Raw genomic sequence first — 113,095 nt, 5'->3', positions numbered from 1 at the left:
CTCCTTCTCAAGTCCCTTCATCACCGGGTCCGTCCAGGTCCCCGTGCCGGCCATGCGGTCGCCGAGGCCGAGGGCGAGCATGATCTCGGTCGAGCCCTGGTCGAGAGAGACGGCACGCTCGGGCGCCGCTTTCACCTCGACCCGCGTACCGCAGTTGTCGAGTACGACGGGATGGCCGGCGGTGCTCTCCTGGGCCGCGGACGTGCGGGCGGATCCGCCGCTGCCGCAGGCGGCCAGGGCGAGCATCCCGGCGAGACACAGCGCGGTACGGGGTATGAGGCGAACGGAGCCACGGCGTGTGGCGGGGTGCGCGAAGGGCACAGGGACTTCCTCGATGTCGAGGGCTCATGCGCGGAGCCCGGTCGCACGGTCTCCCCCGCCGCCCCGACCGGAGCCCGCGAAGGCTGCCAGCAGGTCTTCGGACTCGGGATCACGCGGACAGGACGCCTTCCCGGACCGCGTGCTGTCCAGTGGCCGATGCCCCGCCCGTCCCCCTCACCGCTGCGCGTCAGCTCCGGATTCGCACCGGATTCCCTGACACATACCTGTCCACGTTCCCGCAATGCGGGGCAGACGGGCATGAGTTCGACTGGCCTTGGAAAGCTACCACGGCACCCGAATTCAGACGGCGGCCCCTTCTCGCCCGGTGTCCGCGGTGCGGGGCGGGCTCGCGCCGGACCGTCCCGCGTGCGTAGGGTGACCGGTGCAGCTGGTTCGCCCCGCCCGCCAGGCGGGAGCGTCGTAAGAGGGAACCCGGTGGGAATCCGGGACTGCCCCGCAGCGGTGAGCTGGAACGACCGCCGTCACACGCACTGGCCCGATGGATCGGGCTGGGAAGCGACGGCCAGTAGGTGTCCGCCCGACATCGGGTGGACGTGCCCGCGAGTCCGAAGACCTGCCCGTTGCCCGCGCGTGAACCATTCGTGCGCGGATATCCCGGTGACCTCGAGGGCGGGTCGGCGTACACACCGAACGGGCGCGCGTGCCCTGCCGTACGCGACCGCACCGTCCGGTCCGTGTCACCCTTCGCGCTCTCGTCCCGTCTCCGGGATCTCAGGGATTCATCTCGCGAAGGAGATCTCCGTGACCACCAAGTCCGCAGCCGCGGCAGCACGGGCCACCGTGTACGGCTACCCGCGCCAGGGCCCTGCCCGCGAACTCAAGAAGGCGATCGAGGGCTACTGGAAGGGCCGCGTCGGCGCCGACGCCCTTCGCGCCACCGCCGCCGGCCTGCGCCGCGCGAACTGGCACGAACTGGCCGACGCGGGCATCGACGAAGTCCCCACCGGTGACTTCTCGTTCTACGACCACGTCCTGGACGCCACCGTCATGGTCGGCGCGATCTCCGAGCGGCACCGCTTCGCCGTGGAGGCCGACGCGCTGGACGGCTACTTCGCCATGGCGCGCGGCACGCAGGACGTGGCGCCGCTGGAGATGACGAAGTGGTTCGACACCAACTACCACTATCTGGTGCCGGAGTTGGGCCCAGGGACGGTGTTCACGGCCGACTCCACCAAGCAGGTCGGCGAGCTCAAGGAAGCGCTCGCCCTGGGCTTTTCGGCCCGGCCCGTGCTCGTCGGCCCGGTCACCTATCTGCTGCTGGCCAAGCCCGCGCCCGGGGTGGCCGCCGACTTCGAGCCGCTGACCCTGCTCGACCGGCTGCTGCCGGTCTACGCCGAAGTCCTCGCCGACCTGCGCGAGGCGGGCGCGGAGTGGGTGCAGCTGGACGAACCCGCCCTCGTCCAGGACCGCACGCCGGCCGAACTGAACGCCGCCAGGCGCGCCTACCGCGACCTCGGCGCCCTCACCGACCGGCCCAAGATGCTGATGGCCTCGTACTTCGACCGGCTCGGCGACGCCTTGCCCGTCCTGGCCGGGGCGCCGGTCGAGGGACTCGCCCTCGACTTCACCGAGAGGGCCGCCGCCAACCTGGACGCCCTTGCCGCCGTCGGCGGACTGCCCGGCAAGCGCCTGGTCGCGGGGGTCGTCAACGGCCGCAACATCTGGGTCGACGACCTGGAGAAGTCGCTGGCCACGCTCGGCACCCTGCTCGGCCTGGCCGACCGCGTCGACGTGGCGGCCTCCTGCTCGCTGCTGCACGTGCCCGTCGACACGGCTCTCGAACGCGACATCGAGCCGCAGATCCTGCGCTGGCTCGCCTTCGCCCGCCAGAAAACCGCCGAGATCGCCACCCTCGCACGCGGTCTGACGCAGGGCACCGACACGATCTCGGCCCAACTCGCCGCCAACCGCGCCGACCTGGCCTCCCGGGCCACTTCCGCCCTCACCCGCGACCCGGCCGTCCGCGCCCGCACCGCGTCGGTCACGGCGGCGGACGCCCGCCGCGCGCAGCCGTACGCGGAACGGGCGGCGGCCCAGCGGGGCAGCCTCGGCCTCCCGATCCTGCCGACGACGACCATCGGGTCGTTCCCGCAGACGGCGGAGCTGCGCGCCGCACGGGCGGGCCTGCGGGCCGGACGGATCGACGCCGCCGCCTACGAGGAGCGCGTCAGGGCCGAGATCCAGGAGGTGATCGCCTTCCAGGAGAAGGCCGGCATCGACGTCCTGGTGCACGGTGAACCCGAGCGCAACGACATGGTGCAGTACTTCGCCGAGCAGCTCACCGGCTATCTGGCCACACGGCACGGCTGGGTGCAGTCCTACGGCACCCGTTGTGTCCGTCCGCCGATCCTCGCCGGTGACATCTCGCGCCCCGAGCCGATGACGGTGCGCTGGACGACGTACGCCCAGTCGCTCACGGGCCGCCCGGTCAAGGGCATGCTCACCGGCCCCGTCACCATGCTCGCGTGGTCCTTCGTGCGCGACGACCAGCCGCTCGCCGACACCGCGCGCCAGGTCGCGCTCGCCCTGCGGGACGAGGTGAACGACCTCGAGGCTGCCGGGACTTCGGTGATCCAGGTGGACGAGCCCGCCCTGCGCGAGACCCTCCCGCTGCGCGCCGCCGACCACGCCGCCTATCTCACATGGGCGACGGAGGCGTTCCGGCTCACGACGAGCGGTGTCCGGCCGGACACCCAGGTCCACACCCACATGTGCTACGCCGAGTTCGGGGACATCGTGCAGGCCATCGACGAGCTCGACGCCGACGTGATCAGCCTGGAGGCGGCCCGGTCGCACATGCAGGTCGCCCGCGAACTGGCCGCCCACGGCTACCCGCGCGAGGCCGGACCCGGCGTGTACGACATCCACTCGCCGCGCGTGCCCGGTGCCGGCGAGGCGGCGGCCCTGCTGCGCAAGGGACTTGAGGCGATCCCCGCCGAGCGGCTGTGGGTCAACCCCGACTGCGGGCTGAAGACCCGTGGCTGGCCCGAGACCCGCGCCTCCCTGGAGAACCTGGTCGCGGCGGCCCGTACGGTCCGCGGGGAACTCTCCGCGTCCTGACCCAGGGGTGAGACTGTCCGGGCGGGGGGCATCGTGACTCGCCCGGACAGCCACGCGCGGAGGGACTTCCCTCAGCCACGGTACGTCTCCAGCAGCCTCAGCCACACCTCGCTCACCGTCGGATAGGACGGGACCACGTGCCACAGGCGGTCGATCGGGACCTCGCCCGCGACGGCGACCGTCGCCGAGTGGACGAGTTCGCCGACGCCCGGACCGACGAAGGTGACGCCGAGCAGGATCTCGCGGTCGAGGTCCACGATCATGCGGGCGCGGCCGCGGTAGCCGTCGCCGTACAGGCCGGCGCCCGCCACCGAGGCGATGTCGTAGTCGACGGCGCGGACGCGGTGGCCCGCCGCCTCGGCCTCCGCGAGGGTCAGTCCCGCCGAGCCCGCCTCGGGGTCGGTGAAGACGACCTGCGGGACGGCGGAGTGGTCGGCGGTCGCCGCGTGGGCGCCCCAGCGGTCCGTCTCCAGGAGCGGGACGCCCTGGGCTCGGGCGGCGATCGCCGCGCCCGCGATACGTGCCTGGTACTTGCCCTGGTGGGTGAGGAGCGCGCGATGGTTCACGTCCCCGACCGCGTACAGCCAGGTGCTGCCCTCGACGCGGAGGCTGTCGTCGACGGGGAGCCACGAGCCGGGTTCGAGGCCGACGCTCTCCAGGCCGATGTCGTCCGTGCGGGGCGCGCGGCCCGTGGCGAAGAGGATCTCGTCGGACTCCAGGGTCGAGCCGTCGTCCAGGGTGGTGACCACGGTGCCGCCCTCCCGGGTGACCCCCTTGACGGAGACGCCGGTCCGCACGTCCGCGCCCGCCTCGACGAGGGCCTGCATGACCAGCTCACCGGCGAAGGGCTCCATCCGGGGCAGCAGCCCCGATCCCCGTACGAGCATGGTGACCTGCGAGCCGAGGGCCTGCCAGGCCGTGGCCATCTCCGCGGCGACGACTCCGCCGCCCACGACGACGAGGCGGCCCGGCACCTTCTGCGCGCTGGTGGCCTCGCGGCTCGTCCACGGCTCGACGTCGGCCAGACCGGGGAGGTCGGGGAGCGCGGCGCGCGTCCCCGTGCAGACCGCGACGGCGTGGCGGGCCGTGAGGACGTGCTCGGTGCCGTCGGGCCCGGTGACGGTGACCCGGCGGGGGCCCGCGAGGCGGCCCTGCCCTCGGTAGAGGTCGGCGCCGATGGCCTCCAGCCAGCTCACCTGGCCGTCGTCCTTCCAATGTGAGGTGTACTCATCACGGCGAGCGAGGACGGCGGGCGCGTCCAGAGGGCCCTGCACGGCCTCGCGCAGGCCCGGCAGGCGCCTCGCGTCGGCCCGGGCGATGACCGGGCGCAGCAGGGCCTTGCTGGGCATGCACGCCCAGTAGGAGCACTCGCCCCCGACCAGTTCGCTCTCCACCACCGCGGTACTGAGGCCCGCCGCGCGTGCCCGGTCCGCGACGTTCTCCCCGACCGGCCCGGCGCCCAGGACCACCACGTCGTATGTGTTCTCATCCGTCATGGGCCCCAGTGTGGTCGCAGGTGTGCGCCGGGGCCACACGGGTACGCGCGCGGAATACGTCCGTTACCGGGACCGTTGTGAACAGCGGCTTCAGCACCGCAACCAGGAAGCAGGAAGAGGGCACATCATGAGCAGCACCACCGTGGAGCTCACCAAGGAGAACTTCGACCAGACGGTCACGGACAACGGGTTCGTGCTGATCGATTTCTGGGCGTCGTGGTGCGGGCCGTGCAAGCAGTTCGCGCCCGTCTACGAGAAGGCCGCGGAAGCCAACCCGGACCTGCTCTTCGGGAAGATCGACACGGAGGCCCAGCCGGAGCTCGCGTCGGCGTTCGGTATCCAGTCGATCCCGACGCTGATGATCGTCCGTGACCAGGTCGCCGTGTTCGCCCAGCCCGGGGCGCTCCCGCAGGAGGCCCTGGACGACGTGATCGGCCAGGCCAGGAAGCTGGACATGGACGAGGTGCGCAAGTCGATCGCCGAGCAGCAGGCCAAGGCCGGCGAGGACGGCGCGGGCGGCGAGCAGGCCTGACGCCACCCCCCATACCGACGGCCGCCGGGCCCGTACTCTCCGTACGGGCCCGGCGGCCGTTTCACGCTCGCGTGCGGGGGCTCGGAACGAGTCGTGTGCGCAGGGCCGGAACGGGGCGCGTGCGCGGGGTCAGAACGGGTAGCCCGCCACGTCGCCGCGCACCGTCGTCCACCGGGTCTCGGTGAATGCCTCGATGTTCGCCTCGCCGCCGAAGCGGGCGCCCGTGCCGGACGCCGCGACCCCGCCGAACGGGGCGACCGCCTCGTCGTTCACCGTCTGGTCGTTGATGTGGACGATGCCGGTGGGGATGCGCTCGGCGAGGTCGAGGCCGCGCGCCGGGTCGCGGGTGACGATGCCGAGGGAGAGGCCGTACGGGCTCGCGGCGGCCAGCGCGGCCGCCTCGTCGGTGTCGGTGAAGGACCGCACGGGTGCGACGGGGCCGAAGACCTCCTCGGCGTACGCGGGGGTGCTGTCGTCGACGCCCGCGAGGACCGTCGGCCGGTAGAAGAGGTCGCGGTGCGTGCCGCCCGCGGCCAGCTTGGCCCCCGCGGCGGTGCTGGCCTCCACCAGGCCGTGGATCTTGGCGAGTTGGGCCGCGTCGATGACGGGGCCGAGGTGGACCTGGTCGCGGTGCGGGTCACCGACGGCGAGGGACTCGGCCTTCGCGGCGAGCCGTTCGACGTACTCCTCGTAGAGCGAGGCGTGGACGAGGTGGCGGCCGGTCGTCATACAGATCTGGCCCTGGTGGAAGAAGGAGCCCCAGGCCGCGGTGGAGATGACGGCGTCGAGGTCCGCGTCCGCCAGGACGATCAGGGCGGAGTTGCCGCCGAGTTCCAGGTGCGCCCGCTTGAGGTGGCGCCCCGCGGCCTCGCCGACGGCCCGGCCCGCGCCGGTGGAACCGGTGAAGGAGATGACGGGAATGTCCGGGTCGGCGACGAGCGCCTGGCCGGCGTCCGCCCCGCCGGGCAGCACGTGGAGGACGTCCTCCGGCAGGCCCGCGGCGGCGAGGACGGCCGCCAGGGCGAGCCCGCCGCAGACCGCCGTGCGCGGGTCCGGCTTGAGGACGACGGCGTTGCCGAGCGCGAGGGCCGGGGCGACGGAGCGGATGGAGAGGATGAGCGGGGCGTTGAACGGGGCGATGACGCCGACGACACCGGCCGGGACGCGGCGCGTGTAGGAAAGGCGGGGCGCCTCGCTGGGCAGGACCTGGCCGGTGGGCCGGGAGGCCAGGGCGGCGGCCTCGTAGCACTCCTGGGCGGCGACGTGCAGCTCGAAGTCGGCCTTGCCCGGGATGGATCCCGACTCGCGCACGAGCCAGGCGCGCAGTTCGTCGGCGTGCTCGGTGAACAGGTCGCCCGCGCGGCGCAGGACGGCGGCGCGCGCGAAGTGGGGCTGCCGGGCCCAGTCGCCCTGGGCCGCGGCGCCGGCCCTCGCCGCGGCGCGGACGTCGTCCGGGGAGGCGAGCGTGACGGTGGCGAGGCGCTCACCCGTGGCGGGCTCCGTGACCGCGTGCTCATCGCCCGACAGCGGGCGGGCCTGCCAGGTCTTCGGGTCGAGCAGGGACATGCCGGATCTCCGATCGGTCACTGATCTCCGGGGCGGCGCGCGGGGCGATGCGCCGACCCATGTTGTTGAGCATGCAACATCCTAGTCGCGTGGGCCGCTCGCGACCCCGGCCGTCAGGTCGACTCCCGGGCCACAACGCGGGCGCGGAGCATGTCGTGCGACTCGGTCACGGCGCCCTGGTCACGTACCAGGCGGTCGACGAGCGCGGCGAGCTCCTGCCCGGACGGCAGCTCGATACGGACCGTGCTCAGCCGGGGCCGCAGCAGCCGCCCGAGCATCAGGTCGTCGGCCCCGATGACCGCGGTCTCCTCCGGGATGCCGACCCCCGCGTCCTGGAGCGCCCGCATCAGGAGCATCGCGTACTCGTCGTTGTACGCGAACACGGCGTCGAGCCCCAACTCACGTATGTTCGGCACCAGTTGCCCGGCCGACTCCTCGTCGTACGGGAGAGGCAGCTCGAAGACCTCGGCGCCGGTGCCGAGGACCGCGTCCCGTACGCCGTCGAGGCGAGGGCGCGCGAAGTGGTCGAGGCCCGGCTCCGTCGGCAGCACGACGCCGATGCGGCGCCGGCCACGTTCGACGAGGTGGGTGCCCGCGCTCCGGCCGACCTCACGGTGGTCCATGAGCAGCGCGTGGGCGCCCTCGGCGCGCTCCGGGCCGAGCGTGATGACAGCCCTGGCGCCGGAGCGGCGGAGCACCTCGACGCCCTCGGTGCTCAGGTCAGGGGGTGTGAGGACGGCGACCGGGCGCAGCTCGGCCCAGGCGCGCGCCGCGTCGTCGCCACGCAGACTCACGCTGCCGTACTGAACGACCGTGTAGTCGAGTCGGCTCAGCGCCCACTGGAGGTCGTTGAAGAACGCGTTGTAGAGCGGTCCGGCGGGAACGCTCGGGGAGGGCATCAGGACGATGCGGGTGTGTCCGGCGCGCAGGCTGCGGGCCGCCGCGTGCGGCACGTAGCCGAGTTCCTTCGCGGCCTCGTGGACGCGGCGGCGGGTGGGTTCGCTGATTCTGACGGCGCTGGTGTTGTTCAGGACGTAGCTGACGGTGGCGCGCGAGACCCCGGCGAGGCGGGCGACGTCGGCGCTCGTCGGCGCCGGGCTCGGCGCGGCGGACTCCCGTGATGTGCGGGCGGACTGCGGCTTCGGTATCTGCACCATGACGCACCGCATCCTTCCAGACGGGTACGGCCGTGTTCCCGGCCGGGCATACCGGTTGGGGTCCGCGCCCGCTAGCGTGCGTGCACTCATCCGTTCGACGTTTCGAGGCTCCAGAGCTCCGGAGTCCTGTACGAGGAGGTGTCCGCATGGCGTCCGACCGTGCCGCCGGGCTCGCCGCGACCGCCCGCGCGCTCGCCGACGGGGACGTGTCGTCGCGTCTCCTCGTCGAGGAGGCCCTGAAACGCATCGAGGCGACGCAGCCTGTCCTGAACGCGTTCCGCACGGTCCGCGGGGAGGCCGCCCTCGCCGAGGCGGACGCCGCGGACCGCGAACGCGCGGCGGGCGGACACCGGCCGCTGCTCGGGGTGCCGCTGGCCGTGAAGGACGACATGGACGTGGCGGGCGAGCCGACCGCGTTCGGCTGCCCCGGCGACTTCCCGCCGAAGACCGAGGACGCGGAGGCCGTACGCCGTCTGCGGGCGGCGGGCGCGATCGTCGTCGGCAAGACGAACACGTGCGAGCTGGGGCAGTGGCCGTTCACCGAGGGGCCCGCGTTCGGCGACACCCGCAACCCGTGGAATCGCGGGCACACGCCCGGCGGTTCGTCGGGCGGCTCGGCGGCGGCCGTCGCCGCGGGGATCGTGCCGGCCGCGCTCGGCTCGGACGGGGCGGGCAGTGTCCGTATCCCCGCCGCGTGGACGCACCTCGTCGGCATCAAGCCGCAGCGCGGCCGGATCTCCACGTGGCCCTGGGCGGAGTCCTTCCACGGGATCACCGTGAACGGCACGCTCGGCAGGACCGTCGAGGACGCTGCGCTGCTCCTGGACGCGGCGAGCGGTTCGCACGACGGCGACCTGCACCGTCCGCCGCGGATCGCGGCGGCGCAGGCGGCACACGACGAGCCGGGCAAGCTGCGCGTCGCGCTCTCCCTGCGCATGCCGTTCACCGCAACTCCCAAGCGCCTGGACCCCGTTGTGCGGGCCCGGGTCGTCGCGCTGGCGGAGCGGCTCGCCGCGCTCGGGCACGACGTGGAGGAGGCCGACCCGCGCTACGGGCAGATCGGCCTCGCGTTCGTGCCACGCGCCACGGCGGGCGTCGCGGACCACCTGCGCGACGTTCCCGACCCCGCGCTGCTCGACGCGCGGACCCGGGAGTCCGCCCGCATGGGGCGGGTCCTCGGCGGTGCTCCGCTGCGGCTCGCCCGGCGCGCGGAGGCCTCGCTCCAGCGCCGGGTCGGCGCGGTCTTCGACACGTACGACGTGGTCCTCGCGCCGACGACGGCCACGCCCCCGCCCCGCGTCGGCGCGATGGCGTCACTCAACGGCTGGCGCACCGACCGGGCGATGATCGCGGCGTGCCCGTACGCGTGGCCGTGGAACGTCCTCGGCTGGCCCGGCGTGAACGTACCCGCGGGCTTCACGGGCGACGGGCTGCCCGTCGGCGCGCAACTGCTCGGCCCGGCGAACAGCGAGCCGCGGCTCATCTCGCTCGCGGCCCAACTCGAAGCGGATCAGCGGTGGTTCGAGAAGTGGCCCGAGAACCACCAGGGGCCGCGCACCGGCTCGTAGAGCGGGTCAGGCACCGCGGGCGAGCACCGACCACAGGCCCGGGTCCTCGAAGTCGAGGGCCCACAGCACCGTGTTGTGCACCCCGTAGCGGCTCAGCACGGGCAGGTGCGCCTCGGTGCCACGCGCGTCCTGGTACCAGACGGTGCGGAGGGTGCCGTTTTCCTGGTACCAGAAGTGCGGGGTCTGCGAGGCGGGGTCGAGTCCGTAGGGCGCGCCGACGGCCTCGCGCAGGGCCTCGGCGCCCTTCGAGGTGACATGCCGGGCGCCCTCGTCGCTGCCCTCGGCCCAGTCCCAGCCGTACGCGGGCAGGCCCATCTCGATCTTCTCCACGGGGATTTCGGCCGTGGCGCGGCGCAGGATCTCGTCGTACCAGGCGGTGGAGGAGAGCGGGCCCGGGGTCCCCATGGCGTAGTGCAGGTTGTAGGCCATGATGCGCACGCGGTCGGCCACCTGGCCGAGGCTGCCGTACTCCCAGACGCGTCCCGTCGTGGCCGTCTTGGGGTTGACGGTGGCGAAGCACACCTTGCCCAGCGCGTGCAGCCGGGAGCACAGGTCACGCACGAGCGCGGTGTAGCCCGCGCCCACGGCACGGTAGGTGGCGTCGCCGGTCGACGCGATGGACTCGTAGTCGAGGTCGATCCCGTCGTAGGCGCGGCTGCCGACGAGGTCGAGGAGTGCGGTGACGTGTTCGGCGCGGCGGTCCGGGCTGGTGACGAGGGCCGCGAGGACGCCGGGCCTCATCTGTTCCATCACGGTCGGTACGACCTGGATGCCGGCGGCGTGCAGTCCGTCGATGATGCGCCGCTCGCCCGCTCCGGGGTGCCCGTCGACGCGGGTCGCGGACTTCGTCTCGTACCAGAAGGGGCTGACGGTGCGGAGCTGGTCGGCGTGGGCGAGGGCGTCCTGGTAGGCGCCTTCCTGCTCCCAGTACGGAAGCCAGGCCGAGACGGTGCGAGGTGGCGGTGCGCCGCCGCCCCGGGCGGGGGCGAGGACGGCGCCGCACAGGGCGAGGACGGTGGCACCCGTGAACGCGAGGAGGGGCAGGGGGCGCGGGCGTATACGACGTATGCGTCGTACGGCTCGGGCGGAAATGCGTGTCTTCATGCGCCGAGCCTGTGTCCCACCGGCCGGGCCCGCCCTGCGGGTTGAGCCAGTCAGGCCCTAACGTGACCCGCGTGACTGCCTTCATCGATGACCCGCATGCCCACGAGCACCCCGGCCGTGCCGGCGCCACCGCCACGGTCGAGGCCGCGCCGCGCGAGGTGGGCCGGGTGCGCACCGAGTACGCGCCGGCCCACGACGGCGACCCCGACCCCGGTGAGATCGTCTGGACGTGGGTGCCGTTCGAGGAGAACGACGGCCGTGGCAAGGACCGTCCCGTGCTCGTCGTCGCCAGGGAGGCCGCCGGCACGCTGCTCGCCGTACAGCTGTCGAGCAAGCGGCACGACCACGACAGGGAGTGGGTGCCGATCGGCAGCGGGCCGTGGGACGCCGCGGGCCGCGACTCGTGGGTGGCGATCGACCGTGTCCTGCGGGTCCACGAGCGGGGCATGCGCCGCGAGGCCTGCGCTCTGGACCGGATGCGGTTCAACCTCGTGGTGCTGCGCCTCAGGGAGCGGTACGGCTGGCGCTGACCGCCGGCAGGGCCGCGAAGGCCCGCTCGAAGGCCGTCCTGGTCCGCGCGTCCGGCGTGCGGTCGAGGACGCCGAACACGATGTGGTCGAAGCGGCCCGCGAACCGGCCGCCCTCGTCGAGGAGTGCCCGGAACGCGGCGGCGACCTGCGCCGGGTCGTTCTGGAAGACCCCGCAGCCCCAGGCGCCGAGCACGAGGCGCCGGTAGCCGTGGGCCGCGGCCGTCTCCAGGACCCGCTCGGCCCGTGAGACTAGGGCGCCCGCGATCTCGCCCGCCCGCTCCGGGGTGCGGCGGCGGATGACGCCCGCGTTCGGCGCGGGCGAGGTGAGGAAGCCCGCGGCGTACGGCTCGTCGAGCAGCCGTCCGCGGTCGTCGCGGAAGACGGGGACGCCCGGCGAGTGGATGACGCGGTCCGTGTAGAAGGCGTCTCGGTTCTCGCGGTGGTGGTCGTAGAAGTCCCGGGCCCGCAGCAGGCACGTGTACAGGGCCGAGGCCCGGCACACGGCTTCTTCCTGGGCCTGCGCGCCGTTGAGATAGCCGCCGCCGGGGTTACGGGCCGAGGCGAAGTTCAGGACGGCGACCGGGTCCTTCCCGGCGGTGACCAGGCGGTACGCGGCCTCCAGGCTGGACTCGCCGGTGACCTCGACGGCCGTGTCCGCGGGCCGGCCCGGCTCGGGCACCTCGACCGGAGCCGGTCCGTGCGTCCGTGTCGCGTCCCGCGCGGCCGCCACCGCCGCCGCGATCGGCACGACCGCGCCGCCCGGCGCCGTGTACCGCCCCGCCGCGACGATCTCCTCCGTCTGCTGCGCGATCCCCCGCAGCCGGGCGCTCACGCCCGCTCCCCCGTGGTCGTTCTCATGAACGCATGATGTGCGTCGGGCGACACCACGAGCAACAGATTTTCCCTCCCCGAGGGGCACTCTTGTGCGATTCGCCGCGAGGGTTTTGGGTGGTACGAGCACTGCCCCGGCCCGGCCCACCCCCGTCGAGTCGACGGCTTGGCCCCCACCAGGGACTATGAAGGCGTACGGATGCAGGAGGATCCTGAACATGCCCGAAGGAGACTGTACGGAGCTCGGCACGGCGGCCCTGGTCACCGAGGCCGAGGTGGAGGCGCTGGTCCGCGGGATCTGCTTCAAGACCGGACCGCCTCGCACCGTGGGTGTCGAAGTGGAATGGCTCGTCCACGAGCCGCGCAGACCGCGGCTCCCCCTACCACCCGAACGGCTCGATGCGGCGTACGCCGCACTGGGCGCCCTGCCCCTCAGCTCGGCGCTCACCGTCGAACCCGGCGGCCAGCTGGAGCTCAGCTCCCTGCCCGCCTCCTCTCTCATGGACTGCGTGTCGGCCGTCTCGGCCGATCTGACAGCGGTCCGCGCCTCACTCGCCGCCCGTGGCCTCGCGCTGACCGGCCTCGGCACCGATCCCTGGCGCCCGGCGCGGCGGCTGCTCCACGAGCCGCGCTACGACGCCATGGAGACCTGGTTCGACCGGGCCGGGCCGGCGGGGCGCGCCATGATGTGCTCGTCGGCGTCCGTGCAGGTCTGCCTCGACTCCGGGTACGAGGAGCCGGGGCCGCTCGGCCACGGCAGGCGCTGGCGGCTCTCGCATCTGCTGGGCGCCGTCCTGGTCTCCGCGTTCGCCAACTCACCGATGCTGTGGGGGCGTCCGACCGGCTGGCGCTCCACCCGCCAGGCCGTGTGGGAGGAGATCGACCCCGGCAGGTCCGGGGCGCCGCCCCTCGACGCGGAGCCGCGCGAGGCCTGGGTCCGGCATGTCCTGGACGCGCCGGTGATGTGCGTCCGCCAGGACAGCGGGCCGTGGGACGTGCCGGACGGCATGTCCTTGCGGACATGGCTGCGGACCGGCGGGCCGAGGCCCGTGACGCGCGGTGACGTCGACTACCACCTGACCACCCTCTTCCCTCCGGTGCGCCCCCGGGGCCACCTCGAACTGCGCATGATCGACGCCCAGCGCGGCGACGACGGCTGGATCGTGCCGCTCGCCGTGACGACCGCGCTGTTCGACGACCCTGAGGCCGCCGAGACCGCGTACCGCACCGTGAAGCCGCTGTCCGAACGGGCGGGCCCGCTGCCCGCACCGCACAATCAGCTGTGGCGCGACGCGGCGCGGCTCGGTCCTTCGGACCCCGAGCTCGCCGAGGCGGCCGTGATCTGTTTCGCGGCGGCGCTCGACGCGCTGCCGAGGCTCGGCGCATCCCCCGGGGTGCTCGCCACCGTCTCCGCCTTCATGGACCGCTATGTCGTGCGCGGCCGGTGCCCCGCCGACGACGTGCTCGACCACATCGATGCCCCCGCCCCCGGGAGGACCGTCACCTCATGACCGCACAGAGCGAAGACACCGCCCACGACCCCGAGGCACTGCGGGAGCGCGCGCGGACCGCGCTGCTCACCGCGCGGGACCGCACGACGCTGCTCACGAGTTGCGTCGAGGGGCCCGAACTGACCGCGCAGCACTCGCCGTTGATGTCGCCACTGGTATGGGACCTGGCGCACATCGGCAACCAGGAGGAGCAGTGGCTCCTGCGCGCGGTCGCGGGCCGTGAGGCGATGCGCCCGGAGATCGACCCGCTGTACGACGCTTTCGAGCACCCGCGCTCCGAGCGGCCGAAGCTGCCGCTGCTCGCACCCAAGGAGGCCCGCGGTTACGCGGCCGAGGTGCGGGGGCGCGCGCTCGACGTCCTGGAGAGCACGCCGTTCCACGGCACCCGGCTCACCGAGGCGGGGTTCGCGTTCGGGATGATCGCCCAGCACGAGCAGCAGCACGACGAGACGATGCTGATCACCCATCAGCTCCGCGCGGGCGCTCCGGCTTTGACGGCCCCGGATCCCGACCCCGTCTCGCCCGCGTTCCGCGGACCGTCCGAAGTCCTGGTGCCCGGCGGCCCGTTCACGATGGGGACGACCACCGAGCCGTGGTCGCTGGACAACGAGCGCCCCGCGCACGCGCGCCTCGTCCCGCCGTTCCACATCGACACCGCGCCGGTCACGAACGGCGCGTATCTGGCCTTCATGGACGACGGCGGCTACGACAACTCCCGCTGGTGGACGCCCGAGGGCTGGGCCCTGGTGCGGGACAACGGCCTGCGGTCGCCGCTGTTCTGGCGCCGTGAGGCCGGGCAGTGGCTGCGGCGCCGCTTCGGGGTGACCGAGGTGGTCCCGCCGGACGAGCCCGTCCTGCACGTCAGCTGGTACGAGGCCGACGCCTACGCGCGCTGGGCGGGCCGGCGCCTGCCCAGCGAGGCCGAGTGGGAGAAGGCGGCCCGCTTCGATCCCGCGTCCGGGCGGTCGATGCGCTACCCGTGGGGCGACGCGGATCCGACGCCGGAGCGCGCCAACCTCGGCCAGCGCCACCTGCGCCCGGCCCCGGCAGGCAGCTACCCGGCGGGTGAATCCCCGCTGGGCGTGCGGCAGTTGATGGGCGACGTGTGGGAGTGGACGTCGAGCGACTTCCTGCCGTATCCGGGGTTCGCCGCCTTCCCGTACCGGGAGTACTCGGAGGTGTTCTTCGGCCCGGACCACAAGGTGCTGCGCGGCGGCTCGTTCGCCGTGGACGCGGTGGCGTGCCGCGGCACGTTCCGCAACTGGGACTACCCGGTGCGCCGGCAGATCTTCGCCGGCTTCCGCACCGCGCGCGACGGGGAGGATGCCTGATGTGCCGGCAACTGGCTTATCTGGGCCCTGCGGCGCCGCTCGGCGACGTGCTCGTGGCGCCGCCCCACAGCCTGCTGCGCCAGTCCTGGGAGCCACGCCGTCAGCGGCACGGGACCGTGAACGCCGACGGCTTCGGCGTGGGCTGGTACGCGGACGGTGACCCGGTGCCCGCGCGCTACCGCAGGGCCGGGCCCATCTGGGGTGACCAGTCGTTCGCCGACCTCGCGCGGGTCGTGCGCTCGGGGGCCGTGCTCGCCGCGGTCCGCGACGCCACGCTCGGCGGCGCGGACGGTGAGGCCGCGGCGGCGCCGTTCGCCTGCGGCCCGTGGCTGTTCTCGCACAACGGCGCGGTGGCCGGCTGGCCGCGCTCTCTCGCCCCGCTGACCACAGCGGTGCCGCCCGTCGACCTGCTGTCCCTGGAGGCGCGCTGCGACTCGGCGTTCGTGTGGGCGCTGCTGCTGTACCGGCTGCGCTCGGGCGACGACCAGGGGCAGGCCCTGGCCGACACCGTCCTGGAGGTCGCCGAGGCCGCCCCGGGATCCCGTCTCAATCTCCTGCTGACCGACGGCGAGACGATCACCGCGACCGCCTGGGGCGACAGCCTCTGGTATCTCGCCGAACCCGGCCGCCGCACCGTCGTCGCCTCCGAGCCCTACGACGACGATCCGCTCTGGCGCGAGGTGCCGGACCGCACCCTGCTCGCCGCGAGCCGCACCGACGTCCTGCTGACCCCGCTCAAGGAGCCCTCCGCGTGAGCCCGTACCAGCTGACCCGCACCCTGCCCGAGGACGCCACCGGCGCCGCCCTGCGCTCCGACGTCCTCACCGGCCTGACCGGCACGCCGAAGACGCTGCCGCCCAAGTGGTTCTACGACGCGCGCGGCAGCGAGCTGTTCGACGAGATCACGACCCTGCCCGAGTACTACCCGACGCGCGCCGAACGGGAGATCCTGCTGGCCCGCTCGCAGGAGATCTCCGAGGCCACCGGCGCCCGCACCCTCGTCGAGCTGGGTTCCGGCTCGTCGGACAAGACGCGTCATCTGCTCGACGACCTGCCGGACCTGGAGACGTACGTCCCCGTGGACGTCAGCGAGAGCGCGCTGCGGGGCGCCGCCGAGGCGCTCGGCGCGGAGCGTCCCGGGCTGCGCATCCATGCGCTGATCGCCGACTTCACGCTGGACCTCACCCTGCCGGACGCCCCGGGGCCGCGCCTGGCCGCGTTCCTGGGCGGCACCATCGGCAACCTCCTGCCCAACGAGCGCGCCGCGTTCCTGACCGCCGTACGCGCCCTGCTGCGGCCCGGCGACATGCTGCTGCTCGGCACGGACCTGGTGAAGGACGAGTCGGTCCTCGTCGCGGCGTACGACGACGCGGCGGGCGTGACGGCCGCGTTCAACAAGAACGTGCTCGATGTCATCAACCGTGACCTGGGCGCCGACTTCGACCCGGGCGCCTTCGAGCACGTCGCCCTGTGGGACGCGGACAACGAGTGGATCGAGATGCGGCTGCGCTCCACGGCCGCGCAGACCGTCAAGATCCCGGCGCTCGGCCTCGCGGTCGACTTCGAGGACGGGGAGGAGATCCGCACCGAGATCTCGGCGAAGTTCCGCGAGGACGGCGTACGGGCCGAACTGGCGGGCGCGGGGCTGCGCATGACGCACTGGTGGACGGACGCGCAGAACCGCTTCGCGCTCTCCCTCAGCCGCGTCGACTGACGGCCGGGACGCCCGGCGGCGATCGGGTCACGGCCCGCTGGCGTCCAGCTCCTTGGTGATCCGGCGGGAAGCCGCCCTGGCCTCCTCGGCCGGGGTGGCCCCGGCGAGCACCTTCGACATGTACGCCTTGATCGGGTTGTCGGCCTCGACCCTCGCCCACAGCGGGGACACGGGCGTGGCCCGGCCGCGTGCGGCGCCCGCCGCCATCGCGGCCACGCCCGGCTCGTCGGCGACGGCGTCGCTGAGCGTCGTCTTGTTGGGCACGTAGTTCATGGTCCTGGCGAGGTCCTTCTGCCACTTCTCGCCGGCCAGGGCCTTGACGACCGCGACGGCTCCGTCGCGGTCGTCGGTGTTCTCGGGCACGACCAGGTCGGAGCCGCCGGTGAAGACAGACCCCGGCTTGGCCGCCGTCTTGCCCGGGATCGGGAAGTAGCCCAGTTTTCCCTTGAGTTCGGGGTTCTGCTGCTCGACGGCCTGGGCGACGCCCGGCACGGCGACGATCTGGCCGACGTCGCCCTTCGCGAACTCGCCCGACTGCGGCGGGTGTTCCTCGTCGGCGTCCTTGGGGCCCCGGCCGAGTGCCTGGAGCTGCCGGTAGAACTCCATGCCGCGCAGTGCCGCCGGTGACTGGAGGCTGCCCTCCCAGATGCCGCCGTCCTCCGTGGCGAGGTCGCCGCCCTCGTCCCAGATGAATCCGGCGAGCGTGTACCAGTCCTGGCCGGCGAGGTAGATGCCCTGGTCACCGTGGCTGTTCAGGCGCCGCGTGATGTCGAGCCACTCGGCGCGGGTGCGCGGTGGCCGCTTGATGCCCGCCTTCGCGAACAGGTCTTTGTTGTAGATCACCACCCGGTTGGCCGCGTACCAGGGGATGCCGTACTGGCGTGAGTGGAACATGCCGGGCTCGGCTAGTCCGGGCAGCCAGTCCTCCATGCCGAAGTCGCGCGCGGACTCCAGGCTGAGGTCGAGCAGTCCGCCCTCGTCGACGTACTGGGGGACCTGGGTGTTGCCGACCTCGATGACGTCGGGAGCCGGTCCGTCCGCCGCCTTCTCGCCGGCCGGGTCGCCCTTCGCCTGCCCCAGGGCCGCGCTCACCTTCTCGCCGATGCCGGTCCACTCCTGAATTCGGATGTCGAGGCGCAGGCCGGGGTTCTTGTCCTCGAAGCTCTTCGTGAACCGCTTCAGGAACGCGTCCGACGCGCTGTCCTTCATCAGCCAGACGGTCACCGTGCGCTGCTCGTCGCCCCCGCCCGGCAGATAGGCGCAGCCCGTGAGCAGCGCGGCGGACAGGGTGAGGGGGATGAGGGACGCGGCGGTGCGGCGGTACTTCACGTGGGTCACTTTCTGCCTGCGGACAGGGAGGGGCGGCCCGACGTGGGGGTGAGCGTGACGCTCGCACGGGTGTGGCTGGATTTTGGTATGGACCAATCGAACGGTCAAGGGGGTGACGGCCGGTAAGTCGAACATCCGCCCTCTCGCTCGCGGTCCGCGGTGACCTGAGGCACCGTGGAGAGACGTCCACCGCACGGGCCGAGGAGGCCTTCATGTCCGATCACACGTACCGGGTCACAGAGATCGTCGGCACCTCCCAGGAGGGAGTCGACCAGGCCATCCGCAACGGCATCGCCCGCGCCTCGCAGACCCTGCGCGGCCTGGACTGGTTCGAGGTGTGCCAGGTACGCGGCCACATCGAGAACGGGCAGATCGAGCACTACCAGGTCGGCCTGAAGGTCGGCTTCCGACTGGAGGACGAGGCCTGAGCGCGCGCCGGATCCGCTCGGGTCCGGCACTGAACCCGCGCGCCCGGTCCGCTCAAGTCCGGCACTGAACCCGCGCGCGCGGTCCGCTCAGGTCCGGCCCTCTCGCTCCTGGGCGTCCTTCAGCGCCTCGGACCCGCTCGCCCACCGGGCGCGTACGACGGTGAAGCCCGCCCGTTCGGCCTCGTCGCACACGAGCTCGTCGTCGTCGACCAGCACGCGGACCTCGCGGCCGCCGGAGAGCGTGCGCAGCGTCTCCAGCTTGGTGCGGCGCGCGGGCCTGCGGTCGTCGTTGCGGCGCATCCAGACGCGCCCTTCGGGCAGGCCCTGTGCGGCGAGCCAGGCCACGGTGTCGGCGCGGCACCGCTCCGGCCGGCCTGTGAGATAGACGACCTCGCACTCGCGGGCGCTCTCCAGCACCAGCTCGACACCGCGCGCGAGCGGCGGATCGTCGGGCGCGGCCGCGAAGAAGGCCGACCAGTCGCGCGGGGTGCGCTCCAGGAAGCGCTGGCGGTGGGCCGTGTCCGCGAGGGTGTTGTCGAGGTCGAACACGGCGACGGGTCTGGCGAGCGGTCCACTGTTGTCGATCACACGCCAAGCGTAGGGAATCCTGGCGCGGCGCAGACGTTGAACGGTGTGTGAGCTCAGTGATCGCATCGACCCGGTTCTCCGTCCTCGACCGTTCGCGCACCCGTGAGGGGTACGACGGTCCCGAGGCGCTGCGCGACACCGTGCGTTTCGCGCGGGAGCTCGACGGGCTCGGCTATCACCGCGTCTGGGTGGCGGAGCACCACGGGGTGCCGGGCGTCGCCGGATCCGCCCCGACCGTCCTCGCCGCTGCGGTCGCCGCCGCCACCCGCACCATCCGGGTCGGCACGGGCGGCGTGATGCTGCCCAACCACCAACCCCTGGTGGTGGCCGAGCAGTTCGGGGTCCTGGAGTCGCTGTTCCCCGGCCGGATCGACATGGGCCTCGGCCGTTCGGTGGGCTTCACCGGCGGGGTGCGCAAGGCGCTCGGCCGGGACAAGGACGACGCCGACGACTTCGCGGGGCAGCTCGCCGAACTGCTCGCGTTCTTCCGTGGCACGTCCGCGACGGGGGTGCGCGCACGCCCCTCGGACGGGTTGACGGTGCCGCCGTTCGTCCTGGCCATGGGCGAGGGCGCGACGATCGCCGCCGAGGCCGGACTCCCGATGGTGATCGGCGACCTCAGGAACCGCGAGAGGATGCTGCGCGGCATCGACCACTACCGCGCGACGTTCCGGCCGTCCACGTGGACGAGCGAACCGTACGTCGTCGTCTCGGGGACGGTCGCGGTCGCCGGGACCCCGGAAGCGGCCCACCGCCTGCTGATCCCGGAGGCCTGGTCCATGGCGTACTCCCGTACCCACGGCACGTTCCCGCCGCTGGCGCCCGCCGAGCGCGTGGAGGCGCTGACGATGACCGCGAAGGAGCGGGACTTCTACGAGTCCGGGCTGCGCGGCCACATCGCGGGCACCGAGGACCAGGTCGCGGACGAGCTGGAGACCCTGATCAAGGAGAGCGGCGCGCAGGAGGTCCTGGTCACGACCAGCTCGTACGACCGGGACGGCCTCCGGGACTCCTTCCGGAGGCTCGCCCGGGTCGCGGGCCTGGCGCGGCTTAGAATCGTGGGGTTTGCCCTCCTGCCCCTTCCCGCCTCCACCTGCCCCTTCCTGACACCGCTTCCGAGCCGCCGTACGGAGCCCGCCCCATGCACGAACCCGACCACGATCCGTTCGTCCGCGTGCGAGGCGCCCGTGAGCACAATCTGCGGGGCGTCGACGTCGACATCCCGCGCGACGTGCTCGCCGTCTTCACAGGGGTCTCCGGCTCCGGGAAGTCCTCTCTCGCCTTCGGCACGATCTACGCCGAGGCGCAGCGCCGCTACTTCGAGTCCGTGGCCCCCTACGCGCGCCGTCTCATCCACCAGGTGGGCGCCCCCAAGGTCGGCGAGATCACCGGGCTTCCGCCGGCCGTCTCCCTCCAGCAGCGCCGCTCCTCCCCCACCTCCCGCTCCTCCGTCGGCACGGTGACGACGCTCTCGAACTCGCTGCGCATGCTGTTCTCCCGGGCGGGCGACTACCCGCCCGGCGCGGAGCGGCTCGACTCGGACGCCTTCTCGCCGAACACGGCGGCCGGGGCGTGCCCCCAGTGTCACGGGCTCGGGGTGGTGCACCGCACGACGGAGGCGCTGCTGGTGCCCGACGCGACCCTCTCCATCCGCGACGGCGCCATCGCCGCGTGGCCGGGCGCCTGGCAGGGCAAGAACCTGCGCGACGTCCTGGACGCCCTCGGGTACGACGTCGACCGGCCCTGGAGTGAACTGCCGCAGGACGAACGGGACTGGATCCTGTTCACGGACGACCAGCCGGTCGTCACCGTGCACCCGGTGCGGGACGCGGGCCGGATCCAACGCCCGTACCAGGGCACGTACATGAGCGCGAACCGCTACGTCCTCAAGACGTTCGCGGACTCCAAGAGCCAGACGCTGCGCACGAAGGCCGAGCGGTTCCTCGACAGCGCGCCGTGTCCGGTGTGCGGCGGGGCGCGGCTGCGGGCCGAGTCGCTCGCGGTGACGTTCGGCGGCCGCACCATCGCGGATCTCGCGCATCTGCCGCTCGCGGACCTTGCGAAGATCTTCGACGCCCCCGGCGACGCCTCGGAGACCGCGCGGGTCCTCACCGGCGATCTCCTGGCCCGCATCGCCACCGTCACCGAGCTCGGCCTCGGCTACCTCAGCCTGGACCGCGCCACACCCACGCTCTCGGCCGGTGAGCTCCAACGCCTGCGTCTGGCCACGCAGTTGCGCTCCGGTCTCTTCGGCGTGGTCTACGTGCTCGACGAGCCGTCGGCGGGGCTGCACCCGGCCGACACCGAGTCGCTCCTCACGGTCCTCGACCGGCTCAAGGCGGCCGGCAACTCGGTGTTCGTCGTCGAGCACCACATGGATGTCGTCCGCAAGGCCGACTGGCTCGTCGACGTCGGCCCGCTCGCGGGCGAGCACGGCGGCCGTGTCCTGCACAGCGGTCCCGTAGCGGATCTGGCGTCCGTCGCGGACTCGGCGACGGCCCGATTCCTCTTCGGCCGCGAGAGGACGCCCGTGCGCACGGTGCGGGAGCCGCGCGGGTGGCTGAAGGTCGGCCCGGTGACCCGGCACAATCTGCGAGACGTGTCGGTGGACGTACCGCTCTCCACGTTCACGGCCGTCACCGGCGTCTCCGGGTCCGGGAAGTCCACGCTCATCGGCTCGATCACGGAGGAACTGGAGGGCGTGGGCCGCCTCGTCGTCGTCGACCAGAAGCCGATCGGGCGCACGCCGCGCTCCAACCTGGCCACGTACACGGGCCTGTTCGACGTCGTACGGAAGGTGTTCGCGGCCACCGACGCGGCGAAGGCCCGCAAGTACGGCGTGGGGCGGTTCTCGTTCAACGTGGCCGGGGGCCGCTGCGAGACCTGCCAGGGCGAGGGCTTCGTCAGCGTCGAGCTCCTCTTCCTGCCCAGCACCTACGCGCCCTGCCCGGACTGCGGCGGCGCGCGCTACAACCCTCCGACCCTGGAAGTCGCCTACCGGGGAAGGAACATCGCGGAGGTTCTCGACATGACCGTGGAGGGCGCCGCCGCGTTCTTCGAGGAGGCGGGCGACGACGCCCCGGCCGTCGTCCGCAGTCTGCGCACGCTCCTCGACGTGGGCCTCGGCTATCTGCGGCTCGGGCAGCCCGCCACCGAACTGTCCGGCGGCGAGGCCCAACGCATCAAGCTGGCCGGGGAGTTGCAGCGGGTGCGGCGCGGCCACACCCTCTATCTCTTCGACGAGCCGACGGCGGGGCTGCACCCCGCCGACACCCAGGTCCTGATGCGGCAGTTGCACGGCCTCGTCGACGCGGGCAACTCCGTGGTCGTCGTCGAGCACGACATGACGGTCGTGGGCGGCGCCGACTGGGTCATCGACATGGGGCCCGGCGGGGGCGACGAGGGCGGACACGTCGTCGCCCAGGGCCCGCCCGCGGAGGTGGCGCGGGCCGGGGACAGCCGCACCGCCCCCTATCTGGCCCGCGCCCTCGCCCGCCGGGACTCCGCTTCCGTCAGCGGCTGACCTTGCGGGTCGCCCGCAGCCACTCCTTGTTCATGGCGGCGATCGACGGCAGCGGGATCCCCTTCGGGCACGCCGTCGCGCACTCGCCGGTCAGCGTGCAGCCGCCGAAGCCCTCGGCGTCCATCTGCCCGACCATGTCGAGGACGCGGGTCTCGCGCTCGGGCGCGCCCTGCGGCAGGACGTTGAGGTGGTTGACCTTCGCCGAGGTGAACAGCATCGCGGAGCCGTTCGGGCAGGCCGCCACGCACGCGCCGCAGCCGATGCACTCGGCGTGCTCGAACGCGAAGTCCGCGTCGGGCTTGGGCACGGGCGTCGCGTGTGCCTCCGGGGCGGCCCCGGTCGGCGCGCTGATGTAGCCGCCGGCCTGGATGATCCGGTCGAAGGCGGTGCGGTCGACGACGAGGTCCTTCACCACGGGGAAGGCGGAGGCGCGCCACGGCTCGATGTCGATGGTGTCGCCGTCCTGGAAGGACCGCATGTGGAGCTGGCAGGTCGTGGTCCGCTCGGGGCCGTGCGCGTCGCCGTTGATGACGAGGGAGCAGGCCCCGCAGATGCCCTCACGGCAGTCGTGGTCGAACGCGACGGGGTCGTCGCCCTTGAGGATGAGCTCCTCGTTGAGCGTGTCGAGCATCTCCAGGAACGACATGTCCTGCGAGATTCCGTCCACGTCGTACGTGGACATGGCGCCTTCGGCGTCGGCGTTCTTCTGGCGCCAGACGCGCAGGGTGAGCTTCATGCGTAGCTCCGCTGAGTGGGGTGGACGTACTCGAAGACGAGGTCTTCCTTGTGCAGGACGGGGGCGTCGCCGGTGGCGGTGAACTCCCAGGCGGCCGCGTAGGAGAACTCCTCGTCACGGCGGGCGGCCTCGCCGTCCGGGGTCTGGGACTCCTCGCGGAAGTGGCCGCCGCAGGACTCGGCGCGGTGCAGGGCGTCGAGGCACATGAGCTCGGCGAGCTCCAGGTAGTCGACGATGCGGTTGGCCTTCTCCAGCGACTGGTTGAACTCCTCGCCGGTGCCCGGCACCTTGATGCGGCGCCAGAACTCCTCACGGATCTGCGGGATCCGGTCGAGGGCCTTGCGCAGGCCTTCTTCCGTACGGGCCATGCCGCAGAACTCCCACATGAGTTCGCCGAGTTCACGGTGGAAGGAGTCGGGGGTGCGGTCGCCGTCGACGGCGAGGAGGAGGTTGATCCGGTCCTCGGTCTCGGCCAGCACCTCCTGGACGACGGGGTGTTCGGCGCTCACCTCATCGTGGTGGGGGTTGCGCGCGAGATAGTCGTTGATGGTCGACGGAAGCACGAAGTAGCCGTCGGCCAGCCCCTGCATGAGCGCGCTCGCGCCCAGGCGGTTGGCGCCGTGGTCGGAGAAGTTCGCCTCGCCGACCGCGAACAGGCCCGGGATCGTGGTCTGGAGGTCGTAGTCGACCCACAGGCCGCCCATCGTGTAGTGCACGGCGGGGTAGATCCGCATGGGCACCTCGTAGGGGTTCTCCGCGGTGATCCGCGCGTACATGTCGAAGAGGTTGCCGTACTTCTCCTCGACGGCCTTCTTGCCCATGCGGCTGATCGCGTCGGCGAAGTCCAGGTACACGCCCTGGCCGCCGGGGCCCACGCCCCTGCCCTCGTCGCACACGTTCTTCGCGGCGCGCGAGGCGATGTCGCGGGGCACGAGGTTGCCGAAGGACGGGTAGATGCGCTCCAGGTAGTAGTCGCGCTCGTCCTCGGGGATCTTGTTCGCCGGGCGGTCGTCGCCCTTGGCCTTCGGGACCCAGATCCGGCCGTCGTTGCGCAGCGACTCGCTCATCAGCGTCAGCTTCGACTGGTGGTCGCCGGTGCGCGGGATGCACGTGGGGTGGATCTGGGTGAAGCACGGGTTGGCGAAGTAGGCGCCGCGCCGGTGCGCCCGCCACACGGCGGTCGCGTTGGAGTTCATGGCGTTCGTCGACAGGTAGAAGACGTTGCCGTAGCCGCCGGAGGCGAGGACGACGGCGTCGGCGAAGTACGTGTCGATCTTCCCGGTGATCAGGTCGCGGGCGACGATGCCGCGGGCCTTGCCGTCGACGACGATCACGTCGAGCATCTCGGTGCGGGCGTGCATCTCGATGTTCCCGGCGGCGATCTGCCGGGACAGCGCCTGGTAAGCGCCGAGGAGGAGCTGCTGGCCCGTCTGGCCGCGGGCGTAGAACGTACGGGAGACCTGGACGCCACCGAAGGAGCGGGTGTCGAGCAGGCCGCCGTACTCGCGGGCGAACGGGACGCCCTGGGCGACGCACTGGTCGATGATCTCGACGGAGATCTGCGCGAGGCGGTGGACGTTCGACTCGCGGGCGCGGAAGTCGCCGCCCTTGACGGTGTCGTAGAACAGGCGGTGGACGGAGTCGCCGTCGTTGCGGTAGTTCTTCGCGGCGTTGATGCCACCCTGTGCGGCGATCGAGTGGGCGCGGCGCGGGGAGTCCTGGTAGCAGAACTGGACGACGTGGTAGCCCTGTTCGGCGAGCGTGGCGCCCGCGGAGCCGCCGGCCAGGCCGGTGCCGACGACGATCACGGTGTGCTTGCGGCGGTTGGCCGGGTTGACCAGCTTCGCCTCGAAGCGGCGGGTGTCCCAGCGCTCGTTGACGGGGCCCTCGGGGGCCTTGGTGTCGACGACCGGCTCACCGGTCGCGTACTCCGCGTAGGAATTCATGGGTCAGCTCACCACTCCGGTCATGACGCCCACGGGTACGGCAATGAAGCCGGCCGTGAGCAGCAGCGCGAGAACATTGGCGATGGTCTTCAGGACGCGGTCGCGGGTCGCGCTGCCCACGCCGAGGGTCTGCGCCGCGCTCCAGAAGCCGTGCTGGACGTGCAGGCCGAGGGCGAGCATCGCGACGATGTAGACGACGTTGCCGTACCAGGTGGAGAAGGTGTCGATCACGTTCTGGTACGGGTGGCCCGACTGGAAGCCGCCCGGGTGCGCGGTGCCGGTCGTCAGGTCGAGGATGTGCCACACGATGAACAGCGCGAGGATGATGCCGCCCCAGCGCATGGTGCGCGTGGCGTAGCTCGAACGGGCCTTCTTGTGCACGTACTTGGCCGGGCGGGCCTTGATGTCGCGGCGGCTCAGCTGGTACGCGGACGTGGCGTGCGCGACGACCGCGACCACGAGCACGACGCGGACGAGCCACAGCGTCCACTCGTAGTGCATGAACGGCTCACCGACGGTGCGCAGCCAGTGGGCGTAGTGGTTGAACTCGCCCGACCCGAAGAAGATCTTCAGGTTGCCGATCATGTGGACGACCAAGTAGAGCAGCATGATCAGGCCGCTCACGGCCATCACTGTCTTCTTGCCGACGGACGAGTCCCAGAGCGTACGCTCATGGACGGCCGTCGGTCCGTCCGTGTTGCCAGAGCCATGTCACGCACGCTAGAGCCGAAGGACCCGATCGGTCCAAGACATGGTCCGGCTCATTTCCATAGGCACAGGCTATCGAGCGATTACTGTGGGGGTCATGCAGTTCCAGCAGCTCCAGTACTTTGTCGCGGTCGCCGAGACCCGGCACTTCACCCGGGCCGCCGAAGTGGTCCATGTCGCCCAGCCGTCGCTGTCCCAGCAGATCCGGTCCCTGGAGCGGGAGCTGGGCGCGGATCTCTTCCTGCGCGCCCGCGGGAACATCACGCTCACCGACGCGGGCGAGGCCCTCCTTCCGCTGGCCCGCCGCATCCTCGCCGACGCGGACACGGCCCGGCAGGAGGTGCACGAGCTGGCGCAGCTCAAGAGCGGCCGGGTGCGGCTCGGTGCCACGCCCTCACTGTGCACCGGCCTGCTGCCCGATGTGCTGCGCACCTTCCACGACCGGTATCCCGGCATCCGCCTGATGATCGAGGAGGGCGGCTCCCACGACCTCGTACGCGAACTCGCGCGCGGCGCGCTGGATCTGGCGCTCGTGGTGCTTCCGCTGCCCGCGCCGGCGCCCGCGCTGACGACGGTGGAGCTGCTGCGGGAGGATCTGGTGGTCGTGTCGTCGCCGGACGCGCCGCGGCCAGGACGGGGGCGGTCCGTGCGCATTTCCGATCTTGAGGGTGAGCGCCTTGTGATGTTCCGGCACGGCTATGACCTGCGGGAACTGACCGTTGCCGCGTGCCGGGCGGAGGGGTTCGAGCCGGATTTCGCGGTGGAGGGCGGGGAGATGGACGCCGTCCTTGGATTCGTGCGGGCGGGGCTCGGGGTGGCCGTCGTGCCGCATATGGTCGCGACGCGGGTGGGGGCCGATCTGCGGGTGACTCCGCTGGCCCGTCCCGGGCTGCACCGGACCATTGCGCTGGCCCATCGCAGCGATGTGGCTCCGCCTCGGGCTGCACGTGAGTTGCAGCGGATGCTTTTGGAGCGGGGTTGAGGGGGCGTGTGGGTGCGGGCTCGTTGTGGCTTGTTGCGCAGTTCCCCGCGCCCCTGACGCCCCTGAAGGCGCTGCTCTTCGGCCGCGGGCTCGTCGTGGCCTGTCGCGCAGTTCCCCGCGCCCCTTACGGGGCCGGGAGGGTGCCCGTTTCTGGGGATCTTGCCGTTAGGCAGTAGGTGTTGCCTGCGGGGTCTCGCAGGACCTGCCAGTGGGGGCCCTGGGACTGCAGGGTTGCGCCCAGGGTTTCGTGCCAGGCTCTGATCGCCTCGATGTTGTCGCAGGCCAGGTCCAGGTGTGCGCCCGTGGGGCGGGCCTCGTCCAGGCGTTGGAGCAGGATGCGGATCGGGAGGTTCGCCGGCGGACGCAGCACGTGGAACTCCGGGAGCGTGCCCGGCGCCGAGGCCCATCCGGTGAAGGTCGTCCAGAAGTCGATCTCCGCCTCGTACACCGCCGGGGCCAGGTCGACGCAGACCTGGTCCAGGCGGCTCGTCGACCCGTCGGGGGCCGTGACCGGGGCGGGGCGCCGGTGCTCGCCGGACCACGGGACCAGACAGAACAGCTGGCCACCGGGTGAGCGCAGGACCTCCAAGCCGTCCTCCGTGTGGACGGGCGTCGCGCCGAGGCGTCGCGCCAGGCCCGTCGTCCGGGCGAGATCGTCCACCGCGAAGTCCAGGTGTGCGCCTCCGGTGCCGGTGACCGCCTGCGCCTTCAGGTACGGATCGGCGGAGCCGTCCGGCAGCAGCGTCACGAACTCGTCGCGTTCGCCGCGGGGCGCGGACAGCCGCGTCCCCGTGACCCGCGTCCAGAAGCCGCAGGCCGCCCCGAAGTACGCCTCCGGCCGGTCGACGAAGGCGTACACCCAGCGGATCACCAGGCCCTCACCCCGTCGCGTCGCACAGGGCGAGCTCGTGCAGGCGGTCCGGCGGGCCCGGGCGGGCGTAGTACCAGCCCTGCGCGGTGTCGCAGCCCAGGTGGCGCAGCTGCTCGGCCTGCGCGCCCGTCTCCACGCCCTCCACCGTGACCGAGAGGTCGAGGCTGTGCGCGAGCGCGACGATCCCCTCGACGATCTTCAGGTCGACGGGGTCGGCGGGGAACCGCTGCATGCCCTGCGTGAAGGAGCGGTCCAGCTTGAGGACGCTCACCGGGAGCCGGCGCAGGTTCGCGAGGTTCGAGTAGCCGGTACCGAAGTCGTCGAGCGCGATGTCCACGCCCATCTCGGCGAGGCGCCGCAACGGCTTGAGGAGATCGTCGTCGGCGCCGATCAGCGCCGACTCGGTCACCTCGAGGCAGAGCGCGCCGGGTTCGAGTCCGAAACGCTCCAGGATGTCGACGGTGTCGGAGACGAGGCCCGGGTGGGTGAGCTGCATCGGGGACAGGTTCACGTTGATGCGCAGGGGCCCGGCGTCCTCGTAACGCTCCTGCCAGACCCGGGCCTGGCGCACGGACTCCTCCAGGACCCAGCGCCCGAGCGGCACGATGAGTCCGGTGTCCTCGGCGAGCGGGATGAACTGGTCGGGGCCGAGCACACCGTGCTGCGGATGCAGCCACCGCACGAGCGCCTCGGCGCCCCGCACGCTGCCGTCGCCGAGACGCACGAGCGGCTGGTACTCGATGAAGAACTCGGCGCGCTCCAGGGCCGCGGGCAGCGCGGTCGTGAGGCCGTGGCGGGTGATGGCACGCGCGTCGGCCTCGGGGTCGGCGAGCTCGTAGCGGTTGCCGCCCGCCGACTTGGCGCGGTACATGGTGATGTCGGCGCTGCGCAGCACCTCCGCGGGACTGCGCTCGCCCGCCGCGGGCCCCTCCACGATGCCGATGGAGCCGCGCACGGTCAGCTCGCGCCCGTCGATCCGGATGGGGGCGGCCAGCGCGTGCATGATGCGTCCGGCGAGGTCGTCGACCTCGGCCGCGGTGTCCCGGCCGGTGGTCAGCGCGACGAACTCGTCGCCGCCGAGCCTCGCCACCATCTCGCCGGGCGCGGTGGCGCAGCCCTGGAGCCGGTCGGCGACCTCGACGAGGAGCCGGTCGCCCGCCGCGTGGCCGAGGCTGTCGTTGATGGTCTTGAAGCCGTCGAGGTCGAGGTAGCACAGGCCGAAGCGCATGCCGTCACCGGCCGCGAGCGCCTTCTCCAGGCGCTCGAAGAACAGCGTCCTGTTGGGGAGTCCGGTGAGCGCGTCGTGGGTGGCCTCGTAGCGCAGTCGCAGGTTCAGGAGGCGGCGCTCGGTGGTGTCCTCCATGAGCGCCAGCTGGTACTGCGGCACTCCGTCGGCGTCCCGCAGGAGGGAGACGGTCAGGTTCGTCCACAGGGCGGTGCCGTCGGGGCGGTAGAACGCCTTCTCCACGCGGTAGTGCTCGCGCTCGCCGCGCACCAGCTCCTCGTACAGGCGCCACACGTGCGGGGCGTCGTCGGGGTGGGTCCACTCGACGACGTTGCGGCCGCGCACCAGGTTCTCGGCGCCGCCGAACATGCGCACCAGCGCGTCGTTGGCCTCCAGGACCGTGCCCTCGAGGTCGGCTATGCCGATGCCGATGGCCGCGCCGTGGAACACCGCGCGGAACCGGGCCTCGCTCGCGTGCAGGGCCTCGGCGACCGCGCTGCGCGCGCTCAGGGCCGCCCGCGAGATGGCCTCCTGCTCGACGAGGGTCCGCTCGCGCAGGGCCTGGGCGAAACCGGCCGCGACGGCGTGCTGGAGCCGTGCGCAGCGCGCCCGCAGCTCGTCCTCGCGCCGGTCCTCGTCGGGACGGCAGTACAGGACGAGGTAGGCGTCGACGACGTCGAGGGTGCGGGTGAGCGCCTCGGGGTCGGTGCAGTGCACGCCGATCAGGGCCGCGCCGACGGCCTGGGCCGCGGGCGCGTCCAGGGCCCGCTCGCCGAGCGCGTCCCGCAACCGCCGTGCGAGCGGCGTGAGTTCCTTCTCGAACTCGACCCGGGTGAGGGAGGTCGCCGTCACCGGGAAGATCGCCCGGCTCCAGATGGTGGCGAACCTGCGCAGTCTGTCCTCGGGCCCGTCCGGTTCGCCGCTCACGCCTTGCGCCCCACGCCGGCGCAGCCCGAGAAGGCATAGGGATCCTCGTCCGCGGGCGCGCTCTCCGGCCGCCAGTCGGGCATCTGCACGAGTCCGGGTTCCACCATCTCGTATCCCTCGAAGAACCGCGCGATCTCCTCGCGCGAGCGCATGATCAGCGGGTTGCGGATGTTCTTGTACACGTCGACCGTGCCGGCGGCGCGCGCGGCGGGCACGGGGATGCCCTCGTACGCGGCGTGCGTGACGATCAGGAGGCTGCCGGGCGCGAGGGCGTCCCGCAGTTCGGCGACGGCGCGCTGCGGGTCGTCGGCGTCCTCGACGAAGTGCAGGACGGCGACGAGGAGCAGGGCGACCGGCTTGTCCAGGTCGAGGAGTTCACCGACCTCGGGTGCCGCCAGGATCTCCCGGGGCTTGCGCAGGTCGGCGGTCACGACGGCCGCGCGGTCGTTGCCCTCCAGGACGGCCCGGCTGTGCGCGACGGCGACCGGGTCGTGGTCGACGTACACGACGCGCGCTTCGGAGTCGGCTGCCTGGGCCACCTCGTGGACGTTGCCGAAGGTGGGGATTCCGGATCCGATGTCCAGGAACTGGGTGACGCCCTCCCGGACCGCGTAACGCACCGCCCGGCGCATGAAGGCACGATTCGCCTGCATGATCTTCGGGAGCCCCGGCATGAACTCCATCGCCTTGCGGGCCGCCTCCCGGTCCACCTCGAAGTTGTGCGAACCGCCCAGGTAGTAGTCGTAGATCCGGGACACGCTGGGCACCGAGATGTCGATGCCCTGAGGGGCCCAGGCGGGACGCTCCATCAATGTCTCCAAGGCGTAGGCGAGCCGGTGTTCGAGCTGAGGCTACTGATCGCCCGCCAATGGAGCGAGTCAAAACGGAAATTGACCGTCCGTTCTCGGTCACTGCCTCCGGCAAGTGCCGAATGGCAATGATCCGAAATCACCCCGAAACCCTCTCTGTCGCAACGGAAAAGAACCGGCCTGTTCCCTCCGAGTGATCACGGGGGGGGAACAGACCGGCGATTCGCCAAATCCGTCGCAGACTCTACGCGGTACCCCTACTTGGGCGCTCCCACGGGCTTTCCGTCGGGCGCAGCGGCGTACCAAGTGCCGCCCACGCCCTGCCCATTGGTGTCGCCGGGCTTCTTGTCGCCGGAGTAGGTGTAGATCGGCCAGCAGTTGATCGTCTGCTGCTTGCCTCCGTCGGGACGGTTGTACGTCATGAAGCCCTTCTTGAGGATGCCCTTGGTGTCGTTCTTCGCCACGGGCGCGACGGCCGGCCAGTTCTCCGCGCAGGTGTCGACACAGTTCGACTTGATCGGCCAGGCCGAGTCCTTGAGGAACCGGTAGACGGTCATTCCGTTCTTGTCGACGACGATCTCGCCGAGCTTCGGGTCCTTTCGTGTGGACAGGCCGGCCAGGTCCGCGGGCTGCGCGGCGGCGGGGCTCGCCTTCTTGCCGTCGGGCCCGGCGGCGTACCAGACGCCCCCTACGCCCTGCCCCTTCGCGTCGCCCGGCTTGGTGTCCATGGCGTACCGGTACATGGGCCAGCCGTCGATCGTGAGCTGCTTGGTGCCGTCGGCCGCGGTGACCTCGCCGAGCAGCGACTGGTCGACGCCGGGCGCGGCCTTGGCGCCGTCCGCGGGCACCACGGGCCAGGCCTTGAGGCAGGCTTCGTCACAGTTCGACTTGGGCGGCTGCGCGGTGTCCTTGTCGAAGCGGTACATCGTGAAGCCCGCGCTGTCCGTCAGGACCTGGCCGAGCTTCTTGCTGTCCCAGGTGGCGAGCTGCCCGGCCGGCTTCGCCTTGGTCGCTCCCGCGTCCTTCGCGTCCCCGTAGCCGTCCCCGCTGCCGTACGCGTCGCCGTTGCCGTAACCGCCCTGCGCCGGAGCGGCGTTGCCCACGGACTGACCGTTGGGCGACTGATAGCCCTGGTCCTGACCGCACGCCGTCGTCAGCGCCAGCAGGGCCGCAGCTGTCGCTACGAGTGAGGCGTTCCGCCAGGTGTTCATTGCCAACTCCCGCTGTTTGCTTGGGTGTTGTGCGATCCCGGAAGGGGCCGCACATGGCCCTAGGTACGCGCGGCGACCGCGGATGTGTTCAACGCGGCCGGAAATTTCTTTCTGACGAGGGGGCGTGGGACGCATCCGGGGCCGGTCACGCGTGCGCTCCGGTGGCCGCGGGCAAACCTGGCGCCCCCCATCTCCCCACCTTCGGACCAATCCTCGGCGGCCGGGGCGTGGCGGCACCTCCCGCCGCCCATGATCTCCGTCGTGTACGGATCCAGAGGGGCCAGGTCGACCCTGGTCACACGGGTGGTGGCGGTGCTCGCGCTGGCCTGGCTGCTGGGCTCGCCCGCGGCCGGCACAACGGCGGCCGCGCTGACCCCGGCCGACAACTGCGCGTACGCCTCGATCGGCAAGGGCGGCGACGCAATAGCCCGCGCCGGGGACGGCGTCGTCTGCCGGGCGGGCCCCGTCAAACCACCGCCGCGCAAGCCCGCGCCGCCCCCGGCCCCCAAGCCACCGCCCCCACCACCACCGCCGCCTCCTCCTCCACCGCCACCGCCACCACCGCCACCGCCACCGCCGCCGCCGCCGCCCGTGAAGGCACCGCCACCGCCCGCGCCCAAGCCGACGGTGCGCCCCAAGCCCTCACCGACTCCGGTGAGTTATCCCGCATACCGCCCCGCGCCCCGCAAGGCGCCGCCGAGCGGCGGGCCTTCCCTGGTCTCGCTCACCCTGCTCATCACCGCGCCCGCGGTGCTCGCCGTAGCCGCGCTGCGCCCGCGCTGACCGCCCGGAGGTCCCGATGTCGGAATGGCTTGTTCTCACCCTCGCGATGGTGGCCGCGTGCGCGGTCGTGCTCGCCGTGACCGTCCTTCAGCAGCGCAGGATCGGTGACGACGACGACCCGAGCGAGACCCCGGACGTCATCGAGTACATGACGATGATGATCGGCGTGGTGTACGCGATCGTCCTGGGCCTCGCCATCGCGGGTGTCTGGGAGGGCCGCAGCGCCGCCCAGGACCACGTGCGCAACGAGGCGCAGGCCCTGCACGAGGTCCATGAACGCGTCCGCGTCTACCCGACGGAGGTCAGAACCCGCATCCGCGCGGATGTCGACACCTATGTCAGCCATGTCGTCACCACCGAGTGGCGCACGATGAAGAACCAGGGCCATCTCACCGCCGAGGGCACCCGGCTCCTCGACAAGGTGCGCCACGACGTGACCGACTACCAGCCGAAGACCGACTTCGAGGCGCAGGCCTACCAGCCGCTGCTCGACCAGATCACCGCCGCGGACGACGCCCGCAACGCGCGCGCGGACTCCACCGGCGCCACGATGCCGGGCGTCGTGTGGTTCGGCCTCATCACCGGAGGGCTCGTCACGATCGGCATGGTCTTCGCGCTCCAGATCCGCCGGACGGCACGCGAACTGATCCTCGCCGGGCTCTTCTCGGCCCTGATCGCGTTCCTGCTCTTCCTGGTCTGGGACCTCGACGCGCCCTACAGCCGCGGGGTCGCGGCCACCGTGGAACCGTTCCTCATGCTGTTCCCGCACGCCGGGGGGTGAGACCGGCGGGCCGCGCTCACCTCCGGGTCAGCGCGGCCCGCCCAGCGCCATCCCCCGCTCGGCCAGCGCCTCGCCGAGGACCCGCAGCGCCTTGGGACCCATCCCGTGCAGCGCCTTCAGCTCGTTCACGGGCACGTCCGCGAGCTGGGCGAGTTCCGTGTACCCGGCCCCGTTCAGCGCGCGAAGCGCCGGAGCGCCGATCCCGTGCGGAAACCCGGTGGATGCCGTTCCGTCCGTCATCACTGCCTGCCTCTCCCGGTGGGGCGCGGGCTGCGCCCGGCGCCCCGGCGACGCACTCTGGTGCCATGACTGCCTGGCACACCCCCATCGTCGTACACCCTCCCGCACCCGAGGGCGGGCGGCACGTCACCGTGCGGGGGCGGGCCGTCGGGCTCGCGCACAGCGATCAGGACCTGATCCGGCTGCTGCGCGCGGCGGGGCTCGGCGAGTCCGACATGACGCTCGACGATCCCCATCTGGTCGAGTGGCGCGGTGCGGGTCCGCACGTCTGGCACACGACGGGACCCGACGAGCCGGCACCGCACCGCCCCGTCGCCTGACCGCCGCACACCGTTGCCCCGTTCGCCCCGCACGGATCGCGGCCGTCCGGGTCCGCACATGGCGTTTCGGCGTTTCGGACACCGCAGGTGGAATTCCGTACGAGCGGAAATTGCCGCAGGTCACGGGCTGTCAGGAAATTCTTGACGCCACGGACTCTCATGGCGCACCGCACTTCCGGCCGCCACCCGTTCGCACCTGCGCTGTCGCCCGCCGCTTGCGCCGCGCTTAGCGTTTTCGTAAGCGCAACTGTCGCGGTCTCGCCGCCGCGTCGAGAGGGGTGAACGAATGTCTTCGTCCCAGCCGACCGACGAGGAGGGTCAGCAGAGCAAGCGCGCGCCGTGGGGCGTGATCGCGCTGGTTCTGCTCACCGGACTCGCGCTGATCCGCAATGGATCGGGGGAATTCGACCTCGGTCCCCCGCAGCCCGCTTCGGCGGCGGCAGCGGATCTCCGCGACTCGTCCGGTCCCGGCGCGAAGGCGCCGAAGCCGTTGCCGTACTCCGTGGCGGAACGGGTGAAGATCCCGGCGATCCAGGTGGATGCCCCGGTCATGCCCGTGGGGGTCGACCCGGACGGCTGGGTGGAGGCCCCGCCGGCCGAGGACTCGAATCTCGCGGGCTGGTTCACCGGTGGGGTGACTCCGGGCGAGAAGGGCACCGCTGTCGTCGTCGGCCATGTCGACAACCAGCAGGGGCCCGCGGTGTTCTACGGCCTCGGCTCGCTCAAAAAGGGAAATCGCGTCCAGGTCGTGCGCAAGGACAGGAAGACCGCCGTGTTCCAGATCTACGGCATCGAGGTCTTCGAGAAGGCGAATTTCCCGGGGAACCGCGTCTACGGCAGTAAGGGAGCGCCCGAACTGAGGGTGATCACGTGCGGCGGCGGATTCTCCGAGCAGAACGGCTACGACGGGAATGTCGTCGTCTTCGCTCGCTTGGTCGAGGTGCGCTGACCCGGCGGGCGAAAACCCGGCTCAGACTCCCCGGCGCCTGGGCACCGTGATGCGGTAGTCCGAGTCGAGGAGTTCCGGCAGATAGGTGCGCAGGGCGGCAACACTCTGGGAGCGGTTGCCGCCCGCGTCATGACTGAGGACCACCACGCCGGGCGCCGCCCCGGCCCGGACCGCCCGGACGATGGAGCGGGTGCCCGGCTCCTCCCAGTCGTTGGTGTCGACGGTCCACGCGAGGGGTTCCATGCCGAGCCCGGCGCCGATGCGGAACACATTCCGGTTCCAGGCGCCGTACGGCGCACGGAACCAGGCGGGCGCCTCGCCGATCGTGTCGTCGATGATCTCGCAGGTCCGCTCGATCTCGGAGCGCACCGCCGAGCGGGACATGCCGGTCAGCAGGGGGTGCGTCCAGGTGTGGTTGCCGACGACGTGACCGTCGTCGGCCATCTCGCGCAGCAGGTCCTTGTTCCACTCGACCTGTTCCCCGCAGACGAAGAACATGGCGCGGACGTCGTACTCACGCAGCGTCTGCAGGATGTGCGGGGTGTAGAGCGGGTCGGGTCCGTCGTCGAAGGTGAGGACCATGGTCCTGTCGTGGGTGTCCATCTGCAGGATCGGCTCGTGCCGTACCGCCGGCCGGGTGGACGCCGCCTGCGGCGGACCGTAACCGGCCAGGGGCTGGAGGCGGTACGTGGACGGCCGCAACGCCTTCGCGGCCTGCGGTCCCGCGGCAGGGGCGGCCGGGCGGCCGGTGCAGCCGGCGACGGCACCGAGGCCGAGGAGCACCACGCCGCGGAACAGTGCCCGCCGCCCTGGATTGGTCTGATCCGGTTTCATGACTAATGCGTCGCACGGCACCCGTCGCGGACCGCATTCCAACGCCGCTCCGCCTCCCGAAAACACCCGATGGGACCAGCAGCGCCCGAGGCCGACCCGTACGGAAAGGCTCGCCCCAACGCCTGCCGGACCTGGGGTTTCCGCTAGCCTCACCGCTGTGAACGCAGAGCAGCCACACCAGTTCGAACGCGGTACGGACGGCCCCAAGGTGATCGTGGTCGGAGTGGACGGCTCCGACTCCTCGCTGCGTGCCGCGTCCTACGCCGGAGGCCTCGCGCGACGCCAGCGCGCTCTCCTGGCCGTCGTGTACATCCAGCCGATCATGGCCACCGGCGCCGCGCTCGGCGTCCCCGTGGCCGACACCACGGACGAGATCGCCGAGGGTCTGATCGCCGAGATCAGGGAGGCGGCCGAGCGGGTGAAGGGCATATACGAGGTGCGCTGGGAGTTCCACACCTTCCGCGGCGACCCGTACAACGGCCTGGTCACCGCCGCCGACGAACTGAAGGCGGACGCCGTGATCGTCGGCGCGTCCGAGCAGGCGGGACACCGCATCGTCGGGTCGGTGGCGATCCGGCTGGTGAAGGCAGGGCGCTGGCCCGTCACGGTGGTCCCGTAACCACCCGAACCCGTACGGCCCCTGGGGCGTGCCCGCCCCGCAGGTTCCGCACGCCCGTCATGCCGGTGGTGCCCGCGCTCGGGGTCGTCCTCTCGGTCGACCTCATCGCCTTCCCGCGGCGCGACGAGGTCCTGAGTGCCACCCGCCCGTCGTCTAACGGCCCATCGTCAGGCCGTCCTTGGCCGCACCGCGGCTGAGGACGGCCCGACTGATCCGGTCGCGGACGTCCGTCAGGCCGAGGCCGTCGTGGATGGACTGGTTGACGTTGATCACGCGGCTCGAGCCGAGGTTGAACCACTGCGGGATGAACTCGGCCTTGCGCACCTCCCAGCGCCCGCCGGGCCGCTCCGGCGGCGCGAAGGTGAAGCGTCCGATGGTGCCCTCGTTGCCGCGCGCGTCCTGGGCGCCGTCGTCGTTGAACATGTCGCCGGCGATCTGGTCGCCCATGCCGTAGACCACCCACGTGCCGTTGACCTTCTCGTACGCCTGCGGGACGTGCGCGTGCGTGCCGAGGATCAGGTCGATGTCGGGGCGGCCGCCCGTGCGCGACGCGGTGAGCTCGTCGCCGAGCCGCAGCTGGTCCGCGTCCGGCTCGTCCTGCCACTCGGTGCCCCAGTTCAGGGAGAGGACGACCACGTCCGCGCCCGCCTTCCGGGCCGCCCGCGCGTCGTGGACGATCCTCTGACGGTCGATCATGTTCACGGCCCACGGGCGCCCTTTGGGCATCGGGAGGCCGTTCGTGTCGTACGTGTACGCGAGGTGCGCGACCTTGGCGCCACCGGCGCGCAGCCACGCGGGGCTTCTGCCCTCGGCGGCGGTGCGGGCCGAGCCCGTGTGGCGGATGCCCACGCGGTCCATGGCGTCGAGGGTGCGGTCGATGCCTGCGGCGCCGTCGTCGAGGGCGTGGTTCGAGGCCGTGGAACAGGCGTCGTAGCCCGTGTCGCTCAGCCCCTTGGCAACCTCGGGCGGGGACTTGAAGGTCGGGTAGCCGGTGTAGTGGCCGCCGGCGCCGTAGACCGTCTCCATGTGACAGATCGCCAGATCCGCCTTGGAGATGACCGGCTTCACGGCGGACAGCATCGGCGCGAAGTCGTAGCCGTCGCCGCTCGCGTCGGTCTTCGCCTGCTTGATGATCGACGCGTGAGGCAGTACGTCGCCGGAGGCGACCAGCGTGAAGCCGCGCTGCCCGTCGGTGGCGCCGCCCGCGGCCGACGGCGCCGGGGCTCCGGTGGCGTGGGGGGCCGCGCGGTGTGTGCCGTCCTCGGGCGCGGAGCAGCCCGCGCCCGCCGCGATCAGCGCGGCGGCCAGGAGCACCGTGCCCTGCCGTGCGTGCCGTGTGCGGTGCGTGTGCCGGGTGTGTCCCATGTGCCCTGTGCCGCGTCTGCGCTGCGCCATCGATCAAGCTCCCGATTCGGTGAATATGGTGATTTTCGACATAGGCATAGACGTACGAGCATCAGGCCGAGTCAAGGCTCCATACCGCCGTGGTCCCTGGAACGGCGTCACGTTCCGCGGCAGTCGGCCCCGTTCACCGCACCGCTCGCCGACCGCATCGACCGCCCGTCGCAGACCGCGGCCCACGCTCTGGGCGTGAGCCGCGCGCTGCGCTGCCATACGGCCATGACGACCGCCATGAAGCCCGAAGGACCCGACCGCACGGCAGAACATGTGCTGGCCGAGCTCCAGCGCGAGCACGGCAGGCCGCTTCTCTCCTTCCTCCTGCGACTGTGCGACGGCGACCGGCAGCGGGCGGAAGACCTGGTCCAGGAGACGTTCGTACGCGCCTGGCAGCATCCGGAGGCGCTGCGCGCCGACTACGAGTCCGTGCGCCCGTGGCTGTTCACCGTCGGCCGCAGGCTCGCCATAGACGCCCGGCGCGCACGGCTCGCCCGGCCCCCGGAGATCGGCGGCACGGTCCTGGAGAGCGCGCGGGTCTGCGCCGACCACGCGGAGCGCTCGGCGGCCGCGCTCGATGTCCGCGAGGCCGTGGCGACGCTCAGCCCGGAGCACCGGGCGGTGCTCCTCCACGTGTACTTCCGGGGCGCCTCCGTGGCCGAGGCGGCCGCCGCGCTCGGGATCCCGCCCGGTACCGTGAAGTCCCGTGCGTACTACGCGCTGCGCGCACTGCGCAGGGTGCTCCCGGGCTATGAGGCGAACACGGCCGGCCCGCATTGAAACCGGACAGCAGGTCAAGCCTCGGTAAAGCGCCTTGCCCGGTGCCCCGGTCCTCGATTGAGTAATCCGCTGTCCTCCCCTGCCCGGTCGGGCGCGAGGGCCCGGGGGCCGGCGGAGCGCACGGACCGGAGGAAGGCAGGAAGGGATGTTGCACGGGAGCAAGGAAGGCACATCGGGCGCCGGCGGCGGCGAACTGACGGTGCCGATGGCGTGGTTGTACGCCGAGTACATCGCCGATGAGCTGCTGCGCACCGGTGATCTGATGCCGCCCACGTCCTTCGAGTTCCGGGCCGGGCGCGACGCACTCGCACTGACGATCTTCCTGTCGGACACGGACGGCGAGCTGTCCGGCATCCGGGTCGTGTCCCAGCTGGAGAACTGGCTGTCGCTGACGGCCTACGACCAGCCGTGGCAGTACTGGGTGCGAGAGCACATGGCGCGCCTTGCCGCGCAGGCGCTCGACGAGAACAGACCTTCGCCGGACCTCGAACTGGCCGAGGCGGCGTGGCGGTGGCTGGAGGAGACGGAACTGCTCGCGCCCGATCTCGACTCCGTGCCGGGCCGCGGTCCGCTGCCCGACGAGGAGGACGACGGGCCGCAGGTGTGGACACCGGCGTGGCAGCTGGGGCTGCCGCTGGGCCATCTGGCGATCCATCTGTTCTGAGGCCCTGCGGCCCGCGAGCCCGCTAGTCGACCTCCACACCTGAAGAGTGCACGCCCGCGCGGTACTTGGGGATCCGCACGGTGATCTTCATGCCCGCGCCGGTGCCGGTCTCGATGACGAGGCCGTAGTCGTCGCCGAACACCTGCCTGAGCCGCTCGTCGACGTTCGACAGACCGATCCCGGTCGAGGTGCCGCCCTCGCCGCGCAGGATCGCGCGCAGCTCGCCCGGGTCCATGCCGACCCCGTCGTCCTCGATGACGACCTCCGCCTCCGCGCCGGCGTCCCGGGCACCGATCGTGATGCGGCTGCGGGTGACGGCGCCCTCCAGGCCGTGTTTCACTGCGTTCTCGACCAGGGGCTGGAGGCACAGGAAGGGCAGCGCCACCGGCAGCACCTCGGGCGCGATCTGGAGCGTGACCGAGAGCCGGTCGCCGAACCGGGCCCGGACCAGGGCCAGATACTGGTCGATGGAGTGCAACTCGTCGGCGAGCGTGGTGAAGTCGCCGTGGCGGCGGAACGAGTAGCGGATGAAGTCGGCGAACTCCAGGAGGAGTTCACGGGCCCGCTCGGGGTCGGTGCGGACGAACGAGGCGATGGCGGCGAGCGAGTTGAAGATGAAGTGCGGCGAGATCTGCGCGCGCAACGCCTTGATCTCCGCCTCGATGAGCCGGGTGCGCGAGCGGTCGAGTTCGGCCAGCTCCAGCTGTACGGAGATCCAGCGGGCGACCTCGTCGGCGGCCCGGGCGAGGACGGCCGACTCGCGGGGCGCGTAGGCGACGAGGGCACCGAGCACCCGTCCGTCGGTGACGATCGGGGCGGCGACGGCCCAGCGCAGCGGGCAGTCGACGGCGTCGCATCCGCAGCCGAACGCGGCGCTGCGCCCGGTGTCGAGCAGGCCCTCGAGGTGCCCCATGACCTGCTTGCCGTGCTGCTCCCCCGCGCCGTCCCAGGCGAGGACGGCGGTGCGGTTGGTGAGGCAGAGCGCGTCGGTGCCGAGGAGCGTGCGCAGCCTGCGGGCCGACCTGCGTGCCGACTCCTCGGTGAGCCCGGCCCGCAGCGGCGGCGCGGCGAGCGAGGCGGTGTGCAGGGTGTCGAAGGTGGCCCGCTCGACCGGCGTACCCACGTCGCTGCGGCCCCCGGGGTGCGCGGTGCGCCGGCCGAGGACGAAGCCGCCCGCGAGGAGGAGCGGGCACAGGGCGAGCAGCACGGCGGTGGCGGTCACGGCCGGGCTCCCGGCTCGCCCGTGGTGATCGTCCCGCGTGTGCTGAGCGCCTCCGGGAGGTGCAGTCGCGTCATCGTGGCGCTGGTGTGCGGCGGTACGGAGTCCTGGGTGGCGAGCGACACGAGGATCATGGCGAGGAAGCCGACCGGCACCGACCACACGGCGGGCCAGGCGAGCAGCGTGTGCAGCCAGCCGCCTTGGGCGACGCCGGCGACGGTCAGGGTCACCGCGACGAGCGCGGAGCCGCCGCCGAGCAGCAGTCCGGCCCGCGCGCCGGGCGGGGTGAGCCGCCGCCACCAGATGCCGAGGACGAGCAGCGGGCAGAACGAGGACGCCGACACCGCGAACGCCATCCCCACGGCGTCCGCCACCGGCACCCCGCTGACCAGGAGCGCCCCGCCGAGCGGCACGCTCATCGCGAGGAGTGTCGCCAGGCGGAAGTGCCGTACGCCGCGGGCCGGCAGGACGTCCTGGCTGAGCACCCCCGCGACGGCCATCGTCAGGCCCGACGCGGTCGACAGGAACGCGGCGAAGGCGCCGCCCGCCACGAGCGCCCCGAGCAGGTCCCCGCCGAGCCCGCCGACGGCCCGCCCCGGCAGGAGCAGGACGGCCGCGTCGGCGTCCTGGGTGGCGCTCAGTTCGGGCGCGTACAGGCTGCCGAGCCAGCCGTACACCGGCGGCAGACAGTAGAAGAGCCCGATGAGGGCGAGCACGGCGACCGTGGTGCGGCGGGCCGCGCGGCCGTTCGGGCTCGTGTAGAAGCGGACGACGACGTGCGGCAGGCCCATCGTGCCGAGGAACGTGGCGACGATGAGCCCGTACGTCGCGTACAGCGGGTGGTCGGCGCGGCTGGTGGCGAGCGGCTGCCCGGAGCCCGCGCCGGACCAGGGCACGCCGTCGGCGGACGGCGGGGCGCCGCCGTCGCCGTGCCAGGCGAGGACCAGGAAGAACGCGGGTACGAGCAGCGCTGTCAGCTTCAGCCAGTACTGGAAGGCCTGGACGAAGGTGATGGAGCGCATGCCGCCCGCGGCGACCGCGAGGACGACGACGGCGGCGACGAGCGTCCCGCCGAACCAGCGCGGCGCGCCCGTGAGGATCTGCAACGTGAGCCCCGCGCCCTGGAGTTGGGGCACGAGGTAGAGCCAGCCCGCGCCGACCACCAGCATGCTGACGACCCTGCGGACGCTGCGGGACTCCAGGCGGCCCTCGGCGAAGTCGGGCAGGGTGTAGGCACCGGAGCGGCGCAGCGGGGCAGCGACGAACACGAGCAGGACGAGGTATCCGGCGGTGTACCCGACGGGGTACCAGAGCATGTCGGGGCCGTGCACGAGCAGCAGTCCGGCGACGCCGAGGAAGGAGGCCGCGGAGAGGTACTCCCCGCTGATCGCGGCGGCGTTGAGGCCGGGGCCGACCGTGCGCGAGGCGACGTAGAAGTCGGAGGTGGTGCGGGAGATGCGCAGGCCGAAGCCGCCGATGAGGACCGTGGCCAGGACGACCACGGCCACGGCGGATATCGCGTACGCCTCGTTCACGGCGCCCCGTGGCGGTCGCGGACGGCCCGGCCGTGCACGAGGCGCGCGAAGTCGCGTTCGTTGCGCTCGGCCCGGCGCACGTACCACCAGGCGATGAGGACGAGGACCGGGTAGCAGCCGAAGCCGAGGACGATCCAGACGACGGTGGCGTTGCGAAGGGCGTCGAAGAAGAGCGGCAGGGTCACCACGGGGAGGGCGAGGACCGCGAACGCGGTGAGTCCGGTGCGGAGTTGACTGCGCATCAGGGAGCGGACGTAGGCCGCGCCCAGCGTCGTCTGTTCGTCGATCTCCCACTGGGTGGGGTGGCCGGGCAGCCGGCGCACCGCGCGCGGCTCGCCGGTCACGACCTCGCGGCGGGGTGCGGGCTCAGCGCTGGCGGACACGGCCGGAGTGTAGGCGGGGACGCGGGCCGAACGGAAGGGGTCGACGGGTATCGGCCCAGGTCACACGGTTTCCGGTCAGCCGCCCGCGCGCCGCATGAGCAGTTCGCGCACGCGGCTCGCGTGGCGGCGGCTCACGGCGAGTTCGGCGTCGCCTATCCGCACGCTCATGCCACCGCCGTCGAGGCGGAGTTCGTCGATGCGGTGCAGGGCGACGAGATGGCTGCGGTGGATCCGGACGAACCCGTACGGCTGCCAGCGCTCCTCCAGGGTGGTCAGCGGTATCCGCACGAGGTGGCTGGCGTCAGCGGTGTGCAGGCGCGCGTAGTCGCCCTGGGCCTCGGCGTACGCGATGTCGGCGACGGCCACGAGGCGGGTGACGCCGCCCAGTTCGACGGGGATCCGGTCGGCGGAGAGGTCCACTGCGGGCCTGGCGACGGCGGCCTGTTCGGCGACGCGCCGCACGGCCTCCGCGAGGCGCTCCCTGCGCACGGGCTTGAGGACGTAGTCGACGGCCTTCAGGTCGAAGGCCTGCACGGCGAAGTCCTCGTGGGCGGTGACGAAGACGATCATCGGTGGCTTGGCGAACCCGGCGAGGAGCCGCGCCACGTCGAGGCCCGTGAGCCCGGCCATCTGGATGTCGAGGAAGAGCACGTCGATGGCGTTGGCGTCGTCGCCTCCCGCGTCCAGGGCGCGGCCGATGCGCCGCAGGGCCTCGTTCGCGTCGGTGGCGCCCTCGGCGGCGCGCACCCGCGGGTCGGCCCGCAACAGGTAGAGCAGCTCGGCGAGTGCGGGTTCCTCGTCGTCGACGGCCAGTACGCGCAGCATGCGGCTGGAGTGTAGGTGCTTGTCCCGTGGTGGCCAATCCTGGTGGGACTTGAGTGATTCGGCGGCCGGGTGCGTACGGGAGGGCGAGCGGCACACCGTCCGGTCAGAGGTCAGACACGTACGACGCGAGGAACGGCATGAGGTCCCTGGATCGGCATCGCGACGTCGGCGCCTACGCGCTGGGCGTCCTCGACGAGGCGGACCGGTTCCGCTTCGAGGACCATCTCGGGCAGTGTCCCCGGTGCGTGGCGCGGGTCGGTGAGTTCGGGTCCACGACGGCGGCGCTGGCGCTGTACGTGCGGGCGACGCCGCCCGCCGTGGAGACCGTGGCCGAGGCGGGTCCCGTGCTCCTGGACGGACTGCTGTCGCGGATGGAGCGGGTGCGCCGGGCGGGGCGCAGGCGGTGGCTGTGCGCGATGGCGGCGGCGGTCGTGCTCGCCGTGGCGGGGCCGGGTGTCGTGGTCCTGGGCGGATCCGGCGACGACGCCGTGCGCCTGGACGCGCGGGACGCGCGGACCGGGGTGTCGGCGTCGCTGACGGCGTCCGGCCGCGAGTGGGGTACCGCGGTGGGGATCGAGGTCCGTGACGCGCACGGTCCCCGCGTGTGCGAACTGGTGGCCGTCGGCAAGGACGGTTCACGGCAGACCGTGACGACCTGGGCCGCGCGGGCCCATGACGCCGCGGCGACCACGACGGAGAGCGCGGTGGCGTTCCACCCTCGGGAGATCGCCCGCTTCGAGGTGCGGACCACGGACGGAACGCGTCTGGTGACCATCCCCATGCGGTGAACCCCCTTTCCTGGCAGTCGACTTCGGGCAGCGCTCCCAGGGGTGGTCACTTCAGGAGCTTCGACATCCTGCGGTCCGCGAGCGGCTTGCCGCCCGTCTGGCAGGTCGCGCAGTACTGGAGCGACGAGTCGTGGAAGGACACCTCGCGGATCGTGTCGCCGCACACCGGGCACTTCTCGCCCGCTCTGCCGTGCACCCGCAGCCCGCTCTTCTTCTCGGCCTTGAGCCGCCCGGCCGCGACGCCGCGGGAGCGCTCGACGGCCTCGGTCAGCGTGTCGCGCAGGGCCTTGTGGAGGACCGACACGTCGTCGGCGGTCAGGCTCGACGCGAGCTTGAAGGGGGACATCTTCGCGGCGTGCAGGATCTCGTCGCTGTACGCGTTCCCGATGCCCGCGATGAGGCTCTGGTCGCGCAGCGCCCCCTTGATCTGCCGCCGCTCGCCGTCCAGGAGGGCGGCGAAGCGCGCCTCGTCGAAGCCGTCGGCGAGCGGGTCGGGGCCGAGTCTCGCGATGCCTGGGACATCGGCCGGGTCGTGGACGACGTACACCGCGAGACTCTTCTGGGTGCCCGCCTCGGTGAGGTCGAAGCCCTCCCCGTCCTCCAGGGCGACGCGCAGGGCGAGCGGTCCTCTGCCGGGGCGCGGCGCGCCGTCGGGGAGCCGGTCCTTCCAGTGGAGCCAGCCCGCGCGGGCGAGGTGCGTGACGAGGTGCAGCCCGTCCGCGTCGAGGTCGAGGAACTTGCCGTGCCGCGTCACGCCCGTGACCGTGCGGCCCTCCAGGGCGGCGGGCGGCGGGTCGTACGTCTTCAGGACACTCACGGCGACGGGCAGGACGCGGACGATCTCGTGCCCCACCAGATGCTCGGTGAGGAAGTCCGTCAGCGCTTCGACCTCGGGAAGTTCCGGCATACGTCCAAGAGTGCCACCGGGCACCGACAGTGCCAGGTGAGCCGTCACCGCGCCGCCGGTCAGTCCCTGGCCGGCACCACGAACTCGCACCACACGCACTTGCCGCTCCCCCGCGCCTCCACGCCCCACACGTCCGCGAGCCGGTCCACGAGGAGCAGGCCGCGCCCCGAGACGCCGTCCTCGCCCGCCTCGCGCCGGCGCGGGAGCGCGCTGGAGGTGTCCTCGACGTCCACACGCAGTCTGCGGTCGGACGCGGTGATCACGCGCAGGGTGACGACCGCGGGGCCGTCGGTGTGCATCAGCGCGTTGGTGATCATCTCGTCGGCGACGAGCTCTATCTCGTCCGCCCGTCCGCCCGCGCCCCAGGCCCGGACGGCGGCCCTGATCATGTGCCGGGCCTCTCTCAGTGCCTCGGGGTCGTTCGGCGCGACATGCTGCTGGAGACGGCCGCCCGACTGGGGCGCGCCGATGCCGCGGCGGCGCAGCAGGAGCAGGGCGACGTCGTCGTCACCGCCGCGTTCGTCGACGCTCTCGCACAGCAGGTCGCCGAGGTCACCGAGGTCGTGGGGGCCGGTGCCGACGAGGGTCGTGAGGGCCTGCAGTCCGTCGTCGAGGTCGGTGCCCGGCTGCTCGACGAGGCCGTCGGTGCACAGGATCAGTGCCTGGCCCGGGTCGAGTTCGACGGTCCCGACCGGGTATTCGAGCCGGCCGAACTCGGCGGAGAGGCCCAGCGGCAGGCCGCCGTCGACGGGCAGTCTGCGGCAGGTCCCGTCGGTGAGGCGCAGCAGCGGGTCCAGGTGCCCGGCGCGCACGAGCTGGACGACCCCGGTCGACAGGTCGGCCTCCGCGTACAGGCAGGTCGCGAACCGCTCGGTGTCGAGTTCGTGGAGGAAGACGGAGGCGCGGGCCATGACGGTGGCGGGCGTGTGCCCCTCGGCGGCGTACGCGCGCAGCACGATGCGCAGCTGTCCCATGACGGCGGCGGCGTGGGTGTCGTGTCCCTGGACGTCGCCGATGACGGCGCCGACGCGTCCGCCGGGCAGCGGGATCACGTCGTACCAGTCACCTCCGATGTCGCGGCCGAGGGCGGCCGAGCGGTAGCGGACGGCGATGTCGGCGCCGGAGACGGCGGGGATGGTGCGGGGCAGCATGGCCTGCTGGAGGCCCTGGGCGAGGTCCTTCTCCTGCTCGTAGAACATCGCGCGCTGGAGGCTCTGGGCGATGCTGCTGCCGAGGGCGACGAGGACGTTGCGCTCCTCCTCGGTGAAGCCGCGCTTGTCCATGTAGAGCAGGCCGAGCGCACCGATGGGGCGGGCCTGGGCGATGAGCGGCAGGTAGGCCGCGGCCGTGATCTCGAGCTGGGTGATGTGCGGCCACAGCAGCGGGTAGGACTCGGCGAAGTCGTCGGGGGACTCGATGAAGCGGGGCGCGAGGGTGCGTACGACGTCGCCCATGGGGTACGGCTCGTCGATCCGTGTGACCTTGGTGCCGGGCACGAAGCTGCCCTCGGGGCCGTCGGCGACCAGGTGGATGCGGCCGGCCCTGACGAGGCCCATGACGAGGCTGGTCGCGCCGAGGTGCTGGAGGCCGTGGCTGTCCTTGAGGACGTCGATGACGTCCTGGACGGTGCGGGCGTGCGCGAGGGCGGCGGTGGTGCCCTGGACGACACTGGTCTGGCGGCGGCGCAGGGCGTCCTGTTCGCGGCGGGCCGTGCTGTCGCTGAGTTCCTGGGTGGCGTCGCGGACGAGGCCGACGATGCGGCGCGGACGGCCGGTGTCGTCGCGTCTGATGTAGCCCTGGGTGTGGGTCCAGCGCATCCTGCCGTTGCGGCATTTGATGCGGAAGTAGGCGCCGTAGTTCTCGTTGCTGCTCTTGAGGGCCGTGGCGACGATGCCGTCGAGGCGGGTGGCCTCGGTCGGGGGGACACGGATGTCGAGCGACTCGGGGCGCCCGTCGTACTCGTCGGGGCGTACGTCGAAGATCTCGTGGGCCTTGGCGTCCATGTGCATCAGGCCGGTGTCGAGGTCCCAGTCGAAGCTGCCGATGCCCAGGTGGCCCCCGAACTCGGCGAGGAAGCAGCAGGAGGCGTCCCCCGTCGCCCTGCCGCAGTGCGTGCAGTCGATCGGCTCCCCGCCCCCCGTACCGGCGGCTTCCATGGGGCCACGCTAGGCGCACCGCGAATCACTCGCATGCCGGGCACGGCGTACTCCGGACGGCCCTGGGCGCAGCCCGGAGCGCGCCAGGGGCCGTGTCGGTGCGACGGCCACCGGCGCGCTTCGCCCGGATGGGGCGTCAGCTGGAGAAGACGCTCTCGGCGGACGGCACGTCGGGGATGAGGCCGCCGCCGTCGGGCAGGTCGGGGCTGTCGGGGACGGTGTCCGGGCCGAGGTCGCTGGAGCCGTCGCCGGGAGGCGAGTCCGTGGGGACGTCGGTGTCGCCGGGCGCGCTGGTCGGCGGGCTCGCGGGCTCGGAGGCCGGCGCCGACTCCTCCGAGGAGGGCGGCTGTGACGACGGGGGGCTGGCGCTGTTGGAGGACTCCGACGGGCTGGTGCTGCCGCTCGAGCTCGGCGACGTGGAGGTGGACGGGGACGACGACGGGGACGACGGCGAGGGCGACGCGGAGTTGTCGGAGGGGTGGGGCTTCGGCATCGGGGGCGGCGGCACGCGCTTGTCGTGCTGCCCGTCGTCACCGACCTTCCGCTCGATCCAGGTGTTGTCGGTGATGTTCACGATGACGATGTTCGTGATGACCTTCGGGGCCGGCGTGACCACCACGACCTGCGTGGGCCGGTAGCCGGACCACTGCTGCCCCTGGGTGTTCGGCGTCCCCTTGATCGCGACGGGCGGCTTCAGCGGGTTGCCGCACGCGCACCGCACCCGGGGCATCCCCCGGTCGTCGACGAGGACGGCGGTGCCGGCCTGGAGCACGGCCTGGTAGCTCGTCGCCTCTCCGGAGCGGTAGCCGTGGTTGGTGACGCGGGTGTCGGCGCGCAGGACGACGGGCGTGAGGCCGCGCAGGAAGTCCGGGACGGAGGCCGCGGAGATGCCTTCGACGTCGGCGAAGGCGCGTTCCTTGGCCGGGTCCGAGGTGAGGAAGCCGACCTGCTTCTCGACGTCGCAGCTTCCGACGGACTGCGTGCCGCCGTAGAGGCCGGGGGTCGCGCCGTCGACGGGGTGCATGCCCTGCGTGTTCGCGGAGGCGGTGCCGCTCGGTGACGGCGGCTGCGGCGTTCGGGTGACGGGCGCGGGGGTCTCGGTGCTCTTGGCGGTGGAGTCGGTGAACGGGTCGGGGCCCGTCTCGGCCACGGGCTGGAGGAAGAGCTCCCCCTTGGCGGCCGACGCGCCGTTGCCGCTGTCCCCCGAGCATCCGGCGACCAGGAGCGCGGCGGATATCGCCAAGGCACTGACAAAGATCCTGGTGGGTGAGCGCACCGTGTTCTCCCGCCTACATATGGGCACTTTGCCCCATTGTTTGCGGCGAAATCGGGCACCTCGCAAGCGCAATGCGATCCCGCACGCCCATCGCGCTCACCCTCCGTCACACTGGAGAGGTGGAGTGGTTCAGCTCGCCCGGGTACTGGCTCGGCCGCCTGATCTTCCAGCGCGGTCTGGCCGCGCTGTATCTCGTGGCCTTCGTGGGGGCGGCTCTGCAGTTCCGGGCGCTGATCGGCGAGCGCGGCATGCTGCCGGTTCCGCGCTATCTGGCGCGCATGCCGTGGCGGCAGGCCCCGACGCTGTTCAGGGCGTACTACTCGGACCGGTTCTTCGCGGTCGTCGCCTGGGGCGGGGCCGCGGTGTCGGCCGCGCTCGTCGCGGGCCTCGCCGACCGGGTACCGCTGTGGGCAGCCATGGTGCTGTGGGTGGTGCCGTGGGTGCTCTATCTGTCGATCGTGAACGTCGGGCAGACCTGGTACGCGTTCGGCTGGGAGTCACTGCTGCTGGAGGTGGGCTTCCTCGCCGTCTTCCTCGGGAACGAACGGGTGGCGCCACCACTGCTCGTACTGCTGCTCCTGCGCTGGGTCCTCTTCCGCGTCGAGTTCGGCGCGGGCCTGATCAAGATGCGCGGCGACGAGTGCTGGCGGAAGCTGACGTGCCTCTACTACCACCATGAGACACAGCCGATGCCGGGCCCGCTGAGCTGGTTCTTCCACCGGCTGCCGCGCCCCCTGCACCGCGTCGAGGCCGGGGCCAACCACGTGACCCAACTCGTCGTTCCCGTGCTCCTGTTCACCCCGCAGCCGATCGCGACGGGCGCGGCCTGCCTGATGATCCTCACCCAGCTGTGGCTGGTCCTGTCCGGCAACTTCGCGTGGCTGAACTGGCTCACGATCCTGCTCGCCGTGACGGCGGTGGACTTCTCCCTCCTGCGCGAGCCGCCGCACCCGGCCGCCGCCCCGCTCTGGTACGAGTGCGTCGTCATCGCCGTCACCGCACTCGTCGTCGCGCTGAGCTACCACCCGGCGCTCAACCTGCTGTCCCGTCGCCAGTCCATGAACCGCTCCTACGACTCCCTGCACCTCGTCAACGCGTACGGCGCCTTCGGTTCGGTCGGGCGCATCCGGCACGAGATCGTCATCGAGGGCACGGCCGACCCGGTGCCGCGCGAGGAATCCTCCTGGCTGGTCTACGAGTTCAGGGGCAAGCCGGGCGATCCGGGGCGTTGGCCACGCCAGTTCGCCCCCTACCATCTTCGGCTCGACTGGCTGATGTGGTTCGCGGCGCTCTCCCCCCTGTACGCGGAGTCCTGGTTCGGCGGCCTCATCGAGCGCCTCCTGACCGGCGACCGCGACACGTTGCGGCTCCTGCGCCACTCCCCGTTCCCCGCCGACGCACCGCCCGCGTACGTCCGGGCCCGGCTCTACCGCTATCGCTTCACCACATGGCGCGAGCTGCGGGCGACGGGTGCCTGCTGGGAGCGGACGTACGTACGCGACTTCCTGAGGCCGACACGGCTTGCCGCCTCCCGGATTCAAAGCCGGTAGACGCGGGTCGCCGTGCCGCCGAAGACCGCGTCACGCTCAGGCGTCGTCAGCGAGCCCGTCAACTCCTGTGCCGCTTCCAGTACTTGTTCGTAGGTCGCAGCCAGATTGCACACCGGCCAGTCCGAGCCGAACATCACGCGGTCGGGCCCGAACGCCTCCAGAACCGTGTCGGCGTACGGCCGAAGCGCCCCCGGCGTCCAGGTCGCCCAGTCGGCCTCGGTGACCAGGCCGGAGAGTTTGCACACCGTGTTGGGGAAGGCCGCCAGCGCGCGCAGGTCGTCGGTCCACGGCTCGGTGGCGCCCGACGCGACGGGCGGCTTGCCGCAGTGGTCGAGGACGAAGGTGAGGCCGGGCAGAGCGGCGGCCGCCGCGGCGCAGGCGGGGAGCTGGGTCGGCAGGACCACCAGGTCGTAGACCAGACCGGCGTCGGCGACGGCCTCGAGGCCCCGGCGCACGTCGGGCCGCAGCAGCCACTCGGGGTCGGGTTCCCCCTGGACCTGGTGGCGGATGCCCTTCAGGTGACGCCCGCCCGGGAGTTCGGCGAGCCGGGCCAGGGTGTCGCCGATGTCCGGGCGCGTGAGATCGGCCCAGCCGACCACCGCGGCCACGAGTTCACTGTCGTGCGCGAGGGCGAGGAACTCCGGGGTCTCCTCCTCGACGGTGACGGTCTGCACGAGGACGGTGGCCGTGACACCGGACTTGCGCGCCAGGGGCGCCAGGTCGTCCAGCGTGAAGTCCTTTCGGATCGGGGCGAGTTGCTCGCCGGTGATCCAGTCCTGGTCCCGCACGGAGAGGTCCCAGACGTGGTGGTGCGCGTCGACGATGGCGGTCATCACAGCTCCCACACGACGGGCAGGCCCGCGTCGGCGCCGTCGGCCGAGTAGTCGTGGACGACGTCGAGCAGCTCGGCCATCCGGGCCTGCCAGGCGATGTTCTCCGGCAGCTTGTCCAGCTCGGCGAGCATACGGGCGTAGTCCTCGCACTCCAGGACGTGGAACAGGTCGGTCCCGCTGCGCCAGATGGTCCACGACGTGGCGCCGGCCGCGCTGATGGCCTTCCGGAGTTCGGCCGGGACCTCACGGTGGGCGGCCTCGTACGCCTCGATACGGTCGGCGCGGACCTTGGTGTGCAGGGCGATTCTCACGCGTGCTCCTCTCCGGGGACGGGGACGCCGTCGGCAAGAAGTCCCGCGGCGCGGGCGTCCCTCCAGAACGCGGCCGGTACGGCGACGGTGAACTGCTGTGCGGTGTCGCGGACTTCGTGCGGCGAGCGGGTGCCGACCAGGACGCTCGCCACCGCAGGATGGCCGAACGGGAAGGCGAGCGCGGCCGCGCGCAGGGTGATGCCGTGCCGCTGCGCCACGTCCTTCAACCGGTACGCACGGTCGAGGACTTCGCGGGGCGCCGCCGCGTAGTCGTACGTCGCGCCGGGCCGGGGGTCGGCGAGGAGGCCGGAGTTGAACACGCCGCCGACGACGACCGACGTGCCGCGCGCCTGCGCCTCGGGCAGCAGCTCCGTCAGCGCCTCCTGGTCGAGGAGGGTGTAGCGGCCCGCGCACAGGACGGCGTCCACGTCGGTGTCGCGGACGAACCGGGTGAGCATCGCGGACTGGTTCATGCCCGCGCCGATCGCCCCGACGACACCCTCGGCGCGCAGCCGCTCAAGGGCCGGGTAGGCCTCGTGGAACGCCTGCTCGCCGTGGCTGTCCGGGTCGTGCAGGTGGACGACGTCGACGCGGTCGAGGCCCAGCCGCGTCAGGCTGTCCTCCAGGGAGCGGCGCACCCCGTCCGCGCTGAAGTCCCAGACGCGACGGTGCGTGGCGGGCACGGCGAACCCGTTCTCCAGGTCGTCGCCCCCGCCCTCCCCGGCAGGCACGAGGAGACGTCCCGCCTTGGTGGAGACCGTGTACGCCGACCGGTCCCGGGCCGCGAGTGCCTCGCCGAGGCGCCGCTCGGACAGGCCGATGCCGTAGTGCGGCGCCGTGTCGAAGTAGCGGATGCCCGCGTCCCAGGCCGCGTCGACGGCGGCCCGGGCCTCCTCGTCGGTGACGGGCGCGTACAGGTTGCCGATACCGGCGGCGCCGAAGGACAGCTCGGTGACGTCGACGCCGCTGCGGCCCAGGGTGCGGGTGCGCATGGCGATCACTGGCCCGCGGGGCGCAGCCGCAGGCCCTGCATGCCGCCGTCGACGGCCAGGGCGGTGCCCGTGGTGGCGCCGGACAGCGGGCTCGCCAAGTACGCCACGGCGCCGGCGACTTCGGCGGCGGAGACCAGACGGCCCGTGGGCTGACGGGATGCGAGGGCCGCGCGCTCGGCGGCCGGGTCGGGGGCGGCGGACAGCAGTCGGCCGACCCATGGGGTGTCCACGGTCCCCGGGTTGACGCAGTTGACGCGCACCCCTTCGCGGACGTGGTCGGCGGCCATGGCGAGCGTCAGGGAGTACACGGCGCCCTTCGACGCCGAGTACAGGGCGCGCTGCGGGAGGCCGGCCGTCGCGGCGATGGAGCAGGTGTTGACGATCGCCGCGTGTGCGGAGTCCCTCAGATGGGGCAGGGCTGCGCGCGTGGTGCGGACGATGCCGAGGACATTGACGTCGAGGACGCGGTGCCACTGGTCGTCGTCGTTGTCCTCGACGGTGCCCTGGGCGCCGATGCCCGCGTTGTTGACTAGGACGTCGAGGCCGCCGAGGTCCGTCACGGCGGCGGCCACGGCGGCGCGGACGGAGGCGTCGTCGCTGACGTCGGCGGTGTAGCCGCGCAGCGGCTTGTCGACGCTGCCCGGGTCGAGGTCGAGCACGGCGACGCTCGCGCCGCGGGCGGCGAGAAGTTCGGCGGTGGCCCGGCCGATCCCGGACGCTCCGCCGGTGACGAGGGCCTTGAGCCCCGCGAAGTCCTGCACGTCGCTGGCGTCGGTCATGCCGCTGCACCCTTCTGGTCGGTGGCGCCCTGCCGGGCGAGGTCGGCGGCCCAGAACGCGCCGTCCGGGTAGGTGTACTCCGCGATGGACTCGGGCCGCATCGCGGCGGAGAAGCCGGGCGTGGTCGGGGCCGTGTAGTGGCCGTCGCGCATGACGACGGGGTCGATGAAGTGGCCGTGCAGATGGTCGACGTACTCGATGACACGGTCCTGCGTGGTGCCCGCGACGGCGACGTAGTCGAACATCGAGAGGTGCTGGACGAGTTCGCACAGGCCGACGCCGCCCGCGTGCGGGCACACGGGGACGCCGAACTTGGCGGCGAGCAGCAGGATGGCGAGGTTCTCGTTGACGCCGCCGACGCGGGCCGCGTCGATCTGCAGGATGTCGATGGCGCCGGCCTGGAGGAGCTGCTTGAAGATGATGCGGTTCTGGACGTGTTCGCCGGTGGCGACCTTCACGGGCGCGACGGCCCTGCGGATCGCGGCGTGGCCGAGGACGTCGTCGGGGCTGGTCGGCTCCTCCACCCAGTACGGGTCGAACTCGGCGAGCGCCTTGGTCCACTCGATGGCCTCGCCGACGTTCCACCGCTGGTTGGCGTCGATCGCCATGCGGATGTCCGGGCCGATCACCGAGCGGGCGGTGCGGCAGCGGCGGATGTCGTCGGCGAGGTCCGCGCCGACCTTCAGCTTGATCTGCCGGAAGCCGTCGGCGACGGCCTGCCGGGCGAGCCGGCCGAGCTTCTCGTCGGAGTAGCCGAGCCAGCCGGGTGAGGTGGTGTAGCCGGGGAAGCCGCGCTCGCGCAGGGCACTCTCGCGTTCCGCCGCGCCCTCGCGGCCCGATCTGAGGAGCGCGAGCGCGTCGTCGGGGGTGAGCGCGTCGGCGATGTAGCGGAAGTCGATCTGCGAGACGAGCCACTCGGGTGTCGCGTCGGCCAGGAACTGCCACAGCGGCTTGCGGGCGCGCTTGGCCGCCAGGTCCCACACGGCGTTGACGACGGCACCGATCGCCATGTGCATCACGCCCTTCTCGGGCCCGAGCCAGCGGAGCTGGCTGTCGCCGATCAGGTCGCGGTTCAACGTCCCCGGGTCGGCGCACAGTTCGTCGACCCCCCGGCCGACGACATGGTGCCGCAGGGCATCGATCGCGGCGACCTGGACATCGTTGCCACGACCGATGGTGAACGTGAATCCGTGCCCCTCGACTCCGTCGGCGGCGTCGGTGCGGAGCACGACGTAGGCGGCGGAGTAGTCGGGGTCCGGGTTCATGGCGTCGGATCCGTCCAGCTCCCTGGAGGTCGGGAACCGGATGTCATAGGTGTCAACCGCGGTGATTCGGGCGGCAGTTGGAGACACGGGTGGCCTTTCTTGCTGAGGCGGGGGTCAGTCCTGGGCGCGGCCGGTCGTCACACGGGCGATCATCAGGGCGAGGAGGATGATTCCGCCGTAGATGGCCTGGATCCAGAACGACGGAACCTGGGCGAGGGTCAGCAGGTTCTGGACGACACCGAGCAGCAGGACGCCGGTGAGCGCACCGAACATGGTGCCCTTGCCGCCGTCGAGGCTGATGCCGCCGATGACCGCCGCCGCGAACACGGTGAAGATCATGTTGTTGCCCTGGTTGGCGCTGATCGCTCCGACGTAGCCGGTCTGCATGATCCCGCCGACCGAGGCGAGGACGCCCGCGACGACGAACACGCCGAGCATCACGCGCTCGACGCGGATTCCCGCCGCGCGTGCGGCGTCGGCGTTGCCGCCGATGGCGTACAGGGCGCGGCCGATCCGGTGGTACTTCAGGATGAGGCCCACCACGCCGAAGGCGACGGCGGCCAGCCACACCGACATCGGGATCCGCAGGAACGTGGTGGTGGCGAGGGAGAAGAACGCGTCGGGCATCCCGAACAGCGTCTTGCCCTTGGTCGCGCCGACGAGGAGTCCGCGCAGGACGATCAGCATCGCCAGCGTCACGATGAAGGCGTTGAGCTTGAACTTCACGACGAGGATGCCGTTGAAGGCCCCGATCGCCGCGCCCACGACGAGGATCGCGAGCAGCGCGAGCACGGTCGGGAACTCGGTGCCGAATCCGGACTGGGAGACCGGGAGGACGAGCAGGGCACCGACGGCGGGCGCGATGCCGACCACCGACTCCAGGGACAGGTCGAACTTGCCGGTGATCAGGACGAGCGACTCGGCGAGCACGACCATCGCGAGGGCGGCGGACGCGCCGAGGATGGAGATCAGGTTGCGTTCGGTGAGGAACGATTCGTTGACGACCGCTCCGAGCACCATCAGCAGCAACAGGGCAGGTACAAGGGCGAGTTCGCGGGCCCGGCGCAGCAGGACGTTCTTCGCGGACCCTTTGCCGGGCAGCCGTACGGGGGTGGCGGGTGAGGCCGACGGGGCCTTGATGTCAGCCATGGTCCACTCCTTCGATGGAGGCGATCAGCTCGTGGTCGTTCCAGCCGGCGGCGTGCTCGGCGACGACCTTCCCGTGGAAGAGGACGAGGACCCGGTCGCAGCGGCGCAGGTCGTCGAGCTCGTCGGAGACGACGAGGACCGCGGTGCCGTCCTCGCGGGCGCTGTCCATGCGGGACAGCAGGGACTCCTTGGACTTCACGTCGACGCCCGCGGTGGGGTTGATGAGGACGAGAAGGCGGGGGTCGGAGGCGAGGGCGCGGGCCATGACGACCTTCTGGGCGTTGCCGCCGGAGAGGTCGGACACGGGCTGGTCGGGGCCCTCCGCGTGGATGTCGAGGCGGTCGATCAGGTCGGCGGCGAAGCGGCGCTTGCGGTCCGTGCCGACGAAGCCGTGGCGGCCCAGGCGACCGAGGACGCTCATGGTGGCGTTGTCGCCGATGGTCATGCCGGTGACGAGTCCCTGGTCGTGCCGGTCGCGCGGCACGCAGCCGACGCCCGCCGCGAGCGCGGCGCCCACATCACCGAACGGCAGCTTCCTGCCGTCCAGTTGGGCCGTCCCCGCGGAGGGCGTGTGCAGTCCGGCGAACGCCTCGGCGAGCTGGATCTTTCCGCTGCCGCTGGATCCGGCGAGCCCGACGACCTCGCCGCTGCGGATGGCCAGGTCGACGTCGTGGTACGCCTCCGAGGTCAGGCCGCGCGCGTCGAGGAGAACGGTGGCGTCGGGCTCGTGTTCCACGGCGGCGCGGGCGGCCGCGCGCTCCTCGGCGATGACCTCGCCGGCCATCGCCTCCACCAGTGCGGCGCGCGGCAGTTCCGCGACGGGCGCCGTGGTGATCCAGCGGGCGTCGCGCAGCACGGTGACCGTCTGGCAGACCTCGTACACCTCCTGGAGGTGGTGCGAGATGAACAGGAACGTGACGCCGGATTCCTGGAGGGCGCGCATGCGGGTGAAGAGGCGCTCGATCTCGCGGTTGTCGAGCTGTGCGGTGGGTTCGTCGAGGACGATGAAGCGGGCGCCGCCGCTCAACGCCCTGGCGATCTCCACCATTTGGCGGTCCTCGACCTTGAGGTCGGCGGTGCGGGCGTCGGGGTCGACGTGGATGTCCCAGGTGTCGAGGACCTGCGCGGCTTCCTCCTGGAGCTTGCGCCAGGAGAAGAAGCCGCGGCGGCTGCCGGGCTGCCGGTTGATGAAGAGGTTCTCGGCAACCGTGAGTTCGGGTACGACGGTCGGCTTCTGGTAGACGCAGGCGACCTTGGCGCGCCAGGCGTCGCGGTCGCTGAGCGGGGGCGCGGGCTCGCCGTCGAACAGCAGGGTGCCCGCGTCCGGCGCCTGGAGGCCGGTGAGGACCGTGACCAGGGTGGACTTGCCGGCGCCGTTGCGGCCCACGAGGGCGTGGGACTCGCCGGGCAGGACGGTCAGGCGACCGTCCTGCAGGGCGACCGTGGGACCGTACCGCTTGGCGATGCCCGACGCCTCGACCAGCGGCCTGACCGCCGGCGTGGTTGTCGTCGAGGTGCTCATTTGACCGTGTTTCCCCAGAGCTTCGGGTCGTCGACGTTGTCCTTGGTGACGAGCGGCGCGGGCAGCTGGTCCTCCAGGATGCCGCTGGGCAGCTTGACGATCTCCGAGTCGTGGTCGGTGGGACCGGGCTTGAACGTCTTCCCCTGCATCGCCGCCTTGATGTAGTACATGCCGTACTTGGCGTAGGCGTCGGCGGGCTGGGAGACGGTCGCGTCGATCTGGCCCTTGCGGATCGCGGCGAACTCCTGCGGGATGCCGTCGTTCGAGACGATCGTGATGTGGCCCTTCTCGCCGGTCTTCTTCAGCAGGCCCTTGGACTTGAGGGTCTGCAGGGTGGGCGCGAGGTAGACGCCGCCCGCCTGCATGTAGATGCCCTTGATGTCGGGGTTGGCGTTGAGGAGGGTGTCCAGCTTGGACGCGGCGGTGTCGGACTCCCACTTGGCGGGGATCTCCAGGACCTTGAGGTCCGGGTACTTCTTCTTGACGCAGTCACGGAACGCCTGCGAGCGCTCGCGGCCGTTCACGGAGGCGAGGTCACCCATGATCTGGACGACCTTGCCCGTCTTGACCTGCTGGCCGAGATACTCGCAGGCCTTCTCGCCGTACGCGACGTTGTTGGCGCGTACGACCATGGCGACCTTGCCCTTCTCGGGCGCGACGTCCACGGCGACGACGGGGACGCCCTTGCGTTCGGCCTGGTCGAGGCCGGCGGAGATCGCGGCGCTGTCGAGGGGCGCGACGACGAGGCCCTTGACGCCCTGGTTGAGCTGGTTGTTGATGTCCGTGATCTGCTGCGAGGGGTCACTGTTGGAGTTGACCGTCTTGAGCGCGTCCACGCTCTCGGACTTCGCCATCTTCGGCACGTAGTCGTTGTACGACTGCCAGAAGGGCGAGGTGAGCAGGGGCAGGATGACCCCGACCTTGCCCTTTCCGTCGCCGCCGCCCTTGCCGCCGGAGGCGACGTCGTCCTTCGTGCTGCCGCACGCGGAGAGCACCAGGGCGGCGCAAGCGGCGACCGCCGCCGCGCCGACGATCCGCGACCTGTTCCGCTTGCGCACTGTTCTGCCGGCCATCTGACGGCTCCTCATCGAGCGAGATCGAGCGACTTCTGGTACCTGATGGCGGAAATATTTATCAGACCACTTGGCGGCCACAACACCCCTCGTTGCCAACTTTTCCGTGTTTCAAGCCGTAGTGGTCGGACCACATCTCTGGCTAGACTGCGGCGCACCGGCATATTGAGGAGCGTCCGTGGAACAGACCGCCCCGCAGAAGGGCACCGTGACGCAGCGGGCCATCGAGCAGATCAAGGCGATGATCGGCGAGGGACTGCTCGAGCCGGGCCAGCGGCTGCCGACGGAGCGCGATCTGGCCACCCAGCTCGGCATCTCGCGCAGCTCCATGCGTGAGGCGATCAGGGCGCTCACCGTCCTCGGCGTCCTGGAGGCGCGGCACGGATCGGGCATCTACGTCACGCAGTTGAACGCCGGGGATCTCCTGGAGACTTTCGGCGTCGTCGCGGATCTCTCGCGCGGCCCGCGTCTTGTGGAGCTGATGGAGGTGCGCCGCGTGCTCGAGTCGACGGCGACCGCGCTGGCGGCCGCGCGCATCACCCCGGAGCAACTCGCCGAGGTGGAGCTGCACTTGGCGGCGATGGCGGCGACGGACGACCCCGAGGAGATCCTCTCCCACGACCTCGCGTTCCACCGGGCGATCGCCACGGCCGCGGGCAACGACACGATGGCCGCGATCCTGGAGGGGCTGTCGTCACGGACGTTCCGGGCCCGCGTGTGGCGCGGCTACCAGGAAGAGGGCGCCTTCGAGCGCACGGGCCGCGAGCACGCCCGTATCCACCGCGCGCTGGTCGCCCGGGACCCGGAGGCGGCGCGCGCCGCGGCGGCGGCCCATGTGGGCGAGGTCGAGGCCTGGATGCGCAGCCAGCTCGACGCCGAGCCGTCCTGATCGCGCCCCGCGAGAAGGAGGCTCAGCGCGGCGCCTGTGCCGCGAGCGCCGAGAGCAGCAGTTCCAGCGCCGTCCCGAAGGAGCTCTGCGCCATGAGGGGCAAGTGCTCCCGCACGGCGTCGAGTTGTGGGTACGTGTCCGCCGGGAGCGACTGGTAGATGTCCGTCCAGGCGCTGTGGTCCTGGGCGCGCCGCTCGGGCGGCAGCGCCAGATGGGAGGCGTCCAGGGCCGCGTGCCCGAGCGCCGTGTCGACGAACGCCGCGTAGTACCGCACAGCCGTGACCTCGTCGAAGCCCGCGCTCCGCAGCAGCCCGATTCCCGTCTCCACCGCCTTGACCTCGTTGATCCGCCGCGTCACCCGGTACGCGGCCATGGCGGCGATCCGCGGGTGGTCGCTGTAGGCGCGATGGATCCGTCGCGCCATGGTCCGCAGGTCCGCGACCCAGTCGTCGCTCCGCGTGAAGCCGGCCATGCTCTCGCCGATGATCCGGTCGGCGACGGCCAGGAGCAGGTCGTCCGTGTTGTGGAAGTAGCGGTAGACCGCACTCGGGTCGCAGCCGAGCGCGGCGCCCAGCCTGCGCACGCTCAGCGCGTCGGGCCCGTGCTGGCCGACCAGGCGCAGGGCGCAGTCGACGATCAGGTCACCGGAGAGCAGCACCCCCGACTTGGTCGGCTTGCGGCGCCGCCGCTCCACCGGAATCCGCCCTTCGGTCATACCGAATCCCCTTCCGTCGCCGCCGCCCGTTCCCCTTATGTCAACACCATTGACGCAACATTGACAAGGCCTGTTTGATCGCACCCTCCCTCCCCTCCTCCGGTTTCAGGAGTGTCCGAATGAGCAGCGAACCCCCTGGCCTGCGCCGTTCCCTCGGTGTCGTCGACGGCGTCGCCATCGCCGCGTCCAGTACCGCGGCCACCACCAGCATCGGGATCGGCATGGGCGCGCTCGCCGCGACGGTGGGCCTCCAGGCCCCGGCGATCCTGCTTGTGGCGTTCCTGCCGATCCTGGGCATCGCCTCCGCGTACGCCCGCCTCAACCGCTCCGAGCCGAACATGGGCAGCGGCTATGTGTGGGTCGGCAAGTCGCTCGGCCCGTGGCCCGGCTTCATCACGGGCTGGGTCACCCTGATCGGCACGGTCATCTTCATGGCGTACACCAGCGCCGTGACCGGGTCGGTCTTCCTCCAGTTCGCCAACAAGGCCGGCTGGCACCACGCCCTCGGGATCACGCTGGACCCGAACTCGACGGCCCTGAGCACCGTGGTCGGCCTCCTGGTCCTGGCCGTCGTGACGTACACGGCGATCACCGGCGTCCGCAAGGCCACCCGGCTCCAGACCTGGCTGCTCGTCTTCGAGTACGCGGTCCTGCTGGCGTTCTGCGGCTGGGCCCTGGTCTCGGGCAGCCACGACTTCCAGTGGTCGTGGCTGAACCCCTTCGCGATCCACGACGGCACGGCCTTCGCCCAGGGCCTCGTCCTCGCGGTGTTCTTCTTCTGGGGCTGGGACGCGGCGTTCAGCGTCACGGAGGAGACGAAGAACGTGCGCGACGCCGGCCGGGGCGGCTTCATCGCGCTGTTCACGATGCTCGCGATGTTCCTCTACGGTGCCGTGGCCTTCCAGCGCGAGATGAGCCTGCCCGAGCTGGTCGCGCAGGGCCCGCAGGGCCTGACGTATCTGGGCGCGAAGCTCGCCGACGAGCCGTGGGCGACGCTGCCGCTGCTCGCGCTGATGTTCTCCGCGGTGGCCTCGCTCCAGTCGAGTGTCATCCCGACGGCCCGCGGCCTCCTCGCCATGGGCCGCGACCGCACGATGGGCCAGGTATGGACCCGCGTCAGCCCGCGTTACGGGTCCCCGGCCCTGGGCACGGTCCTCATCATGTCGATCTCCGCCGCGGTCTCCGTGCTCGCGCTGGCCATCCCCAAGCTCAACGAGATGATCCTCGCCGCGGTCAACTCCATCGGCCTGGTCGTCGCCCTGTACTACGGCCTGACGGCGCTCGCCTGCGCGGTCCGCTTCCGCGACGCTCTGCGCGGTCCGCTGTCCGGTGCGCTGCGCGCGGTCGTGGCGCCCGGGGTCAGCGGCATCGCGCTCCTCGGGATCGGCGTCTACCTCGCCCGCTCGTACGTGACGATGAGCGACAGCTTCGAACTCAGCCCGGACAACGGGTGGTTCATGCTGTCGGTACCGGTCGCCATCGTCGCCTCCGGCCTGGTGATGGCGGCGTACGCCAAGTACGTGCGCCGCTCCCCGTACTTCGTCAAGGGCGGTGTCACCGCTCCCGAGACGGTCCCCCTGACCGCCGAACCTTCCTGACCAGTCCCCGTTCCCTCACCGCAAGGAGTCACGTCCCATGCCCGACACCGCCCCCGCCGATCTGGTCTTCACCGGCGGCCCGGTCCACACCTTCTCCCCCGCCCGGTCGCGCGCGACCTCGGTGGCCGTGCGCGGCGAGCGGATCGTCGCCGTGGGCCACGACGAGGTGCGCGAACTCGTCGGCCCGGCCACCGAAGTGGTGGACCTGAAGGGCAAGTTGCTCATCCCCGGCTTCCAGGACGCGCACGCGCACCCGGTCGGCGGCGGCCTCGAGCTCGGCCAGTGCGACCTGAGCGGCGCGACGACCCTCGACGAGTACCGGCGCCGTATCTCCGCGTACGCGCAGGCGCACCCCGACACCGAGTGGATCACCGGCGGCGGCTGGTCGATGGAGGCGTTCCCCGGCGGCCTGCCCACGGCCGCCGAGCTGGACGCCCTCGTGCCCGACCGCCCGGCCTACCTCGTCAACCGCGACCACCACGGCGCCTGGGTCAACTCCCGCGCCCTGCAGGCCGCCGGGATCGACGCCCGCACCCCCGACCCGGCCGACGGCCGCATCGAGCGCGACGCCGACGGGGCACCGACCGGCATGCTCCAGGAGGGCGCGGCGAACCTGATCGGACGGCTGCTGCCACCCGTCACGCTGGAGCAGAGGATCACGGGCCTGCTGCGGGCCCAGGCGCTGATGCACTCGCTCGGCGTCACCGCGTGGCAGGACGCCCTCCTCGGCGAGCACGCCAACCTCACCGACCCCACGGACGCGTATCTCGCTACCGCCGCGGACGGGCGCCTCACCGCGCGGGTGGTCGGCTCCCTGTGGTGGGACCGTTCGCGCGGCACCGAACAGATCGACGAGCTCGTGGAGCGTCGGGCGGCCGGCACGCGTGGGCGGCTGCGCTGCACGACGGTGAAGATCATGCAGGACGGCGTGGCCGAGAACGGCACGGCGGCCCTCCTCGGCCCCTACCTGGACGGCTGCGGCTGCGCCTCCGACAACAGCGGCATCAGCTTCGTCCCGCCGCTCGACCTCCAGAAGTACGTGACCGAGCTGGACGCGCGCGGCTTCCAGGTGCACTTCCACGCCCTCGGCGACCGGGCGGTGCGCGAGGCACTCGACGCCGTCGAGGCGGCGCGCCGCGCCAACGGGCGCACCGACACCCGCCCGCACCTCGCCCATCTCCAGGTGGTCCACCCCGACGACGTCGGCCGGTTCAGGGAGCTGGGCGCGACGGCGAACATGCAGGCGCTGTGGGCGGCGCACGAGCCGCAGATGGACGACCTGACGATCCCGTTCCTCGGCCCCGAGCGCAGCGCGTGGCAGTACCCGTTCGGTGATCTCCAGCGTTCGGGAGCGACGCTCGCGGCGGGCAGCGACTGGCCGGTGAGCAGCCCGGACCCGATCGAGGCCATCCATGTGGCGGTCAACCGCGTCCTGCCCGACGCGGCGCCCGGCACCCCGGTGTTCCTGCCGGAACAGCGCATCGGCCTGGACGCGGCGCTCACGGCGTACACGGCGGGCAGCGCGTACGTGAACCACCTCGACGACGTGACCGGCGCGATCACGGCGGGCCGCCTCGCCGACCTGGTGGTCCTGGACCGCGACCCGTTCGCGGCGCCCACGGAGGAGATCTGCGCGACGCGCGTCCTGGAGACGTTCGTGGGCGGCGAGCGGGTGTACGCCGCCGGGTGACCGCTTCCTACATGTCCGCCGCACACCGGAAACCGCAGTTCCCGCTGCTGGAGTCCGGTGTGTTGGCGGTGCGCGCGGCCACGCGGTAGCGGTTGCAGTACGAGTCGTGGCACATGTACGAGCCGCCGCGCATCACGCGCGTGTCGCCCTCGGCGGGGCCGCGCGGATCGGTGAGCGGGGCCGCCGGGTGGTCGGTGGTGAACCGGTCGGCGACCCACTCCCACACGTTGCCGACGGTGTTGTGGAGGCCGAAGGCGTTGGGCCGGTAGGCGTCGACGGGCGCCGTGCCGGTGTGGCCGTCCTCTCCCGTGTTCACGACGGGGAACTCGCCCTGCCAGATGTTGCAGCGCCAGTGACCGCGCGGGGTCAGCTCGTCGCCCCAGGGGTAGCGGGCCTGGTCGAGTCCGCCGCGGGCCGCGTACTCCCACTCGGCCTCGGTGGGCAGCCGCTTGCCCGCCCAGGCGGCGTAGGCGCTCGCGTCGTCCCAGCTGACGTGGATCACGGGGTGCCTCGACCGGTCCCCGATCCCGGAGCCCGGTCCCTCGGGCGCGCGCCAGGTCGCGCCCTCGACGCCCCGCCACCAGGGGGTGCCGGCCGGGGCGGGTGTCGCGCGGGCGACGCCGGGGGCGAGGAAGCCGGCGAAGACGTACGACCAGCCGAACCGCTCGGCGGCGGTCACGAAGCCGGTGTCCTTGACGAACGTCGCGAACTGGGCGTTCGTGACGGCGTGCTCGTCGATCCGGAAGGGGCCGACGGTGACCTCGCGGACCGGTCCCTCGCCGTCGCCGGGGTTGGCCCGGTCGTCCTCGTTGCCCATCCGGAACGTGCCGCCGGGCAGGGTCACCATGCCCTTGCCGGAGGCACGCCGGGCCGTCGGGACGAGGGGCGCGGGCTGCGGATCGCCGCCGCCTTCGCGGCGCGCGGCGCAGCAGGCCTTCGGGGTCACGTCTTCCGCAGTCATGGTTCCGCCTCGTACACGCACTGGACCGATGCGGCCGATCCTCGCACGCGTGGGGTGGCCCGCGTCCGGCGGGCCACCCCACGTCCCGTTCCCGCGCTCAGACCCGGGAGCGGTAGAGCCCGAACCGGGCGATGTGCGGGCCGGTGCGGGTCTGCGTGATCCGCAGGCGCCACTCGCGGGCCGTCACCGGCGCCGGCAGGACCAGGACGCGGCTCGCGCCGATCGTCCCGGCCCGCGCCACCTCGGTCCAGGCGCCGCCGGACTTCGCCTCGACGACGAACTGCTCCACCTGCTGCCCGTGCCGGATGTCCTCGGCGAGCCGGATCCGGTCGACCTCCTGGGCGGTGCGCAGGTCGACGGTGCGGGTGCCCGCGCCGTCGTCGCGTACCCGGCCGCCGTCCGCCAGGTCCTCGGGCAGTTCGCGGTCGATACGCTCGCGGAACTCCCTGAGCCGCGCCACGTCCGCCGCGGGCAGCAGGCCGTCCGTGTCCGGCGGGATGTTGAGCAGCAGCACGGAGTTACGGCCCACGGACCGGAACCAGATGTCGGCCAACTGGTCGACGCTCTTGGGCTGTTGGTCCGCGTGGTAGAACCACCCGGGCCTGATGGACACGTCGCACTCGGCGGGCCACCACTGGAGGTACTGGGCCACGGACCGCGACTGCGCGAGCGCGTCACGGCTGCCCTGGTCCGGCGCGTCGTAGCGCAGTGCGTAGTCGACGCTTCCGTTGCCCGAGTCCTTGACCGGGACGACGCTCCACTCGTCCTCGCGGGCCAGCCCGCCCTCGTTGCCGACCCAGCGCACGTCCGGTCCGCGCACGGCCATGGTGGCGCCGGGGGCGAGCGCGCGGATCACCGCGTACCAGCTGTCCCAGTCGTACGTCTCGACCTTGTCCGGCGGGATGCGGCCCTGCGCGCCGTCGAACCACACCTCGTCGACGGGCCCGTACTCGGTGAGCACCTCGTAGAGCTGGTTGAGCATGTGGGCGCCGTAGTCGGTCGCGTCGAGGGTGAACGTGCGCGGGTCGTCGCCGGCCCGGTCGTCGCCGTCGACGAGCGTGGGGATGGTGCGGGCGGACCGCTTGCTGCCGTTGGCGTAGACGCCGTCGAGGTACTGGTTCTCGTCCGCGGGCGAGATGTAGACGCCGACCTTGATGCCGTACTTGCGCATGGAGTCGGCGAAGGAGCGCAGCACGTCGCCCTTGCCACTGCGCCAACTGCTCGACGCGACGCTGTGCTTGGTGTAGCGGGACGGGTAGAGGACGAAGCCGTCGTGGTGTTTGACCGTGAGGATGGCGAGCTTGAAGCCGCCGTCGCGCAGCGCGCGTGCCCACTGGTCGGTGTCGAGGCCCGTCGGCTGGAAGACGTTCGGGTCCTCGTCGCCGGTGCCCCATTCGAGGCCGGTGAAAGTGTTCACGCCGAAGTGCAGGAAGGCGGTCTTCTCCAGGCTCTGCCAGGCGATCTGACGCTTCGTCGGGCGTACGCGGGAGGCCTTGGCGACCAGTTCCTCCGGGGAGTCCGTGGCGCTGATGGGGATGCGGTAATGGGGTTCTGCCGCCGTGGTGCCGGTCGCCGCCGGGGCGGCCAGGGCGAGGGAGTTGCTCGACGCGGCCACGGCCGTGGTCGCGGCGGCGGCCAGGAAGAGTCGTCTGCTGGCGGTCATCTGCGGGTGGGATCCCTTCGGGTCAGCGCTGGGTCAGGGTCCAGATGGTCGGGGTCTGCTGGTCGGGCGGGTTCTGCACGAGACGTCCGTCCGATGTCGCGTCCAGGGTCATGCGTGTGAGGGCGTTGGTGAGCACGTAGCCACGGCCGGAGCGGGACGCCTGCCAGCGCTGGAGGGTGCTCTTCGCGTCGCAGGTCTCCTGCGTGACCGCCGAGCCGGGCTGCAGCGGCACGTTCAGGGTGAGCTTTCCGCTGCGGGTCTCCAGACAGTTGCCGGTCTCGGTCGACCTGAGGGTCAGATAGCCGTCCGGGGTGCGGGTGACCTCGAAGCCCGCCGCCCGAGTACGGTGGCGCGTGTCGGCGACGGTGTACGTGCCGTCGGTGACGGGCGGCCGTGTCAGGTCCCGTTGCCCAGGTGCCCGGCCGACGGCCTCCGCCCGTGCGGTGAAGCCGGCGTACGTCGCGTCGGGGTGCGGGTCGCTCCACGTCGCCTGCGCGATATGGCTCAGGGGCAGCCGGGCCGCCTGCGCGACCTCGTTCTCCGTCTCGCCGCGCCCGTTGTCGGGCCACAGGCTGATCTTGGCGCCGGTGACGCCGTCGCGTGAGGCGAGCTTCTCGCCCTCGAAGCTGCGCGGGTCCCACTGCTCGTCGTAGAGCTTCTGCGTGTCGGTGTGGAAGCCGCCGCGTATGAGGTAGAGGGAGTAGGCGGCGTTCATCACGGGGTAGCCCTGCGCGATCAGCTCGCTGGGCTTCACCTTGACGCCGAGCCAGTGCTCGACGGTCGTACCGGCCGTCACCGGGACGGTGTTGGCGCCGGTCAGGCCGTCGTTCCAGATGCGCAGCCGCTTGCCCTTGCTCGCGGCGTACGCGTCGACGCGGTTGACGAAGTCGATGAACGCGTCCTGCGGCGTGGCGTTCTCGCCGTACTTCTTCTTCGCGTACGCGGCGATCTGCGGGTACTTGGCGAAGTCCGAGCCGAGCATGTACTCGTCGGCGCCCATGTGCCACCACTTGGCGGGGAACACCTCGCCGTACTCGTCGATGAGGCTCTTGTAGTAGTCGAAGGCCGCGGGTTCGGTGATGTCGAGGCGGGACGGCTGCGGCTTGCCGTCGGAGTCGGTGAGCTGGAGGTCGGGGCGGTTCTCGATCCAGGGGTCCATGTGGCCCGGGGAGTTGATCTCCGGAACGATGGTGACGTGGTACTTCTCGCCGAGTGCGACGAGGCGGCGGATCTCGCTCTTGGTGTAGTACCCCCAGGTGTTGGCCTCGGGGTGCCGGTCGCTCTTCACCTTCAGCTCGACGAGCAGCTGGTTGAGCTTGTGGTACGCCATGTCGCGCACCAGGTTCTCCATCCAGTCCGTGGAGATGTGCACGTAGCAGGCGCAGACGCCGACGCCGCGTTCTTTGTACCGGGGCACGTCGACGGTGCGTCCGGCCGGCACCCGGTCGCTCCGGGCGAGGAGCTGGAGGAGGGTGCGGGTGCCGTAGAACGCCCCCGCCTCGGCCGCTCCGGTGATCTCGAGCCGCTGTGCGGCGCGGAGTTCGTAGCCCTCGGCGCCCAGGGACCCGCTCCGTGACGGCTCGACGTCGACAACGATGTCGCCGGTACGGGACGGACCACCGGTGACCGGCACGGTGCCCTTGCCCGCGGCGTGCAGGTCATCGGCGAGGGTGGTGGCGACGCGGCGCGAGGCGGCGTCGTGCGCGACCAGGCGGGCCCCGGGGCCGTAGGAGTAAGTGCCTTGCCCTGGCGTCCAGTTGGTCAGACTCGGCAAGGTCTGGGGTACGGGGTCCTGGGGTGCCGCCCGCGCCAGGGGGGCCGGTGCCGCGAGCAGCAGGAACGCCGCTACGGTGCCGATCAGTCGGTGTCTGCCTCGCCAGGGCGCCATCTTGGAGCTCGGATCCGTCATGAGATCCGATGATTCAAGCCTCCCAGTGGAGTGTCAATGGATCCTTCCCAGCAATCGCTTGGACATCTCGCAAAACTCATCCGATGAATCCTGCGCCTGGCGCTGCCGATAGCACAGCGGGTGGCGGACCCCCAGGCCCGCCACCCGCCGCTGCTCGCTCACGGGGTCACCCCGGCACGTCTCAGCCCTTCCACTCCACCTTGAACACCCACACGTGCTCGCCCGCCGCACGCGCCGCCGCCGGCACGTCCACGACGAACGACCCGCCCTTGGTGCGCCAGTTGAGCGGCCGGTCGTGGCCGAGCATCGTGACCTTGTCGCCGGGCCTGACCGGTACGGCCGCCTCGACGGTGAGCTGCGCGCCCGGCTCGGCGAGCGAGTGGATGTAGAAGGCCTTGTTCGGCCTGACCGTGAACCGCAGGTCCTCGCCGAGCTGCGCCATCCGCGACCAGTAGGTGGTGTCGTAGATGGCCTCGCCGTTGGTCTTGAGCCAGTGGCCCGTCTCGCGCAGCCGGGTCTGCATGATCTCCGGGATGGTGCCGTCGGCGCGCGGCCCGATGTCGAGGAGGAAGTTGCCGTTCTTCGACACGATGTCGACGAGGCTGTGCACGACCTCTTCGGTGCTCATGTAGCGGTCGTCGGGCGTCTCGGCGTTGTAGCCGTAGCTGTACGGGTCGAGTCCGCGGCTCGACTCCCACTTCGCGACGACGGTGTTGTCGTACGTCGTGTACTCGGGCGTCGTGAAGTCGTGGAAGCCGATCCCGGAACGGTTGTTGACGGCGACCTCGTAGGGCTTCGGGCGGTTCTTGCCGTGGTTGAAGAACTCGGCGAGGACGTTGTGCGAGTCGTTGACGCCGCCGATGTCGCACCACAGGAGCTGCGGGTCGTAGTCGTGGATCAGCTCCAGCATCTGCGGGGCCTGGAAGCCCTTCACGTAGTCCTTGCCGGACGTGTAGCCGGTGTAGGGGACGGGCTCCAGGGTGTAGGGGTTGCGCGGGGCGTGCCCCATCCACGGGTTGTCCGGGTTGAACCACTCGGGCATCGAGAAGTACAGGCCGCGGTGCAGCTCCGGTGTGTAGCGGCGGGACGCGTCGAAGAGCTCCTTGATGATGTCCCGCTTGGGGCCCATCTTCACGGAGTTGCGGTCCGACAGCTTGGTGTCCCAGAGCGCGAAGCCCTCGTGGTGCTTGGAGGTGAGGACGTGGTACTGGGCGCCCGCGTCCCGGAACAGCTCCACCCACGCGCGCGGGTCCCACTTCTTCGCGGTGAACATCGGGATGAAGTCGTCGTACGCGAAGTCCTCGCCGTACGTGGCCTTGTGGTGGGCGTACGTCGGGTTGTTCGGGTCCTGCATCTGGTCCCAGTACCACTCGGCGTACTGCTTGCCGACCGGCGCCCACGCGGGCACCGAGTAGACGCCCCAGTGGATGAAGATGCCGAACTTCGCGGAGTGGAACCAGTACGGGGCCTGGTGTCCGGAGAGCGACGCGTCGGTCGGCTCGTAGTCGGGGACGCCGAGCGTGAGCTTCCTGGAGCTGGCCGCGGCCTGGTGCCCGCGCCCGGTGGCGACGACCTTGCCGTCCTGGACGGTGCCGCGCGCGGTGCCCGCGCGGTTGCGGATGCCGACGCGGACGCGGGCCTGCTCACCGGGGGCGAGGCGCGTGACGCGGGCGGGCTCGACGGTGCGCGCGCCGGGGACGTCGACGCTGACGGTGAGGGCGTCGGCGGTGACGATGCCGACGGTGCCCGCGTTCACGACGGTCGCCTCGACGCTCTGCGCGCCGGTCGACTCCAGGAGCGAGAACGTGGAGTGCGCGTCGCGCAGCGCGAGCGCCCGGCCCTGCGCGGCGGGCTGCAGCGAGAGCGCGAAAACGTGCAGGGCGGTCTTGTTCGCCTCGGCCGGGTTGAGCTTCGGCAGAGTGATCGCGACGGCCTCGCGCTGCGGGTCGAGGGGTATCTCGCTGGTGCCGATGCCGACGCGGCTGGTGTCCTTGGTGCCGTCGGGCTTGTAGCGGTAGGCGGCGGAGAGCGGGCCGCCGGAGGAGTACCAGTCGGCGCCGCCGAGCCCGGCGCTCGCGGTGGAGCCGTCGGCGTAGTGGACGGTCGCGCTGCCGGACGCGTTGCCGTAGCTGCCGGCGGTCAGGAACAGGGCGGACAGGTAGCGGCCCTTGGGAAGGTCGACGCGCTGCCCCATGGCCACGATGTTGTTCTTGGCGCCCGCCGCCGACGACGGGAAGACGTAGGCGATCCCGTCGAGTTCGACGGGTCCCGCGGGCAGTTGCTCGCCGGGGAAGGTGTAGCCGCTGCCGTCGAAGTCGCCTCCGCGGGCGGCCGAGGTGTCGACGCCGTCGTTGTCGAAGTGGGCGTCGAGCGGAACGGGCACCGGGTCGGGGACGGGGCCCCAGACGGCGTCCGCGGACGCGGTCCGGGCGGTGGCCGCCGCGTCGGACGCGACCGCCGGACCGGCGGCGGCGAGCGGCACCGCGGCCGCGGCTGCCACGGCTGCGGCCGTCCCGAGGACCTGGCGTCTTGGGTACGAACTCATACTCAGCACTCCCTGATGCGGCTCAAGGCTGGGCATTCATCGGAGGTCTGATGATGGTGGGGGTCCGAGAGCGCGTCAATGGGCCGCGCAGAGGCGGTAGTTGAGAGAGTGATCCGATGACCGCTCATCGGCACCCGACCCAGAGCGGCACCCGCAACGAATGTCCGAAAACGGTCGTCTGTCAGCGCGTGCGAAGAAGGCGCGAAACCGGTCTCCAGGGACCTGACACGGTCGGGGACCGACGCGCCACAGCGCGCGGTACATGATGCGCAGCCCCACCCGGCCGTGCCGGGCGTGCTCGTACGCGTCCGGGACCATGCTCAGGATCGTGAAGCCGAGGGAGGTGCACAGGCGGACGGCGGGGTCGGTCTCGACGACCGTGTTGAACATCATGCCGCGCCGGCCGTCGGCCTTCGCGCGCTCCAGGACGCGCTCGGCGAGGGCGCGCCCGATCCCGCGTCCGCCTCGGGCGGGGTCGACCATGAAGCCCGCGTCGGCGATGCCGGCGGCGGGACCGCCGTAGTCCGGCGCGCCGTGGGCCGAGCCGACGACGGCGCCGTCCGCCTCGACGACACACGCACGCTTGCCCGGACCCATCCACAGGGTCCGGGCCTGCGCCTCGGGGGTGTTCGGGTCCCAGGCGTACATCTCGCGGGATCCGACGATCTGCCGCCGGAACGGCCAGATCTGCGCCCAGTCCTTGTCCTGTGCGTCCCTGATCAGCGTGTACGTGAGTCTGGCACGCGGCCGGTCAGGGACGGATACGGAGCCGGGGGGCCGGTCAGTCCACGCTCGGGAGGATGTGGGGCTCCGCGAGGTCGTCCTCGTAGCCCGCGAGCCTGATCGGGGCCGAGCGGGCCCACACGTCGAGGCTGCCCAACTTCTCGGGCCGCCGGCCTGCGCGCTCCGTGCGTTCTCGGGGGCGCTGCTCGCGATTCATCTTCTCTGGTGTCACCGCGCACTCCTTGTGTGTCGGGTAACCCTGTCCGGCGCGCCGCCCCGGCGTTCCCGTCGGGCGTCCGGCGCCCGGTCGGGCCTGGTTTCGATACCGGTTCGGGCGCGGTGGCGCCGGTTTTCTGCATGGGCGGCCCGGGATGGGGCCGTCCCGCGACGGACCACGGGTACTGGTAGGACCACGTTGTGCTGTCCGTCGGCTACAGACAGAGTAACCATATGAGCAGGACCCCGCTCGATGGGGCCGAAACCAGAGAGACGGCTGGGGGTCGCCGGGGATTCATTCGGCCACCGGCGACAGGACACCCGACTGGGCGACGGCTACGTGGGGTCCGGCCGTGCCGTGTTGATCGATCGCCCCGGATCCTCGGTCGGCTCGGCCGACGGCTGGGAGGTCACATCGGGCGAACCGGAGGGCTCTGCGGGGTTCGGAGCGGGTGGCAGCACGCCTCCCGGGGGCGGCGGTCCGGTGGGGCTGGCGGTGGCGGTGCCCGCGGCCTCGTTCGCGATGGCGTCGAAGTCCACGTCGCCCGTGTTCTCCAGCATCGTGATGTGGTCGAGGACGGTCTGGTTGGCGTCGGTGGCGAGCTCGCGGACCAGGGTGTTGCGGGTGGTGTGGCGGACCTGGGCGATCAGGGCGAAGACCTTGCCGTGGGAGTCGCGCAGCAGGTTGGCGAACTTGTTCTCGTAGTCCTTGCCGCTCGCGGCGGTCAGCTGGTCGAGCCAGCCCTGCTGCTGCGGGTTGGGCTGGTTCGGCAGCTCCACGCCGAGCCGGCCCGCGACCGAGCGGACACGCTTGTCGAGGTCGGTGTGGCCGACGACGAGGTGATCGCCCGCCATCCTGATCGCCTGCGTCGGCGCCCGCTCCATGGCCTGCTGGCCGGCCGGTATCTCCCAGAGCCCGGCGAGCCGCACCTTGACCAGGAAGTCCCGGTCGGTGGCCGACAGGGGGCCCCACTGGGTGGCCACGCTGCCCGCGTTCAGGTTGGCCGCCCCGGTGCCCGAGCGGTCGGCGTACGACCAGATCGGAAAGGCGAGCGCGCCCAGGGTGGCGACCAGGGCGGCGAAGATGAGCGCGGTCCCGTTGATGCGTCGCAAGCAATCCTCCCGATACCGGCGTCAACTCGCCTCGAGGGCGAGCTACTTGTTGGTACGGGAGGGTACGGACGTGACGGGGGTGGCGTTCAGACTTTCGCGCCCCTTTTTTTGCCTATCCCCAGAGAGCGTCGGCGAGTGCGACCCCCGCGAAGGCCGCGCCGAGACCGGCGGCGACGCTCGCGGCCACGTTGGCCACGGCGAAGAGCCGCGCCCCGTCCTCGCCCAGGCGGAAGGTCTCGTACGAGAACGTCGAGTACGTGGTCAGGGCCCCGCACAGACCCGTGCCGATGAGCAGCTGCACCTGCGACGAGGCGGCGCCCGCGGCGACGGCTCCGGTCAGCAGGCCGAGCACGAGGCTGCCGCAGACGTTCACCGTGAACGTCCCCCACGGGAAGACGCTGTCGTGGCGGGTCTGCACGGCCCGGTCGGTGAGATAGCGCAGGGGTGCGCCGACCATCGCGCCGGCGATCACGAGGAGCCAGTTCACGCCCGCGTTCCGTCCTTCTCCCGGCCCACGTACCGGATGACCTCGCAGTCGTCGAGCATGACCAGGCCCTGCGACACCAGCTCGTCCAGCTCCGGCAGGAACGCGCGGACCCGCGCCTCGGTGTCGACGATCACGACGGCCACGGGCAGGTCCTCGCTGAGCGAGAGCAGCCGCGAGGTGTGGATCAGGGACGACGCCCCGAACCCCTCGATGCCGCGGAAGACGCTCGCCCCCGCGAGTCCCGCCTTGTGCGCCCGGTGCACGATCTCGCTGTACAGGGGCTTACGCCGCCACGTGTGGTTCTCGCCGACGAAGACCGTCAGCCGCAGGGCACGTCCGGTCAGTCGCGTCATCGCTTCCTCCACGCCAGTACGCGGCGCGTCAGCGCCACTCCGAGCCCGACGGCGGCGAGCGCCGCCAGGAGCGTCGCCGCGAGGTAGACCAGGCCCGTACGGACCCGGCCACTGTCCACCAGGTGCTGGATGTCCACCGCGTACGTCGAGAACGTGGTGAAGCCGCCCAGGACGCCGGTGCCGAAGAACGGCCGCACCAGGCGGTGCGCCGCCCACACATCGGTGATGATCACCATGAAGGCGCCGATCACGAAACAGCCGAGCGCGTTCACCCACATCGTCGTCCAGGGAAACGCGCCGGGCGACGTGGGCCACAAAAGCGCGGCGCCGTAACGGGCGCAGGCACCCACGGCGCCGCCGAGCGAGACGACCGCCACGATCGGGCCCTGCGCCCGCAGCCCCGCGCGCCGCTGAGCCGGCACGCGCAGATCAACGTCCGGGTCACGGGGATCGTCCACCGCCGGGGACTGCCCACCTGCCATCCGTACCCGTCTCCTTCTCGGCCCCGGCGCCGTGCCACCACTGAAGATCACTGCCTCCGGCCACCCTATCGCCGGCCCGGACGCGCCGTTAATGTCCCGTTGTCCCCGGCGAAAGATGGCCATGGTGTCCTTCCGGAACACCGGCATACGGGTCCCAGGGAGGAGTCACACATGACACGGGTCGAGCTGAGCGGCGTCGACGAGCTGATGGATCTCCTGCACGCCTGCCGCGGCGCGTGGGACACCCCCGACCGCAGCGGCGACCCCGTCGACCTGCACGACCACGCGCTGCAGACCGCCGCGCTGCTGCGCCGCGGCCACCCCAGCGACAAGGAGCTCCAGCTCGCGGGGCTCGTCCACGACATAGGCCACCTGCTGCGCCCCGGCGACGACGCGGGCCACGCGGACACGGCGGCGGCCGCCGTGCGGGGGCTGCTCGGGGAGCGGGTCGCGCGCCTGGTGCAGCTGCACGTCCCGGCCAAGCGCTACCTGGCGGCGTCGGACCCGGCGCGCGGTCTGTCGCCGCAGAGCGCGCTGACGCTGGAGACGCAGGGCGGGCCGATGACGCCCGAGGAGGCGGCGGCGTTCGCCCATGACCCGTTGGCCGACGACGCGGTGACGCTGCGTCAGGCGGACGACGCGGGCAAGGTGGTGGGCCTCGACGCCGGGGTCATGGAGGACTGGCGGCCAGTGGTGGAGCTGGTGGCGCAGGGGTATCGGTCGGCCAACTTCACACCATCCCTACGTAGTTGACGTGTCGGACTGACGCTCTGTCATGAGACCGTACGGCCCATGACTTCGGAGCTCTCGCTGGAAGGCAGGGTCGCCGTCGTGACCGGGGGGTCGCGGGGCATCGGCCGGGCCGTCGCCGTGGCGCTCGCGGAGGCCGGGGCGCGGGTGTGTGTGACGGCGCGCGATCCGGACGGGGTCCGCGAGACCGTCGCCGCGCTGACGAAGAGCGGGGCCGAAGCCGTGGGGCTGGCCGGGTCCGTCGCCGATCCCGCGCATCTGTGGGAGCTGACGGAGCGGGCGCTCGACGCGTACGGCCGACTGGACATCCTGGTGAACAACGCCGCCACCAACGCACCGTACGGGCCGCTGATGGAGGCGGATCCGCAGGCGTGGCGCGAGGCGTTCACGGTCAACGTGGAGGCGCCGCTGCGGCTGGTGCAGTGCGCCTGGCGGGCCTGGATGTCGGAGCACGGCGGGGCCGTGGTGAACATCTGCACCGAGGGCGCCGGGCACGTCGGCCCCCGCGTGGGCGCGTACGGCACCAGCAAGGCGGCGCTGCTGCACCTGACGCAGCAACTCGCGGGCGAACTGGCCCCGTCGGTGCGGGTCAACTCCGTCTCGCCCGGGCTCGTCCGCACGGAGATGGCGCGCTTCGTGTGGGAGCACGCCGAGGAGTCCGTGGCGACGGGGCTGCCGCTGGGCCGGATCGGGGAGCCGGAGGACGTGGCCAGGGCGGTGCGCTGGCTGGTGTCGGACGAGGCGGCCTGGGTGACGGGCGCCGACCTCCTGGTGGACGGCGGAACCAGGGTCAGGGCCGCGTCGCCGGGCCTGACCGATGCCGTCCACCAGCAGCTCCGTCACCGGCTGCCGGGCATGCCCTAGGGGATTACCACTTGCCGGGCGCGTAGTCCTTCAGGAAGACGCCGTACAGGTCCTCGCCGGCCTCGCCGCGGACGACCGGGTCGTAGACGCGGGCCGCGCCGTCGATCAGGTCGAGGGGGGCGTGGAAGCCCTCGTCGGCGAGGCGCAGCTTGTCGTAGTGCGGGCGCTCGTCGGTGATCCAGCCGGTGTCGACCGAGGTCATGAGGATGCCGTCGGTCTGGAACATCTCCTGGGCGCTGGTCCGCGTCACCATGTTCATGGCGGCCTTCGCGGCGTTCGTGTTCGGGTGCCCCGCGCCCTTGTAGCCACGGCCGAAGACGCCCTCCATCGCCGAGACGTTCACGACGTAGGCGCGTCCGCTCGACGCCTTCTTCGCGGCGTCGGCCATCGCCGGGCGCAGCGCGCTGATCAGGATGAACGGCGCCGTGTAGTTGCACAGCTGGGTCTCGAGGAGCTCCACCGGGGAGATCTGCTCGATCGTCTGCACCCACGTGTTGCTCTCGACGACGTCCGGGACGAGGCCGCCCGCGTCGATGGCGCTGCCGTCGCGGTGCCGGGCGACGCTGGCGTTGCCCGCGACCAGGGCGAGATCGGCGACCTTCTGGGCGTCTATGCCGGAGATGCCGGCGGGCAGCGCGGTCAGGCCGTCGACCGCGCCGGAGTTGAACGCGCCGATGACGTGGTGGGCGGGCAGCTCGCCGGCCGGCAGCGGGGCGCTCTCGCCGTCGACGAGAGCGGCGTACGCGGAGGGCAGCCGGCGTACGGTCTGCGTCGCGTTGTTGATGAGGATGTCCAGCGGGCCCTGCTCGGCGACCTGCTCGGCCAGGGCCACGGCCTGGGCGGGGTCACGCAGGTCGATGCCGACGACCTCGAGGCGGTCCATCCAGTCCGCCGAGTCGTCCATCGCCTTGAAGCGGCGGATGGCGTCCTTGGGGAACCGCGTCGTGATCGTCGTGTGCGCGCCGTCACGCAGCAGGCGCAGCGCGATGTACATGCCGATCTTGGCGCGGCCGCCGGTGAGCAGGGCGCGCTTGCCGGAGAGGTCGGCGCGGATGTCGCGCTTGGCGCGGTTCACGGCGGCGCACTCGGGACAGAGCTGGTGGTAGAAGTAGTCGACCTCGACGTACCGGGCCTTGCAGGTGTAGCAGGAGCGGGGACGCTGGAGTATGCCCGCGAGCTTGCCCTCCTGGACCTGCGAGGACGGCAGGAGGCCCTCGGTCTCGTCGTCGATGCGCTCGGCGGAGCCGGTCGCGGTCGCCTCGGTGACGGCCTTGTCGTGGGCGGTCTTCGCGGCGCGGCGCTCCTGGCGGCGGCGCTGCTTCACGGTCCGGTAGACACCGGCCGTGGCCCGCCGGACCTGGATCGCGTCGGGGTGGTCGACATCCAGCTTGTCGAGTTCGTCGAGCACGCTCAGGCAGACGGCGAGCCGCTCGGGGTCGATCCCGGGGCCGAACGACTCCTGCGACACCACCGTGGCGTCGGTGGCGCCCATCGGGCTGTCCTCTGTCATCGTCATCGCCGCTGCGTTCCTCGCGTCACTCGGACCGCGGCGTGCTGTGAGGGACCGCGGATACTCCCAAAAGGCGGAACCTTACAACGTGCTGTCGACATTCCGCCAAGTGGGCAGTTTATCCCGCTCCAGGACCCGGCCCGGAACGCCGGGTCCTGGAGCCCGGTCCGGTGGGGCCGCGGTGCGAAGCGGCCCCTCCCCCGTAACAGCGGTGCGAGGCGGCCCTAACCCCGTAACAGCGGTGCGAAGCCGCCCCTCCCCCGCGGCGGAGGAGCCTCAGAGCCCCCGTTCCGTCTCGCACACCCTCACCAGGGCCGCGAGTTCCTCGCGGATGCCGGTCGCGAGTACGTCCAGGTCGGGGACCGCGGCCGCGTCGGCGACCAGACCGTAGTGCACGCGCCCCCGGTACGTGGACACGGCCACGGCGAGGGACTGGCCCTGGGCCAGCGGAGCGAGCGGGTAGACCTCGGTGAGCGGGCAGCCGCCGAGCCGCAGGCCGAGGCTCGGCAGCGGCACGCTCGTGACCAGGATGTCGAACAGGAGCCGGGCCGCGTGGGCGACGACGGGCCCGCCGATCAGGTGGCCGAGCGGCGGCACATGGTCGGCGAGCAGGGCCACGGCGCCGGCGCCGCGCTGCGGGCCCGCGTCCTTGTTGTGGTCCATGGCCGTACGGACCGAGCGCAGCCGGGCCAGCGGGTCGCCCTCGTCGACGGGGAGCTTCACCAGGTAGCCGGAGAGCCGGTTGCCCTGGGGGTGGGCCGTGCGGGGACGGCGCCGCGAGACGGGGATCAGGGCTCGCGGGCGCACTCCTTCGCTGCCGTTGCCGCGCTCGTCGAGCCAGCGCCGCAGGGCCCCGGCCACGACGGCGATGAGGACGTCGTTGACGGTGCCGCCGACCGTCTTGCGGACCCGGTGCACATCGTCGAGTTCCAGGACGACGCCCTCCGTGCGGCGGGTGCCCGTGGCGGTCGAGGAGAAGGCGGCCGAGGTGTGCACGTCCCAGGTGGCACGGACGACGGAGGTGCCGATGTCGAGGGCCGTGACAGCGTCGGCGGCGCTGTCCCGCAGGAGGCCGGGCAGCTTGCGCGGGTCGAGGTCGCCGAGCCGGAGGTCACGCATGCCGGGGAACGGCAGCCGGAACCCGCGGGGTGCCTCGGCGGCGGGCGGCGTCCGGGAGACGGGCAGGTCCATCGGGTCCATCACCCCGGCGGCGAGCGTCAGCGCCCGCAGCCCGTCGGCCAGTGCGTGGTGGAACTTGAAGAGGACGGCGAACGAGGTGCCGTCCGCACCCGGCAGGACATGTGCCTCCCACGGGGGCCTCGCCCGGTCGAGCGGCCGCTCCATCAGGGCGCCGGCCGCCGCGTGGAAGTCCGCGGTGGGCTCGTTGAGCCGTACGTGGTCGAGCGGGTCGAAGTCGGGTACAGGCACGCGTGCCGCGCCGCCGACGGGGATCCGCACCCCTTGGATGCGCATCCGCAGTCCGGGGACGGCGGGAGCGCGGGCGGCGAGGAGCTCCACCGCGTGCCGGGCGTCGCCCGGCGATCCCGCGGCGAACACCCCCAACGCACCCAGGTGCATCGGGTGTTCGGCGGTCTCGATGTTCCAGAACGCCAGGTCGAGTGGCGCGAGGAGGTCCGGGCTCGGCGCGGGCCGAGAGTGCTGGGACTGCTGAGAGTTCACTGAGGCCGCTCTCGCATCGACGACGGGGGAAAGCAGTCAACCGCTCTCCGGTGATTACGGTCAAGTACGATCAAGCTACACACAGTAAACAACAGATTAAGACCCGCCCCTTCTGTGAAGGGGCGGGTCTCGTGGTGCTGGTGGGGCGTGTGCTGCGGTTACTTCAGCGCCGGCGGCGCCGCGTCGGCGGAGGTGCCCCAGGTGGAGGGCTTGTCGCCGACCTTGAAGGACAGCTCCCGCAGCCCGCGAATGTCGTCCGTCGTCAGATACGTCTTCCCGAAAGCGGTCCCGTCGGTCTGCGCCGACTGGATGTACCGCGCCGAGTCCGACGTCCCCGGAGCCTTCACCGTGAGGCGGCCCTTCGGGTAGTAGCGCCGGTCGAGGGTCAGGTCCACCCGCTCGAAGACCGGGGTCGACAGGCCCCAGGTGTCCGTGCCGGGCTGGACCGGGAAGATTCCGATCGACGACAGGACGTTCCAGGCGGACATGGTCCCGAGGTCGTCATTTCCGGTCATGCCGGTGGGGGCGTCCGTGAAGAGCGTGAGCGCCGCGTGCACGACGTCGGTCGTCTTCCAGGGCTGGCCGGTCGAGAGGTACGTGTAGGGCGCGATCAGGTCGGGCTCGTTCTGCGGGTTGTACTTGTCCGCGTTGTAGTAGGCGTACGGACCGTTGACCCACACCTCACGGGCGGTCTTCGCGGGGTCCTGCACCAGCTGGTCGTACGCGAAGAACGAGTCGAGGCGGTCGTTCGCCGCCTTGGTGCCGCCGATCAGGCCGACCATGCCGGGCAGGTCCTGCGGGACGAGCCACTGGTACTGCCAGGACGTGCCCTCGTGGAAGCCCTCGCTCTGGGCGGGGTCGGCCGGACCGGTGAAGGCGCCCGCCGCGTCCCGCGCCCGGAAGAAGCCGGTCGAACTGTCGAAGATCTTCCGGTAGTTCTGCGCCCGCTGCGTGTACCGCGCCGCGTCGTCCTTGTGGCCCAGGTCCTTCGCCATCTGCCCGAGCATCGCGTCGGACAGCGCGTACTCCAGGGTCGCCGAGGCGCCGTGGTCGTAGTCGGAGTCGCCCGGCTTCACATGCGCGCGGTCCTTGATGTACGGCGCGAAGCCGTCCGCGATGTACTCCTTGTTGGCCTCACGGCCGACCGGCGCGGAGTCGGCGGGCGGGACGCCGTCGGCGTTCTTCTTCAGCGCGCGGTACGCCTGCTCCTCGTAGCCCTTGAGCAGACCCTGCTGGTACGCGTTGGTGAGGAACGGGGTGACCGGGTCGCCGGTCATGATGTTCGTCTCGACCGTGCCGTAGCCCCACTTGGGCAGCCAGCCGCTCTCCTCGTCGATCTTGATGACGGAGATCGCCATGTCGCGGGACTCACCCGGCGCGAGCAGCGACAGGAGCTGCGCCTGCGTGCGATAGGTGTCCCACAGGGACCAGTTCTGGTAGTACGTGTAGCCCTTGGCCCGGTGGATCTTCTGGTCCCAGCCGGTGTAGCGGCCGTCGACGTCGCTGCCGATGTTCGGCGCGAGGAACGAGCGGTACAGGGACGAGTAGAAGGTGCGGCGGAGCGTGTCGCTGCCGCCCTGCGCCTTGACGTCGTCCAGCCGGTCCTCCCACGCGGCCTGCGCGGCGTGCTCGACACGGTCGTACGAACGGCCGCCCTCGGAACGGAGGTTGAGCGCCGCACCCTTCGCGTCGACGTACGAGATCGCCGTGGTCGCCTCGACGCTGCGGTCCTTGGAGGTGTCGAAGCGCACGAACGCGCCGCTGCGCTCACCGCCGGCCGTCGACTCCTTCGAGCCCTCGGTGACCGCGTCGCCCTTCCACGTGCCCGAGGTCGTGAACGGCCGGTCGAAACGGGTGATCGTGTACACCGTGTACGGCTTGGTGTCCTGGCAGAAGCCACTGCCCGTGATGGCCGTGCGGACGGTGCGGTTGTCGAGGATCTCGACCTTGGTGTTCAGGGTCTTGTGCAGCGACTGACCCGCGTTGATGAGGACGTTGGCCTTGTCGGTGGCGGGGAACGTGTAGCGCTGCACGCCGGTCCGCTTCGTCGCGGTCAGCTCGGCCTCGATGCCCGTCTTCAGGCCGACCTTGTACGAGCCCGGGCTCGCCTTCTCGTCGTCGTGGCTGAACTCGGCCGCGTACTTGGCGTAGTCGGTCGACGTGATGTCGCCGGTCGTGGGCAGCACGGGCAGGTCGCCGCCGAGGCCGCAGCCGACGCCGGACAGATGCACGGTGGAGAAGCCGCGGATGTGGTTCTCGGAGTAGTCGTAGCCCGTGTTGTGCCCCGTGTCGGGCGAGAACTGCACCATGCCGAAGGGCACGGCGGCGCCCGGGTAGGTGTTGCCCTCGTTCTCGGTGCCGATGAACGGGTTGACCAGATCGGTGAGCCGGCCCTCGTCGGTGGCCGCGGCCGCCTGGGCCGATGGCACGGCGAGCGCACCGCCCAGGAGCGCGGCCGCCGCCACCGCCGTCCCCGCTCCGCGCAGCCGTTGGGTCCATCTCATGGCGAGACCGCCTCCTCGAGTCCTAGACAACGTTGTCAAAGCGCAGCGCGATCATTCTTCTGTCGCGTGCGTGTACTCGTCAAGGGACCCGACAGCGGGAGCCTGCGAACGAGGCACGGCACAGGGCCCCCGCCGACGAGGTGTCAGGAAGCGTCAGGCCACGACCTGCCGCCCCTTGCCCAGCGCGATCACGCCGCCCTTCGACACGGTGTACAGCTCGGCGTCCCGCTCCGGGTTGACGCCGATGGTCGCGCCCGGCGGGACGTCCACGTTCTTGTCGAGCACGGCTCCGCGCACCACGGCGCCCCTGCCGATCCGGACGTTGTCGTGCAGGACCGAGCCCTGGACGACCGCGCCCTCCTCGACGGTGACGCCCGGGGACAGGACGGAGCGGGTGACCTGCCCGCGGATGACGCAGCCCGGGCTGACGATCGACTGGCCCGCGATGCCGCCCGCGCAGAACTTGGCGGGCGGCAGCTGCCCGGGGTGCGTGTAGATGGGCCAGCGCCGGTTGTCGAGGTTGAAGGCGGGCTTGTCCGAGAGCAGGTCGAGGTGGGCCTCGTAGTACGCGTCGAGGGTGCCGACGTCCCGCCAGTAGCCGTGCTCGTGGGGCGTCTCGCCGGGGACGTGGTTGCCGTCGAAGTCGTAGAGCTGGGCCACACCGCGTTCCGTGAGCATCGGAAGGATCGAACCGCCCATGTCGTGAACGGAGTTGGGCGTCTCGGAGTCCTGCTGCAACGCGTCGATGAGGGTCTTCGTGGTGAAGACGTAGTTGCCCATGGAGGCGAAGACCTGGTGCGGGGAGCCCGGGATGCCGGGCGGGTCGGCCGGCTTCTCCAGGAAACGGTCCACGCGCGTGCCGTCACCGGCCGGGGTGATGATCCCGAACGACGAGGCTTCCGCGCGGGGTACACGGATGCCCGCGACCGTGACGCCCGCGCCGCTCTCGATGTGCTGCTGGAGCATCTGACGCGGGTCCATGCGGTAGACGTGGTCGGCGCCGAACACCGCGATGTAGTCGGGCTGTTCGTCCTGGACCAGGTTCAGGGACTGGAGGATGGCGTCCGCGCTGCCGAGGTACCAGCGCGGGCCGAGGCGCTGCTGGGCCGGGACGGGCGTGACGTAGTTGCCGAGCAGGCTCGACATGCGCCAGGTCGTCGTGACGTGCCGGTCGAGCGAGTGCGACTTGTACTGGGTCAGGACACAGATGCGCAGGATGTCGGCGTTGACGAGGTTGGACAGGACGAAGTCGACGAGGCGGTACGTGCCGCCGAAGGTGACCGCCGGTTTCGCCCGGTCGGCGGTGAGTGGCAGCAGGCGCTTGCCCTCCCCGCCCGCCAGTACGATCCCGAGCACCGAAGGTCCACCGCGCATCCCAGCCCCCAGCTTCACCTTGAGGATCCAATCGGCCTTGTTGAAGGACTACTTCGCCTGATCGACGGACTACTTCGCCTTGAGGATCTCGTCGTACACGTCGGCCGTCCGCCGGGCCACGGTGTCCCAGCCGAACTCGCGCTCCGAGCGCTCACGTCCTGCGACGCCCATGCGGGCCGCCTCCGCGGGGTCCGCCACCAGCCGGTTCAGGGCCTGCGCGAGCCCGCTCTCGAACGTCTGCGGGTCCCCCTCCTCGTAGGGCACGAGGAGGCCCGTCGTCCCGTCGGCGACGACCTCGGGGATGCCGCCGACGGCGGAGGCCACGACGGCGGTGCCGCACGCCATCGCCTCCAGATTCACGATGCCGAGCGGTTCGTACACCGACGGACAGACGAACGCCCTCGCGTGGGTGAGGAGTTGGACCACCTCGGTACGAGGCAGCATCTGCGGGATCCAGTGGACGCCGTCCCGCAGCGTGCGCAACTCGTCCACCAGGGTGCGGAATTCGCGCCCGATGGCGGGGGTGTCGGGGGCTCCGGCGCACAGGATCAGCTGCGCCGACGGGTCCAACTCCTTGGCTGCCCTCAGGAGATGGGGAACACCCTTCTGCCGCGTGATGCGTCCGACGAAGACGATGTACGGGCGCTCCTGGTCGACGCCGATGCGGGCGAGGACGTCGGTGGCGGGGTCGGGGCGGTAGAGGGCGGAGTCGATGCCGTTGTGGACGACGCGGACCCTGGCCGGGTCGATCGCCGGATAGCAGGCCAGGATGTCGTCGCGCATGGCTCCGGAGACGGCGATGACCGCGTCGGCCGCCTCGACGGCGGTGCGCTCGGCCCAGCTCGACAGGGCGTATCCGCCGCCGAGTTGCTCTGCCTTCCAGGGGCGCAGCGGTTCGAGTGAGTGCGCGGTCACGATGTGCGGGATGCCGTGGAGCAACTTGCCCAGGTGGCCCGCGAGATTGGCGTACCAGGTGTGGGAGTGGACGAGTTCGCGGCCTTCGAGCGCGGCGGCGATGGACAGGTCCACGGAGAAGGTGCGCAGCGCGTCGTTCGCCCCGTCGAGCGCCTGCCAGGCGCGGTGCCGCCGCAGCCCCTCGGCGCCGCCCTCGCCCCAGGTGTGCACGTCGAGGTCGACGAGGGAGCGTAACTCCCTTGCGAGGAACTCGACATGGACGCCTGCTCCGCCGTAGACATCCGGCGGGTACTCCCGGGTCAGCAGCCCCACTCTCATCGGATACCTCCGTGGATACTCTGCCCATCAGGGCAGAGATGAATCGGACTCCTGCGGAGCAGGGAAGCGGGCCGGGATTAGCCGCCGAGGCGGATGCCAGTGCTGTGACCCGCAGGTTTGAACGTCAGGTGTGGCAACGGTAGTTTGCGAGTGTGACCACGAGCCATGTGAAGCGGGCGTTCAAGTACCGCTTCTATCCGACGGATTCGCAGGCAGCGGAGCTGTCGCGCACGTTCGGATGCGTGCGAAAGGTCTACAACATGGCGCTTGCCGCCCGGACCGAAGCGTGGGCGCGGCAGGAACGGATCAACTACAACCAGAGCTCCGCGATGCTGACGGCGTGGAAGAACACCGAGGAACTCGCTTACCTGAACGAGGTGTCGTCGGTTCCGCTCCAACAGGCCCTGCGGCACCTGCAACGAGCGTTTGCCCACTTCTTCGGCAAGCGGGCCAAATACCCGCGCTTCAAGAGCCGGAAGAAGTCGCGCAAGTCCGCCGAGTACACCACCTCGGCGTTCCGGTTCAGGGACGGTGAGCTGAGACTCGCGAAGATGAGCGAGTCCCTGCGCATCATGTGGTCGAGACCGCTGCCGGACGGTGCGAGCCCATCTACGGTGACCGTTTCGCAGGACGCGGCCGGACGCTGGTTCGTCTCCCTGTTGTGCGAGGACCCCAGCATCAAGCACCTTCCCACCACTGATGCCGCCATCGGCATCGATGCCGGACTCGACCACCTCCTGACCCTCTCGACGGGCGAGAAGATCGCCAACCCGAGGCACGAGCGCCGCGACCGGGTCGCACTTGCGAAAGCTCAGCGCAGGCTGGCGAAGAAGACCAAAGGCTCCGCGAACCGGGCCAAGGCGCGGCGCAAAGTCGCCAAGATCCACGCCCGGATCGCAGACCGCCGCCGCGACGCTCTCCACAAGATCACCACTCGGCTCGTGCGCGAAAACCAAACGCTCGTGATCGAGGACCTGACCGTGCGCAACATGGTCAAGAACCGGAAACTGGCCCGCGCCATCAGCGATGCCGCGTGGTCTCACTTCCGGAGCATGCTGGAGTACAAAGGCGCCTGGTACGGGCGTGAGGTGATCGCCGTCGACCGGTGGTTCCCCTCCTCGAAACTGTGCTCCTCCTGCGGTGCATTGCGGGACGAGATGCCGCTCAGCGTCCGCACGTGGACGTGTGAGTGCGGCACGACCCATGACCGGGACGTGAACGCAGCGAAGAACCTTCTGGCCGCCGGGCGGGCGGTTGCAGCCTGCGGAGCTGGCGTAAGACCTCAACGGAGTTCTCCGGGCGGGCAGTCGGCGATGAAACAGGAAACCTCACGGCGCGAGCCGTAAGAACCCCCTCCCTTCAGAGAGCGGAGCGCCAAGGTCACCCAGAAGCGGCCGGTGGGGAAGAGTGCTGCGGCGGCCGCTCGAAGCAGCAGTCCCCGCAGAGGCCGCCGCCCGGGGTGCGGTAGATGAGGCAGCAGCTCGTGCGGCGGAAGGCGGTGCCGGTGCGGGTACCGGTCGCGGCGAGGCGGGGGTCGTCGAAGAGTTCCGAGGTCAGGAGGCGGGCGCGGGCGGCGACGTCGGGGCGCCCGGCGCGGCGCGCCCAGCGGCTGATCTCGCGGGCTGCGCCGGCGAGCGCGGACCCTGCGTTGCCGCGCAGCAGCGGGGCCGATACGCGGTAGCGGGCGCGCAGCGCGGCCGACAGCGGTTCGAGGTGGCGGTCGAGCACGAGCTCCGCGATGTGCGCGCCGTCGGCGGGGAGCTGCCCCGTACCGGCGAGGAACAGGTCGTCGGGCGCGGCGGCGTCGGGGTTCCAGTGCAGCAGCGCGGGGTCGAGGTCGGGAACGCGCCCGAAGAGAGCGGCGCTGCCGAGTGACAGCGACCAGAGGCGCGCCGCGATTCCGAGTTGGGCGACGGACACGGCGACGCGCGGTTCGGGCACGGAGAGTGCCCGCGCGACCTTCTCGACGCGGTACGCGAGAGGGTCGCGGACGGATGCGCCGTTCTGATAGACGCGCCCCAGCGTCGGTGGATCACTCTTCGCGTCCTTCGCGTCGCGCAGGGCGAAGAATCCGCCGAGGGAACCGAGTTCGTGCAGGTCGATGTGGGCTGTCACGGCCTCAGTACAGCAAGTAGGCGTCCGCAGGTCACGGGCGGGGGGCACCCCGGCTCCCCCACCGGGTGGAGGAGCCGGGGCGGGTCATACTCCATCGGCAGTAGGACCCAATGCGTGCTCAGGTACGACGACGTGAGCGCCGGAAAGAGAGATCGTAGAGGTATGGAAACCGACCGTTCGCCGCGCCACGGGATGCGCTGCCGCACAGTGAGGAGCGGCCGATGAGCGCACTCACGCTGGCCGTGCTTCTCTCCCTCGTCTCCGCGGTCGCGTACGCGGGCGGCGCGATCCTCCAGGAGCGGGTCGCGGTCTCCACGCCCGAGCACACCTACGCGCCGCTGCGCCGCCCGGTGTGGTGGTGCGCTGTCGTGCTCAACGGTCTGGGAGCTCTCCTGCACGTGGCAGCCCTGGCGTACGGCCCGCTGAGCCTGGTCCAGCCCCTGGGCGCGCTGACGATCGTGTTCGCGCTGCCGATGGCGGCGCTCTTCGTGCACCGCAGGGCCGGGGCCACCGCCTGGCGTGGCGCGATCATGGCGACGGTGGGTCTCGCCGGTCTGCTCTCCCTCACGGGGTCGGGGTCCGAGCAGTCCCTCGAAGGCGCGGAGCGGCTGATGGTCGCCCTCGTGACGGCCGGTACGGTCCTCGCCCTGATGACGCTCGCCCACGCCGTGCACCGCCACCCCGTGGTGCGCAGTGTCCTGCTCGCGGGCGCGGCCGGCGTCGCGTTCGGCATCGCGTCCGTGTTCACGAAGTCCGTGGCGGTGGAGTGGACGGAGGACGGGACGTTCGCCCAGTTCTCGAGCTTCTTCGTGATAGCGGCGCTCGCCGCGTCCGGCATGCTTCTGTCGCAGGCGTCGTACCGCGGCGCGGGCCTCGCGGCTCCGCTCGCCACGGTGACGGTCGTGAACCCGGTGGTCGCGGCGGCGGTCGGTCTCACGCTGTTCGGCGAGACGTTCCGATACGGCACGACGGGCACCGCCCTCGCGCTCGCGTGCGGTGTCGTCGCCGCGGGCGGCCTGATCCTGTTGACGACGGAGCGGATCAGCGGGTCGCGCAAGGCGGCCGCCGAGCCGGTCGTCGCGGCGATGCCCGCCCAGCACGTGCCCGATTCGGCGCGTGCGATCACCGACGGCGAGCCGCTGACGCGGCGCGTCGAGGCGCCCGCGCCGGACGACGGTCGGCGAGGCCGGAAGGGCGGGGGCGGCGGCTACGACGAGTGGTACAGCCCCCGCGACGAGCGCATCAAATCCTGACGCCGTGCGCCCGCAGATACGCCAGCGGGTCGATGTCGGAACCGAAGCCGGGCCCCGTCCGCACCTCGAAGTGCAGATGCGGGCCCGTGCTGTTGCCCGTGGAACCGGAGCGCGCGATGCGCTGGCCGACGACGACCCGCTGTCCCGCCTTCACACTGAGCGCCGAGAGATGGCCGTACTGGCTGTACTTGCCGTCGGCGTGCCGGATCACGACCTCGTACCCGTACGAGCCGCCCCAGCCCGCGGAGACGACGTGGCCCGCGGCGATGGCCTTGACGGTGGTGCCGGTGGACACGGCGAAGTCGACGCCCGTGTGGTAGCCCTTCGACCAGGAGGAACCCGCCGCGCGGTAGGGGGTGCTGAGGCTCGCCGAGACGGGGGCGGTGACGTCCTGTGACGCGGCCGGCTTCTCGGTCCGTTGCCGGGTGGCGGTGGCCGTACCGGTCTTCTTCGCGGGGGCGGCGTCCCGTTGCTGGTCGCTCTTCCTGTCGGTCTTCTCGTGCTTCTCGGTGGGCTTCTCGGCCTGCCGTTCGCGCTTTTGCGGGGCGGCCGGGGCGCCCGGCATCGCCGACGGGTGCAGGGCGAGCCGCTGTCCCGGCAGGATGAGGTCGGGGTCCGAGCCGATGGTGCGGCGGTTCGCCTCGTACAACGTCCGCCAGCCGCCCGGGACTTCGCGGGCGTCGGCGATGCCGGAGAGGGTGTCGCCGCCGACCACCGTGTACATCTGGGCCGTGCCCGCCGTCGACTGGGGCGTGACCTCGGGCTTGACGTCCTTGACGGTGCGCTGGGGCTTCTGCCGGACGGTTTCGGTGTGCGGTCCCGGAGTGCCGCCGCCGCGGGTGAGGCCGGCCCGGGCCGAGCACACCGGCCAGGCGCCGGGGCCCTGCCCGTCGAGGACCTTCTCGGCGACGGCGATCTGCTGGCCCCTGGTGGCGCGGTCGGCGCGCGCGGCGTAGGCGGTACCGCCGTACGCCTCCCAGGTCGACTGCGTGAACTGGAGCCCGCCGAAGTAGCCGTTGCCGGAGTTGATGCTCCAGTTGCCGCTCGACTCGCAGGCCGCGACCTTGTTCCAGGTGTGCGCGTCGGCGGCGTGCGCCACGCCCGCGCCGATGAGAGGGATCGCCATACCCGCGCCGCCCGCGGTGACGGTGAGCGACGCACGGTTGATCCGGTTCGGCTGGTACCGGCGATGCCGACCGCGTACGGCCATGGAAGCCCCCTCAGACACACGTCAGAAGCGGCAAGTTAGCCGCTCCCGCACACTCATGACAAGACCCGCACAGGGGTGACACGGGCAGTCAGGAGGGGTCAAGGGGGCTTTCCCCAGGCGTAGTTCGCGTATCAGCCGCGCAACTTCGCCGGCAGCCAGTCGAGTTGGGCGGCCTGCTGGAAGGGCCCGCCCCCCTCGTGGTCGTTGAAGGTGTACACCTTGATCGTCTTGTCCTGGCCGGCATAGGAGTTGAACGCCGCGAAGACCGTGGACGGCGGGCAGGTCTGGTCCTCCAGCGCCACCGAGAAGAGGGCGGGCGCGGTGCCGCGCGCCGCGAAGTGCACGCCGTCGAAGTAGGACAGCGTGCGGAAGACCTGCTCGTCGGCGCCGATGTGCGCCTTCAGATAGAGGGCTATCTCGCGGTACGGGTGGCGTTCGGTGAGGGTGGCCGCGCGGGGGAACTGGCACAGGAACGGCACGTCGGGCGCGATGGCGACGAGGTCGGGCACGAGGCCGCCGACCGCGAGCGTGATGCCGCCGCCCTGGCTGCCGCCGAGGGCCGCGACGCGTGACGCGTCGACCAGCGGGTGCGAACGGGCCGCCTCGACGGCGCGCACGGCGTCGGTGAAGACGCGCCGGTAGAAGTACTCGTGCGGGTCCTCGATGCCGCGCGTCATGAAGCCGGAGTGCGCGGGTCCGCTGCCGACCGGGTCGGGGGTGTCGCCCACCCGGCCGCCGGAGCCCTGGCCGCGGGTGTCCATGACGAAGTGGGCGAAGCCGGCCGCGGCCCACATCAGGTTCGTGTGCGGCAGGCCGCGCCCGCCTCCGTAGCCGATGTACTCGACGACGGCGGGCAGCGGCCCGGTCGCCCCCGCGGGCAGGACGAGCCAGCCCTTGACCGGATGCCCGCCGAACCCGGCGTACGTAACATCGAAGACGTCGACCGCGGACAGCGGCGTGTCGACCGGGACGAAGCGCGCGTCGAGGTCGTGCTCACGTGCCTCGGCCAGGGTCTTCTCCCAGAACACGTCGAAGTCCGCGGGCCGCGTCAACGTCGGCCGGTAGTCCCGCAGTTCGTCGAGCGGCAGGTCGAAATGAGGCACGGGCAGCTCCTTCTCCGTAGAGATATCCGTAGTGACTTCCGCAGCGAGTCCTGCGGGCTCGCGAGAGCGTCGCAGCGTCACGGTACGCCTCACCGCGCTACAAATGAACAAGAACGATCACCTCCCTACGTCAGGAGCGACAGGCATGAGCAAGTCAGCCCAGATCGGTGTCACGGGGCTCGCTGTCATGGGGCGCAACCTCGCCCGGAACTTCGCCAGGAACGGCTACACGGTCGCCCTGCACAACCGCACCGCGTCCCGCACGCACGACCTCGTGGCGGAGTTCGGCGGCGAGGGCGAGTTCGTCCCCACCGAGACCGCGGAGGAGTTCGTGGCGGCGCTGGAGCGGCCGCGCCGCCTGGTGATCATGGTCAAGGCCGGTGACCCCACGGACGCGGTGATCCAGGAGTTCGCGCCGCTCCTGGAGCCCGGCGACATGATCGTCGACGGCGGCAACGCCCACTTCGCGGACACCCGGCGCCGGGAGCGCGAACTGCGCGAGCGCGGCATCCACTTCGTCGGCACGGGCGTCTCCGGCGGCGAGGAGGGCGCCCTGAACGGGCCGAGCATCATGCCGGGCGGCAGTGAGGAGTCGTACGCGGCGCTCGGCCCGATGCTGGAGAAGATCTCCGCGAAGGCCAAGGACGGCGCCCCGTGCGTGACGCACGTCGGCCCGGACGGCGCGGGCCACTTCGTGAAGATGGTCCACAACGGCATCGAGTACGCCGACATGCAGCTCATCGGCGAGGCCTACCAGCTCCTGCGTGACGTGGCGGGCTACTCCCCCGCGCAGATCGCCGACATCTTCCGGAAGTGGAACACGGGCCGGCTCGACTCGTACCTGATCGAGATCACGGCCGAGGTCCTGTCGCACGTGGACGCCGTGACGGGCAAGCCCTTCGTGGACGTCGTCGTCGACGAGGCGGAGCAGAAGGGCACGGGGCGCTGGACCGTGCAGATCGCCCTCGACCTGGGCGTCCCGGTGTCGGGCATCGCCGAGGCCGTCTTCGCGCGCTCGCTCTCCGGCCACGCGGACCTGCGCGCCGCCTCTAAGGACCTGGCGGGCCCGACGCCGACCGCGCTGAGCGAGCCGGAGGCGGCGGCGTTCGCCGACCAGGTCGAGCAGGCCCTGTACGCGTCGAAGATCGTGTCGTACACGCAGGGCTTCCACGAGATCACGGCGGGCAGCGAGGCGTACGGCTGGGACATCGACCTGGGCGCCGTCGCCTCGATCTGGCGCGGTGGCTGCATCATCCGGGCCGCGTTCCTCGACCGGATCACCGCCGCGTACGACGCCCGGCCCGACCTGCCGAGCCTGCTCGCGGACAAGACGTTCGCGCAGGAGATCGGCGCGGCGCAGGACGACTGGCGTGCCGTCCTGGTCGCCGCGACGGTCGAGGGCGTCCCGGCACCCGGCTTCGCCGCCGCGCTCGCGTACTACGACGCGCTGCGCGCCGACCGCCTCCCGGCCGCGCTCACCCAGGGCCAGCGGGACTTCTTCGGCGCCCACACCTACCGCCGCACGGACCGCGACGGCGCGTTCCACACGCTGTGGGGCGGCGACCGGTCCGAGGTGTCGGCGTAGGCACGCACGGCCGTGCCGCTACATGGGTGAAGGCTCCGGCTCGGGCGGCGCCGGCTCCGGGTCGGGGTTCGGCGGGCCCGGGGACGGCGGGGGCGGCGGGGGCTGCGGCGTGGGGCCGGGGCCGGGCGACGGGGGCGGCGGGATCGGGGACGGGAACGGCCCGGGATCGGGGACGTCGGGCCCCGGCGTCGGCGGGGTGACGGGATCGGGGATGGGGTGTGTCATCGATTCCTCCAGGGGGTCGGAGGCCGGCCGCGCTCCGGGAGGGGCGCGGCCGGTCCCTGCCACTGTCTCCCGGCACGCGTGCCCACGCCCGCCGGGTCCACACACCGCCCGGCCGGCTCTAGCCCTTGATACGGGTGAGGCGTACGACGGGAATGTCCCGCTCGGTCTTCTTCTGGTAGTCCGCGTACGGGGCGAAGATCTCCACGAGGTGGGGCCACACCCTGGCCTTTTCCTCCGCGGAGAGGGTCTCGGCGCGGGCGGCGAACCGCTCGGTCTCGACGCGCAGCCGCACGTCGGGGTTGGCCTCCAGGTTCAGGTACCACTCGGGGTGCTGGTCGGCGCCGCCCTTCGAGGCGACGATCAGGTAGTCGTCGCCGTCGCGGTCGTAGATCAGCACCGTGCGGCGCCACTTGCCGGTGTGACGCCCCTGGTAGTCGAGCAGCAGGCAGGGCGCGCTCATCGGGCCCGGGATCGTGGTGCCCTCGGTGCCGCCGGACTCCTCGTACAGGCGGGCCTGCTCGGCGACCCAGCCCGTGGGGCTGATCACGACGTCGGTGCCGGTCTCGTCCTGGGCCATCTGGCTCTCCTCGTTCAGCTCAAGCCGGTGTCACTCGGTACGAACTCGGCTCAGCCTAGGCCGTGTTGTCCGCCGCCGCGCGCAGGCCGGGGCGGGGGCTGGACAGGACGGGAACCGTCGCGGTGGTCCGTTCGGCGGCGGGCGCCATGGAGGCCTGGGCGAGCACGACGACGTCGACATCGGTGAGGGCGTCCACGGCGGCGGCCACGAGATCCCGGTAGCCGTCCCGGTCACCGGCCTCGAAACGCTCCCAGGCCCCTGCCACCAGCACTGTGCGTACGTCGACGGGGCGGCCGGCGCGGGCTGCCTCCTCCTCGACGAGGGCGACGGTCGGCGCGAGGGTGCTCTCCAGCGCGGCGACCACGGCGACGGCCCGTCCGGCTTCGACCGCGGCGGCGGCCATCGGCCGGTCCACGCGCAGGACAGGGACGCCGACGGCGGCGGACTGGGCCTCGGCGACGCCGCCGATGGTCGAGCAGGTGCAGAGCACGGCGGCCGCCCCCTCGGCCACGGCGGCTTCGAGCAGCGCGCGCACGTCGTCCGCGACGGCGTCGGGCCCTGCGGTCCTGGCCCGTTCGAGCAGGCTCTCGTCCACGACGTGGCGCAGGGCGAGACCGGGGTGGTGGGTGTCGCGCAGGGCGTCGAAGACGGTGACGTGGACCGGGGAGGTGTGCAGGAGAGCGAGGGTCACGTGGTCACCACTTGGCCGAGTCGTCGGCGAGCGCGCGCTGTGCGGCGTCCATCAGCTCGGGCGGGGCGGCGGGGGCCTCTCCGGGGTGGCGCGCCGCCCACTGCACGACGAACGGGCACAAGGGCGCGACGGCGATGCTCTCGCGGGCGGCGATGGCGTACAGCTCGCGGGCCAGCGATCCCGCGATGCCGCGGCCCTCGTGCTGGGGCTCCACGACGGTGTGCACGGGCACGAGAGCCCTCTCGGGCGCGTCGAGGACGAAGTACTGGATGTACCCGAAGGTGGAGCCTTGGGGGTCTCCTGCCGCGCGGGCCACGAGGAGGCCCCTGTCGCGTTCGTCGTGGATCTCGATGTCGCTCATGGGGGTCTCCTCGCGTCTGCTGCGCGACGGTCAGCCGCTGGTGGCCGCCACCGCCTGGGGACTGCGCTCCATGTCCCCGCCGGGAACCGGCTCGGACGGGTCGGCGCCCAGGGCCACGATCCGGTTCTCCCGGTCCACGTGCACGACCTGGGGCCGCAGCGCACGCGCCTCGGCGTCGTCGACCTGAGCGTAACTGATGATGATCACGAGGTCCCCGGGATGCACGAGGTGGGCCGCGGCCCCGTTGATCCCGATGACACCGCTCCCCCGCTCACCCTCGATGACGTACGTCTCCAGGCGGGCGCCGTTGTCGATGTCGACGATGTGGACGAGCTCGCCGGGCAGCAGATCGGCGGCGTCGAGAAGGTCACGGTCGATGGTGACGGACCCGACGTAGTGCAGGTCGGCCTGGGTGACGGTGGCGCGGTGGATCTTGGACTTGAACATGGTGCGCAGCATGAAGAAGCTCCTGATCTGTCTGCTCCCTGCCCGCTTTATGCAGGTCAAGGGCGTTCCGCACTTTACACCGGCACGCGTCGGACCCGAAGGGTGTGAGGAACATCGGTTCACTCCGGGGAGAAGGCCCCCTGCCCGCGGTTCCGCGCGAACCGGACTGCTGTGACGCCGCACCGGCCAAGCGCATGTTCGGACACCCGTCTCGCAATGCGCGGCGTACGGGCGCCGTCCTGGCAGGTGGAGCAGGAGCAGGACCGCGAGGGCGGCCGGCCCACCAACTCGGCGGGGGTGCGCTCGTGGCTGCGGCGGGGGTCCGGAGGGGACGGGTCTGCTCCGTGAAGCCCACGGTGGGTGGGCAGCCGCCCGGTGGCCCCACACCCGCCGCCGTACTCGGATCGGCCGCTCAGATCACGTACTCCGGCCCCGCGCCCGGGTCAGCTGCTTCAGTTCGATGATGGTCGCGACGGCGTGCAGCCAGGCGGCCGCGGTGTCGTCGGCGGCGATCCCGCCCACGAGTTCGGTGCCGGCCCGCAGCCACTCCCGTACGAGGTCGGCCGCCTCCTGGCGGGGCAGGGGCTCGGGCAGCTCCGCGGCGCGGGCGAGTCCGCCGGCGCGCACGGTGTCGGCGAGGAAGGCGACCGAGCGCGGCTCGGTGCCGAGGCGGTCGAGGACGACGGCTGCGGCCGCGGCGCCGTCGCCGAACAGGGCGGTGCGCCGGCTGCCGGGCGTGGCGGTGAGGCCATAACGCAGCAGGACGGTGATGTCGAGCCGGGCCAGCTCGTCGTCCGTGCGGTCCGGCGGGTAAGGGGCGTCGTCGTTCATGGCGGGGCCTCGGGTGTCTCGTCTCATCTGGCTGGTCCGCTGCGGCTCAGTCGACGGTGACGGTGTAGGTGATGCGCTCGGGGGCCTGGGAGGGGGTGGCCGCCCCCGTGGTCGGGGTGGCGGAGGGTCCGGTGGTCTCGGGGGGCAGGGTGGAGTTGTTGCCCTGGCAGGTGGTGAAAGTGCAGTGCAGCAGAGTGAACCGGGTGGTCCCCTTGCCCTTGGCCTCGAAGGTGAAGGTGCGCCGGTGGCCTGCGCCTGCCACCGGCGCGTCACCGGAGTCCGACGCGCCGTCCTGGCCGCGGCTGACCAGCACCGAGCTGTCGGGCTCGGGGTCGACGAGGTACCAGTACTCGCGTGTGGAGGCGTTCTGGTCGACGGTGAGCGTGAAGCGCTCGCCCGGCTCGGCGGTGATGCTGGTGTCCTTCACCGAGTGCTTCGTCGTGCGGCCCGTGGCGCCCGAGGGGTGGCTCGTGGTGCTCGTGGAACCGCCGCCCGGTTCGTCGGTGCCCGAGGAGCAGCCCGTGGCGAGGGCGAGGAGCGCGGTCGCCGCGATCACGGCACCGCCCCCGCTACCGCGGAAGATAGACGCTGTACGCGTTGGGGAGATCATTGCTGGAAGCCTTGCCCATGTGGCCGTTGATGAAGTCGTCCTCGCTGACCCAGGTGGTCTGGCCCCAGGGGTTGTACACCTGAAGCTTGTCACCCTCCTGGGCGATGATGGTCATGGCGTGGGCGCCCTCCTTGCCCGAGACGTCGACCGGAACCGGCCGTCCCTGCGCCACCGAGTTCTCGACCTGGGTGAGGACCGCCCTGCGATCGTCGGCGCTGTTCAGGTCCTGGCGCTGGTAGTCCGTGCCGGTGGCGCTGCCGACGGCGCTGTCGTTGATCCGTTCCTGCCCCTCGGGGCCCATGCCGCCCCAGTTCTCGCCGCCGTCGCCTTCGGTGTGCAGACGGTGCTGTTCGGCCACCAGACGCTGCTTGAAGGCTTCGGGGTCGTCCTGCTGTCCGTCGGGGCCGCCGGTGAGGTCGAGCGCGTACATGGGGTCGACCATGGCGCGGGACGTGACGGTGGACGAGGCCACGCAGGTGCCCTCGGAGCCGTCGCCGCCCTGGATCCACTGCTGGCCGTCGAACGTGACGTAGTCCTTGTTGTTGTTCGAGCCGTCCGGCGCCAGGCCCTCGTCGTTCATGCTGTCCGTGGCGGTGACCACCGGAGTGAGGTGACGGCGCATCCAGTCGGGGTCCTTGCCGTGGATCTTGTCCTGGAACTTCTCTATCTCGGCGACACTGTGGCCGGCGGCCAGGGCCTTCATCAGGTAGGCCCGCTCCTGCGGGTTGTCCGACTTGGCCAGCATCCGTTCCATGGCGGTCTCGTCGTCGAGGCCCAGCTGGTCCATCCGCTTCGACGCGCGTTCCAGGTCGCCGGCCGTGAGGATCTCGTTCAGCTCGGTGTCGGCGCCCGCGACGCCGGTGTCGGCGAGCATCAGTTTGTCGACGGCGGTGAGTTCGCTGGTCTCCATCTTCCCGGCACGTGCCTCGGCGGCCCACTTGTTCAGGTCCCGGGCCGCGACGCGGGTGGCTTCCTGCGCCTCGGAGACGGCGGCGTGCATCAGATCGACCGCGTAGGAGCCGAAGTGGGCGGCGTTCTTGCGGTCCCACTCCTCCTCGTCGTTCTCGTGCAGGTCGTCGAAGAACCCGTCCCTGCCGCCGAGCGTCTTCTTCTGCTCCAGCAGCTGTCCGCGGCCCTGCTCGTCCTTGCGCTGCGCGGCGCCGATCGCGTCGGCCAGCGTCAGCAGCACCGACGCGCAGCCTTGGAACGCCTCGCTCATCTGGGTCACGGACCGCCCGGCGGCGTTCACCACGTCGGAGGCGAGGACGCTCGTGTCGCCGACCCACACCTCCGGAAGACCCTTGCGGCCCACCCGGTCGACCTGGTCGAAGACGCTGCCGACCTGGTCGAGCTGGCCGCGGTAGAGACTTGCCAGGCCCTCCAGCACGCCCTGGTCACCGCCCGGTTCGGGCACCGAGAGGGCGTTGTCGATCAGGTCGAGGAGGTCGTTCTTGCTTCCGGCGCCGAGCATCTTCTTGGACAGCCCGGCGAGCAACGCGAGCCGGAAGGAAGGGGAGTTGAGGGGGGAGGAGAAGAACGACATGGGCCCGTTCCTCAGTAGCTCGACAGGGCCGAGGAGCGCCCGCCCTGCGTCGATGTGTCGGTGAGACTGCTCGTGCCGCCGACGTGGACGCTGTCCGCGTGCGTCTTCACCAGGCCGTCGGTGCCGTGGTAGGTCTTCTTGGCCAACTGCACCTTGCCACCGAGCTCGTGCAACGCCGACGCCAGTGTCTTGCTCTCCGCCTCCCACGCCTTGACGAACGCGTTCAGCGCCGAGGCGGCGTCGTCGCCGCCGACCTCGCCGTACGAGTACGTCGTGCGGGACTTGACGGCCGAGCTGACACCGTCCATGTCCGTGCCTGCGTCGTCGAGTTGCTGGGCCTGGCCGGTCATACCTGCCTTGACCTGGTAGCCGTCCGAGCCCACCGCGCCTCCCCCGTATGCTTTCGATCGCGACCGCGGGCAGGCTAACACGCACTGTTTACATGAAGGATCATGCGTCGTCCGCCATGCACACCTCCTCCACATGACCCGCCCCACGGCACGCCCGGGCGCTCATCCCGGACCGGGCGATCGGTTCCAACTCGCCGTAGTGTGCGGCGCGTACGAGGGACTGGATGACCGCCCTCTCGCGGACGTATTCGGTCGCCTGGACTCCCGCCACAGCGTCGGCAGGCGTTGGGCCTGCACCACGCCTGGGACTGCGGATCCCTGGCCGGGTCAGGGATCGAACTCACGGCTCCAGGAACAGGTCCAGCGGTACTTCCTGCCCCAGCCCGATCTCCGCCCAGATCGTCTTGCCCTGGCGCTCGTCGCGCGTGCCCCACATGGCGGTGAGCTGGGCCACCAGGAAGAGGCCCCGCCCGCCTTCGTCGTCGTCGCCGGCGTTGCGCAGATGCGGAGAGGTGTGGCCCCCGTCCGAGACCTCGCATATCAGCGTGCGGTCGACGTCCCGAAGCAGGCGCAGGGAGACAGGGGGGCGGCCGTATCGGATGGCGTTCGTGACGAGTTCACTCACGACCAGTTCGGAGACGAACACCGCCTCGTCCAGCCCCCAGTCCTCCAGCCTCTCCCGGACGAGTGCACGGACTCCGGCCACCTCGGCCGGGTCGGAGGCGACATGCCAGGAGGCCACGCTGTCCATGGGGAAGGCGTGGACGCGCACCAGCAGCAGCGCGGCATCGTCATCGGCGGATCCCTGCGCGCACAGGGAGACAACCTCGTCGCACGCCTTCTCCAGGGACCCGGCCGAGGCGTCCAGGGCGCCGCACACGTCCGCCACTCCCTCGTCCACGTCCCGGCCGCGCGCCTTGACGATTCCGTCGGTGAACAGGGCGAGCACAGTGCCCTCGGCGAACTCGAATTCCACGCTCTCGAAAGGCAGCCCACCGATGCCCAGCGGGGGTCCTGTGGGCAGGTCGAGCGGTTCAGCCCGCCCGGTGCCTGTCCCACGGCCGGTGGCGACCGGCGGGAGGTGGCCCGCGCCGGCCATGGCGCAGGTGCGGGAGGTGGGGTCGTACACGGCGTACAGGCAGGTCGCCCCGAGCGCCCTGTCCGTCCCCTCGTCGCCCGGCGTCCGGTGTATTCCGACTCGTGTCTGACCCACCAAGTCGTCGAGCCGGGTGAGGAGTTCGTCCGGCGGCAGGTCCAGGGCGGCCAGTGCCCTCACGCTCGTGCGCAGCCGTCCCATGGTGGCCGCGGCGTCCACCCCGTGCCCCACCACGTCACCGACCACCAACCCGACGCGGGCGCCCGACAGGGGAATCACGTCGTACCAGTCGCCCCCGACTCCGCGAGGCCCGGTGGTGGGGATGTAGCGGTGCGCGAGCTCGATGCCACTCGGTTGCGGTAGTCCTCGCGGGAGGAGGTCACGCTGCAGCTTCAGCGCCGTGGTGTGCTCGCGGACGTAGCGGCGGGCGTTGTCCACGCACACCGCGGTGCGCGATGCCAGCTCTTCGGCGAGGGCGCCGTCCCCCTCGGTGAACGGTGCGCGGGGCGGCTGCCGCCGGAGGGTGACCGTGCCGAGTGTGCTGCCGCCCAGGAGCAGGGGCAGGGCCAGCCGGCGTCGGTTCTCGGTCGTCGGACCACTGCCGATGACACCCAGCAACGCATCACTCTGCGCAACGGACGCGGCGCTCCTGGTGCGCTCTGCCATGAGCTGTAGCCCCGTCGGTGCACCGGAGGCCGAGGACGGTGGCTCTTCTCCGGCCAGGACCGACTCCGCGACCTCGATGCGTACGGAGTCGGCAAGATCCGGAACGACGAGCTCCGCGAGTTCCTCCGCCGTCTTCCCGACGTCGAGCGCGGTACCGATCCCGCTGGCTCGGCTGAGCAGCGCCAGGCGAGCCTGTGCCTCGTAGCGATCGGTGATGTCGACGGACGCCTCGCAGACGCCCAGGGGGTGGCCCGCGTCGTCCTGAAGGCGGAAGTACGAGCACGAGTAGACCCGGTGGTACGCGCAGGTGGCGGGTGTGGGCCCGCGCCAATGGACGTCGAGCACGGCTTCGCCGGTGCGCAGCACTTCCTCCAGCACCTCCTCCACCTCGTGGTAATCCGGAGGGGACAGGATGCTGCCGTGCGGATAAAGCACTCGGTTGGCCTGGCCCTCCCATTCACCGGGGCGCCAGCCCATGACCTGCTGCACCACGTCGTTGGCCCAGTTGAGATGAGCGTCGGGGCCGTAGACGCTGAGCCCCACGGGAGCCTGCGTGAAGAGCCCGGACAACATCGACTGGTCGGTCACCCACTTCTCATAGCGGTCGCTCGCCGCCGCCATCACGACCCATGCGGGCCGCCCCCGGTCCTGCTCCACCGGGAAGACGCGCAGGACCGTCTCCACCAGCGCCCCGTCCGGGCGCCGAACGGTACGCCTCTCGGTCCAGGCGTCCCCGGGTGCCGGCGCCCCCGCTGTCCCGAGGCCTTGCAGCGTGTCTCCCCCGGCCCGAACATCCCGCAGAACCTCGCTCACCGGGCGACCGAGCACATCCCTGGTGTCGGCACCGTAGAGATCACGGGCTGCAGGACTCCAGCCAGTCACTCTCCCCTGCGCATCCAGCACGATCATCGCTGCTGTGGTCGTGTCGAAAGGATTCTTATGACCGGTCTCGCATGATGCGTGCATCGTGGCCATGCGACCTGCCCAGTGCTGGAATGTCTGCATCCAAGGCTACGCCCGGCTCCCGCGGCATGTCCTGGCCTCAGGTCACCGCCCCTGCGATCGCAGGACGTCGAGCCGGTGTCTTTTCCGGCCGGGGGAACGCCGCCCTCGGATGACGCGGATCCAGAAGTGGATCATCGCCCGGAACATCGCCCGGAACATCGCCCGGAACATCGTCGGCAAGGAGATCACCGGATGAGCGTGACCGGCGCCACCCGGCCTCTGTCCGCGGGAAAGAACGCGGCGTCAGCCCGTCGTCAGGGCGAAGACGAGGACGGTCAGGGCCCAGCACAGGGCCACGAGCGCCGCGCCCGCCACGTCGACGCGGACGGTGCGGGTCCGGCCGGGCCGGAGCCAGAAGGCCAGGACGCGGTTCACGAGGGGCATGAGCAGCCAGCTCAGAATGCTGACGCTCAGTATGTTGCCGAAGAACAGGCCGAGGTATCCGGGGACGCCCAGGACGGCGAACTCATGACCCACGGTCAGATTCAGGACCATGACGGTGGGATAGAGCGCCAGCACGACGGTCATGGCCTGTTTCCAGTTGGGCGGGACCTCTTCCCCCTCGTCCGAGCCGAATCGGAACCAGCCGCCGAACGCCGTCCCCACCTTGCGGACGTCGTAGGACGCGAAGTACTCACGCCCTTCCTTCAGGAGCTGCGTTCTGCGGCTGGAGTCCAGCCAGGCGTCGAGATGTTCACGGGTGTCGTACCGGAAAACCACCACCCAATGGTCCTGGATTCCCTCGACGGGCCGGAAGAATTCGGTCCCCATGAAGCCGGGGTATTTCTCCTGTTCTTTCAGGATCTTTTCCTGCCAGCGCTCGAATTCCTCTTCCCTGCCCGGCCGTACGTCGTGCGAGATGACGGCCGTGACGCCCTCCACCCGGTCGGGCTCGTCGATGCGGCCGCCGGCGAGGACCTCATGTGTCGGGGCGCCGTCCAGCAGTTCACGGCCTTCGGCCAGTAGCTCCCGGCGTGCGGTCGAGTCCAGCCACGTGGCGAGCTGGTCCGTGCCGGCGAAGCGGAACACCACGACCCATTCGTGTTCCTCGCCCGATCCGGGGGGATAGGTCTCCGTTCCCTCGAATCCGTCGAAGTCCCGAACGGTCCGGTTCACCTTCTCCTGCCAACGGTCGTATTCCTCGTCGAGACCTTCCCGCACCTTCTGGGAGGTCACGACGGTGGCAGTGCCGCTTGCACGGATACCCATACGGCGTAGTCTAGTTCACAGGGAATTCCGACGACACTTGAATTCTCACGACGCTCGGGGGGTCTCCGTCGCACGATCATCGCGCGAGAGGTCAGTCGCCTATGGACCTCAACACCGTCACGGAAGTCGTCCGGCGCCCGCTCGACCGGCCCGGTGCGGACTGGCGTGAGGGCGATGCGTGGCTCGCGGGTGGTACGTGGCTGTTCTCCGTGGAGCAGCCGAGCTTGCGCCGGCTGGTCGACCTGACGGCGTTGGGCTGGGATTCCCTCGCCCCGAGCCACGCGGGGCTCGAAATCGGCGCCACGTGCACCGTTCGCGAGCTCTATTCCTTCGCTTTTCCGAATGACTGGATCGCCGGCGCTCTTTTCTCGAAAAGCTGCGAAGCCTTCCTGTCCTCGTTCAAGGTATGGAATTCTGCGACCGTCGGCGGAAATATCTGTCTTTCCTTGCCCGCCGGCCCCATGATCACGCTGACGGCCGCGCTTGAGGCCCGGTACGAGCTGTGGGCCCCCGACGGGTCCACGCGCACCGTCGATGCGATCGACTTCGTGACCGGCGACCACCAGAACGTTCTCCGCCCCGGTGAAATCCTGCGGCGCGTCGAGATTCCGGCCCATGCCCTGAGGAAACGCACCGCCCACCGCCGTTTCACGCTGACCCGCCTCGGCCGTTCGACGGTCTTCCTCATCGGCACTCAAACACCGGGCACGAGCGACCTGTTGCTCACCGTCACCGCCGGGACCACACGGCCTGTGCGCCTCGCTTTCGACGCCCTGCCCGATGCCTCAACTCTGCGGCGGAGCGTCGACGCCATCCCCGCCGGTCTCTGGTTCGCGGATCCCAACGGGACCCCCGAACACCGTCGCCATCTGACGAAGTACTTCGCCGAAGAGATTCGTCGCGAACTGTCGGCCGGTGACGGGCCATGACGTACGTCGTGAACGGCAGGAGATTCGACGAAGAGCCGGGCCCCGGCCAGTGCCTGCGGACCTTCCTGCGGTCGCTCGGTCATTACGGCGTCAAGAAGGGGTGCGACGCGGGCGATTGCGGCGCGTGCACGGTGTGGCTGGACGGCAATCCGGTGCACAGCTGCATCACGCCCGCCTTCCGCGCGGAAGGCGTTGAGGTGACGACGATCGAGGGGCTCGGGTCTCCGGGTCAACTGCACCCGATGCAGCGGCAGTTCCGCGATGCCCCAGGGTTCCAGTGCGGCTTCTGCACCGCGGGAATGATCATGACGTCAGCGACGTTCACCGAGGCGCAAAAGGCGGATCTGCCCCGCGCACTGAAGGGCAACCTCTGCCGCTGCACCGGCTATCGAGCGATCGAGGACGCAGTGAAGGGCGTCGTCGGCGTGGAGACGGCCGCGCCGGGAAAGGCCGTCGGGACAAGCGTCGGCGCACCGGCCGGCGACGACGTGGTGACCGGTCGCGCAGAGTTCACGATGGACACCGACGTCCACGGCATGCTGCACCTCAAGGTGGTGCACTCGCCGCACGCGCACGCCCGGATCGTGTCGATCGACAAGAGCGCCGCGCTGGCGGTGCCCGGCGTGCATCGCGTCTACACCTGGGAGGACGTACCGCGCAAGCGGTTCTCCACCGCGATCCACACCGACCACCTGGTCGATCCGGACGACACGTACATCCTCGACGACACGGTCCGCTTCGTCGGCCAGCGCGTCGCCGCGGTCGTGGCCGACACGGTCGGCGCTGCGGAGGAGGGCTGCCGGAGGGTCGAGGTGGAGTACGAGGAGCTGCCGGCGGTGTTCGACCCCGAGGCCGCGATGGCCGATGGAGCTCCCCAACTGCACGCCACGGACGACCCGTTCGTCCGCGATGCCGTCCACAACATCCTGCTGGAGATCCACTCGCACATCGGCGATGTCGACACGGGGTTCGCCGAGGCCGACGTGATCCACGAAGGGACGTACTCGTCGCCCCGCGTGCAGCATGCCCATCTCGAGACCCATGGCTCCATCGCCTGGGTGGAGAACGGCCGGTTGAACGTGCGGACCAGTTCGCAGTCGCCGTCGATCGCGAAGATCAAGCTCTCCCATCTCTTCGCACTGCGCCCGGACCAGCTCCGCGTGTTCTGCAAGCGGGTCGGTGGCGGCTTCGGCGGCAAGCAGGAAGTGATCTCGGAGGATCTGGCGGCGCTCGCCGCCCTGGACACCGGCCGGCCCGTCTGCTTCGAGTACACCCGCGAGGAGGAGTTCACGACGGCTTCGCCGCGGCACCCCATGACGCTGACGGTCAGGCTCGGCGCGAAGGCGGACGGCACGCTCACGGCGTTCCAGGTCCGCAATGTGTCGAACACGGGCGCCTACGGAAACCACGGCGGCGAGACGCTGTACGCGGGCGGCGCCGCCGTCATGATCTACCGCTGCCCGAACAAGAAGTACGACGGCTTCTCCGTCTACACGAACACCGTGCCGAGCGGGGCCCTGCGCGGCTACGGGATGACGCAGCCCGCGTTCGCCGTGGAATCGGCGATGGACGAACTGGCCCGCTCCCTGCACCTCGACCCGCTCGAACTGCGACGGCGCAACATCGTGCGGCCGGGCGATCCGCTCGTCGCCCTGCACGACGGCCCCGACGACGTGATGTTCAACGAGGACGGGCTCGGCAAGTGCATCGATCTGGTGGATCACGCCCTGGCCCGTACCGGCAACGAGCCACCGCCCGGCTCCGGTTGGCTCATGGGGTCCGGGGTCGCGAGTTCCCTGCACGAGACCGCGCCCCCGACCGAGCACATCTCCGAGGCCTGGGTCACGCTCGGCGACGACCTGGTGTACGAACTGGCCGTCGGCACGGTCGAGTTCGGCGAGGGCACGTCGACCGCGCACGTCCAGATCGCGGCCGGCCAACTCGGGACGACGCCTTCACGCATTCGCCTCGTGCAGTCGGACACCGACCGCACGGGATTCGACACCGGCGCGTTCGCGAGCGCGGGACTCTTCGTGGCGGGCAACGCCGTACTCCGCGCGGCCAACGCCGTACGCGACCGCATCCTCGAATTCGCCGCCGCGCACACGGGTGTCCACGTGGTCATGTGCTCGCTGGGCGACGGAGAAGTCGTCTGTGGGGACCAGCACGTGCCGCTGGCCGAACTCGTCGCGCTGGCACGCGCGCGCGGAATCCGCTTCACCGCCGCACGCAAGGCCTACGGATCGCCCCGAAGCGTCGTATCGAACACACAGGGATTCAAGATCGCGGTGCACCAGGTGACGGGCGAGATCCGCATCCTCTACAGCGTTCAGGCCACCGACGCGGCCGTCGTCATCAACCCGGCGCAGGTCCGGGGGCAGGTGGAGGGTGGGGTGGCCCAGGGCATCGGCTTCGCGCTGACCGAGAACTACCAGGTCGACGCGGGCGGAGCCATGGCCAACCCGAACCTCCGCAACTACCGCATCCCCACCTACGCCGACGTCCCCCGCACGGAACTGCTCCTGGTCAAGTCGGCGGATTCCTTGGGGCCCATGGGGTCGAAGGGGATGGCGGAATGCTGCGTCAACCCGGTGGCCCCCGCCCTGGCGAACGCGCTCCACGACGCCACGGGCGTCCGCTGTCGCGCACTGCCCCTGACGCCGGAGCGCATCTACAGCCGGCTCAGGGACAACCGGCCGCTACGGACGGCTCACTGACGCCCCGGACCGGCGCGCCCGACACACGCCGCCGGTCACACGATGCCGATCGCGCGATGCCGGTGACCGTGACGGTGATCTGTGGGGCCGTGGCCGGGGCCCTGGCTTCCCGGAAGGTCTCGATGGCGGTGCGGGTGGCCCTGGTGACGTCCACGGCCCGAGCGTCGGCGCGTGTGCGCGCCGCTCCACCAGTCGTCTCTCCCCCTGACGCGGGGCGCACCGGATCATGCGCACCCAGTTTCATGAACGGGCTGGGCAGGGAGCCCCGCGGGCCGGAAGCGTCCGTCCCAGGCGGGCCAGCGGGGACAGCGCCATCAGCAGCGGGGACAGCAGCATCCCCGCCGCCGTCACCGCGAGACCGAGACGCAGCCCCCACTCGTCCGCGAGGAATCCGCCGAGCAGGGAGCCGAGCGGGGTCAGGCCCATGCCGACGAACGTGATGGTCGCCGCCGCGCGGCCCTGCATCCCGTCCGGGGTCAGGGCCTGCCGGACGGCCATCACCGTGACGTTCACCAGCTGGCCGAAGGTCCCGAACACGAGGCCGACCGCGACGAGGGCGAGAACCGTTCCCGCGGAGGACCCGTGCAGCGCGGGCACGCACAGGAACGCTCCGTCGCCGAGTGCCGCCGCGGACACGAGCACCACCCCGTGCCCGAACCTGCCCGGCAGGCGGGCTGCCAGCAGCGAGCCGAGGAGCGCGCCCGGCCCCGCGGCCGCGAGCACGAGACCGACCTCTGTGCCGGACAGGCGCAGTTCCCGTGGCAGGAAGAGCAGATAGACGGTCGTCGTCGCCGCCAGTGAGAACTGGAAGGCGGCCGAGGCGAGGCACACGGCCCTCAGCGAGGTGTCGCCGATGACGAAGCGCAGGCCCGCACCGATCCGCCGCCAGACCCGCGGGGGACGCCGCTGGGGCTTCTGCTTGGACTCATGCTTGGGCTCCGGGAGGCGCTGCGAGAGTTGCTCCGCAGGCTCCGGAAGACGTTGCGAGGCCTGGTGCGTGGGCTCGGGGATCGACTCGCTGCGGCGGATCCGTCGGATCGACAGGAAGGACAGCGCGAAGAGCAGAGCGCTGGACGCGGCGGCGATCGGTGCCGACAGGAGCGAGACCAGCGCCCCGCCGAGTGCGGGACCGGCGATCTGGGCGGCGGACCGGCTGCCCTCCAGCGCGCTGTTGCCCCGCACCAGTTGATCGCGTTTCACCAGCCGTACGAGAGACGCCTGGTAGGCCACGTCGAAGAACACCGAGAGTGCCCCGACGGCGAAGCCGGCCACGAGCAGCGCGGGCAGGCCGAGCGCGCCGAAGAACCACGCCACGGCGGCGGCGCCCAGGGCCAGCGTCCGGCCCACGTCGGCCAGCACCATCACCGTGCGGGTCCGCCATCTGTCCACCCACGCGCCGACCAGGAGTGAGAGCAGCAGGATCGGCGCCTGCCCCACCGCGCGCAGGACGCCGAGCTCACCGGCGCCGGCGCCGAGCGTCAGGACGGCACAGAGCGGCAGGACCACCAGAGTTGTGTGTTCGCCGAGTTGGGAGACCGTCTGGCCCACCCAGAGTCGGCGGAAGTCGCGGTCCCGCCACAGGCTTGGGGAAGCAGGCCGGCCGGATGCGGATCCCGCAGAAGAACCGGAGGAATCAGAGGACGCGGAGGACGCGGAGGACGCAGACGAACTAGACGAACCAGAGGAACCAGAGGAACCAGAGGAACCAGACGACGCGGAGGGCACAGGGATCCCTTGCAGTGCAGACGACGAGGCCCGCCACCGGGCGCGCAGAAGGCGCACCGACGGTTCGGGCAGGAGAGAGCTCGCTGTGCCACGCGACAAGGGCAGCACGCGATGACGGGCCGATCACGGCCTGAAGCGTCAAAGCGTGCGCGTACGACCGGGCATTCCTCACTCCTCCTGGGTTGCTCGCCGCCCCGACAGTAGCCCGTACCGAAGGAGACCGACATGGGAAAAATCGTGATCAGCGAGAACGTCTCGCTCGACGGGGTCGTCCAGGACCCGACCGGCGACGAGGGCTTTCGGCGTGGGGGCTGGTTCGACCGGATGGCGGACAAGGACCGGCTGGAGTGGACCAAGGTCGAGTTCGACGAGGCGCTCGGCTCGGAGGCGCTACTGCTCGGCCGGCGGACCTACGAGTGGTTCGCGGCCCGGTGGCCGTCCCGGAGCGGCGCGTGGGCGGAGCGGCTGAACGCCCTGCCCAAGTACGTCGTGTCCTCGACCCTCGTCGACCTGGAGTGGAACAACTCGACGGTCCTCGACGGTGAGGTGGTCGCCGAGGTCTCGAAGCTGAAGCAGGAGCTGGACGGGGACATCGTCGTCTATGCCAGCCGCAGGCTCGTGCGCACGCTGCTTGAGCACGGACTGGCCGACGAGCTGCGGCTCATCGTGCACCCGGTCGTGCTGGGGGCCGGCGAGCGCCTCTTCGGCGAGACGGGCGACGAGCTGTCGCTGCGCCTCCTCGGCACGCGCACCGTCGGCGACGACCTCGCGGCGCTCACCTACGCAATCGGCCGGAACGCCGAGGGACACGCGGCCTGAACCCGGTCGCCCCGCGGTGCGCCGCACCTCCGCCGCGGTCACGATGAAGGAGGCGTCGCAGAAGGCGGCGCCACAAAGGGACACCCCCCCTTTGCATAATCATTCTTTGGGATGCATACTCTTCCTATGTCTAAGGTTCTCACCTCCCTTCCCGCCGGCGAGCGCGTCGGCATCGCCTTCTCGGGCGGCCTCGACACCTCCGTCGCGGTCGCGTGGATGCGCGACAAGGGTGCCGTCCCGTGCACCTACACCGCCGACATCGGCCAGTACGACGAGCCCGACATCGCGTCGGTGCCCGGCCGTGCCAAGACCTACGGCGCCGAGATCGCGCGCCTGGTCGACTGCCGTGCGGCGCTGGTGGAGGAGGGCCTGGCCGCGCTCGCGTGCGGCGCGTTCCACATCCGCTCGGGCGGCCGTGCCTACTTCAACACGACGCCGCTGGGCCGCGCCGTCACCGGCACCCTGCTGGTACGGGCGATGCTCGAGGACAACGTCCAGATCTGGGGCGACGGCTCGACGTTCAAGGGCAACGACATCGAGCGGTTCTACCGTTACGGCCTGCTGGCCAACCCGCACCTGCGCATCTACAAGCCGTGGCTCGACGCCGACTTCGTGACGGAGCTGGGCGGCCGCAAGGAGATGTCGGAGTGGCTGGTCTCCCACGACCTGCCGTACCGCGACAGCACCGAGAAGGCGTACTCGACCGACGCCAACATCTGGGGCGCCACTCACGAGGCCAAGACGCTGGAGCACCTCGACACCGGCGTGGAGACCGTCCAGCCGATCATGGGCGTGCGGTTCTGGGACCCGTCGGTGGAGATCGCCGCCGAGGACGTGACGATCGGCTTCGAGCAGGGCCGCCCGGTGACGATCAACGGCAAGGCGTTCGCCTCCGCCGTCGACCTGGTCATGGAGGCGAACGCGATCGGCGGCCGCCACGGCATGGGCATGTCCGACCAGATCGAGAACCGGATCATCGAGGCGAAGAGCCGCGGCATCTACGAGGCCCCGGGCATGGCGCTGCTGCACGCCGCGTACGAGCGCCTCGTGAACGCGATCCACAACGAGGACACCCTCGCGCAGTACCACAACGAGGGCCGGCGCCTCGGGCGGCTGATGTACGAGGGCCGCTGGCTGGACCCGCAGGCGCTGATGGTCCGCGAGTCGCTCCAGCGCTGGGTCGGCTCGGCCGTCACCGGCGAGGTGACGCTGCGGCTGCGGCGCGGTGAGGACTACTCGATCCTCAACACCACGGGCCCGGCCTTCAGCTACCACCCGGACAAGCTGTCGATGGAGCGCACCGAGGACTCGGCGTTCGGCCCGGTGGACCGGATCGGCCAGCTCACCATGCGCAACCTCGACATCGCCGACTCGCGTGCCCGGCTCGAGCAGTACGCGGGCCTCGGCATCGTGGGCACGACGCACCCCGAGCTGATCGGCGCCGCGCAGGCGGCGGCAACCGGTCTGATCGGCGCGATGCCCGAGGGTGGCGCCGAGGTCATCGCCTCCCGCGGTGAGGTCTCCGAGGACGACGAGCTCCTCGACCGCGCCGCGATGGAGTCCGGCACCGACTAGCCCCGACGGGCGGGACGTGAGCGAGGAGAGGGGGTGGCCGCTGCGGCCACCCCCTCTCCTCGCTCTCTTCCGGCTCTGCCAGGCGGTTACGCGGCTTCCACCACGTCCGCCGGGTTCGCGAACTGGGTGCGGTACAGCTCCGCGTACCGGCCGTCCTCGGCGAGGAGCGTCTCGTGGGTGCCGCGCTCCACGATGTGGCCGTCCTCGACCACCAGGATCTGGTCGGCGGACCTGATCGTGGACAGGCGGTGCGCGATCACGACGGCGGTACGCCCTTCGAGTGCCTCCGCGAGCGCTTCCTGCACGGCCGCCTCGGACGTGTTGTCCAGGTGGGCGGTCGCCTCGTCGAGGATGACGACGCGCTGCCTGGCGAGGAGGAGGCGGGCGATCGTCATGCGCTGGCGTTCGCCGCCGGAGAGGCGGTAGCCGCGCTCGCCGACGACGGTGTCGAGGCCGTCGGGCAGTGAGTGGACCAGGTCCTCCAGGCGGGAGCGGCGCAGCACGTCCCACAGCTCGTCCTCGCTCGCTCCGGGCCTGGCAAGCAGGAGGTTGGCGCGGACGCTGTCGTGGAAGAGGTGGCCGTCCTGGGTGACCATGCCGAGGGTCTCGCGCAGGGATACGGCGGTCAGGTCGCGGACGTCGACCCCGCCGATGCGTACGGTGCCCTCGTCGGTGTCGTAGAGGCGGGGCATGAGCTGGGCGACGGTCGACTTGCCGGCGCCGGAGGTGCCGACGAGGGCGACGGTCTGGCCGGGTTCGGCGCGGAACGAGATGCCGTGCAGGACCTCGGCGCCCCCGCGGGTGTCGAGCGAGGCGACCTCTTCGAGGGAGGCGAGGGAGACCTTGTCGGCGGACGGGTAGCCGAAGCGGACGTCCTCGAACTCCACGGCGACCGGCCCCTCGGGCACCTCTCGGGCGTCCGGCTTCTCGTCGATCAGCGGCTTGAGGTCGAGCACCTCGAAGACGCGCTCGAAGCTGACGAGGGCGCTCATGACCTCGACGCGGGCCCCGGCCAGGGAGGTCAGCGGCGCGTAAAGGCGGGTGAGGAGCAGGGCGAGGGAGACGACCGCACCCGCGTCGAGGGTGCCCTCGATGGCGAAGTAGCCGCCCAGGCCGTAGACGAGCGCGAGGGCGAGGGCCGAGACGAGGGTGAGCGCGGTGATGAACGCGGACTGCGCCATGGCCGTGCGGACGCCGATGTCCCGTACGCGGGACGCGCGGGCGGCGAACTCGGCGGACTCGTCGCCGGGCCGGCCGAACAGCTTGATCAGCGTGGCGCCGGGCGCCGAGAACCGCTCGGTCATCCGGGTTCCCATGGCCGCGTTGTGCGCGGCGGCCTCGCGCTGGAGCCGGGCCATCCGCGTACCCATGCGCCGCGCGGGCACCACGAACACCGGCAGGAGCACGAGTGCCAGGAGCGTGATCTGCCAGGACAGCGTGAGCATGACGGCGAGGGTGAGAAGCAGCGTCACGACATTGCCGACCACGCCGGAGAGCGTGTTGCTGAACGCTCTCTGCGCGCCGATCACATCGTTGTTGAGGCGGCTGACGAGGGCGCCGGTGCGGGTCCTCGTGAAGAAGGCGACGGGCATGCGCTGCACGTGGTCGAAGACGGCGGTGCGCAGGTCGAGGATCAGGCCCTCGCCGAGGTTGGCCGAGAGCCAGCGGGCGACGAGGCCGAGGCCCGCCTCCGCGACGGCGATCACGGCGATGAGGAGGGCGAGGCGGACGACGGTGCCCTCGTGCTTGCCGTCGACGATGGTGTTGACGACGTGCCCCGCGAGGACGGGGGTCGCCACGGCGGTCAGCGCGGTGACCACGCTCAGGACGACGAACTGGGCGATCCGGCGCCGGTGCGGACGCGCGAAGGCGGCGATGCGGCGGAGGGTGGCGGGGGCGAAGGGTCGGGTGTCCTGCTGGGCGTTCATGACGCTGTGCAGCTGCGTCCACGCCGTGGTCTCCATGCTCATGAAGTAGACGGTAAGACCTCAAGCAAAGTTGAGGTCAACGGAAGGGTTCGAATTCGAGGCTGGGGGGCGCCTGGGAGGGGCGCGGGCGACGTGCCACCCTGGGCATCACCCAGTGACGATCACTCAGGAGGGTCCGGATGCCGGTCCGCGTCGAGCGCCGAGGGCATGTCACCACGGTCATACTGTCCCGCCCCGAGGTCCGTAACGCGGTCGACGGGCCCACGGCCGCCGAACTGGTCGCCGCCTTCAAGGAGTTCGACGCCGACGAATCCGCACGCGTAGCGGTGCTCTGGGGCGAGGGAGGCACGTTCTGCGCGGGCGCCGACCTCAAGGCCATCGGAACGGAGCGCGGCAACCGGGTCACCGAAGAGGGCGACGGGCCGATGGGCCCGACCCGCCTGCGGCTGTCGAAGCCGGTGATCGCCGCCGTGAGCGGGCACGCGGTGGCCGGCGGTCTCGAACTGGCGCTCTGGTGTGATCTGCGGGTCGCCGAGGAGGACGCCGTGTTCGGGGTGTTCTGCCGGCGCTGGGGTGTGCCCCTCATCGACGGCGGCACGGTGCGGCTGCCGCGGCTCATCGGCGAGAGCCGCGCCATGGACCTGATCCTGACGGGCCGCCCGGTGCCCGCCCCGGAGGCGTACGCGATGGGGCTCGCCAACCGTCTTGTGCCGCCGGGCCGGGCGCGGGCCGAGGCGGAGGAGCTCGCGGAGCGGATCGCGGGCTTCCCGCAGGCCTGTATGCGCGGCGACCGCGCCTCCGTTCTGGACCAGGCGGGTCGGGGCGAGGAGGCGGCCATGGCTGACGAACTGCGGTACGGGACAGCCGTGCTGGAGGAGAGCCTGAAGGGGGCCGCGCGGTTCGCGTCGGGGGCGGGGCGGCACGGGTCGTTCACCGACACGTGACCCGGCGCCGCGCCCGCCCGCGACGAAACGGTCAGCCGGAGGTGTGCAGCGGCACCGTCAGCTGCTTCAGCCACGTGCCGGTGGTGAAGTCACGCGCCTTGATGACGACCGAGCGGGGTCCCACCTCGACCTGGAGGCCCTGGTTGAAGGCGCCGCCGAGCGAGACCTCGCCGCCCTTGCCGTCGTCCATCCAACCGACCTGTACGGCGGCGGTGTTGACGACGGTGAATCCGTCGAGGTTGCCGGTGCCGGGGACGACGCGGCGCACCACCCAGTCGGACAGGTTGAGGTCCCAGTGGGTGTGCCCGGAGAACAGGAACACGTCCTTGTGGCGGCCCAGGATCGACAGGAGCCGGTCGGGCTGGAGGTAGTCGCTCATGTAGAGCTTGTTGTGTGTGCCCGACACGGTGTTGGGCAGCGGGTGATGGGTCAGGACCATGACGGGACGGCGGCGGCGCGCCCAGTACGCGAGCCGGTCCTCCAGCCAGGCGAACTGCTCGTCGCTGATCCACACCTCGTCCCACAGCTTCGCGTCGTGGTAGTGGGAGTAGCGCTCGGTGCCGAGACTGAGGACCGGCACGCCGCCGAACGAGGTCTCCGCGTAGACCTTGCCCCGCTCCGCGAACGTGTAGAAGCTGCGGAAGAGGGAGTCCTCGGTGGTGCCGTTGGGCCAGGTCGCCTGGGCGAGGGTGTTCGGGTCGCTGTACTTCGGCACGTAGAACTCGTGGTTGCCGATGGCCCACGCCACGTTCTTGGGGTGCGGGTGCTTGTCCAGGGTCTGGCGGACGGCCGCGTACTCGAAGTCATAGCCGCGCGGGGTGATGTCACCGGCGATGCCGAGACCCGCGCTGCGCGGGTTGACCGAGTGCAGGTCGTCGAGCGCCTTGCCGAAGTCCGTCAGGTCGCCCTGGATGTCGCTGATGATGTTGAACCGCACGGTCCCGCCGTCGCCGTGGCGCTGGGCCGCGGGCTCGGCGGCGGGCGCGGCGTCGGCCGCCGGCGCGGAGACCAGCGAGCCGGTCGCGGCGAGCGCGCCGCCCGCGAGCGTCGCGCGCCCCGTCGTGGCCATGAACGATCTGCGATCCATCGGTGTTTCCTCCAAAGCGACTGCCCCCGTGTACGGGTGGTTGGTCGCCCCGAGCGTTACGGGTCGCGATGGCCTGACGACGTACCGGAGGTGACCGGCGCCTTAAGACTGGTCTAGCCCAGTTACCTTTTCGAGATATCGCCGCGGTCGACGTGCCCCGAGGCCCGTTCAGCCCAGTTCGAGGGTGGTGATGCCGAAGATCCTCTCCTGGGCGAACGGCCGGACGGGGCCGGTGTACATGCGGGCCGTGGCGAATCCGGGGGTCAGGCCGTACGACTCGGCGAGCGCCACGGCGGCCGGGTTGGATTCGGGCACGTCCACGGCGACGGGGGCCCGGCCGACCGCGGCGAGCAGGGCGTCGAACAGCGCGCGGGCGTCCTGCGGGGTGTCCGCGAAGAGCGGGCCGACGCGGAAGGTCTCGCGGCCAGGACGGATGACGCCGTAGCCGGTGACGCGGCCGTCGACGACGCGGGCGAGTGCGCGATGTCCGTCACCGGCGAGCCAGGAGGCGAGGAAGCGGGGACGCTCCGCGGGGTAACAGGCGCTGTCGTACAGGGCGATGGACTTGAGGCCGCCCGCTTCGGCCACGGGGATGACGGCGCCGGGCGCGAGGTCTGGGGCCGGGCGCGGGGCCTGCGGTACGCCCGCGTAGCGGACGGTCGTGTGCGCCGGTTCGAAGCCGGACTTGCGATAGTTGTCCTGCTGGGCAGGGACGCCGTCGAGGCCGACCGTCCTGCCGCCCGCGTGCGCGAGGCCCGCCTTCCAGGTGGCGATGCCGTAGCCGCGGCCGCGCAGGTCGGGCCGTACGAGGTAGAAGCCGAGGAAGGCGTAGTCGTCGCCGTAGTTGACCACGGAGATCGCGGAGACCGGCTCGCCGTCGACCCGGCCGATGAAGAAGCCGTCGGGATCCTGGGCGAAGAAACTGCGGGCGTCGGCGAGGCCCGGGTTCCAGCCCTCTTCCGCGGCCCAGCCGCTGATGACGGCCCAGTCGTCGAGCGTGGCCCGGGTGATGTCGAGCCGCTCGGGCACCTCGGGGGTGCCGGCGGTCCGGTGGTCGCCGGAGGTGTGGGGGTCCGGTCGCGTCATCGTCGCCTCTCCGTTCCTGCGCGGCGCGCCCTGGCCCGCCGCCCTTGATCCATGCCGGGCCCATCCTTCCCGATCGCCTCCCTCCGCCGCGACCACTGAGGCACGATGATCGGACGCCTGACCGAACTGAGCCTCTTCAGCAGGGAGTTGCCGCATGGGGGAGATCACGCCGCCGCCCATCGACCGGATCGACACC

General features: G+C 71.4%; 99 protein-coding genes, 2 pseudogenes and 2 riboswitches (2 of these 103 cut by a window edge). Of the genes and pseudogenes, 35 read left to right on the top strand and 66 right to left on the bottom strand.

Annotated elements, in window-relative coordinates; genetic code table 11:
* A protein-coding gene (locus LGI35_RS38010; protein ID WP_376566647.1) for an ABC transporter substrate-binding protein crosses the window boundary here: on the bottom strand, positions 1-321 show its start. Its footprint begins 747 nt before the window's first position; only the first 321 of its 1,068 coding nucleotides appear in the window; the start codon lies at positions 319-321; its stop codon lies off the left edge, out of view.
* 71 nt (positions 322-392) lie between these two features.
* Positions 393-590: riboswitch (cobalamin riboswitch) on the bottom strand.
* Between the two features lie 103 nt (positions 591-693).
* Positions 694-917: riboswitch (cobalamin riboswitch) on the top strand.
* Positions 918-1,083: 166 nt separating this feature from the next.
* Here LGI35_RS38010 and metE point away from each other — a divergent pair.
* Positions 1,084-3,402: a 5-methyltetrahydropteroyltriglutamate--homocysteine S-methyltransferase gene (gene metE, locus LGI35_RS38005; protein ID WP_227298962.1), complete on the top strand. Its 2,319-nt coding sequence runs from the start codon at positions 1,084-1,086 to the stop codon at positions 3,400-3,402.
* A 71-nt stretch (positions 3,403-3,473) separates the two neighbouring features.
* Here metE and LGI35_RS38000 read toward each other — a convergent pair whose 3' ends face one another.
* Complete coding sequence (locus LGI35_RS38000) at positions 3,474-4,898, bottom strand: dihydrolipoyl dehydrogenase family protein (RefSeq protein ID WP_227298960.1); 1,425 nt, start codon at positions 4,896-4,898, stop codon at positions 3,474-3,476.
* Between the two features lie 127 nt (positions 4,899-5,025).
* On the opposite strand from LGI35_RS38000, the gene trxA reads away from it, so the two are divergent.
* On the top strand, positions 5,026-5,430 hold the full coding sequence (gene trxA / locus LGI35_RS37995) for a thioredoxin (RefSeq protein WP_227298959.1): 405 nt from the start codon (positions 5,026-5,028) through the stop codon (positions 5,428-5,430).
* A 129-nt stretch (positions 5,431-5,559) separates the two neighbouring features.
* On the opposite strand, the gene LGI35_RS37990 is transcribed toward trxA, so the two are convergent.
* A complete protein-coding gene (locus LGI35_RS37990; RefSeq protein WP_227298957.1) occupies positions 5,560-6,996 on the bottom strand; it encodes an aldehyde dehydrogenase family protein in 1,437 nt (478 codons plus the stop codon).
* Positions 6,997-7,109: 113 nt separating this feature from the next.
* Positions 7,110-8,153: a LacI family DNA-binding transcriptional regulator gene (locus LGI35_RS37985; RefSeq protein WP_227298955.1), complete on the bottom strand. Its 1,044-nt coding sequence runs from the start codon at positions 8,151-8,153 to the stop codon at positions 7,110-7,112.
* A 146-nt stretch (positions 8,154-8,299) separates the two neighbouring features.
* Here LGI35_RS37985 and LGI35_RS37980 point away from each other — a divergent pair, with 146 nt between their 5' ends.
* Positions 8,300-9,721, top strand: coding sequence for an amidase (locus tag LGI35_RS37980; protein WP_227298954.1), 1,422 nt, complete (start codon positions 8,300-8,302; stop codon positions 9,719-9,721).
* A 6-nt stretch (positions 9,722-9,727) separates the two neighbouring features.
* On the opposite strand, the gene LGI35_RS37975 is transcribed toward LGI35_RS37980, so the two are convergent.
* On the bottom strand, positions 9,728-10,825 hold the full coding sequence (locus tag LGI35_RS37975) for a glycosyl hydrolase family 18 protein (RefSeq protein ID WP_227298952.1): 1,098 nt from the start codon (positions 10,823-10,825) through the stop codon (positions 9,728-9,730).
* Between the two features lie 71 nt (positions 10,826-10,896).
* Between LGI35_RS37975 and LGI35_RS37970 the strand changes: the two genes are divergently transcribed.
* Positions 10,897-11,355, top strand: a complete 459-nt coding sequence (locus tag LGI35_RS37970; RefSeq protein ID WP_116506010.1) for a type II toxin-antitoxin system PemK/MazF family toxin — start codon at positions 10,897-10,899, stop codon at positions 11,353-11,355.
* Here LGI35_RS37970 and LGI35_RS37965 read toward each other — a convergent pair.
* The gene (locus LGI35_RS37965) at positions 11,330-12,187 is read right to left on the bottom strand and encodes a TIGR02452 family protein (RefSeq protein WP_227298950.1); all 858 of its coding nucleotides are present in this window, start codon (positions 12,185-12,187) and stop codon (positions 11,330-11,332) included. The genes LGI35_RS37970 and LGI35_RS37965 overlap by 26 nt on opposite strands.
* Before the next feature lie 217 nt (positions 12,188-12,404).
* On the opposite strand from LGI35_RS37965, the gene egtA reads away from it, so the two are divergent.
* From egtA to egtD, 4 genes are read left to right on the top strand one after another with little or no spacing between them, the layout of a single operon-like run.
* Positions 12,405-13,697, top strand: a complete 1,293-nt coding sequence (egtA, locus tag LGI35_RS37960; protein ID WP_227298948.1) for an ergothioneine biosynthesis glutamate--cysteine ligase EgtA — start codon at positions 12,405-12,407, stop codon at positions 13,695-13,697.
* Entirely contained in the window at positions 13,694-15,028 is a 1,335-nt protein-coding gene (gene egtB / locus LGI35_RS37955) for an ergothioneine biosynthesis protein EgtB (protein WP_227298946.1), read from the top strand. Before egtA ends, egtB begins: the two co-directional genes overlap by 4 nt.
* Positions 15,028-15,783, top strand: coding sequence for an ergothioneine biosynthesis protein EgtC (gene egtC, locus LGI35_RS37950; protein ID WP_227298944.1), 756 nt, complete (start codon positions 15,028-15,030; stop codon positions 15,781-15,783). Before egtB ends, egtC begins: the two co-directional genes overlap by 1 nt.
* Positions 15,780-16,742, top strand: a complete 963-nt coding sequence (egtD, locus tag LGI35_RS37945) for an L-histidine N(alpha)-methyltransferase (protein WP_227298942.1) — start codon at positions 15,780-15,782, stop codon at positions 16,740-16,742. Before egtC ends, egtD begins: the two co-directional genes overlap by 4 nt.
* Before the next feature lie 27 nt (positions 16,743-16,769).
* Here the strand turns inward: egtD and LGI35_RS37940 are convergent, their stop codons facing one another.
* A complete protein-coding gene (locus LGI35_RS37940; RefSeq protein ID WP_227298940.1) occupies positions 16,770-18,071 on the bottom strand; it encodes an extracellular solute-binding protein in 1,302 nt (433 codons plus the stop codon).
* Between the two features lie 212 nt (positions 18,072-18,283).
* On the opposite strand from LGI35_RS37940, the gene LGI35_RS37935 reads away from it, so the two are divergent.
* Positions 18,284-18,499 (top strand): dodecin, encoded by a 216-nt coding sequence (locus tag LGI35_RS37935; RefSeq protein WP_227298938.1) that lies wholly within the window; start codon positions 18,284-18,286, stop codon positions 18,497-18,499.
* 87 nt (positions 18,500-18,586) lie between these two features.
* Here the strand turns inward: LGI35_RS37935 and LGI35_RS37930 are convergent, their stop codons facing one another.
* Positions 18,587-19,084, bottom strand: a complete 498-nt coding sequence (locus LGI35_RS37930; RefSeq protein ID WP_423835781.1) for a phosphatase domain-containing protein — start codon at positions 19,082-19,084, stop codon at positions 18,587-18,589.
* A gap of 50 nt (positions 19,085-19,134) precedes the next feature.
* On the opposite strand from LGI35_RS37930, the pseudogene LGI35_RS37925 reads away from it, so the two are divergent.
* A pseudogene (locus LGI35_RS37925) lies at positions 19,135-20,121 on the top strand (LLM class flavin-dependent oxidoreductase); the annotation flags it as partial.
* Positions 20,122-20,228: 107 nt separating this feature from the next.
* On the top strand, positions 20,229-22,610 hold the full coding sequence (locus LGI35_RS37920) for an ATP-binding cassette domain-containing protein (protein ID WP_227298935.1): 2,382 nt from the start codon (positions 20,229-20,231) through the stop codon (positions 22,608-22,610).
* Here the strand turns inward: LGI35_RS37920 and LGI35_RS37915 are convergent.
* Genes LGI35_RS37915 through LGI35_RS37905 form a run of 3 tightly spaced genes read right to left on the bottom strand, consistent with a single transcriptional unit; the run spans position 22,600 to position 25,922 of the window.
* Positions 22,600-23,346, bottom strand: coding sequence for a succinate dehydrogenase/fumarate reductase iron-sulfur subunit (locus LGI35_RS37915; protein WP_116506030.1), 747 nt, complete (start codon positions 23,344-23,346; stop codon positions 22,600-22,602). The genes LGI35_RS37920 and LGI35_RS37915 overlap by 11 nt on opposite strands.
* Positions 23,343-25,292, bottom strand: a complete 1,950-nt coding sequence (locus tag LGI35_RS37910) for a fumarate reductase/succinate dehydrogenase flavoprotein subunit (RefSeq protein ID WP_227298933.1) — start codon at positions 25,290-25,292, stop codon at positions 23,343-23,345. The genes LGI35_RS37915 and LGI35_RS37910 overlap by 4 nt, the downstream gene beginning before the upstream one ends.
* Positions 25,293-25,295: 3 nt before the next feature.
* Positions 25,296-25,922: a succinate dehydrogenase gene (locus LGI35_RS37905; protein ID WP_264484700.1), complete on the bottom strand. Its 627-nt coding sequence runs from the start codon at positions 25,920-25,922 to the stop codon at positions 25,296-25,298.
* A gap of 175 nt (positions 25,923-26,097) precedes the next feature.
* On the opposite strand from LGI35_RS37905, the gene LGI35_RS37900 reads away from it, so the two are divergent.
* Positions 26,098-26,982, top strand: a complete 885-nt coding sequence (locus LGI35_RS37900) for a LysR family transcriptional regulator (RefSeq protein WP_227298929.1) — start codon at positions 26,098-26,100, stop codon at positions 26,980-26,982.
* A 124-nt stretch (positions 26,983-27,106) separates the two neighbouring features.
* Here LGI35_RS37900 and LGI35_RS37895 read toward each other — a convergent pair whose 3' ends face one another.
* The 4 genes from LGI35_RS37895 to LGI35_RS37880 form a co-directional block, all read right to left on the bottom strand.
* Complete coding sequence (locus tag LGI35_RS37895) at positions 27,107-27,856, bottom strand: VOC family protein (RefSeq protein WP_227300694.1); 750 nt, start codon at positions 27,854-27,856, stop codon at positions 27,107-27,109.
* A gap of 4 nt (positions 27,857-27,860) precedes the next feature.
* Positions 27,861-30,005 carry a putative bifunctional diguanylate cyclase/phosphodiesterase gene (locus LGI35_RS37890; protein WP_227298928.1) on the bottom strand — a complete coding sequence of 715 codons (2,145 nt, stop codon included), beginning with the start codon at positions 30,003-30,005 and terminating at the stop codon, positions 27,861-27,863.
* A complete protein-coding gene (locus tag LGI35_RS37885; RefSeq protein ID WP_227298926.1) occupies positions 30,002-30,814 on the bottom strand; it encodes an SAM-dependent methyltransferase in 813 nt (270 codons plus the stop codon). The genes LGI35_RS37890 and LGI35_RS37885 overlap by 4 nt, the downstream gene beginning before the upstream one ends.
* Before the next feature lie 257 nt (positions 30,815-31,071).
* Positions 31,072-32,025, bottom strand: coding sequence for an SCO0930 family lipoprotein (locus tag LGI35_RS37880; protein WP_227298924.1), 954 nt, complete (start codon positions 32,023-32,025; stop codon positions 31,072-31,074).
* 261 nt (positions 32,026-32,286) lie between these two features.
* On the opposite strand from LGI35_RS37880, the gene LGI35_RS37875 reads away from it, so the two are divergent.
* Positions 32,287-32,808, top strand: a complete 522-nt coding sequence (locus LGI35_RS37875; RefSeq protein ID WP_227298922.1) for a hypothetical protein — start codon at positions 32,287-32,289, stop codon at positions 32,806-32,808.
* Positions 32,809-32,824: 16 nt separating this feature from the next.
* Positions 32,825-33,589, top strand: a complete 765-nt coding sequence (locus tag LGI35_RS37870) for a bestrophin-like domain (RefSeq protein ID WP_206302000.1) — start codon at positions 32,825-32,827, stop codon at positions 33,587-33,589.
* 27 nt (positions 33,590-33,616) lie between these two features.
* Here LGI35_RS37870 and LGI35_RS37865 read toward each other — a convergent pair whose 3' ends face one another.
* A complete protein-coding gene (locus LGI35_RS37865; protein WP_227298920.1) occupies positions 33,617-33,829 on the bottom strand; it encodes a helix-hairpin-helix domain-containing protein in 213 nt (70 codons plus the stop codon).
* 65 nt (positions 33,830-33,894) lie between these two features.
* On the opposite strand from LGI35_RS37865, the gene LGI35_RS37860 reads away from it, so the two are divergent.
* Positions 33,895-34,149 (top strand): hypothetical protein, encoded by a 255-nt coding sequence (locus LGI35_RS37860; RefSeq protein ID WP_116506045.1) that lies wholly within the window; start codon positions 33,895-33,897, stop codon positions 34,147-34,149.
* A gap of 286 nt (positions 34,150-34,435) precedes the next feature.
* A complete protein-coding gene (locus LGI35_RS37855; RefSeq protein WP_227298918.1) occupies positions 34,436-35,098 on the top strand; it encodes a class F sortase in 663 nt (220 codons plus the stop codon).
* Between the two features lie 21 nt (positions 35,099-35,119).
* Here the strand turns inward: LGI35_RS37855 and LGI35_RS37850 are convergent, their stop codons facing one another.
* Complete coding sequence (locus LGI35_RS37850; RefSeq protein WP_227298916.1) at positions 35,120-35,932, bottom strand: polysaccharide deacetylase family protein; 813 nt, start codon at positions 35,930-35,932, stop codon at positions 35,120-35,122.
* A 157-nt stretch (positions 35,933-36,089) separates the two neighbouring features.
* On the opposite strand from LGI35_RS37850, the gene LGI35_RS37845 reads away from it, so the two are divergent.
* A complete protein-coding gene (locus LGI35_RS37845) occupies positions 36,090-36,551 on the top strand; it encodes a universal stress protein (RefSeq protein ID WP_227298914.1) in 462 nt (153 codons plus the stop codon).
* A gap of 153 nt (positions 36,552-36,704) precedes the next feature.
* Here the strand turns inward: LGI35_RS37845 and LGI35_RS37840 are convergent, their stop codons facing one another.
* Positions 36,705-37,916: a CapA family protein gene (locus LGI35_RS37840; protein ID WP_376569567.1), complete on the bottom strand. Its 1,212-nt coding sequence runs from the start codon at positions 37,914-37,916 to the stop codon at positions 36,705-36,707.
* A gap of 255 nt (positions 37,917-38,171) precedes the next feature.
* Here LGI35_RS37840 and LGI35_RS37835 point away from each other — a divergent pair, with 255 nt between their 5' ends.
* Both LGI35_RS37835 and LGI35_RS37830 read left to right on the top strand, forming a co-directional pair.
* Positions 38,172-38,726 (top strand): sigma-70 family RNA polymerase sigma factor, encoded by a 555-nt coding sequence (locus tag LGI35_RS37835; protein ID WP_227298910.1) that lies wholly within the window; start codon positions 38,172-38,174, stop codon positions 38,724-38,726.
* Between the two features lie 145 nt (positions 38,727-38,871).
* Positions 38,872-39,390, top strand: a complete 519-nt coding sequence (locus LGI35_RS37830; RefSeq protein ID WP_227298908.1) for a hypothetical protein — start codon at positions 38,872-38,874, stop codon at positions 39,388-39,390.
* Between the two features lie 22 nt (positions 39,391-39,412).
* On the opposite strand, the gene LGI35_RS37825 is transcribed toward LGI35_RS37830, so the two are convergent.
* The 4 genes from LGI35_RS37825 to LGI35_RS37810 all read right to left on the bottom strand — a co-directional run bounded on the left by LGI35_RS37825 (position 39,413) and on the right by LGI35_RS37810 (position 43,352).
* Positions 39,413-40,612 (bottom strand): sensor histidine kinase, encoded by a 1,200-nt coding sequence (locus tag LGI35_RS37825; RefSeq protein WP_227298907.1) that lies wholly within the window; start codon positions 40,610-40,612, stop codon positions 39,413-39,415.
* The gene (locus LGI35_RS37820) at positions 40,609-42,144 is read right to left on the bottom strand and encodes a sodium/solute symporter (RefSeq protein WP_227298905.1); all 1,536 of its coding nucleotides are present in this window, start codon (positions 42,142-42,144) and stop codon (positions 40,609-40,611) included. The genes LGI35_RS37825 and LGI35_RS37820 overlap by 4 nt, the downstream gene beginning before the upstream one ends.
* Entirely contained in the window at positions 42,141-42,488 is a 348-nt protein-coding gene (locus tag LGI35_RS37815) for a DUF485 domain-containing protein (protein ID WP_227300693.1), read from the bottom strand. The genes LGI35_RS37820 and LGI35_RS37815 overlap by 4 nt, the downstream gene beginning before the upstream one ends.
* A gap of 114 nt (positions 42,489-42,602) precedes the next feature.
* Positions 42,603-43,352 carry a LytR/AlgR family response regulator transcription factor gene (locus tag LGI35_RS37810; RefSeq protein ID WP_116506063.1) on the bottom strand — a complete coding sequence of 250 codons (750 nt, stop codon included), beginning with the start codon at positions 43,350-43,352 and terminating at the stop codon, positions 42,603-42,605.
* A 137-nt stretch (positions 43,353-43,489) separates the two neighbouring features.
* Here LGI35_RS37810 and LGI35_RS37805 point away from each other — a divergent pair, with 137 nt between their 5' ends.
* Positions 43,490-44,140, top strand: coding sequence for a zf-HC2 domain-containing protein (locus tag LGI35_RS37805; protein ID WP_227298903.1), 651 nt, complete (start codon positions 43,490-43,492; stop codon positions 44,138-44,140).
* Between the two features lie 46 nt (positions 44,141-44,186).
* Here LGI35_RS37805 and LGI35_RS37800 read toward each other — a convergent pair whose 3' ends face one another.
* The 3 genes from LGI35_RS37800 to LGI35_RS37790 form a co-directional block, all read right to left on the bottom strand.
* Positions 44,187-45,047 (bottom strand): Fpg/Nei family DNA glycosylase, encoded by an 861-nt coding sequence (locus tag LGI35_RS37800; protein WP_227298901.1) that lies wholly within the window; start codon positions 45,045-45,047, stop codon positions 44,187-44,189.
* 59 nt (positions 45,048-45,106) lie between these two features.
* The gene (locus LGI35_RS37795; protein WP_227298900.1) at positions 45,107-47,203 is read right to left on the bottom strand and encodes a SpoIIE family protein phosphatase; all 2,097 of its coding nucleotides are present in this window, start codon (positions 47,201-47,203) and stop codon (positions 45,107-45,109) included.
* 136 nt (positions 47,204-47,339) lie between these two features.
* Positions 47,340-48,446 carry a DUF6777 domain-containing protein gene (locus LGI35_RS37790; protein WP_227298898.1) on the bottom strand — a complete coding sequence of 369 codons (1,107 nt, stop codon included), beginning with the start codon at positions 48,444-48,446 and terminating at the stop codon, positions 47,340-47,342.
* A 152-nt stretch (positions 48,447-48,598) separates the two neighbouring features.
* Between LGI35_RS37790 and LGI35_RS37785 the strand changes: the two genes are divergently transcribed.
* The gene (locus LGI35_RS37785; RefSeq protein WP_227298896.1) at positions 48,599-50,029 is read left to right on the top strand and encodes a lipase maturation factor family protein; all 1,431 of its coding nucleotides are present in this window, start codon (positions 48,599-48,601) and stop codon (positions 50,027-50,029) included.
* Here LGI35_RS37785 and LGI35_RS37780 read toward each other — a convergent pair.
* The 8 genes from LGI35_RS37780 to LGI35_RS37745 are packed head-to-tail and all read right to left on the bottom strand — an operon-like array spanning position 50,017 to position 57,953.
* Positions 50,017-50,862: an amidohydrolase family protein gene (locus LGI35_RS37780; protein ID WP_227298894.1), complete on the bottom strand. Its 846-nt coding sequence runs from the start codon at positions 50,860-50,862 to the stop codon at positions 50,017-50,019. The genes LGI35_RS37785 and LGI35_RS37780 overlap by 13 nt on opposite strands.
* The gene (locus LGI35_RS37775; protein ID WP_227298893.1) at positions 50,862-51,173 is read right to left on the bottom strand and encodes an L-rhamnose mutarotase; all 312 of its coding nucleotides are present in this window, start codon (positions 51,171-51,173) and stop codon (positions 50,862-50,864) included. The genes LGI35_RS37780 and LGI35_RS37775 overlap by 1 nt, the downstream gene beginning before the upstream one ends.
* Positions 51,170-52,165, bottom strand: a complete 996-nt coding sequence (locus LGI35_RS37770) for an aldo/keto reductase (RefSeq protein ID WP_227298891.1) — start codon at positions 52,163-52,165, stop codon at positions 51,170-51,172. The genes LGI35_RS37775 and LGI35_RS37770 overlap by 4 nt, the downstream gene beginning before the upstream one ends.
* Before the next feature lie 5 nt (positions 52,166-52,170).
* Entirely contained in the window at positions 52,171-52,926 is a 756-nt protein-coding gene (locus LGI35_RS37765) for an SDR family NAD(P)-dependent oxidoreductase (protein WP_227300692.1), read from the bottom strand.
* A gap of 14 nt (positions 52,927-52,940) precedes the next feature.
* Positions 52,941-54,296, bottom strand: coding sequence for an L-fuconate dehydratase (locus tag LGI35_RS37760; protein WP_227298889.1), 1,356 nt, complete (start codon positions 54,294-54,296; stop codon positions 52,941-52,943).
* 27 nt (positions 54,297-54,323) lie between these two features.
* Complete coding sequence (locus LGI35_RS37755; RefSeq protein WP_227298887.1) at positions 54,324-55,358, bottom strand: ABC transporter permease; 1,035 nt, start codon at positions 55,356-55,358, stop codon at positions 54,324-54,326.
* Positions 55,351-56,880 (bottom strand): sugar ABC transporter ATP-binding protein, encoded by a 1,530-nt coding sequence (locus LGI35_RS37750; protein ID WP_227298886.1) that lies wholly within the window; start codon positions 56,878-56,880, stop codon positions 55,351-55,353. Before LGI35_RS37750 ends, LGI35_RS37755 begins: the two co-directional genes overlap by 8 nt.
* Positions 56,877-57,953: a sugar ABC transporter substrate-binding protein gene (locus LGI35_RS37745; RefSeq protein WP_227298884.1), complete on the bottom strand. Its 1,077-nt coding sequence runs from the start codon at positions 57,951-57,953 to the stop codon at positions 56,877-56,879. Before LGI35_RS37745 ends, LGI35_RS37750 begins: the two co-directional genes overlap by 4 nt.
* A gap of 178 nt (positions 57,954-58,131) precedes the next feature.
* On the opposite strand from LGI35_RS37745, the gene LGI35_RS37740 reads away from it, so the two are divergent.
* Complete coding sequence (locus LGI35_RS37740; protein WP_227298882.1) at positions 58,132-58,842, top strand: FadR/GntR family transcriptional regulator; 711 nt, start codon at positions 58,132-58,134, stop codon at positions 58,840-58,842.
* A 22-nt stretch (positions 58,843-58,864) separates the two neighbouring features.
* Here LGI35_RS37740 and LGI35_RS37735 read toward each other — a convergent pair whose 3' ends face one another.
* Complete coding sequence (locus tag LGI35_RS37735) at positions 58,865-59,557, bottom strand: TetR/AcrR family transcriptional regulator (RefSeq protein WP_227298881.1); 693 nt, start codon at positions 59,555-59,557, stop codon at positions 58,865-58,867.
* Between the two features lie 119 nt (positions 59,558-59,676).
* Between LGI35_RS37735 and LGI35_RS37730 the strand changes: the two genes are divergently transcribed.
* Together LGI35_RS37730 and LGI35_RS37725 are read left to right on the top strand one after the other, a co-directional pair.
* Positions 59,677-61,155 (top strand): APC family permease, encoded by a 1,479-nt coding sequence (locus tag LGI35_RS37730; RefSeq protein WP_227298879.1) that lies wholly within the window; start codon positions 59,677-59,679, stop codon positions 61,153-61,155.
* A gap of 37 nt (positions 61,156-61,192) precedes the next feature.
* Positions 61,193-62,845, top strand: coding sequence for an amidohydrolase (locus LGI35_RS37725; protein WP_227298878.1), 1,653 nt, complete (start codon positions 61,193-61,195; stop codon positions 62,843-62,845).
* A 7-nt stretch (positions 62,846-62,852) separates the two neighbouring features.
* Here LGI35_RS37725 and LGI35_RS37720 read toward each other — a convergent pair whose 3' ends face one another.
* The 10 genes and pseudogenes from LGI35_RS37720 to crcB (LGI35_RS37675) all read right to left on the bottom strand — a co-directional run bounded on the left by LGI35_RS37720 (position 62,853) and on the right by crcB (LGI35_RS37675) (position 73,297).
* Positions 62,853-63,806: a formylglycine-generating enzyme family protein gene (locus LGI35_RS37720; protein ID WP_227298877.1), complete on the bottom strand. Its 954-nt coding sequence runs from the start codon at positions 63,804-63,806 to the stop codon at positions 62,853-62,855.
* A 97-nt stretch (positions 63,807-63,903) separates the two neighbouring features.
* The gene (locus LGI35_RS37715) at positions 63,904-65,469 is read right to left on the bottom strand and encodes an alpha-L-fucosidase (RefSeq protein ID WP_227298875.1); all 1,566 of its coding nucleotides are present in this window, start codon (positions 65,467-65,469) and stop codon (positions 63,904-63,906) included.
* Between the two features lie 22 nt (positions 65,470-65,491).
* The gene (locus LGI35_RS37710) at positions 65,492-67,378 is read right to left on the bottom strand and encodes a family 20 glycosylhydrolase (RefSeq protein ID WP_227298873.1); all 1,887 of its coding nucleotides are present in this window, start codon (positions 67,376-67,378) and stop codon (positions 65,492-65,494) included.
* Positions 67,379-67,559: 181 nt separating this feature from the next.
* Entirely contained in the window at positions 67,560-69,923 is a 2,364-nt protein-coding gene (locus LGI35_RS37705) for an alpha-L-fucosidase (protein WP_227298871.1), read from the bottom strand.
* A 249-nt stretch (positions 69,924-70,172) separates the two neighbouring features.
* A pseudogene (locus LGI35_RS37700) lies at positions 70,173-70,646 on the bottom strand (N-acetyltransferase family protein); the annotation flags it as partial.
* A gap of 58 nt (positions 70,647-70,704) precedes the next feature.
* Complete coding sequence (locus LGI35_RS37695) at positions 70,705-70,878, bottom strand: hypothetical protein (RefSeq protein ID WP_227298869.1); 174 nt, start codon at positions 70,876-70,878, stop codon at positions 70,705-70,707.
* Positions 70,879-71,198: 320 nt separating this feature from the next.
* The gene (locus LGI35_RS37690) at positions 71,199-71,975 is read right to left on the bottom strand and encodes a DUF4142 domain-containing protein (protein WP_227298867.1); all 777 of its coding nucleotides are present in this window, start codon (positions 71,973-71,975) and stop codon (positions 71,199-71,201) included.
* Positions 71,976-72,087: 112 nt separating this feature from the next.
* Complete coding sequence (gene crcB, locus LGI35_RS37685) at positions 72,088-72,462, bottom strand: fluoride efflux transporter CrcB (RefSeq protein WP_227298865.1); 375 nt, start codon at positions 72,460-72,462, stop codon at positions 72,088-72,090.
* Positions 72,459-72,815: a DUF190 domain-containing protein gene (locus tag LGI35_RS37680; protein WP_116506109.1), complete on the bottom strand. Its 357-nt coding sequence runs from the start codon at positions 72,813-72,815 to the stop codon at positions 72,459-72,461. The genes crcB (LGI35_RS37685) and LGI35_RS37680 overlap by 4 nt, the downstream gene beginning before the upstream one ends.
* Complete coding sequence (gene crcB, locus LGI35_RS37675; RefSeq protein WP_227298863.1) at positions 72,812-73,297, bottom strand: fluoride efflux transporter CrcB; 486 nt, start codon at positions 73,295-73,297, stop codon at positions 72,812-72,814. The genes LGI35_RS37680 and crcB (LGI35_RS37675) overlap by 4 nt, the downstream gene beginning before the upstream one ends.
* Before the next feature lie 171 nt (positions 73,298-73,468).
* Here crcB (LGI35_RS37675) and LGI35_RS37670 point away from each other — a divergent pair, with 171 nt between their 5' ends.
* Both LGI35_RS37670 and LGI35_RS37665 read left to right on the top strand, forming a co-directional pair.
* A complete protein-coding gene (locus LGI35_RS37670) occupies positions 73,469-74,050 on the top strand; it encodes an inositol oxygenase family protein (protein ID WP_227298861.1) in 582 nt (193 codons plus the stop codon).
* Positions 74,051-74,089: 39 nt separating this feature from the next.
* Positions 74,090-74,911 (top strand): SDR family oxidoreductase, encoded by an 822-nt coding sequence (locus LGI35_RS37665; RefSeq protein ID WP_227298860.1) that lies wholly within the window; start codon positions 74,090-74,092, stop codon positions 74,909-74,911.
* Between the two features lie 4 nt (positions 74,912-74,915).
* Here LGI35_RS37665 and LGI35_RS37660 read toward each other — a convergent pair whose 3' ends face one another.
* From LGI35_RS37660 to glgA, 5 genes are all read right to left on the bottom strand, one after another.
* A complete protein-coding gene (locus LGI35_RS37660) occupies positions 74,916-76,427 on the bottom strand; it encodes an SDR family NAD(P)-dependent oxidoreductase (protein WP_227298858.1) in 1,512 nt (503 codons plus the stop codon).
* A gap of 270 nt (positions 76,428-76,697) precedes the next feature.
* The gene (locus tag LGI35_RS37655) at positions 76,698-78,101 is read right to left on the bottom strand and encodes a wax ester/triacylglycerol synthase family O-acyltransferase (RefSeq protein ID WP_227298856.1); all 1,404 of its coding nucleotides are present in this window, start codon (positions 78,099-78,101) and stop codon (positions 76,698-76,700) included.
* A 158-nt stretch (positions 78,102-78,259) separates the two neighbouring features.
* A complete protein-coding gene (locus LGI35_RS37650) occupies positions 78,260-80,605 on the bottom strand; it encodes a GH92 family glycosyl hydrolase (RefSeq protein WP_227298854.1) in 2,346 nt (781 codons plus the stop codon).
* A gap of 153 nt (positions 80,606-80,758) precedes the next feature.
* Positions 80,759-81,979, bottom strand: a complete 1,221-nt coding sequence (gene glgC, locus LGI35_RS37645) for a glucose-1-phosphate adenylyltransferase (RefSeq protein WP_227298852.1) — start codon at positions 81,977-81,979, stop codon at positions 80,759-80,761.
* Positions 81,980-82,048: 69 nt separating this feature from the next.
* Positions 82,049-83,212 carry a glycogen synthase gene (glgA, locus tag LGI35_RS37640; protein ID WP_227298850.1) on the bottom strand — a complete coding sequence of 388 codons (1,164 nt, stop codon included), beginning with the start codon at positions 83,210-83,212 and terminating at the stop codon, positions 82,049-82,051.
* Positions 83,213-83,364: 152 nt separating this feature from the next.
* Between glgA and LGI35_RS37635 the strand changes: the two genes are divergently transcribed.
* Positions 83,365-84,558, top strand: a complete 1,194-nt coding sequence (locus LGI35_RS37635) for an RNA-guided endonuclease InsQ/TnpB family protein (RefSeq protein ID WP_227298848.1) — start codon at positions 83,365-83,367, stop codon at positions 84,556-84,558.
* A 34-nt stretch (positions 84,559-84,592) separates the two neighbouring features.
* Here LGI35_RS37635 and LGI35_RS37630 read toward each other — a convergent pair whose 3' ends face one another.
* Complete coding sequence (locus LGI35_RS37630; RefSeq protein ID WP_423835754.1) at positions 84,593-85,327, bottom strand: (2Fe-2S)-binding protein; 735 nt, start codon at positions 85,325-85,327, stop codon at positions 84,593-84,595.
* Positions 85,328-85,548: 221 nt separating this feature from the next.
* Between LGI35_RS37630 and LGI35_RS37625 the strand changes: the two genes are divergently transcribed.
* Complete coding sequence (locus LGI35_RS37625; protein ID WP_227298847.1) at positions 85,549-86,580, top strand: DMT family transporter; 1,032 nt, start codon at positions 85,549-85,551, stop codon at positions 86,578-86,580.
* On the opposite strand, the gene LGI35_RS37620 is transcribed toward LGI35_RS37625, so the two are convergent.
* Together LGI35_RS37620 and LGI35_RS37615 are read right to left on the bottom strand one after the other, a co-directional pair.
* The gene (locus LGI35_RS37620) at positions 86,570-87,790 is read right to left on the bottom strand and encodes a transglycosylase family protein (RefSeq protein ID WP_227298845.1); all 1,221 of its coding nucleotides are present in this window, start codon (positions 87,788-87,790) and stop codon (positions 86,570-86,572) included. The genes LGI35_RS37625 and LGI35_RS37620 overlap by 11 nt on opposite strands.
* A gap of 131 nt (positions 87,791-87,921) precedes the next feature.
* Positions 87,922-88,893: an acetylxylan esterase gene (locus LGI35_RS37615; protein WP_227298843.1), complete on the bottom strand. Its 972-nt coding sequence runs from the start codon at positions 88,891-88,893 to the stop codon at positions 87,922-87,924.
* A gap of 145 nt (positions 88,894-89,038) precedes the next feature.
* Between LGI35_RS37615 and gndA the strand changes: the two genes are divergently transcribed.
* A complete protein-coding gene (gene gndA / locus LGI35_RS37610; protein WP_227298841.1) occupies positions 89,039-90,478 on the top strand; it encodes an NADP-dependent phosphogluconate dehydrogenase in 1,440 nt (479 codons plus the stop codon).
* 343 nt (positions 90,479-90,821) lie between these two features.
* On the opposite strand, the gene LGI35_RS37605 is transcribed toward gndA, so the two are convergent.
* The 10 genes from LGI35_RS37605 to LGI35_RS37560 all read right to left on the bottom strand — a co-directional run bounded on the left by LGI35_RS37605 (position 90,822) and on the right by LGI35_RS37560 (position 100,089).
* On the bottom strand, positions 90,822-91,280 hold the full coding sequence (locus LGI35_RS37605; protein ID WP_227298839.1) for a nitroreductase family deazaflavin-dependent oxidoreductase: 459 nt from the start codon (positions 91,278-91,280) through the stop codon (positions 90,822-90,824).
* A gap of 55 nt (positions 91,281-91,335) precedes the next feature.
* Positions 91,336-91,971: an aspartate/glutamate racemase family protein gene (locus tag LGI35_RS37600; protein WP_227298837.1), complete on the bottom strand. Its 636-nt coding sequence runs from the start codon at positions 91,969-91,971 to the stop codon at positions 91,336-91,338.
* Positions 91,972-91,975: 4 nt separating this feature from the next.
* The gene (locus LGI35_RS37595) at positions 91,976-92,332 is read right to left on the bottom strand and encodes a GNAT family N-acetyltransferase (protein ID WP_227298835.1); all 357 of its coding nucleotides are present in this window, start codon (positions 92,330-92,332) and stop codon (positions 91,976-91,978) included.
* A gap of 30 nt (positions 92,333-92,362) precedes the next feature.
* Positions 92,363-92,791, bottom strand: coding sequence for an aspartate 1-decarboxylase (gene panD, locus LGI35_RS37590; RefSeq protein WP_227298833.1), 429 nt, complete (start codon positions 92,789-92,791; stop codon positions 92,363-92,365).
* A 405-nt stretch (positions 92,792-93,196) separates the two neighbouring features.
* A complete protein-coding gene (locus LGI35_RS37585) occupies positions 93,197-93,637 on the bottom strand; it encodes a hypothetical protein (RefSeq protein ID WP_227298832.1) in 441 nt (146 codons plus the stop codon).
* A 19-nt stretch (positions 93,638-93,656) separates the two neighbouring features.
* On the bottom strand, positions 93,657-94,166 hold the full coding sequence (locus LGI35_RS37580; protein ID WP_227298830.1) for a protease inhibitor I42 family protein: 510 nt from the start codon (positions 94,164-94,166) through the stop codon (positions 93,657-93,659).
* A 13-nt stretch (positions 94,167-94,179) separates the two neighbouring features.
* Positions 94,180-95,763, bottom strand: a complete 1,584-nt coding sequence (locus LGI35_RS37575; RefSeq protein WP_227298828.1) for a peptidoglycan-binding protein — start codon at positions 95,761-95,763, stop codon at positions 94,180-94,182.
* A gap of 11 nt (positions 95,764-95,774) precedes the next feature.
* A complete protein-coding gene (locus LGI35_RS37570; protein ID WP_227298826.1) occupies positions 95,775-96,146 on the bottom strand; it encodes a hypothetical protein in 372 nt (123 codons plus the stop codon).
* A 307-nt stretch (positions 96,147-96,453) separates the two neighbouring features.
* Positions 96,454-98,841, bottom strand: a complete 2,388-nt coding sequence (locus LGI35_RS37565) for a SpoIIE family protein phosphatase (RefSeq protein WP_227298824.1) — start codon at positions 98,839-98,841, stop codon at positions 96,454-96,456.
* 282 nt (positions 98,842-99,123) lie between these two features.
* A complete protein-coding gene (locus tag LGI35_RS37560; protein ID WP_227298822.1) occupies positions 99,124-100,089 on the bottom strand; it encodes an antibiotic biosynthesis monooxygenase in 966 nt (321 codons plus the stop codon).
* A 101-nt stretch (positions 100,090-100,190) separates the two neighbouring features.
* Between LGI35_RS37560 and LGI35_RS37555 the strand changes: the two genes are divergently transcribed.
* Together LGI35_RS37555 and LGI35_RS37550 are read left to right on the top strand one after the other, a co-directional pair.
* The gene (locus LGI35_RS37555; RefSeq protein WP_227298821.1) at positions 100,191-101,018 is read left to right on the top strand and encodes an FAD binding domain-containing protein; all 828 of its coding nucleotides are present in this window, start codon (positions 100,191-100,193) and stop codon (positions 101,016-101,018) included.
* Entirely contained in the window at positions 101,015-103,735 is a 2,721-nt protein-coding gene (locus LGI35_RS37550) for a molybdopterin-dependent oxidoreductase (protein ID WP_227298819.1), read from the top strand. The genes LGI35_RS37555 and LGI35_RS37550 overlap by 4 nt, the downstream gene beginning before the upstream one ends.
* Before the next feature lie 240 nt (positions 103,736-103,975).
* Here LGI35_RS37550 and LGI35_RS37545 read toward each other — a convergent pair whose 3' ends face one another.
* Complete coding sequence (locus LGI35_RS37545) at positions 103,976-105,316, bottom strand: MFS transporter (RefSeq protein WP_227300690.1); 1,341 nt, start codon at positions 105,314-105,316, stop codon at positions 103,976-103,978.
* Between the two features lie 369 nt (positions 105,317-105,685).
* On the opposite strand from LGI35_RS37545, the gene LGI35_RS37540 reads away from it, so the two are divergent.
* Both LGI35_RS37540 and argG read left to right on the top strand, forming a co-directional pair.
* A complete protein-coding gene (locus tag LGI35_RS37540) occupies positions 105,686-106,279 on the top strand; it encodes a dihydrofolate reductase family protein (RefSeq protein ID WP_227298817.1) in 594 nt (197 codons plus the stop codon).
* 126 nt (positions 106,280-106,405) lie between these two features.
* Positions 106,406-107,854, top strand: coding sequence for an argininosuccinate synthase (gene argG, locus LGI35_RS37535; protein ID WP_116506170.1), 1,449 nt, complete (start codon positions 106,406-106,408; stop codon positions 107,852-107,854).
* An 86-nt stretch (positions 107,855-107,940) separates the two neighbouring features.
* Here argG and LGI35_RS37530 read toward each other — a convergent pair whose 3' ends face one another.
* Positions 107,941-109,824, bottom strand: coding sequence for an ABC transporter ATP-binding protein (locus tag LGI35_RS37530; RefSeq protein ID WP_227298815.1), 1,884 nt, complete (start codon positions 109,822-109,824; stop codon positions 107,941-107,943).
* Positions 109,825-109,961: 137 nt separating this feature from the next.
* Here LGI35_RS37530 and LGI35_RS37525 point away from each other — a divergent pair, with 137 nt between their 5' ends.
* Positions 109,962-110,726 (top strand): crotonase/enoyl-CoA hydratase family protein, encoded by a 765-nt coding sequence (locus tag LGI35_RS37525; RefSeq protein ID WP_227298813.1) that lies wholly within the window; start codon positions 109,962-109,964, stop codon positions 110,724-110,726.
* Between the two features lie 31 nt (positions 110,727-110,757).
* Here the strand turns inward: LGI35_RS37525 and LGI35_RS37520 are convergent, their stop codons facing one another.
* Together LGI35_RS37520 and LGI35_RS37515 are read right to left on the bottom strand one after the other, a co-directional pair.
* Positions 110,758-111,813: a metallophosphoesterase family protein gene (locus LGI35_RS37520; RefSeq protein ID WP_227298812.1), complete on the bottom strand. Its 1,056-nt coding sequence runs from the start codon at positions 111,811-111,813 to the stop codon at positions 110,758-110,760.
* 168 nt (positions 111,814-111,981) lie between these two features.
* Positions 111,982-112,899 carry a GNAT family N-acetyltransferase gene (locus tag LGI35_RS37515; protein WP_227298810.1) on the bottom strand — a complete coding sequence of 306 codons (918 nt, stop codon included), beginning with the start codon at positions 112,897-112,899 and terminating at the stop codon, positions 111,982-111,984.
* A gap of 154 nt (positions 112,900-113,053) precedes the next feature.
* On the opposite strand from LGI35_RS37515, the gene LGI35_RS37510 reads away from it, so the two are divergent.
* Positions 113,054-113,095, top strand: the 5' portion of a protein-coding gene (locus LGI35_RS37510) for an SAM-dependent methyltransferase (protein WP_227298808.1). The gene runs 771 nt beyond the window's last position; only the first 42 of its 813 coding nucleotides appear in the window; the start codon lies at positions 113,054-113,056; its stop codon lies off the right edge, out of view.

Origin of the sequence: Streptomyces longhuiensis, assembly GCF_020616555.1 — a bacterium.
Classification (GTDB): Bacteria; Actinomycetota; Actinomycetes; order Streptomycetales; family Streptomycetaceae; genus Streptomyces; species Streptomyces longhuiensis.
This window is presented reverse-complemented; position numbering and strand designations above follow the sequence as displayed.

Bases quoted from the DNA above. Each gene is read 5' to 3' on its own strand.
- LGI35_RS38000 (WP_227298960.1), bottom strand. From the start codon at position 4,898: ATGACGGATGAGAACACATACGACGTGGTGGTCCTGGGCGCCGGGCCG.
- trxA (WP_227298959.1), top strand. From the start codon at position 5,026: ATGAGCAGCACCACCGTGGAGCTCACCAAGGAGAACTTCGACCAGACG.
- LGI35_RS37990 (WP_227298957.1), bottom strand. From the start codon at position 6,996: ATGTCCCTGCTCGACCCGAAGACCTGGCAGGCCCGCCCGCTGTCGGGC.
- LGI35_RS37985 (WP_227298955.1), bottom strand. From the start codon at position 8,153: ATGGTGCAGATACCGAAGCCGCAGTCCGCCCGCACATCACGGGAGTCC.
- LGI35_RS37980 (WP_227298954.1), top strand. From the start codon at position 8,300: ATGGCGTCCGACCGTGCCGCCGGGCTCGCCGCGACCGCCCGCGCGCTC.
- LGI35_RS37975 (WP_227298952.1), bottom strand. From the start codon at position 10,825: ATGAAGACACGCATTTCCGCCCGAGCCGTACGACGCATACGTCGTATA.
- egtA (WP_227298948.1), top strand. From the start codon at position 12,405: ATGCCCGAAGGAGACTGTACGGAGCTCGGCACGGCGGCCCTGGTCACC.
- egtB (WP_227298946.1), top strand. From the start codon at position 13,694: ATGACCGCACAGAGCGAAGACACCGCCCACGACCCCGAGGCACTGCGG.
- egtC (WP_227298944.1), top strand. From the start codon at position 15,028: ATGTGCCGGCAACTGGCTTATCTGGGCCCTGCGGCGCCGCTCGGCGAC.
- LGI35_RS37935 (WP_227298938.1), top strand. From the start codon at position 18,284: ATGTCCGATCACACGTACCGGGTCACAGAGATCGTCGGCACCTCCCAG.
- LGI35_RS37920 (WP_227298935.1), top strand. From the start codon at position 20,229: ATGCACGAACCCGACCACGATCCGTTCGTCCGCGTGCGAGGCGCCCGT.
- LGI35_RS37915 (WP_116506030.1), bottom strand. From the start codon at position 23,346: ATGAAGCTCACCCTGCGCGTCTGGCGCCAGAAGAACGCCGACGCCGAA.
- LGI35_RS37910 (WP_227298933.1), bottom strand. From the start codon at position 25,292: ATGAATTCCTACGCGGAGTACGCGACCGGTGAGCCGGTCGTCGACACC.
- LGI35_RS37905 (WP_264484700.1), bottom strand. From the start codon at position 25,922: ATGGCCGTGAGCGGCCTGATCATGCTGCTCTACTTGGTCGTCCACATG.
- LGI35_RS37900 (WP_227298929.1), top strand. From the start codon at position 26,098: ATGCAGTTCCAGCAGCTCCAGTACTTTGTCGCGGTCGCCGAGACCCGG.
- LGI35_RS37885 (WP_227298926.1), bottom strand. From the start codon at position 30,814: ATGGAGCGTCCCGCCTGGGCCCCTCAGGGCATCGACATCTCGGTGCCC.
- LGI35_RS37880 (WP_227298924.1), bottom strand. From the start codon at position 32,025: ATGAACACCTGGCGGAACGCCTCACTCGTAGCGACAGCTGCGGCCCTG.
- LGI35_RS37870 (WP_206302000.1), top strand. From the start codon at position 32,825: ATGTCGGAATGGCTTGTTCTCACCCTCGCGATGGTGGCCGCGTGCGCG.
- LGI35_RS37865 (WP_227298920.1), bottom strand. From the start codon at position 33,829: ATGACGGACGGAACGGCATCCACCGGGTTTCCGCACGGGATCGGCGCT.
- LGI35_RS37860 (WP_116506045.1), top strand. From the start codon at position 33,895: ATGACTGCCTGGCACACCCCCATCGTCGTACACCCTCCCGCACCCGAG.
- LGI35_RS37855 (WP_227298918.1), top strand. From the start codon at position 34,436: ATGTCTTCGTCCCAGCCGACCGACGAGGAGGGTCAGCAGAGCAAGCGC.
- LGI35_RS37850 (WP_227298916.1), bottom strand. From the start codon at position 35,932: ATGAAACCGGATCAGACCAATCCAGGGCGGCGGGCACTGTTCCGCGGC.
- LGI35_RS37840 (WP_376569567.1), bottom strand. From the start codon at position 37,916: ATGGGACACACCCGGCACACGCACCGCACACGGCACGCACGGCAGGGC.
- LGI35_RS37835 (WP_227298910.1), top strand. From the start codon at position 38,172: ATGACGACCGCCATGAAGCCCGAAGGACCCGACCGCACGGCAGAACAT.
- LGI35_RS37830 (WP_227298908.1), top strand. From the start codon at position 38,872: ATGTTGCACGGGAGCAAGGAAGGCACATCGGGCGCCGGCGGCGGCGAA.
- LGI35_RS37810 (WP_116506063.1), bottom strand. From the start codon at position 43,352: ATGCTGCGCGTACTGGCCGTCGACGACGAGGAACCCGCACTCGCCGAG.
- LGI35_RS37805 (WP_227298903.1), top strand. From the start codon at position 43,490: ATGAGGTCCCTGGATCGGCATCGCGACGTCGGCGCCTACGCGCTGGGC.
- LGI35_RS37800 (WP_227298901.1), bottom strand. From the start codon at position 45,047: ATGCCGGAACTTCCCGAGGTCGAAGCGCTGACGGACTTCCTCACCGAG.
- LGI35_RS37795 (WP_227298900.1), bottom strand. From the start codon at position 47,203: ATGGAAGCCGCCGGTACGGGGGGCGGGGAGCCGATCGACTGCACGCAC.
- LGI35_RS37780 (WP_227298894.1), bottom strand. From the start codon at position 50,862: ATGACCGCCATCGTCGACGCGCACCACCACGTCTGGGACCTCTCCGTG.
- LGI35_RS37770 (WP_227298891.1), bottom strand. From the start codon at position 52,165: ATGCGCACCCGCACCCTGGGCCGCAGCGGCGTCGACGTCACCGAGCTG.
- LGI35_RS37755 (WP_227298887.1), bottom strand. From the start codon at position 55,358: ATGGCTGACATCAAGGCCCCGTCGGCCTCACCCGCCACCCCCGTACGG.
- LGI35_RS37750 (WP_227298886.1), bottom strand. From the start codon at position 56,880: ATGAGCACCTCGACGACAACCACGCCGGCGGTCAGGCCGCTGGTCGAG.
- LGI35_RS37745 (WP_227298884.1), bottom strand. From the start codon at position 57,953: ATGGCCGGCAGAACAGTGCGCAAGCGGAACAGGTCGCGGATCGTCGGC.
- LGI35_RS37735 (WP_227298881.1), bottom strand. From the start codon at position 59,557: ATGACCGAAGGGCGGATTCCGGTGGAGCGGCGGCGCCGCAAGCCGACC.
- LGI35_RS37730 (WP_227298879.1), top strand. From the start codon at position 59,677: ATGAGCAGCGAACCCCCTGGCCTGCGCCGTTCCCTCGGTGTCGTCGAC.
- LGI35_RS37725 (WP_227298878.1), top strand. From the start codon at position 61,193: ATGCCCGACACCGCCCCCGCCGATCTGGTCTTCACCGGCGGCCCGGTC.
- LGI35_RS37720 (WP_227298877.1), bottom strand. From the start codon at position 63,806: ATGACTGCGGAAGACGTGACCCCGAAGGCCTGCTGCGCCGCGCGCCGC.
- LGI35_RS37715 (WP_227298875.1), bottom strand. From the start codon at position 65,469: ATGACCGCCAGCAGACGACTCTTCCTGGCCGCCGCCGCGACCACGGCC.
- LGI35_RS37710 (WP_227298873.1), bottom strand. From the start codon at position 67,378: ATGACGGATCCGAGCTCCAAGATGGCGCCCTGGCGAGGCAGACACCGA.
- LGI35_RS37705 (WP_227298871.1), bottom strand. From the start codon at position 69,923: ATGAGTTCGTACCCAAGACGCCAGGTCCTCGGGACGGCCGCAGCCGTG.
- LGI35_RS37680 (WP_116506109.1), bottom strand. From the start codon at position 72,815: ATGACGCGACTGACCGGACGTGCCCTGCGGCTGACGGTCTTCGTCGGC.
- crcB (WP_227298863.1), bottom strand. From the start codon at position 73,297: ATGGCAGGTGGGCAGTCCCCGGCGGTGGACGATCCCCGTGACCCGGAC.
- LGI35_RS37670 (WP_227298861.1), top strand. From the start codon at position 73,469: ATGACACGGGTCGAGCTGAGCGGCGTCGACGAGCTGATGGATCTCCTG.
- LGI35_RS37665 (WP_227298860.1), top strand. From the start codon at position 74,090: ATGACTTCGGAGCTCTCGCTGGAAGGCAGGGTCGCCGTCGTGACCGGG.
- LGI35_RS37660 (WP_227298858.1), bottom strand. From the start codon at position 76,427: ATGACGATGACAGAGGACAGCCCGATGGGCGCCACCGACGCCACGGTG.
- LGI35_RS37650 (WP_227298854.1), bottom strand. From the start codon at position 80,605: ATGAGATGGACCCAACGGCTGCGCGGAGCGGGGACGGCGGTGGCGGCG.
- glgC (WP_227298852.1), bottom strand. From the start codon at position 81,979: ATGCGCGGTGGACCTTCGGTGCTCGGGATCGTACTGGCGGGCGGGGAG.
- glgA (WP_227298850.1), bottom strand. From the start codon at position 83,212: ATGAGAGTGGGGCTGCTGACCCGGGAGTACCCGCCGGATGTCTACGGC.
- LGI35_RS37625 (WP_227298847.1), top strand. From the start codon at position 85,549: ATGAGCGCACTCACGCTGGCCGTGCTTCTCTCCCTCGTCTCCGCGGTC.
- LGI35_RS37620 (WP_227298845.1), bottom strand. From the start codon at position 87,790: ATGGCCGTACGCGGTCGGCATCGCCGGTACCAGCCGAACCGGATCAAC.
- gndA (WP_227298841.1), top strand. From the start codon at position 89,039: ATGAGCAAGTCAGCCCAGATCGGTGTCACGGGGCTCGCTGTCATGGGG.
- LGI35_RS37605 (WP_227298839.1), bottom strand. From the start codon at position 91,280: ATGGCCCAGGACGAGACCGGCACCGACGTCGTGATCAGCCCCACGGGC.
- LGI35_RS37595 (WP_227298835.1), bottom strand. From the start codon at position 92,332: ATGAGCGACATCGAGATCCACGACGAACGCGACAGGGGCCTCCTCGTG.
- panD (WP_227298833.1), bottom strand. From the start codon at position 92,791: ATGCTGCGCACCATGTTCAAGTCCAAGATCCACCGCGCCACCGTCACC.
- LGI35_RS37585 (WP_227298832.1), bottom strand. From the start codon at position 93,637: ATGAGACGAGACACCCGAGGCCCCGCCATGAACGACGACGCCCCTTAC.
- LGI35_RS37575 (WP_227298828.1), bottom strand. From the start codon at position 95,763: ATGTCGTTCTTCTCCTCCCCCCTCAACTCCCCTTCCTTCCGGCTCGCG.
- LGI35_RS37565 (WP_227298824.1), bottom strand. From the start codon at position 98,841: ATGCACGCATCATGCGAGACCGGTCATAAGAATCCTTTCGACACGACC.
- LGI35_RS37560 (WP_227298822.1), bottom strand. From the start codon at position 100,089: ATGGGTATCCGTGCAAGCGGCACTGCCACCGTCGTGACCTCCCAGAAG.
- LGI35_RS37555 (WP_227298821.1), top strand. From the start codon at position 100,191: ATGGACCTCAACACCGTCACGGAAGTCGTCCGGCGCCCGCTCGACCGG.
- LGI35_RS37550 (WP_227298819.1), top strand. From the start codon at position 101,015: ATGACGTACGTCGTGAACGGCAGGAGATTCGACGAAGAGCCGGGCCCC.
- LGI35_RS37540 (WP_227298817.1), top strand. From the start codon at position 105,686: ATGGGAAAAATCGTGATCAGCGAGAACGTCTCGCTCGACGGGGTCGTC.
- argG (WP_116506170.1), top strand. From the start codon at position 106,406: ATGTCTAAGGTTCTCACCTCCCTTCCCGCCGGCGAGCGCGTCGGCATC.
- LGI35_RS37530 (WP_227298815.1), bottom strand. From the start codon at position 109,824: ATGAGCATGGAGACCACGGCGTGGACGCAGCTGCACAGCGTCATGAAC.
- LGI35_RS37525 (WP_227298813.1), top strand. From the start codon at position 109,962: ATGCCGGTCCGCGTCGAGCGCCGAGGGCATGTCACCACGGTCATACTG.
- LGI35_RS37520 (WP_227298812.1), bottom strand. From the start codon at position 111,813: ATGGATCGCAGATCGTTCATGGCCACGACGGGGCGCGCGACGCTCGCG.
- LGI35_RS37515 (WP_227298810.1), bottom strand. From the start codon at position 112,899: ATGACGCGACCGGACCCCCACACCTCCGGCGACCACCGGACCGCCGGC.